This window comes from Streptomyces sp. NPDC047971, from assembly GCF_040653355.1.
Taxonomy (GTDB): domain Bacteria; phylum Actinomycetota; class Actinomycetes; order Streptomycetales; family Streptomycetaceae; genus Streptomyces.
Genome location: NZ_JBEZNW010000004.1, coordinates 170,953 through 285,714 on the forward strand (window position 1 = coordinate 170,953; position 114,762 = coordinate 285,714).

Here is a 114,762-nt window from a genome sequence, read left to right on the forward strand (position 1 = left end):
GAACGGAGAGATCGCCCGCCGGCTCGTCGTCACCGAGGCGGCCGTCGGCAAGCACATCGGCAACATCCTGGGGAAGCTGGACCTGCCGCCCGCCGAGGACACCCACCGCCGGGTCCTCGCCGTCCTCACTTACCTGCGGGCCTGACCGGCCCGGGCACACGAAGAAGCCCCCCGCTCGCGCGAGGGGCTTCTTCCGTCTGTGCGCCGCCAGGGACTCGAACCCCGGACCCGCTGATTAAGAGTCAGCTGCTCTAACCAACTGAGCTAGCGGCGCCTGCTGACAGAGAAAATACTACCTGGTCCTCGGGGGTGGTTCCGACCACCACCGCCGAGGACCGGTCGCGTGTCTCAGATCGCCAGCGAGAGCACCACGGGAGCGGCCCGTCGGTTCAGTGTGTCCGCCGCCGACCGCAGCCGGTGGGCATGCTCGATCGGCAGGGAGAGCGCCAGGCAGCCCACGGCCGCACCGGCCGTCAGCGGGACCGCCGCGCAGACCGTGCCGACGGCGTACTCCTGGAGGTCGAGCACCGGGACGGTCGGCGGCTGGCTGTCCAGCTTGGAGAAGAGCACCTTCTCGTTGGTGATCGTGCGGGACGTGAGCCGGGCGATCTTGTGACGCGAGAGGTGGTCCCGACGGCCGTTCTGGTCCAGCTGCGTCAGCAGGCACTTGCCGACCGCGCTCGCATGGGCGGCCGAGCGGAAGTCCACCCACTCGTTGACCGCGGGCGTGCGCGGGCCGGCGGCGAACTGGGTGATCTTCACCTCGCCGTCGATGTACCGGCTGATGTAGACCGCGGCGCCCACGGAGTCGCGCAGCTCGGTCAGCGTCTCCTGGAGCTTGCCCTCCAGTGCCTCGCGCCGGGTGAGGCCGGAGCCCAGGAGGACCAGCGAATCGCCGATCACATAGGCGCCGTCGGCGACCTGCTCGACGTACCCCTCGCGCCGGAGCATCAGCAGCAGGGAGGACAGATGGGCGACGGGCAGACCGGTCTCACGAGCGATCTGGACGTCCGTCACCCCGCCACCGTGCCGCGAGACCGTCTCGAGGACGCGCAGGGCGTATTGCACCGAGTGGAACGGCGCGGTGGGCTCGGGCTTCAGCGCCACGGTTTCCCCCTACCAGGTTGTGACCGCAAGCTTCCGTACCACGATAGCCGCCAAGGCCCCTTTTCGGGGCGGCTGTTGGCGAGAATAGTGCGGCGCCCCAGCGGCATACGCTGGGGCGCACCACCCTGGCATATGCCAGAGTCAAAGCACTACCGCAGAGTCTGAGGTCAGAGGACCGCGCCGAGAAACTCGCGAGTACGGGGATGCTCGGGATCCGAGAAGATTTTTTCTGGCGAACCGGACTCGATCACCCTTCCCGCGTCGAACATCAGGACCTCGTCCGAGATGTCACGGGCGAAGTTCATCTCGTGCGTCACACAGATCATGGTGATGTCCGTCGACGCGGCGATCTCCCGGAGCAGGTCCAGCACTCCCGCCACGAGCTCCGGGTCCAGCGCCGAGGTCACCTCGTCGAGGAGCAGAACACTCGGCTCCATCGCCAACGCCCGCGCGATGGCGACCCGCTGCTGCTGGCCGCCGGACAGCTGCGCGGGCTTGGCCTCGCACTTGTCGCCCAGGCCGACCATGTCGAGCAGTTCCCGCCCGCGTGCCTCCGCCTCCTCGCGGCTCTTCCCGAGGACCCGGACGGGAGCCTCGGTGATGTTGCGCAGAACGTCCATGTGCGGGAAGAGGTTGAAGTGCTGGAAGACCATTCCGATCTTCTTCCGCGCCTCCCGCCGGTGCTTCTCGTCCGCCGGGTACAGCGTTCCTCCGTTGACCCGAATGGTGCCCTTGTCGGGTTTCTCCAGGGTCATCAGGAGCCGCAGGATCGTCGTCTTTCCGGAACCGGAGGGTCCGATCAGCGTGACGTGCTTGCCGGGGCGGACGGAGAAATTGAGATCGTCGAGGACCGTCTGATCGCCGAAGCGCTTGGTGACGTTCTCGAAACGAATGAGGGCATTCTCGGAATCAGTGGACAAGACGGCGCTCCAGAGTGCGGATGAGAAGAGAGGCGGGATACGCGACCAGGACGAAGGCCACACCGATCACCGTGAGCGGCTCGGTGTACTGGAAGGTGGCGGCCGATTCCAGCCGGGACTGCTGGAGGAGCTCCAGCACGCTGATTCCGGCCAGCAGCGGGGTGTCCTTGAGCATCGCGATGACGTAGTTGCCGAGCGCGGGCGCGATCCGGCGCAGAGCCTGCGGGAGGATCACCGTCAGCCAGGTCCGGTGGCGAGGCAGGCTGAGCGCCTTCGCCGCCTCCCACTGCCCGGCGGGCACGGCGTCGATGCCGGCCCGGTAGACCTGGGCGGTGTACGTCGAGTAGTGCAGCCCGATCGCGAGCGTGCCGGTGGTCAGCGCGGAGAACTGCACGCCCCACTCCGGCAGCACGAAGAAGAGGAAGAAGAGCTGGACGAGCAGCGGGGTGGTGCGGATGAACTCGGTGACGGCGTGCACCGGCCAGCGCACGAGCCGGCTGTGGGCCCGGAAGCCGATCGCCCACACCAGTCCCAGGGAGAACGAGATCAGCGAGCCGAGCGCCAGTACCTGGAGCGTGACGAGCAGCCCGTCCCAGAAGCGCGGCATGAAGTCCGCCACCGCGGACCAGTCCCAGTTCACTTGGTCATCACTCCCAGGTTCGCCTTGCCCCGTCGCTCCAGCGCCTTCATCGAGCGGGTGATCACCAGCGCGATCACGAAGTACACGACCAGCGTCACGGTGTAGATCCCGCCGCTCTCCTGCGTCGCGAGCCGCACGAGGTACGCCGCGAAGGAGACGTCGCCGACGCCGAGCAGGGAGACGAGGGCGGTGCCCTTGAGCAGCTCGACCAGCAGGTTGCAGAAGGACGGCATCATCTCGGGCACGGCCTGCGGGAGCAGGACGAGCCGCAGCCGCTGCCAGGGCGTGAAGCTGAGCGCGACCCCCGCCTCGCGCTGCGCCTTCGGTACGGCGTTCAGGGCGCCGCGGACGATCTCGGCGCCGTAGGCGCCGTAGGAGAGGCCGAGCGCGAGGATCGCCGCCCACATCGGGACGAGCTGCCAGCCGACCAGCGGCGGCAGCACGAAGAAGAGCCAGAACATCAGGATCAGCGCGGAGGTGCCGCGGAAGACCTCGGTGTAGAACCCGGCCAGGAAGCGGACGAAGCGGGAGCGGTGGGTGCGGGCGGTGCCGACGGTGAACGCGACGGCGGCGGCGAGCGCGGCGGAGGCGATCAGGAGCTGGAGGGTGATCCAGATGCCGGGCAGGACCCAGTTCTGCCAGAGTCCGGCGGTCATCGGCACAGCTCCTCGGCGGTCATGGTGGTCATCTCGGCCTCGGTGAAGCCGAAGCGCCGCAGGATCCGGAAGAGCTCACCGCTCTTCTTCATCCGGTGCAGCTCGCTGTTGAAGGCGTCCCGCAGCGCGGTGTCGGTGGGGCGGAACGCGAAGCCGCCGCCGTCGATCTTCTTCTTGCCGTCGACGACCGCGGCGAAGGGCTCGGTGGCCTCGGCCTTCGAGGACTTGCGGACGACCGAGCGGGCGGTCAGCGCCGTGCCGGCGAAGACGTCGACGCGGCCGGACTCGACCGCGTTCAGGCCGGCGACCTGGTCCTGGAGGATCACGATGTCCTTCTCGGCGTACCCGGCCGCGACGGCGTACGCGATCTGGGCGTAGCCGCTGCCGGTGGCGAAGCGCGCCCCGGCGCGCACCGCGTCCTCGTACGAGCGGATGTTCTTCGGGTTGCCCTTCGGGACGATGAAGGAGTCGAGCATCTGGTACTCGGGGTCGGCGAAGAGCACCTGGGCGCAGCGCTCCTTGTTGATGTACATCCCCGCCGAGACGACGTCGAACTGCTGGGAGTTGAGCCCGGGTATGAGCGAGGCGAAGTCGGTGGCCACCGGCTGGACGCGGGTGATGCCGAGCCTGCCGAAGATCACCCGGGCCAGCTCGGGAGCCTCGCCGGTGAAGGCGCCCTGCTCGTCGACGTAGCCGTACGGGACCTCGCCCGCGATGCCGAGGCGGACGGTGTCCTGGGATCTGAGTCGGCCGAGGGTGTCGCCGGAGGCGACGCGGGCACAGCCGACCGCGCCGGTCGCCGCCGCGGCCGCCGTTCCCCACAGCATCGTCCGCCGCCGTATCAGTTGGGTTGTTCGAGGCATGGGCGCGCGGCTACCCGAAGCCGAACAGCTCATTCCTGTCGGCCGGTGGAATAACCGGAGACACCCTCCTGTTCTCTCTGCCGGTACGTACTACTGGCAGAAGGGGCGTCAAGGGTGAGCGACGCGATTCGGGGCACGGCACACGGGGACTCGCCCGTACCGCTGTCCGTACTGGACCTGGTGACCGTCGGCAGCGGCCGGACCGCGAGCCAGGCGCTGGCCACCAGCGTCGAGATCAGCAAGCTCGCCGAGCGGCGGGGCTACCACCGCCACTGGGTCGCCGAACACCACTCCATGCCCGGCGTCGCCTCCTCCTCGCCGGCCGTGATCCTGGCCCATCTGGCCGCGCACACCCGCCGTATCCGGCTCGGCTCCGGGGGCGTCATGCTCCCCAACCACGCGCCGTTGGTGATCGCCGAGCAGTTCGGCACGCTGGAGGCGTTCGCCCCGGGCCGCGTCGACCTCGGGCTCGGCCGTGCGCCCGGCACCGACGGCGCCACGGCCGCCGCCCTGCGCCGGACCCGGACCCTGAACGAGGGCGCGGACGACTTTCCGCAGCAGCTGGCCGAGCTGACCCGCTTCCTGGACGACGACTTCCCCGACGGCCACCCGTACTCCCGGATCCACGCCGTGCCCGGCCCGGTGCAGGGCCCCTCCGGGCGGCCACCGGTCTGGCTGCTCGGATCCTCCGGCTTCAGCGCCCGCCTCGCCGGGATGCTCGGCCTGCCGTTCGCCTTCGCCCACCACTTCTCGGCCCGGAACACGATCCCCGCGCTCGACCTCTACCGGGAGTCCTTCCGGCCCTCGGAGGTCCTCGACGCGCCGTACGCGCTCATCGGTGTCGCGGCCCTCGCCCACGAGGACCCGAACGAGGCCCGCCGCCAGGTCATGACCGGCGCGCTGTCGATGCTGCGGCTCCGCACCGGCCGGCCGGGTCTGATCCCGACCCCGGAGGAGGCGGAGGCGTACCCCTTCAGCCCGACGGAGCGGGACTTCGTGGACGACTGGCTGGCGAACATCGTCTTCGGCACGCCGGACGAGGTGCGGACCGGCCTGGACGATCTGCGCAAGCGGACCGGCGCCGACGAGCTGATGATCACGGCCAACGCGCACGGGGGCGATGTCCGGCTGCGGAGCTACGAGTTGATCGCGGACGCGTACGGAATGCCGGACGGAGACCTGTAGGCGGGTTCCGCGACGGGATCTCCCGGGGCGGCCGTCACGGCGCACTCCGGGAGAGGGGCCCCTCCGGGCTGTACTCCGTGAACGCGGGGACGCCGTCGTCCGGCGGCGACTCGCCGCCGGTGATCCACAGCCGGGCCGGGGCGTCAGCCGGTCGCCAGACCGCCGTGTATCCGCCGGGCCCGGTCACGCGCACATCGGACTCCACCGCCCAGGCGTCCTCGCCTCCCTTCCACAGCTGGAGGGAGGCCGGCCGGCCGAAGCCGGCGGGTGTGGTGATCGCGTACGAGTCGCGGGCGCCGGCCTCGAAGTCGTTGTGCCCGCTGGTGTCGAGGACCGTCCAGGCCGAGGTGCGCCCGGCCTCGTCGGTGAGCCGCCCCTGGACGTCGCTGTCGGTGCCGGCCCCTTCGGAGTCGGCCGTCGCGACGGTCACCTGGTAGGCGGCCGGCCCGGCCTCGGGCGAGGAATCGGGCACGGATCCGGGCGTGGACGCCGACGGGTCCGGGACCGGCGAGACGGGGCCGGAGGGCGGAGTCCCGGCGGCGGTCTCCTCGGGGTCCGCCGAACCCGGGACCAGGGCGCCGACCACGAGACCACCCGCCGCGCAGGCCACGAGCGCGGCTGCGGCCCATACCCCTCTCGGCACCCGGCCGGAGCGCGGGCGCCGCTGCGCCCTCCCGGGTTCCGCGACGGGAGCGAACACGTGGACGTCGATCCGTGGCAGCGGACGGGTCGACGCCACCTCCGGGGGCGCGTCGCCTCTTCCCCGCGCACCCGCCGGCGACGGCGGCAGGACCTCCGTCGCGTCCGGGTCCCACTCGGGGTGCTGTCCGCCACCTGCCGGGCCGTTCCCACGCACTTCCGCAACTCCCCGTCGTTCCGCCTGCAGACCGCGGGGCACCCTAGACCACCGCCGACCGGACATGATCTTGGTGACCATCACGCGGACACGTCGCACCGGGTAAAAGCTGGGTTTCGGGGGCGGGTTGGTTCACTCGCGAACCAACCGGAGCGTCTTCCCTAACGGAACCTTAAACCGCTCGTCACTCGTGGTGGCGGTCGGCTCCGTTCTGTGCTGGGCCCCCTCGAAAGGGGCCTGACAAGGGCTTTCGTCCGCCAATTGGTCTAGTCCTCAATCTGGTTCAGACCATTGACGCACTGTTCACGCGGCCGCTATCACTTCTCCAACTGCTGTACCGCGTACCCCTCGTACCCCCTCGGAGGCCGCACGTGCACCCCCGTAAGCCCTTGATAGCCGCGCTCGTGAGCACGGCCCTCGCCGCAGGCGCGCTGGCCGCCACCGTCGGCATCGGCTCCGCCTCGGCGGCCGGTTCCGGCACCACCGCCACGGCGGCCGCCGACGGCAACGTCCGCATCGCGTACTACGACCAGTGGAGCGTGTACGGGAACGCCTTCTACCCCAAGCACCTCGACACCCGGGGCATCGCGAGCAAGCTGGACATCATCAACTACTCGTTCGGCAACATCCACCCCACCAACCTCACCTGTTTCATGGCCAACAAGGCCGCGGGTGACGACAACAACCCCAACGCGGGTGACGGTGCGGGCGACTCCTACGCCGACTACCAGAAGTCCTTCAGCGCGGCCGACAGCGTGGACGGCGTGGCCGACACCTGGAACCAGCCGATCGTGGGCGTCTTCAACCAGTTCAAGGAGCTGAAGGCGAAGTACCCCCACCTGAAGATCAACATCTCGCTCGGCGGCTGGACCTACTCGAAGTACTTCCACGACGCGGCGAAGACCGACGCCAGCCGCAAGAAGCTGGTCTCCTCCTGCATCGACCAGTACCTCAAGGGCAACCTCCCGGTCGAGGGCGGCTTCGGCGGCGCCGGCACCGCCGCGGGCATCTTCGACGGCATCGACATCGACTGGGAGTACCCCGGCTCCGAGGGCGGCCACCTCGGCAACCACTACGGCCCCGAGGACAAGCAGAACTTCACCCTCCTCCTCGCCGAGTTCCGCAAGCAGCTCGACGAGTACGGCGCGGCCAACGGCGGCAAGGAGTACATGCTGACCGCGGCCCTCCCGGCCGGCCAGGACAAGATCAAGCACATCGAGACGGACAAGATCGGCGCGTACCTCGACTACGCGAACATCATGACGTACGACATGCACGGCGCCTGGGACGGCGACGGGCCGACGTACCACCAGTCCCCGCTCCACTCCGGCTCCAACGACCCGACCGACCCGATCGCGCCGGGCACCGAGAAGTACTCGATCGACAACGCGATCGACTCCTGGATCGACGGCAAGCCGGCCTACGGCATCGCGGGCGGCTTCCCCGCCAACAAGCTGACCCTCGGCTACGAGTTCTACTACCGCGGCTGGAAGGGCGTCCCAGCGGGCTCCGCCAACGGCCTGGCCCAGTCCGCGACCGGCGGCTCCAACGCCCGCCCGCTCAGCCAGCAGGCCGGCATCGCCCACTACAAGGAGCTCGGCGGCATCGTCGACAACGCGGCGACCACCTTCTGGGACGACCAGGCCAAGTCGTCGTACTTCTACAAGGACGGCGAGTTCTTCACCGGCCTGAACCAGCGCTCCATCCAGGCCCGGGTGGACTACGGCAAGCAGCGCGGCCTGGCCGGCGCGATGATGTACTCGCTCCTCGGCCTGGACAACAACATCACGCTGCTGAACCAGATCAACGACGCGCTCGGCGCCACCACCGTCCCGCCGACCACCCCGCCGACCACGCCTCCCACCACCACGCCTCCGACCACCACCCCGCCCACGACGCCTCCGACCGGCTGCGGCTCCGTCCCGGCCTACGTGGCGGGCAACGTCTACACCGGCGGCAGCGTGGTCTCCCACAACGGCCGCAAGTGGCTGGCCCAGTGGTGGACCCAGAACGAGACGCCGGGCACGACCGGCGAGTGGGGCGTCTGGAAGGACCAGGGAGCCTGCTGATCCCGGCCCCCACCCCGCAATGACCACTGCCCCCGCCCGGATGTCCCTCCGGCCGGGGGCAGTATCCATGCCCGGGCGGCGCCGGAGGCGTGGGCGGACGCGGCGCGCGGTTCACACGCGCAGCGTCGTGGATCCGATCAGCTCCGCGATGCGGTCCGGGGTCACCGCGCGCGAATAGAGCCAGCCCTGCCCCGTGTCACAGCCGATCCGGCGCAGCCGGGTCGCCTGGCCCGAGGTCTCCACGCACTCGGCGGTCACCGTCAGGCCCAGCCGGTGCGCGAGCTGCACCAGGGCCTCCACGATCAGCTCGTCCGCCGGGTTGGCGTGCGCCTCGTCCTGGAAGCCACGGACGAACGAGCCGTCCAGCTTGAGCACCGAGACCGGCAGCCGGCTCAGGTACGCCAGGTTCGAGTAGCCGGTGCCGAAGTCGTCGATCGCGATCCGCACCCCCATGTCGCTCAGCGCCTGGAGCGCCTGGAGCGGCCGTCCCGCGGAGCCCATCACGGCGGACTCGGTCAGTTCCAACTGGAGCAGATGCGGGGGGAGTCCGGTCTCCGCAAGGATGCCCGCCACGTCCGCCACCAGATCCGAGTCCCAGACCTGGCGCACCGCCACGTTGACGCTCACGAACAGCGGCCGCTCGCGCGGATGGTCCTTCTGCCACTGCCTGGCCTGCGCGCACGCCGTCCGCAGCACCCACCGCCCCAGCTCGACGATCGAGCCGTCCTCCTCGGCGATCCCGACGAACCGATTCGGCGGAAGCGTGCCGAACTGCGGGTGGTTCCAGCGCACCAGCGCCTCCACCCCGTGCACCGTGCCGTCGGCCAGACCGACCAGCGGCTGGTACTCCAGCCCGAACTCCCCGCGCTCCACGGCCGGTCGGAGTGTGGAGGAGAGCGCCTGCCGGGTCATCCGGTGCGCGTTGCGCTCGGGGTCGAAGAGGGTCCAGCGGGCCTTTCCGTCGGCCTTCGCCCAGTACAGCGTGGTGTCCGCGGCCTGCATCAGCCCCGTCGCGGTCGTCCCGCGGGCGCCCCGCTCCACCACCCCGATCGAGGCCGAGACCGAGAGGCGCTGGCCGGCCAGATCGAAGGGCTGCTGGAGCGCGCAGAGCACCGACTGCGCCAGATCGGCGAGCTGTTCGGTCCCCGTGGAGTCCTCGACGAGGATCGCGAACTCGTCGCCGCCGAGCCGTGCCACCAGGTGCCCACCGCTCCGGGTGTATCCGTCGTTGTCCGCGCACTCCGTCAGGCGCGCGGCCACCGCGGCGAGCAGCCGGTCGCCGATCCGGTGCCCCATGGTGTCGTTGACGGCCTTGAAGCCGTCGAGGTCGAGGTAGCAGAGGCCGATCCGCCCTGTTCCGCCATGCCCGTACGACGAGTACGACTCGTGCGACAGGTGCGACGATCGGATGTCCAGGAGGCCGTCCTCCTGCGAAGCCGCCTCCAGGGCGACCGAGAGCCGCTCGAAGAAGAGCGTGCGGTTGGGCAGCCGGGTCACCGGGTCGTGCATCTGGAGGTGGCGTAGCCGGGCCTGGAGTTCGCGCCGGTCGCTGATGTCCGCGATCGAGAGGAGGACGCGGCGGCTGTCGGGTACGGGGGAGACCGTGACCTCGGCCCAGAGCGAGCGTCCGTCGGGGTGCTTGAGCCGGCGCGTGCAGCGGAAGCGGGAACGGCGGCCGCGCAGCACCTCGCGGTACGCGTGCCAGGTGCGGCCGTCGGCGGCGAGGTCGACGAGATCGGCGGCGGCCTGCTCGGTGAGCGCGTCGGCCTCGGTGCCGAGGAGGGTGCCGAGCGCTTCGTTGGCGGCGACGACGAGGCCGTTCTGGTCGACCACGGCCATGGCGAGCTGGGCTGCCCGGAAGGCGGCGCGGTAGTCGTGGAGTTCGGCGTCGATCGAGAGCGCGTCATGACGCTCCGTGATCGGGGGCGCGGGCTCCCGTGCGGGCGAGAGCTGGGTGTGCACCGGTCCTTCGGGGGTTCCGCTCACCGCTCGCTCCCGTAGTGCGGTTGGGCCGTACAGGCGTGGTCGGGATGGGGTCGGCCAAGGAAAGTGTGCCGATCATAGGGGCAGCCCCGGGGGCTATTCCAGCTCCGTGGACCGCCTCCCGCCCGACCGGGGGGTGACTCTCCCCGCCGCGCACACCTGGCCGATCGTTTCTGCGCGGGTCTGACGCGGGACGGCGAGGGCCTGACCGATTGTGACGTTCCGTGAGCCGTAGAGGGCGCGTGTCGCGTCGACGCCGTGTCGTGCGCTCACCCGACTGGGGCAGCGGAAAAGTGCGAAACGGTTCAAATCGGCACAAGGTGGATGACGTATCCCCGATTCAGGAGACGGAGGTCCACGTGAGGGGTCAGCAGACACCCGGGGGAGTGGAACGGCCGCGGCTGCGTGCCTCCGCGGCGGCCTTCACCTCCCTCGTGGCGCTCGCCGCGACCGGGCTCGTGGCGGGCCCCGCCGTGGGCGCGTCCGCGGCCGGTCCCTGCGCCCTGCCGCGTACCGCCGCGCACCACTCGCTGGGCCTCGACACCTGGAACGGCTCCTACCCGCAGCCCGTCCGCAGCCTGGACGCGGTCATGATCTTCCTGTCCTTCCCGGACTCCACCCCGCTGACCAGCCCCGACGAGCTGGCGGCCGACCACTTTCCGAGCACGAGCGACTTCTTCCGGCGCGCTTCGTACGGCCGCTTCGCGCTGCACCCCGAGACCCGGCGCGAGTGGACGCCGATGCCGCATGCCTCCACGGCGTACGCCATACAGCGGGACTGGGAGGCGGGGAAGCGCGCCGCCTATCTGCGGGACGCCCTCGCGGCGGCGGACGACCAGGTCGACTTCTCGCGGTACGACATCGTCTACCTGGTCGCCGACCCGGACGCGCCGGGAGTCGACTCCGACGCCACGAAGGTCGTCAACCTGGAGTCCCCGCTGACGGTGGACGGCACGGAGATCAAACGGGTCGTCACCGTCTTCGAGCGGCACCCCCCGGACCGGAACGTGCTGGCGCACGAGACGGGCCATGTCTTCGACCTGCCGGATCTCTACCACCGGCCGATGGACGGCAAGGGCGACTGGGACACCCATGTGGGTGACTGGGACGTCATGGGCAGCCAGTTCGGTCTCGCCCCGGACCTCTTCGGCTGGCACAAGTGGAAGCTGGGCTGGCTGGACCGGAGCCATGTGGTCTGTGTGCAGGGTCCGGGGACGCGGCTGCTCAGCCTGGAGTCGCTGGCGGCGGCCCCGGTGGCCGGTGGCACGGTCGGCAAACGGCTCGCGGTCGTACGGACCGGGGTGGGCACCGCGCTCGCGATCGAGGCCCGGGGCTCGACCGGGAACGACCAGGACACCTGCACGGAGGGGGTGCTGATCTACCGCGTGCGGAACGAGGCGGCGTCCGGGGACGGTCCGGTCGAGGTCGTGGACACCCATCCGAAGACCGAGGCGTGCTGGGACCGCTCGGTGTACCCGCCGCTGGCGGACGCGCCGCTCGGCGTCGGGGAGTCGTTCACGGTGCCGGGGGAGGGCGCCCGGGTGCAGGTGGTGGACCGGACGCCGGCGGGCGCGTGGACGGTGAAGGTGACGCTGCCGGAGGACGCCTGAGGCGCCGGAGCCGGAACACGAAGAAGCCCCTCGCTCGCGCGAGGGGCTTCTTCCGTCTGTGCGCCGCCAGGGACTCGAACCCCGGACCCGCTGATTAAGAGTCAGCTGCTCTAACCAACTGAGCTAGCGGCGCCTGCTGACGTCGTAGACCTTAGCATCCTGATCGGCGGGAGGAAAAATCGATATCCGCACGTCGGCGGCGGATGCCGCCCGGACGGCCCGGACGCAGGCCCAGAGCAGGACCTCGGGCCCCGGGAGCCAGGGGTGCCGGGTGTCCGGCGCGACCACCCAGCGGGGGCCGGCGGGCTCCAGCGGCGTCAGCGGGGGGATGGTCACGGCGTCTCCTGCCCCGTGGCAGAGCGGCGGCGGAACGGCGTCGCCCCACTCCTCCCAGTGGAGCAGGGACGGTAAGCGCTGGGCGGTCCCCGGCGCGGCGAAGAGCAGCATCCGGCCCCGGTGGACGGCGACGGGCCCGGTGCCCGGCCCCTCCGACCAGAGCCGTTCGAGCATCCGCCGCCCGAACAGCGCGTCCACGTTCACCACGTCGAAGACCGTGCCGCAGGGGAGTACGGCGGGGGCGGTGGGCCTGGCCTCCCAGAGGGCGAGCGTGGAGCGCGGGAACGCGGCCGCGGAGGCGAGCCAGTCGGCACCGGCACAGGTGACGTGCGCGGTGTGATGCCGCCCCTCGTCGCCCCGGCGCAGGAAGCGGAAGATGTCGGGCCGGTCCGTGCGCCGCTCGTCGGTGTCGCTCTGGGCCGGGCTCAGGGGGGTCTCGTCTCGCAGCCATGCGCTCATGGAGCAAGATCTACCGGGAGTGACGGCGCGCTTTCCGAGGGTTGCCGGAAACCGGGACAGAGTGGCTGCGGGAGGAGTATCTTTCGCCCCGGCATATGCCACCTCGCAGGGCGGAAGGCCGCCGAGCCGGTGCGGCCCGGCGCCGGCCGTCCGCCGGGGTCAGTCGTCCTGGGGCGTGCCGCCCGTGCGGATCAGATCGCGGCCGAACTCGATCATCCGGCGCGCGTAGTCCTCGGTCCACTCCGCCCGCTCCGCGACGTCCGCGGGCGTCAGGCGGTCGAACCGGCGGGGATCGGCGAGCTGGGCCGCCGCGATCGCCTGGAACTCGATCGCCCGGTCGGTCGCCGCGCGGAAGGCCAGCGTCAGCTCGGTCGCGCGGGAGAGCAGCTCGCGGGGGTCGTCGATCGACTCCAGGTCGAAGAAGTGCTCCGGGTCGGCGGTCGCCTCGGCGGGCTCGAAGATCAGCGGCGCGGGTCGGAGTCGCCGCTGCCCGTTCCGCTCCGCGGATTCCGCCATCGTTCTTCTCCTCCTCGCACGCACACGGCCCGGACACCCGGGCCGCCGTCTTCCATTGTCCCGCCTCGCGCAAGGGGGCGGGGGGAGGGGCGGGGGCCTCAGCCGCCGAGGCCGCGCAGATACACCGCGAGCCCGCCGAAGAACTCCCGTTCGGCGTCGATGCCGGGGGCGTGTCGGGCGGCCTCGGTCATGTACGGGAAGTCCTCCTCCGGCAGCTCGGCGATGGTGGCCGTGCCGGCGCCCGCGAGGGACCCGAGGTGTTCGAGCTGGATCGCCCCGACGACGTAGCCGATGAGGCCGCGCAGGGCCACGACCCGCTGTTCGCCCTCGATGCCGGCCTCGGCGAGGATGCCGAGCATCGACTCGGACCAGCGCAGCAGCCCGGGCAGCCGGTGCCGGTGGGTGACGGTGAGCGGGGCGGCGGCGGGGTGTTCGCCCACGCTGTCGCGGAGCCGGCGGACCATGATCTCGATCCGGTCCCGCCAGGGGGCGCCCGCGGGGGGCGGGGCGGGGTCGACGGTGCTCAGGACGCGCTCGGCGACCAGCCCCTCCAGTTCGTCCCGGTCGGCGACGTACCGGTAGAGCCCCATCGTGCTCATGCCGAGTTCCTTGGCGACGGTGCGCATCGACAGGCCGTCGAGCCCGTCGCGGTCGATGACGGCGAGGGCGGCGGCGGCCAATCGGTCCTGGGTGAGGGAGCGGGGGCGCGGCATGGGTTGACAGCGTACGGCATACGCCTACCCTGGATAGGAGTACACCGTACGCCTACGTGGAGGTGTTCCATGGCCCTGCCCGCCAAGCGGCTGCAGCCCGGCTCGACGGCCCCCGTCCGCACGCTCGACCCGCTCCTCGGGCCCCCGGTCGCGGTCCCGGACCCGGAGCTGCTCGTCCATCTGCAGTTCCGGCGCTTCGCCGGCTGCCCCGTCTGCCATCTGCACCTGCGGTCCGTGGCCCGACGGCACGAGGAGATCGAGGCGGCCGGCATCCGCGAGGTCGTCGTCTTCCACTCGCCGCCCGAGGAGTTGACCCCGCACCTCGACGGCCTGCCGTTCCCGGTCGTCGCCGATCCTGACAAGCGGCTCTACACCGCGTTCGGCGTCGAGTCCTCGCCCCGGGCGCTGCTCAGTCGCCGCGCGTGGCTGCCGATCGCCAAGGCCGTGGCCCTCGGCACGCGGGAGATGCTGCGCGGCCGGGCCCGCCCGCCGGCACGCAGTCCGCGCGGCGGCCGGCTCGGTCTGCCCGGCGACTTCCTGATCGCCCCCGACGGCCGCGTCGTCGCCGCGAAGTACGGCGAACACCTCGACGACCAATGGCCCGTCGACGAACTCCTCGCCCACGCCTCCCGCGTGCACGCGTAGCGGAGCGGGGGCGGGCCGTCCGTCAGGGGAGGAACTCGTAGAACGGGCCGTCGGGGGCGCGGTCGCGGGAGCACAGGGTCACGTCCCTGCCCTTGAGATAGGCCAACAGCCACTCGCCGAACGTCATCTCGTAGAGGGTCCACGCCGGACTGTCGAACTCCTGGACCACCACGCGCCAGGGCGACGAGGGCGCGTCGGGAACGCGGAGGAAGATCGCTTCCCCCGTCACCGCCGACGCCACCGGGATCAGCTCACCGGGGTTCCCCCCGACCGGACTCGGCAGGAACTCGACCATGTCCTCGTCGCGCCAGAGCTCCAGGTCCCCCCGGATGTTCTCGCCCAGGCTGTGCAGAAGATGCTCGGCGGGATGCACCAGGTACAACTGCCCGTTGACCATGACCGAACCGTAGGCGTCGACGATCGCGCGGAAGTCCGCGGGGAACGCCGTGCCGAGTTCCCGCTCCAGATCGATCCACGGAGCCGGATCCGACCAGGTGAAACGGGGTTCGCCCAACAGGGCCGCTATCTCCGGAAGTGCTGCCACCACTGCTCCTTGCGCACGTGAGTCGATGAGGACGCGGCGTGCTACGGCCGCCACGGGACGCGGTGGTGGGACCAGAAGTCCCAGGTGGACATCATCGCCTCCCAGCCGTCCGGGAACTTGACCGTCACTCCCAGCTGGACCGGCTCCGTCGACGGATGGTCGTCCAGGAGGTCCGACACGCCCGCGCGGCAGACCACGATGCAGGCGTGGCGGTGGCGGGAGGTCAGCACGCACAGGCGACCCGTCTCCAGGTGGAAGGCCGTGGCGTCCGGGCGCCCCGACAGGGGGTGCAGGACCACCGTCACGTCGTACTCGCGACCCTGGAGGCGGTTCGCGGTGTCCACCGTCACGCCCGCGACGCCCAGCTCCGCGAGTGCCGCGCGGACCGCCGCCGCCTGGTCGCGGTGGGCCGTACCCACCGCGATCCGGTCGGGGGTCAGCGGAACCGGGTCGGGCGAGCGCTCCGAGACGGCCGCGCCGCCCCGGTCGAGGAGTCGCCGCACCACCAGCGCCACCGCCCGGACCGCCTCGGGGTCCGTGCGCGGGGTGTGCCGGGCGGGGAGTTCCAGGAGGCCCCAGCCCGACTCCGCGGCCTCGTCCAGGACGCGGTCCGGGCCCGAGCCGTCCGACGGCACCCCGAAGCTCAGCCGCCGGTCGCCGTGGTCCGTGCCGCTGCGGAAGCGGGTGTACGGATAGAACGCGTCCGACACCAGCGGCGCGGCCGACGCCGGCAACCGCCAGGACACCGGCAGCCGGTGCTGCGGAAGGTCCGGGTTGTGGGCGAGCAGCGTCGAGACCGCGCTCGCCGACGGGTCGTACGAGAGCCCCGCCCACTGCTCGGAGCCGACCACGGAGAAGGGGTCCAACTGCCCCGGGTCGCCCACGAACAGCGCCCGCTCGAAGAGCCCCGCCACCGCGAGCAGCGAGTCCGAGCGCATCTGGTACGCCTCGTCCACGATCGCGTGCGCCCACGGCTCGACGTTCTTCACATGCGCCCACTTCGCGGCCGTCGAGATCGTCACCGCGAGCCCCGCCAGGTCCCCCGCCTTCGAGGACTTCCGTACGTTCTCCAGGCCGTCGAGCGCCTTGTCGTACGGGTCGCTGTCGTTGGAGTGCAGCCGCCCCACCGGAAGATCGGGCTGCTTCTCCGCGAGCCGGATCACCAGATCGTCGACCTGCGCGTTCGTCTGCGCGACCACCATCAGAGGGCGTCCGGCCGAGGCCAGTTCGAGCGCGGCCCGCACGACGAGCGTCGACTTGCCGGCGCCCGGCGGCGAGTCGACGACGACGCCCCGGGAGCTCCCGCGCAGCGTGTCCCGGAGGATGTCGTCCGTCGCCCGGGCGGCCGCCGCCGAGGGGTCGAAGTCGTCGGCGGTCACAGCAGGTCCTCCGTGGTGACGGCATCGGGCAGTTCGGCGACGTCGGAGCGCGGGGGCCCGCCGTGCGTCCAGGGCGTCTCCTCCGGGTCCGGCAACCGGGCCCCCACGCGCTGGTCGTGCTCGAAGAGCGTCCAGGCGATCCGCTCGCCCTTCTCCGGCACCGAGCCCTCGGCGGGCTCCTTGGAGCGGCCCATCCGGTCGGTGACCCGCAGCACCAGCGAGCCGTCGTCCTCGTACCGCACGAACTCGGCCGTCTGCGGCTTGCCTTCGAGCGAGCGGTACACCTTCACCCGCTCGGACAGGTGCGGCCGGTCGTCCGTGCGGACGGTGAGCAGCGGGCGCGGCGACGGCCGCTTCGACTCCGACCAGGCCATCGTCACGTCCACCACCTCCGTCTCGAACGCCTCTCCGGCCAGCCGCCGCCCCGCGAGCACCAGCGGATCGTCGAGGGCCTCCTGCGCGTCGAGCTGGCCCTGCGCGGACTCGCGCGCGGCGAGCTTGTTGGCGGCCGTCACCGCGTCGTCGCGGCGGGGCTGCGGCGGTTCACCGGCCGTGACCCGGTCCCGGTGGCCGGTGAACGACCAGCGGTCGCGGGTCCAGCGGTCCGTCACCCTGGCCCCCTCGGGCAGCTCCCGCAGCAGGCCGAGGGAGCGCCACACCGCGTGCCAGGTGGGTTCGAGCTGGGAGAGGATCAGCCGGCGGATCTCCCGCTCGGCGCGGTGCAGTTCGCCGAGCCGCTCGTCGGCGCTCTCGCCGTCCTCGGCCGAGGCCAGCGCCTGCCTGGCCCGGTCGAAGCGCTCGATCGCGGGGGCGAGCAGCCGGTTGTCGAAGGCCGGGTCGGTCGCGGGGCCGGCGGGCGGGCAGAGCAGCTGACCGTCGCGGTCGCGGCCGAGTTCGGCCCGCAGCGCCGCCTCGGCCCCCGAACGCCCGTCGTCCGGGTCGACCCAGGCCAGCAGCGCACCCAGGTGCTGGTCCTCCAGGGAGGACTGGCCCGTGGCCCAGTGGCGGTTCAACACGTCGGTCGCCGCCAGCAGCAGCGAGGAGCCGGGCACCCGGGCCCGCTCTCCGAAGTGCGTCAGCCAGCGGCCGAGCAGCGGCACCCGCGGCGGCGCCGGGAACGGCGTCTCCGGGTCCTGCTCCGCCGTCCGTCGGAAGCGCATCGAGCGCCCGAGGAGCCGTACGTACTCGATGCCCGCCCGGCTCGGCACGATCAACTGCGGCGCGTCCGCGCACAGGTCGACCTCGACCTTGACCTTCTTGCCGGTCTCCGGGTCGGCCTCGGTCCTCTCCGCCGTCTCGACCACCTCGGTGAACGAGCCGATGTACGGCAGGATCTCCTCGGCCAGGTCGGCGAGGAACGCGAACCGGAGGTCCCTGTCGCGCGGCTGCGCGACGACCAGGAGCCGCGGCGCCGCGGGATCGGCGCCGACCAGTGCGCCGAGCGGCGCGCCCGCCTCTCCGGCCGTGGTCAGCGGTACGAGGACGAGCGGCCGGTCCGACAGACGGCGGTGCCGCACCGTGGCCAGCGGCTGAGCCCGGCCCGACTCGACGGCCTCCAGCCTGGCGAGCGTGGAGATCAGCGACATGAGCGGGCCTTTCCTGTCGCGCCGCGCGCGTGGGTGCTCAGCGAGGACATGCGGAGTCCTCCCCTGGGGTCCGGGCGGGCGGGACCGCCAGCGCCTCGACGCGGAGTGCCCGCGCCCGGCGCAGCGCGTCGACCGTCGGGTCCTCCGCGTCGCCCTCCTCGCCGCGCGCCGCCGCCAGGACCGCGCCGATCGTGGTCAGTCCGCCCAGCTCGCCCCGTACCGAACGGCCGAGCGTCTCCACCGCGCCCGCGAGCCGCGCCCGCTCCCGGCAGTGGAAGGCCAGCTCGCAGGCGGACAGGCACTCCGGCGCGTACGCGTGCGGAACCGACTCCACGGCCGATGTCAGCTCCTCCGGGGAGCAGTTCTCCATGTCGAACGTGACGCCGTCGGGCACCGCGTCCGCGATGTCCTCGATCCGGGTCAGCCGGTTCAGCTGCCGGCGGGTGACCGAGAGCTGCTTGCGCACGTCGACGACGGAGGCCGTCGGCAGGTTGGAGAAGTCCTTCGGGCAGACCAGGAGCACCGAGTGCGCCACCTCCGCGCCCTCCGTCAGGCTCGCGAGCCGCTCCAGGGCCAGGACGTACACCGCCGCCTGCCGGGCCGCGGCGCCGACCTTGGAGGCGTCGGCCGAACCGTCGATCATCGGGAACGACTTGATCTCCACGACCGTCCACCGGCCGTCGGGGTGCACGACCACCAGGTCGGGCTCCAGGAAGGCGGGGGAGCCGGCCACGTCCAGGGCCAGCATCGGATGGTCGAGCAGCGCCCACTCGCCGGCGGCGGTCGTCTCGCGCAGTGCGAGCGCCGTGCGGGCCGCGCGGCCCTCGGGTCCGGCCGCGGCCAGATCCGGGAGCCGTACCGCGCCGGCCTCCTCGATGCCGAGGAGGCGCAGCAGCTCGCGCCCGCCGTCGGCCTTGACCTTCGCCTCGAAGGCGTTGCCCCGCATGAAGGCGAACTGGGACTGTCCGAACGGCGCGGGCGAGCCCAGCTTCGAGGCGAGCGCGGCCTTGTCCACCCCGGCACCGTCGAGCAGCGCGCGTCGCCGGCAGCCGGGGTTGGCGGCCAGTGCCGCCAGCGCACGCGCGTCCAGCGGATGCGGCGCCACGGCCGGCCCGCGAAGCTCAGCGAGCCTTCCCCAGACTCTCGGCTTCGTTCGCGCAGGGGAGGCCCCGTTCCGGAGTGTCGTCTGCGGAGGTCGAGGAGCTCCGCTGTCCAGGGATTCGCTCACCCGCGGAAGTGTCCCATCCGCCACTGACAATCCGCCGGTCGTCCCGCCCGACCGTGCCGCGGATCCGGTCCGCGAGGCGCAGCGCGGGCGCGGTGAGCAGGAAGCCGAGCCCCATCACGGCCGCCCCGGCGACCGCGTCGAGGAAGTAGTGGTTCGCCGTGCCCATGACGATCACCGTGGTGAGCAGCGGGTAGGCGACGCCGAGGGCCTTCAGCGTCGGCGTACGTCCGTACCGCCACAGCATCACCCCGCACCACAGCGCCCAGCCGACGTGCAGACTCGGCATCGCCGCGTACTGGTTCGTCAGCGCGCCCATCCCCCGCGGCGCGCTGGCCTCGGCACCCCACCAGCCGTACGAGCTGTACTGGGCCATCGTGTCGACGAAGCCGTGGCCGGCGTCGAGGAGCCGTGGCGGGCAGGTCGGCATCAGGGTGAAGCCGATCAGCCCGAGGAGGGTGGAGACCATCAGCCAGGTGCGGGCGGCCCGGTAGCTCCCGGGGCGGCGACGGAAGAGCCAGATCAGGACGGCCGGGGTGACGACGTAGTGCAGCGAGGCGTACGCGAAGTCGGCGGGGACCCCCAGGGCGGGCGTCTCGGTGAAGAGACGGTTCAGCGGGTGCTCGGCGTTCAGATGGAGGGCCTTCTCCAGGTCGAGGATGGCCAGGCCGTGGTCGACGGCGGTGCGCACATCGCCGCGGGCGAGCAGCCGTCCGCAGGAGTACGCGGCGTACACCAGGCCGATGAGTGCCAGTTCCGCCCACCAGCGTGGCTTGCGCATACCTCTGATCCCCCTCGTTCCGGCCGAGGAGAGGGACGCCGGAAGGGGCGCGGGGGTTGCCCGGGCGTCGCCGCGAATTCACCTGCGCGATGATGGAGGGGCACGGCGAAACATCGCCTCGTCGAGGACATCAGGGAGCCTTCATGCCACCGCGCATCCTGCTCGCCCGGCACGGTCAGACCGAATGGTCGCTGCTCGGCCGCCACACCGGCAGGACGGACATCCCGCTGCTCGACGAGGGCCGGCGCGGCGCCAAGCTGCTCGGCGAGCGGCTGCACCGGGCGCCGTGGAACGGGCTGCCCGACCTGGAGATCCGCACCAGCCCGCTGGTACGCGCGCGTGAGACCTGCGAACTCGCCGGCTTCGGCGAGCGGGCGCGGGAGTGGGACGCGCTGATGGAGTGGGACTACGGGGCGTACGAGGGGCTGACCCCGCCCGAGATCCAGGCGCTCCAGCCCGGCTGGCTGCTGTGGCGCGACGCCGTGCCGGAGGGGGAGAGCCTGGCGCAGGTCGCGGCCCGGGCCGACGAGGTCGTGGAGTGGGCGCGGTCGGCCGACCGGGACGTGCTGGTCTTCGCGCACGGCCACATCCTGCGGACGATCGCGGCGCGTTGGATGGGCGAGGAGGTCTCCTTCGGCGCCCGCGTCCGTCTCGACCCGACGAGCCTGTCGGTGCTCGGCTGGATGTACGGCGAGCCCGCCATCGAGCGCTGGAACGACACGGGTCACCTGGAGTAGACGCCCCGACGGCCGGCCCCGGCGCGCTCGGCCGGTCTCAGCGGGCGCCCGCCGCCAGGACCCGGCCGGTCTCCGTCAGGATCGCGCGGATACGGGAGGACTGGACGCCGTCCAGCGAGCCCACCACCCGGCGGGCCTCCGCCGCCGCCTCGTCCTGACGTCCCGCGTGGGCCAGGTTGCTGGCCAGTTGGGCGCGGTAGAGCGCCAGGTTGCGGGCGAAGTGCGGGTTCTGGAGCACCGTCGCGCGGTGGGCGTGGCGGGCCGCGCGGCTCCAGTCGCCCAGGGCCGACCAGCAGTGCGCCTCCAGGGCCTCCAGCTCCGGCTCCCCGAAGAAGGACATCCACTCGGGGTCGCCGTCGGCCTGGCCGCGGGCGAAGTAGGTGTGCGCCCGCCCGAGGGACTGCTCGCAGGCGGCCCGGTCGCCGAGCCCCGCCCAGGCTCCCGCCTCCCGGAGGGAGAGGAGGGAGAGCAGCCGGGCGGAGGAGAGCGGCTGCGCCGCCCGCAGGCCCGCCTGGGCGGCCCGGACCGCCTCCCTGTACCGGCCCGCGTCCCTGGCCAGGAACGACGTGTTGCAGAAGGCGTGTGCCTCCAGCGCCGCGTCGCCGGACACGCGCGCGGTGGCGAGGGCCTCCGCGTAGTGCGAACGGGCGTCGTCGAAGCGGCCGGAGTCATGGGCCAGCCAGCCGACCGAGATGGCCAGCTCGCCCGCGCCGGCGTGCAGCCGGTCCTCGGTGGAGCGGCGGGCGGCGGTGCCCGCGTCGAGCAGCGCGTACGCCGCCCGCAGCGGCTGGGCGGCCACCTTGTAGAGACCGTCGGCGCCGTGCCGGTCGTCGAGCAGCCGGATCTGTCGTACGGCTTCCTCGACGGCCCGCACCTCGGTCTCGCCGATCCTGTGGGTTCCCCGAGGGGACGGGATCGCCGCGGCGGTGCCGCCGAATCCCAGCGAGGCGGCCGCCACGGTGGCGCTGCCGCTCGTCATGAATGCGCGACGCAGCACGTCGCTCTCCTCATCGTTCCGGGTCGTGTCGGCGGGTGGGGGCGGTGCCCCGGCCGAGACGGCCGGCCGTCGGCCGCGCACCGTCTCCCGCGCCGAGAAGCCCAGGTCCGCCAGACCGAGACCGGGGAACATGTGCAGGAACACCCGCTCGTAGGCGTAGTTGGGACAGCGGATCTCGCCCGCCTCCACACGTCCGATGTAGCGGGCGTCGCACGCGACCTGCTCGCCGATCTCCCGCGCCGCCCGGCGGACCGCCGCGGCGAACTCCGCCGGCGAGTGCTGTCCGCGGAGCCGGCGGAAGGCGAGATTGGGAACTGCCCGTGACATCGCCATGGCCGAGCCCTCTCCTGGTGCTGCCGGTGTTCCGGCGGAGCAAGAACGTACCTGCTGTGACCGACCGCGTACGCAGGGTTTGGCTACAAATCGGATATCTCGCGCTCGATCTGCCATGAACTGCCATCCTTTGCGGCGGCGTGCCGCCGTAGCCGTTGACGCGTACCGGCGTTGAACCATGCGGAGAGACGGAACGTGTCTTCTCACGAGCGAGGAGGGGTCTCTTGTTGGAGATCGGATCGCAGTCGACCGCTTGCCACGTACCCACCCCGGACGCCAGCGCCCCGCACGAGACCCCCTGGGACCTGGTGACCGTGCCCGCCCGGCAGGGCCTGGAGGCCGTGGACATCCTGCGCCGTGGCGGAGCCCCCGCCGTCGGTCCCGTACTGCACGACGGTGCCTGCGACACCCTCGGCTTCCTGGTCCCGCCCGGCACGGCCGAAGGCTGGGACATGCCGGGCAGCGCCTGTACGCAGACCCTGGGGCGGGGCCTGCGCATCCCCGAGCTGCCGGAGCTCCCCGAACCGGCCGGTGACACCCCCCGCCCCGCCGGGTGGCTCCTGCCGCCCGGGGACTCCGGACAGGTCACCGACCCGGCGGTGCTGCGCGAGGCCCTCGGCCAGGCGGCGCGGCTGATCGAGGCGGCCGACGGCTGCCGCTGAGCGGGCGGGGCACCGCCGCGAGCGCCGATAATGGGGCTCGTGGCCAGGAACAGAACACGTGAGAGGACGGCGGCGGCCGTCGCCGTCGTCGAGACCGTCGACGGCGGACTCGCGGAGCTCATACCCGACCGGGAGCGCCCCCGTGGCTGGACCCTGCTGATCGACGGCGCCCCGCAGTCGCACGTGGACCTCGACGACCCGGCCCATCTCTCCTTCGAGTACCAGCGACGCCTCGGCCACATCGCCGACCTCGTCGCCCCGCCGAACCGGCCGCTCCAGGCCGTCCATCTCGGCGGCGGAGCCTTCACGCTCGCCCGCTACATCGCCGCCACCCGGCCCCGCTCCACCCAGCAGATCGTGGAGCTCGACGGGTCCCTCGTCCAGCTCGTCCGCCGCGAGCTGCCCCTCGACACGGCCGCCCGCATCCGCGTCCGGTCCACCGACGCCCGTGCCGGGCTCGCCAAGGTCCAGGACGGCTGGGCGGATCTGATCATCGCCGACGTGTTCAGCGGGGCCCGCACGCCCGCCCATCTCACCAGCACCGAGTTCCTCGGCGAGGTCCGCAGGGTGCTCGGGCCCGGCGGCTTCTACGCGGCCAACCTGGCCGACGGCCCGCCCCTGACCCACCTGCGCGGCCAGGTCGCGACCGCCGCCGCCGTCTTTCCGGAGCTGGCGCTGACGGCCGACCCGACCGTGCTGCGCGGCCGCCGCTTCGGCAACGCCGTGCTGCTGGCCTCCGACCGGGAGCTGCCCGTCGCCGAGTTGACCCGCCGCGTGGCCACGGACCCGCACCCCGGGCGGGTGGAACACGGCAGGGCGCTCGCCGACTTCACCGGGGGAGCGGCCCCGGTCACCGACGCCAGCGCCAAACCCTCGCCCGTACCGCCTCCGTCCGTGTTCCGCTGACGACCGCGACGGCGTGGACGGTCAGCGGTCCTCGATCTCGACCCTGGGCGCGGTGTCGTGCCAGACGCAGAAGACCGACAACTCGCGGCCGTCCTGGGTGAAGGTGACCCGGATCCACGTCGGCTGCTTCCAGACCTGCATCTGCCAGCCCGAGGACGGCGTCGCCGAGACCAGTTCCGCCGAGGTCGCGCCGAGGTCGAAGACGACCCGGCCGCCGTCCACGGTGTAGCTCTTGACGTTGCCCCCGCCCTGCGGCCCGCCGGTGGTCGCGGACGCGGAGCCCGAGGGCTTGCGCGTGGGGGCCGTCGAGGGCGAGGCGGTCGGGGCCCCGCTCGCGCCGGGCGCGGCGGACGGCGTGGACGAGGGTTTCTTCGGCTGCCGGGTGGACGAGGAGAGCGGATCGCCGATCTCGCCGTCCGGTCCGTCGGTGGTCCCGGCCGGGATGGGCAGTGCGCGCGGCGGGTCGTAGACCGTGCCGGCCAGCACCGTGTGCACACCCCACCACGAGAGCGTGACCGCCGCGCCCGTGGCGAGCGACCACGCCATGGCGTGAACAAGTCCTCTACGCATCCGGGCCATCCTGCACCACGGCGGCCCCGGGCGTCCCACAGGGTGGACCTTCACTCGCCCCCACCCGTATGGCGTACGGTGCGGGCCATGGCAAGTGTGCTCGTGGTCGAGGACGACCAGTTCGTGCGCTCCGCCCTCATCCGGCATCTGACCGAGGCTTCCCACACCGTACGGAGCGTCGGCACGGCCCTGGAGGCGCTGCGCGAGGTCGCCCATTTCCGTTTCGACGTGGTCATCCTGGACCTCGGACTGCCGGATCTGGACGGGTCCGAGGCGCTGAAGATGCTGCGGGGCATCACCGACGTGCCGGTGATCATCGCGACCGCGCGGGACGACGAGACGGAGATCGTCCGGCTCCTCAACGACGGTGCGGACGACTACCTCACCAAGCCCTTCTCCGTGGAGCACCTGTCGGCGCGGATGGCGGCCGTGCTGCGCCGCTCCCGGGCCGCCGCGGGCGAGGCTCCGCCGTCGCGGGTGATCCAGGTCGGCGGACTGTCGATCGACCCCCTGAGGCGGCAGGCGGAGCTCGACGGGACCCGGCTCGACCTGACCCGGCGCGAGTTCGACCTGCTGGCCTTCCTCGCCGGCAGGCCGGGGGTGGTCGTGCCGCGCAAGGAGCTGCTGGCCGAGGTGTGGCAGCAGTCGTACGGGGACGACCAGACCATCGACGTACATTTGTCATGGCTGCGGCGGAAGTTGGGTGAAACGGCCGCCCGCCCCCGCTATCTGCACACCCTGCGCGGGGTGGGCGTGAAGCTGGAGCCGCCGAGGGAGCCGCAGCAGTGAGATGGGCTCTCGTCAAGGTGTCGCTGGCCGTCACCGCCATGGTCGTCGTCGCCTTCGCCGTACCGCTCGGCCTCGTCGTCAGGGAGATGGCGAGCGACCGGGCCTTCTCCAACGCCGAGCGGCGCGCCGCCGGACTCGCGCCCGTGCTCGCGATCACCACCGACCGCGAGGAGCTCGACCGGGCGGTCGCCACCACCGAGGACGGGGCCGCCGGGCGGATGGCCGTCCACGTGCCCGGCGACGAGGCGGGCGGGAAGGCGCTGGAGATCGGCACCCGCCGGGCCGACGAGAACGACCTGCGGACCACCCGGCAGCTGGGGCGGGCGACGATCGCCGAGGTGGAGGGCGGCTCCGTGCTGCTCCAGCCCACGGCGCTCAGCTCGGGACAGGTCGCCGTGGTCGAACTCTTCGTCCCCGAGGGCGAGGTGACCAACGGGGTCGCGACCGCCTGGCTCGTCCTGGCGGGCGTCGGCGTCGCCCTGATCATCGGCTCCGTCGCGGTCGCCGACCGGCTCGGCATCCGGATGGTCCGGCCCGCCCAGCGGCTGGCCGGCGCCGCCCACGACCTGGGCGAGGGCAGGCTCGGCGCGCGCGTCCCCGAAGAGGGGCCGCCGGAGCTCAAGTCGGCGGCGATCGCCTTCAACTCGATGGCCGACCAGGTCGTCCAGCTCCTCGCCAACGAGCGTGAGCTGGCCGCGGACCTCTCCCACCGGCTCCGCACCCCCCTGACCGTGCTGCGGCTCAACGCGGCCTCGCTCGGCTCCGGTCCGGCGGCCGAGCAGACCCGGACCGCCGTCGAGCAGCTGGAGCGGGAGGTGGACACCATCATCCGCACGGCGCGGGAGGCCAAGCCGCAGACCCAGGCGACCGGCCCGGGCGCGGGTTGCGACGCCTCCGAGGTCGTCCGGGAGCGGATGGACTTCTGGTCCGCGCTCGCCGAGGACGAGGGCCGCAAGGTACGGGTGGCGGGCATCGACCGCCCGGTACGGATCCCGGTCGCCCGGCCCGAACTCGTCGCCGCGCTGGACGCGCTGCTCGGCAACGTCTTCCGCCACACCCCCGAGGGGACGGCCTTCTCCGTCGACGTCCACAACGGCGACGACGCCGTCATCGTCCTGGTCTCCGACGCCGGCCCCGGCATCGCCGACCCGGCCGCGGCCCTGACCCGGGGCAACAGCGGTCACCGCGCCGGCTCCACCGGTCTCGGCCTCGACATCGTGCGCCAGATGGCGGAGTCCACGGGCGGCGACGTCCGCATCGGGCACTCGGTGCTCGGCGGTACCGAGGTCCGCATCTGGATCGGTCTGGACGGGCGTCGCGCGGGCGGTGAGGCCGGCCGCCGTGCCAACCGGGTGGGCCGCCGCAAGCGCAGCGGCTCCCGGCGGGCCGCCGACGTCTGAACCTTTCGTCGTTCCGATGGCTCCCTTAAGCGGAGCCTAAGAATCCTCAACCCTCGGCTCCTCGTACGCATTTGTCCGTTTCCCGCTCGCTAGCGTGCTGCCCGCACCCCACCCCCGGCACAGAGGCAGGCACGCGATGGGCACCAGTTCGCACCGGCGCACGGCGAGCGGCAGGACCAAGGTCATCGGCGCGGTCGTCGCGGCGGCGGTGACCGGAGGCGCCGCGTTCGCGCTCACGGGCACCGCCCAGGCCGCCGCCGTCGGCGCCGCGTACACCAGGACCAGCAGCTGGACCGGTGGCTACACCGGCCAGTACGTCGTGACCAACCAGACCTCCAGCGTCCGGTCGGGGGGCTGGACGCTGGAGTTCGACCTGCCGGCCGGCACGACGATCGGCTCTCTGTGGAACGGCGAGCACACCGTGTCCGGGCAGCACGTCACCGTGAAGCCCGCGAGCTGGAACAAGGAGCTCGCCCCCGGCCAGTCCGTCACCGTCGGTTTCGTGACCTCGGCGTCCGGCGAGGCCGGCGACCCCACCGACTGCCTCATCGACAAGGCCACCTGTTCCGTCGGCGGAGCCACCCCGACACCCAGCGGCCGACCCACCGAGCAGCCCACCGCCACCGTCGCCCCGACCTCCTCGGCGACCCCCACCGCCACCGCGACGGCCACCCCCAGCCAGACCGCCACGACGACACCGACGCCCACGCCGACCTCCACCGGCACCCCGGGCGCCGTCGCGAAGTACGCGCCCTACATCGACACCTCCCTCTACCCGTCCTACGACATGCTCGCGACCGCCGAAGCCACCGGTGTGAAGGAGTTCAACCTCGCCTTCATCACCTCCGGCGGTTCCTGCGCCCCGCTGTGGGGCGGCGTCACCGACCTCGCGAGCGACAAGGTGGCCTCCCAGATAGGCGCCCTGCGGGCCAAGGGCGGAGACGTCCGCGTCTCCTTCGGCGGCGCCGCCGGCCACGAGCTGGCCCTCAACTGCTCCACCGCCGCCGACCTCGCGGCCGCCTACGGCAAGGTGGTCGACCAGTACAAGCTCACCAAGGTCGACTTCGACATCGAGGGCGCGGCCCTGCCGGACACCGCCGCCAACACCCGCCGCTCGCAGGCCATCGCCCAGCTCCAGAAGTCCCACCCCGGCCTGAACGTCTCCTTCACGCTGCCGGTCATGCCGGAGGGTCTGACCCAGCCCGGTGTCGACCTCCTCGCGGACGCCAGGAAGAACGGTGTCCGCATCGACGCGGTCAACATCATGGCGATGGACTACGGACCGGCCTACAGCGGCGACATGGGCCAGTACGCGATCCAGGCGGCGACCGCGACCCAGGCCCAGATCAAGAGTGTCCTCGGCCTGAGCGACGCGGCCGCCTGGAGGACCGTCGCCGTCACCCCGATGATCGGGGTCAACGACGTGACCACGGAGATCTTCACGGTCGACGACGCCACGCAGCTGGTGGACTTCGCGAAGTCCAAGGGCATCGGCTGGCTGTCGATGTGGTCCTCGACCCGCGACAAGCAGTGCGCGGCGGGCGCGGTCGGCCACGCGGACGCCACCTGCTCCTCGATCCTCCAGCAGCCGCTGGCCTTCACGAAGGCGTTCGCCGCCTACAAGTGAGCCACTGAGCCCCCCACACCGCGCGCTCCGGCCGGAGCCACCCCCACCCCCCGGCCGGAGCGCGCTCCCTTGTGCTCCCGCCCGGATCAGGCGGGCTCCACCTCGGTCAGGAACTCGGTGATCAGCTTTCCCCACACCGCCGGGCTCTCGGCGAAGGGGGCGTGGCCCGTGGCCAGTTCGGTGAGGCGCGCGCCGGCGATGCCGGCCGCGACCGCCCGGTGCAGCGCCGGCGCCACCAGCCGGTCCTCGGTGGTCGAGATGACCAGGGTCGGCACGGCCACCCGGGGCAGGTCCGCCCGGATGTCCGCCCGGGCCACCAGGTCCGCATGCTCCGGCGTGCCCTCCGGGATCGACTCGCCGGTGAGCCGCACGACGCCCTCGACGACCTCCGGCGTCATCGGGTCGAGCATCGCCGGGCTGAACGCCAGCGGCACCAGGAGCCGCGCCACCGACGTGTGCTGCCCGCTGTCTGCGAGGTCACGCCAGAGCAGGGACGTCTGGCGCAGCGCGTGGTCCGCGTAGGCGAACGGGGCGGTCAGCACCAGGGCCGTCACACGCTCCGGGTGGCGGACGGCCGCGCGCACGGCGATCGTCGAGCCCAGGGAGTATCCGGAGATCGCGAACCGCTCCACCCCCGCCGCGTCCGCCTCCGCCACCAGCCCGTCGGCCAGCGCGTCCAGTCCGAGCGGCTCGCCGGCGCGCGGGGCGCCGCCCGTCCCCGGCAGGTCGAAGCCGACGACGCGCCGCCCGCCGGAGGTCAACGCCCCTTTGATCGGCCCGTAGTTGGACTCGATGCCGCCGCCGGAGCCATGGGCGAGCAGGAGCGCTCGGGAGGTCGTCATGGAAGGTCCCCCATATGTGTAGTGGTCGCTAGGGAATGACCGTACAGCAGATTCCGTAGTGACCGCTATGGAAAGGGGGGGCGTCGGGTGGAAGGGGGTCGTGTGCGTCACAGTGCCGCCGCCGTGCGGGGGGCGATCGCCCGGGAAACGATCGAGGCCCCGGTTCGTGTGAACCGGGGCCTCGATCTTCAGGGTGAGTAACGGGACTCGAACCCGCGACATCCTGGACCACAACCAGGTGCTCTACCAGCTGAGCTATACCCACCACGACCGGCGGTTTTCCCGAAGGTTTCCCCGACCGGCCGAGAAGAAGTCTACAGGGTCCGAGAGGGTGCTCGCGCCCGCATTCCACCGGGGTGGCGTCAGGGTCACGTCAGGGGCGCGAGCAGGGGCTGCGTGGTTCCGGACTCACTCGCCGGGCAGGACGTGACGGGCGGCGATCTGCTTCGCCGTGTCCGAGTCGGGTCCGGGCTGCGGGACGAAGATCGCCTCGCGGTAGTAGCGCAGCTCGGCGATGGACTCGCGGATGTCGGCGAGCGCGCGGTGGTTGCCGCTCTTCTCCGGACTGTTGAAGTACGCCCTCGGGTACCAGCGGCGGGCCAGCTCCTTGACCGAGGAGACATCGACGATCCGGTAGTGCAGGTGGCTCTCCAGCGCGGGCATGTCCCGCGACAGGAAGCCGCGGTCGGTGGAGACCGAGTTCCCGCACAGGGGCGCCTTGCCCGGCTCCTTGACGTGCTCGCGGACGTAGGCGAGGACCTGCGCCTCGGCGTCGGCGAGGGTGGTGCCACCGGCCAGGGCGTCGAGGAGGCCGGAGGACGTGTGCATCTGGCGCACGATCTCGGGCATGGTCTCCAGCGCCGAGTCCGGCGGGCGGATCACGATGTCCACCCCTTCGCCGAGCACGTTCAGTTCCGAGTCGGTGACCAGCGCGGCCACCTCGATGAGTGCGTCGTCCGTCAGCGAGAGCCCGGTCATCTCGCAGTCGATCCACACCATGCGATCGTTCATGCGTCCTACCTTAGGGGGTGCCCCGGGGGATCGGGCCCCGCTTGTGGCGGTGCCGCCGCGCCCGTCGCGTCGTCACGACGACGGGCGCCGCGGGGAGGTGTCCCCACGGCGCCCGTCGGTTCGCGGTGCGCTTCGCCCTTATGGGGCGCTGCGCTGTCCCGGCAGGGCCGGGCGGCCTGACGCGTACAGGTCCGACGGCGGCTTGCCCGGTTCGAGCGGCCCGCCGGGACGCCGGGGGACCGGCGACACCTGCGGGGGCACCATCGGGTCGAGCACCGTGGTCACCGCCTCGGTCTGCGGGCGCCGGGCGCGGTAGGCCGCGCGGTAGGCGGCCGGCGAGGAGCCGAGCTGGCGGCGGAAGTGCCCGCGCAGCGCCACCGGTGAGCGGAAGCCGCAGCGGCCCGCGACCTCGTCGACCGAGTAGTCGGAGGTCTCCAGCAGGCGTTGGGCCTGCAGCACCCGTTGGGTGATCAGCCACTGCAGGGGAGCGCTGCCGGTGAGCGAGCGGAACCTGCGGTCGAACGTCCGTCGTGACATGTACGCACGGGCCGCGAGGGTCTCCACGTCGAACTGCTCGTGGAGGTGCTCGAGGGCCCAGGCGACGACCTCCGCGAGCGGGTCGGCGCCGATCTCCTCGGGTAAAGACCTGTCGAGGTAGCGCTCCTGGCCGCCACTGCGCCGCGGCGGGACGACCAGGCGGCGCGCCAGGGCGCCCGCGGCCTCCGTGCCGTGGTCGGTCCGCACGATGTGCAGACACAGGTCGATTCCGGCCGCGGTGCCGGCCGATGTCAGTACGTCCCCGTCGTCGACGAAGAGCTCCCGCGGGTCCACGTGGACCGACGGATAGCGCTTGGCGAGCGTCGGCGCGTACATCCAGTGTGTGGTCGCCGGACGGCCGTCGAGCAGTCCGGCCGCGGCGAGCACGAACGCGCCGGTGCACAGACCGACGATCCGCGCGCCCTCTTCGTGTGCCCGGCGCAGCGCTTCGAGCGCCTCCGGCGGCGGCGGCGAGGTGATCGACCGCCAGGCCGGTACGACGACGGTGCCGGCCCGGCTGATCGCGTCCAGGCCGTACGGCGCGGTCAGTTCGAGGCCCCCTGTGGTCCGCAGCGGGCCTTCCTCGCCGGCGCACACCAGAAGCCGGTAGCGCGGCACTCCGGCGTCCTGCCGGTCGATTCCGAACACGGAGAGCGGGATGGAGCTCTCGAAGATGGGGCCGCCGCTGAACAGCAGCACCGCGACGACTTCGCGACGGCGGCGTCCGGAAAGCTTCCGTGCGGCCTCCGGTACAGCGGAGTCCTGGCTCATGACGCTAAGCCCCCCTCGGTGTTCGCGTCTCCCTGGTCCTGTCGCTCCTGCACGTTTCCCCTCGGTTTTGCACGAGACCCCAGTCTTCGATACCCATGATCGAATCTACTGTGTTCCGTGGCGCCGGCGTGACAAGTTCTCCATCCGGCACATTGTCGACAAGGCAACTTGGCGCGAAGCATTCGATCAGGAAGCGTTCCACTCGCGGGCCGCGCAGGGAAGTGCGTCGTGCGCGCATGGCCCGTCCCCGTAGGGTGTGCGCGCCCGCGGCGGGCCTTTCATGCCTGGTGGCCAAGGGGTTGAGGGGGCATTCCGGCAAGGACTCGCCGACACGTGGAAGTTGGCTGAAAACATACGGGTGTGGGTGTACGAACCTGTCAGCTCTACGGGGGTTCGTCAGCTCCGGCGGCTCTTCCGGCCGCCCTGGGAGCGCCGTGACCGAGGGCGTCCGGCCTCGGCGCGCAGGCCGCGTTCCGCCCGGCGCAGCAGGACCCGGCAGGCCGCCGTCACCGCGGCGAGCCCGAGCGCCGTACCGGCCGCCCCGCCCAGCGAGGTTCCGTAGCCGACGAGGACGACCGGGACCAGGACGCAGCAGAACGCCGCCCACCGGACGAGGTCGTCCGCCGACTCCGCGGCCGCGCTCCCCGCGCCTCCCGTCGCAATCCGTCCGCTCCCGGCGCTCCCCGTGCTCCCACTCCTCCCCGAGGGCTCCGGGAGGCGGCGCCGGCCGGGCGCCGGTGCGTGGGCCGGCCCCGTGGAGGGCCGTGAGGTCGAGGCGGCGGCGGTCGGCGGTGCGGGCACGGGCAGCACTCCCTGTGACGGTGACTGGACCTGTGGCAACGAGGAGCGGAACGTTCCGGTCACTGCGAGTGGCGGCCGTTCGTGCCCCGTACGGACGCCTGTAGGACACAACCGGCATTGCCAGGGAGGGAGGGGCTCGTGCATGCTCCCTGGGACGCCGTGCGATCGCTGTGTGTGGTCGCGACGGGTCTGGGCAGGAGATGAGTGTCGCCGTACCCTTGGGGGTATGGGGTTGGGAAGATGATTCCCGGACACAGCTCCGCCGCCAACCGTTGTTCGTACGACGTTCTCCATCGTCCCCTCCCAACAGGACTTCTTCGCCGAGACACCGATGGCCGGTCACGAATTCCCCGAACCCGCGGACCGCAAGCGCGTCGCCGACTCCACGGTCGACCCCCTCGCGGTGGAACAGCCACGTCATTCCTGTGATCCCGCCTTCCGGCACGGAGTGGTCGTCGGCTTCGACGGCTCGACCTCCAGCGAGCGAGCCCTCGCGTACGCCATCGGCATGGCCAAGCGCTCCGGATCCGGTCTGATCATCGTCCATGTCGCCAACCGGCTGCCCACGACGGTCTGGGCGGGCTGCGAGCCGCCGGTCTTCGTCGACGTGCCGGATCACCGCACCGAGGTGCTCGGGCTGGAGCTCGCCTGTGCCGACTACCTCGCCGAGGTCCCCTGGATCCTGGTCGAGCGCGGTGGCGACATCTGCCACGAACTGGAGGAGGTCGGCCGGGAGTACTCGGCCGACGCCATCGTGGTCGGTTCCACGCACGGCATCGTCGGCCGCATCTTCGGCTCGGTGGCCGGACGCCTCGCGAAGCGCGCGCAGCGTCCCGTGATCGTCATCCCCTGAGCCGCACGGCCGGCGCGCCGGCTCCCGCGCCCCGGTCTCGACGCTTCGTCAACTCCCTTGGTGCGACGATAATTTTCGGCCTCCGACAGGTGATTTGTGCGCTTGTGAAGGGTAGTTAAAGGTCACCGGAACAAGCAGCTCACGCAGCACAACTGCGCACTTGAAGGGAGCCCGCCGTGGACAATGAAGTCGCCGCGGGAAACACCACCTCCACTCTCGGTCACCTCGCGCTCGGACTGACCCTGCTGGCCTTCGGCATAGGCAGCACGGGCGTCATCGACAACGTCGCGGCGTCCGACGCCGCAGCCCTCGCCACCTGGGTCGGCGGTGTGGCGCTCTTCCTCGTCGGTCTGCTCGACCTGAGGGCGGGCAACGGCGGCACGGGCACGGCCTATGCGGCGCTCGGCGCCTTCTGGTTCACCTGGGGGACCGGCGTGGGCGGCGACGCCTCGGCCGAGGCGACCGGGCTCTTCCTGCTGCTGTGGGCGCTGCTCGCGCTCACGCTGACGGTGGCGGCCGGGGGCAGTGGAATGTTCGGGCAGGGCGTGTACGGGCTGCTGTTCGTCGCGCTGCTGCTGCTCGGCATCGGTGCCCTCGCCGACAACGGCGGGCTGGGCAAGGCGGGCGGCTGGGTCGCCGCGGTCGCCGGTCTCGCGGCCTGGTACGGCGCGACGGCGGCGGTGGCCAACTGGCCGACCTCCTTCAAGAGCGCCGCGGGTCGGGGTGTGACGGCCACCGGCTGACGCGGCCACGAGGGCCCGCGCCCCGCTCGGGGTGGCGCGCGGGCCAGGGGCGAGCGAGCCGAAGGGGCGCGCGGCTGTCGAGAGAGAGCGCGCAGGCGGTGGGGAACGGGCTGCCGAGCACGGTCGACCGTCGACAGGGCGCAGGAGCGGCCCGGAGGTGAGCGAGCCCCCGAAAGGGAAAAAGCAGCGGTCCCTGTGCACGGGTGGCGTGCACAGGGACCGCTGTGTGTCCGGCCGGGCGTCCGGCCCTCCGGGGACAGGTCCGGAATCGGGCGGACGGGCTTTCCCGGCCGTGGTCGAGAGCTCCGGGTGACAGGCCCGGATTCCGCTACTCGACCGTGACGGACTTGGCCAGGTTGCGCGGCTTGTCGATGTCGCGGCCCATGGCGAGCGCCGTGTGGTACGCGAGGAGCTGGAGCGGGATGCCCATCAGGATCGGGTCCAGCTCGTCCTCGTTCTTCGGGACGACGATGGTGTGGTCCGCCTTCGGCTGCGGCTGGTGCGCGACCGCGAGGATGCGGCCGCTGCGGGCCTTGATCTCCTCCAGGGCGGCGCGGTTCTTCTCCAGCAGGTCGTCGTCGGGGACGATCGCGACCGTCGGCAGGGCCGGCTCGATCAGGGCGAGCGGGCCGTGCTTGAGCTCGGAGGCCGGGTACGCCTCGGCGTGGATGTAGGAGATCTCCTTGAGCTTCAGGGAGGCCTCCAGGGCGACCGGGTAGCCCCGCACGCGGCCGATGAACATCATCGACTGGGCGCCGGCGTACGCCTCGGCGATCTTCTTGATCTCGTCCTCGGTCTCGAGGATCTCGCTGATCTGCCCGGGCAGCTTGCGCAGGCCCTCGATGATGCGCTTGCCGTCGGTGACCGACAGGTCGCGGATGCGGCCGAGGTGCAGGGCGATCAGCGCGAAGGCGGTGACCGTGTTGGTGAAGCACTTGGTGGAGACGACGCAGACCTCCGGGCCGGCGTGCACGTACACGCCGCCGTCGGCCTCGCGGGCGATGGCCGAGCCGACCACGTTGACGACGCCGATGACGCGGGCGCCCTTGCGCTTCAGCTCCTGCACGGCGGCCAGCACGTCGTACGTCTCACCGGACTGGGAGACGGCGATGTAGAGGGTGTCGGGGTCCACGACCGGGTTGCGGTAGCGGAACTCCGAGGCCGGCTCGGCGTCGGCGGGGATCCGGGCCATGGACTCGATGAGCCCGGCGCCGATGAGGCCGGCGTGGTACGAGGTGCCGCAGCCGAGGATCTTGATCCGGCGGATGGAACGGGCCTCGCGGGCGTCGAGGTTCAGGCCGCCCAGGTGGACCGTGGAGAAGCGGTCGTCGATCCGGCCGCGCAGCACGCGGTCGACCGCGTCGGGCTGCTCGGAGATCTCCTTGTGCATGTACGTGTCGTGGCCGCCCATGTCGTAGGAGGCGGCCTCCCACTCCACGGTCTCCGGGGTGGCCGTGGTGGTGGCGCCCGAGGTCGTGTACGTGCGGAAGTCGTCGGCCTTGAGGGTGGCCATCTCGCCGTCGTCGAGGGTGACGACCTGGCGGGTGTGGGCGATCAGGGCGGCGACGTCGGAGGCGACGAACATCTCCTTCTCGCCGATGCCGAGGACGACCGGGGAGCCGTTGCGGGCCACCACGATGCGGTCGTTGAAGTCGGCGTGCATGACGGCGATGCCGTAGGTGCCCTCGATGACCTTGAGCGCCTCGCGGACCTTCTCCTCCAGGCTGGTGGCCTGGGAGCGGGCGATCAGGTGGGTGATGACCTCGGTGTCGGTCTCGGAGGCGAAGACGACGCCGTCGGCCTCCAGCTTGGCACGCAGCTCCTGCGCGTTGTCCACGATGCCGTTGTGGACGACCGCGACCTTGTTCTCGGGGTCCAGGTGCGGGTGCGAGTTGATGTCGCTCGGCGCGCCGTGGGTGGCCCAGCGGGTGTGGGCGATGCCGGTGGTGCCGGTGAAGCGCTTGGGGACACGAGCCTCCAGGTCACGGACCCGGCCCTTGGCCTTCACCATCTTCAGGCCGGCGGCCTTCGGGCTGGTGATCACGATGCCGGCGGAGTCGTACCCCCGGTACTCCAGCCGCTGCAGACCCTCCAGCAGCAGCGGGGCCACGTCGCGCTTTCCGATGTAACCGACAATTCCGCACATAAAGGTGAAACCCCTCCAGGTTGGTGAGTGTGCTCAGCCGTAGACGATGCGGCGCAGCTGGCGGAGCGAGAGCTCCGGTGGCGCCACGGCGCGGTGCGGCAGCTCGGCCGCGATGCGCTCGAAGATCTCGGCGTTCACGGCGCCACCGGACTGCAGCTCCCGGTGGCGACGGCGGACGAAGTCCTCGGTCGACTCGTCGAAGTACGCCAGCACGTCGAGAACCACCCGGGCGGCCTCACCGCGCTGCAGCGCGGTGCTGCGCACCAGGTGGTCGATGAGGTCGTCATGCGACGGGCGGCGTTCGAGCACCCGTGAATACTGAGGGGTCCCCAGGCGACTTCGCAAGAATCCTGCCCGAAATCGGGCAGACCTCTCCATGATCACGGCACTGGAGGGGGAAATTGGTCTACACCTTGACCGTTCAAGTGGCGCACGGTACGCATGGTGACTGTTCGGATACGCATATCCACAGCCGCGAAGTCCATCGAAAGGGACCATGTCTGTGAGACAGCGCAGAACGCTTCCCCGTGTGCTCGGCGCCCTGCTGCTCCTTGCCGCAGCCGGTATCTCCTGCGTCGGAGCCGCCCCCACCGCCCACTCCGCCGCCGAACCCACGCTCCGTCCGCTCGGCCAGGTCGTCCCGGCCCCCGCCTCCGTGGCGCCCGGCGGGCAGCCGTACACGATCGGTGCCGCCACCCGGATCCGCGTCGACACGTCCTCCCGCGAGTCCCGTGCCGTCGCCGACTACCTCGCCGGGATCCTGCGCCCCTCGACCGGCCACGCGCTGCCCGTCGTCGACGAGAACGCGGCGGCCGGCGGCATCCGTCTCCGCCTGACCCGGGACGCCGCGCTCGGCGACGAGGGCTACCGGCTGCAGTCGAACCGCGGCGGTGTCACCCTCACGGCCCATCGCCCCACCGGGCTCTTCCGGGGCGTCCAGACCCTCCGCCAGCAGCTCCCGGCCGCGGTCGAGAAGCGCACGGTGCAGCCCGGCCCCTGGCAGGTCGCCGGCGGCACCATCACCGACACCCCGCGCTATGCCTACCGGGGCGCGATGCTCGACGTCTCACGCCACTTCTTCACGGTCGAGCAGGTCAAGCGCTACATCGACCAACTCGCCCTCTACAAGATCAACAAACTGCATCTGCACCTCTCCGACGACCAGGGCTGGCGCATCGCCATCGACTCCTGGCCCCGGCTCGCCACCTACGGCGGCTCCACCCAGGTCGGCGGCGGCCCCGGCGGCCACTACACCAAGGCCGACTACCGGGAGATCGTCCGCTACGCCGCCTCCCGCCACCAGGAGGTCGTCCCCGAGATCGACATGCCCGGACACACCAACGCCGCACTGGCCTCCTACGCCGAGCTGAACTGCGACGGCGTCGCCCCGCCGCTCTACACGGGCACCAACGTGGGCTTCAGCTCCCTGTGCGTGCCGAAGGAGGTCACGTACGACTTCGTGGACGACGTGATCCGCGAGGTCGCCGCGCTGACCCCCGGGAAGTACCTCCACATCGGCGGCGACGAGGCGCACTCCACGAGCCACGCGGACTACGTCGCCTTCATGGACAGGGTCCAGCCGGTCGTCGCCAAGTACGGCAAGACCGTCATCGGCTGGCACCAGCTGACCGGCGCCACCCCGGCCGAGGGCGCGCTCGCGCAGTACTGGGGGCTCGACCGCACCAGCGCCAAGGAGAAGGAACAGGTCGCGGCGGCGGCGCGGAACGGCACCGGGCTGATCCTCTCGCCCGCCGACCGGGTCTACCTCGACATGAAGTACACGAAGGACACCAAGCCGGGGCTCGCCTGGGCCGGCTACGTCGAGGTGCAGCGGTCCTACGACTGGAACCCGGCGGCCTATCTTCCGGGCACGCCGGAATCGGCGGTCAAGGGCGTCGAGGCGCCGCTGTGGACGGAGACCATCTCCACGAACGCCCACGTCGACCAGATGGCGTTCCCGCGCCTTCCGGGCGTGGCCGAACTGGGCTGGTCCCCGGCGGCGACGCACGACTGGGAGGGGTACAGGGCGCGGCTCGCGGAGCAGGGCCCGCGGTTCGAGGCGCTCGGCATCGACTACTACCGCTCGCCGCAGGTCCCCTGGCCCGCGGCCGGATAGCAGAAAGCGCGGGCCCGGCGGAGGACCGTACTCCGCCGGGCCCGCGCCGGTCTCAGCGGGCGAACCGCGCGATCGGGTTCACCAGGTCGCCGACGAGCTGGAGCGCCGCCGACGGGTCCGCCAGGTCCACCATCTGCCTGTTGTCGCGCAGCTGGAGGCGGTTGAGGGCGGAGAGCGCGAAGGTCTCCGCGAACATGTCGTACTGCGCGAACTTCTCCGCCAGCTCCGGCTTCGACTCCTGGTAGCCGCGCACGCACTCCGCGACCGTCCGCCAGAAGTCGTCCTCGTCGAGCACGCCCTCCGCCGCCAGGGTCGACGCGAGGAAGCGGAAGAAGCAGTCGAAGACGTCCGTGAAGATCGACAGCAGCTTCATGTCCTCGGGGACCTCGGCACGGACCCGCTCCACCGCCGGCGGCAGGACCGCGGCGGGGTCCATCACGCAGATCTCCTCGGCGATGTCCTTGAAGATCGCGCGGGAGACCGCGCCCCGCTCGTCGAGGGCCAGGATCACGTTCTCGCCGTGCGGCATGTAGACGAGGTCGTACGCGTAGAAGCTGTGCAGCACCGGCAGCAGGTACGCGTCCAGGTAGCCGCGCAGCCACTCCGTCGGCGCCAGGCCCGAGTCCTTGACGAGGGCCCCCGCGAACGACGCGCCCGCGTGGTCGACGTGGAGCAGGGAGGCCATCGTCGCGAGGCGCTCGCCGGGTTCCAGCGAGGCCACCGGCGACTCGCGCCAGAGCGCGGCGAGCATCTTGCGGTACGGCGAGTAGCGGTCGGTGGCGGCCTCGTACTCCAGGTGCCGGTAGCCGACGGCCGCCCGCTCGCGGATGATCGAGAAGCGGGCCGCCTGCAGGACGGAGTCGGACTCGATGAGCCCCGCCAGCCAGTCGTTGATCGCCGGGGTCGCCTCCATGTACGCGGCGGAGAGGCCGCGCATGAAGCCCATGTTGAGGACCGACAGCGCCGTCTTGACGTAGTGCTTGGCCGGGTCGGAGGTGTTGAAGAAGGTACGGATCGACTGCTGGGCCAGATAGCCGTCGTCGCCCTCGCCGAGGTAGACCAGGCGCTCCTGGGCGACCTCGGCGGCGAACGTGACCGACAGCTTGTTCCACCACTGCCACGGGTGGGCCGGCATCAGCAGGTAGTCCGCCATGTCCAGGCCGCGCTCGGCGAGGACCTCGGTGAAGCCGTCGACGGCCTTGTCGCCCAGCTCGGCGCGGATGAAGGCGTCGTAGTCGATGCCCGCGCCGGCCGTGAAGGTCGTGCGGTCGCGGCGGGCGGCCAGCCAGATCAGGTGGATCTCGGCGGCGGCCTCCGGGGCGTACGCGCGGTACTCGTCCACACCGAAGCCGAGCCGGCCGTTGTTGGCGACGAAGCAGGGGTGACCCTCGGTCATCCCGGTCTCGATCGCCTGGAAGTCCGCGCGGGCCAGCTCCGCGGCGGTGACCCGCGGCTTGGTCGACTTGTACGCCGTACCGGCCAGGGTGGAGGAGATCTCCTCCAGGTAGACCGGCAGGATCTCGTCGCTCAGGCCCAGCGAGCCGCGCAGCTCGGTGATGAACATCAGGGCGTCGAGGGGGAGCGTCTCCTCGCCGCGGTGGCGGCTGATGGACTCCGGGAGGACGTGCCAGTGGTCGAGCGCGAAGCGGTCGGCGGTGAAGCGGTACTCGGTCGCGCCGTCGTCGCTGAGGACCTTGTAGCGTCCGTCTCCCAGCTCCTGCGGGTTGAGCAGGCGCTCGTGGGTGAACTCGGCGAGACCCTTGCGGATCAGCGCGCGGTTGGCGTCCGCCCAGCGGGCCGGCGTCAGGTGGGCGACGGGGTTCATACGGTGGCTCCCACGGCGGTCTCGAACTGGGCGCGGGTGCAGAAGCTCAGCAGGGCCTTCTTCTCCGGCTTCTGGATCTCCCGCTCCGGCACGAAGCCGACGGCCTCGTTGAGCGCGTGGACGGCCTCGTTGCCGACGTCGGGCTCGACGACGACCCGCTCGGTCGCCGGGTCGGCGAAGAGCTCGGACATCACGGCGGTGATGACCATCCGGGTGAAGCCGCGCACCGGGGTGTCGGTGGGCGCGACGAGGAAGTGCATCCCGACGTCGCCCGGGAGCGGCTCGTAGAGGCCGACCAGTTCCAGGTACCGGGGGTCGTACCGCTCCATCAGGAAGGCGGGCTTCTCGTCGACCAGGCCGATGAAGGCGTCGTGGTGCGGGTGCGCGGCTATCGCCATGTACTCCCGCTCGACGTCCTCCAGCTTCGCGTCCTGCATCATCCAGAAGGTGGCTTTGGGGTGAGTGACCCAGGGGTGGATCAGCTCGGCGTCCCTGAGGGGGTCGTAGGGACGGATACGAACGGTCATGCCGCGAACTCCTGGAAAGCGATGGTCTTCTCGACGGGGTAGTAGTCGGAGCCCAGCATGGCGCCGATGATGTACGCGTTGCGGTACGCCCCCATGCCCAGGTCGGGCGAGGTGATGGAGTGCGTGTGCACGGAGGCGTTCTGCACGAAGACGCCGCGTCCCGTCGTGTCGATCGAGTAGTTGCGGGCCACGTCGAAGCGGCCCTGTCCGTCCCACACCAGACGGTCCCTGACCGGCTCCAGGAAGGCGGGGACGGTGTACTTGTAGCCGGTGGCGAGGATCAGGCCCTCGGTCTCGACCGTGAAGTCCTTCTCCTGCTCCTCCTGGTGGAAGCCGAGGGTGTACGTGCCGCTGGTGTCGTCGTACGCCGCGGAGTGCAGCGCCGAGTTCGTGAGCAGGCGCGTGGGGACCGGTCCGGCCAGGTTCTTCTGGTAGAGCAGGTCGAAGATCGCGTCGATCAGCTCGCCGTCGATGCCCTTGAAGAGGTTCTTCTGCTGGGCCTCCAGGCGGTACCGGGTCGGCTCGGGCAGCGCGTGGAAGTAGTCCACGTACTCCGGCGAGGTCATCTCCAGCGTGAGCTTGGTGTACTCCAGCGGGAAGAAGCGCGGGGAGCGGGTCACCCAGTTGAGCTGGTAGCCGTGGACGTCGATCTCGGACAGGAGGTCGTAGTAGATCTCCGCCGCGCTCTGGCCGCTGCCGACCAGGGTGATCGACCTCTTCTTCTGCAGCTCCTCCTTGGTCTGGAGGTAGCGCGAGTTGTGGATCAGATCGCCGCCGAGGCCCTGGCACGAGTCGGGGACGTACGGCGGGGTGCCGGTGCCGAGCACGATCCGGCGGGCGCGGAAGGTCTCTCCGGCCTCGGTCGTCACCACGTACTCCTCGCCGGCCTCGTCGTACGAGACGGAGGCGACGGTGGTGGAGAAGCGGATGGAGGAGAGCTTCGCGGCGGCCCAGCGGCAGTAGTCGTTGTACTCGGTGCGCAGCGGGTAGAAGTTCTCGCGGATGTAGAAGGAGTAGAGCCGGCCCTTCTCCTTCAGGTAGTTGAGGAAGGAGTACGGCGACGTCGGGTCGGCCATCGTCACCAGGTCCGACATGAACGGGGTCTGGAGGTGCGCCCCTTCGAGGAACATCCCCGAGTGCCACTCGAAGTCCGGCTTGGACTCCAGGAAGACGCCGTTCAGCTGGTCGATGGGTTCGGTCAGGCAGGCGAGGCCGAGGTTGAACGGACCGAGACCGATGCCGATGAAGTCGTACGTGTCGGGGGTGTCAGGCGTGGACAAGGGTCTCTCCCAGGTACTGCTCGGCGTGGCCGGCTATCAGATCGAGGACGGCGGCGATGTCCGCCAGGGTCGTCTCGGGGTTGAGCAGGGTGAACTTCAGGTACTGGCGGCCGTCGACCTTGGTCCCGGCCACGACGGCCTCGCCGGAGGCGAAGAGCGCCTTGCGGGCGTAGAGGTTGGCGCGGTCGATGTCCGCGGGCGAGGTGACGGCCTCGGGGATGTAGCGGTAGACGAGCGTCGACAGCTGCGGCTGGACGACCACGTCGTAGCGCGGGTCGGCGGCGAGCAGCTCGAAGCCGGCCGCGGCCAGGTCGCAGACCTCGTCGAAGAGCTGTCCGACACCGTCGGCGCCCATCACCCGCAGGGTCATCCACAGCTTGAGCGCGTCGAAGCGGCGGGTGGTCTGCAGGGACTTGTCGACCTGGTTGGGAATCTGCTCCGCGATCGTGCGGCGCGGGTTCAGGTAGTCCGCGTGGTACGTGGCGTGGCGCAGCGTCGCCCCGTCCCTGACCAGGACGGCGGAGGAGCTCACCGGCTGGAAGAAGGACTTGTGGAAGTCGACGGTGACGGAGTCCGCGTGTTCGATGCCGTCCAGGAGGTGGCGGCGGGTGGGCGAGGCGAGGAGTCCGCAGCCGTAGGCGGCGTCGACGTGCATCCAGGCGCCGTACTCGTCCGCCAGGGCGGCGATCTCGGGCAGCGGGTCGATGGAGCCGAAGTCGGTGGTGCCGGCGGTGGCGACGATCGCCATCGGGACCAGCCCCTCGGCGCGGCAGGCCTCCAGCTCGGCGGCGAGGACGACGGACTGCATCCGCTTGGTGCGGTCGACCGGGATGGAGATGACCGCGTCGGCGCCGAGGCCGAGGAGGGTGGCCGACTTCTGGACGCTGAAGTGGCTGCACTCGGAGGAGAAGATCCGGAGTTTGGCCAGGTCGGTCGTCTTGGCCTCCTCGCGGGCGAGCAGGAGCGCCTGGAGGTTGGACTGCGTGCCACCGCTGGTGAACACGCCGTCGGCGGCCGGGCCGAGGCCGATGCGGCCACAGGTCCAGTCGATGAGCTTGCGCTCGATGAGGGTGCCGCCCGCGCTCTGGTCCCAGGTGTCGAGCGAGGAGTTGACCGCCGAGAGGACGGCCTCGCCGAGGACGGCGGGGATCACGACCGGGCAGTTGAGGTGGCCCAGGTAGCGCGGGTGGTGGAAGTAGACGGCGTCGCGGAGGTAGACGCTCTCCAGCTCGTCCAGAGCGGCGGACGAGTCACCGAGCGGCTTGTCGAGGTCGACGGCGTCGACGACGGGAGCCAGCTCGGCGGGGGACACACCGGTGAACGGGCGACGCGTCGTGGCGAGTTTGGTCGCCACCCGCTCGACTCCTTCGGTGACGGAGCGCCGGTAGCTCTCCGCCGTGGCGTCATTGAGCAGGTGCGAACGCATGAGGGGGGTCCTCCCGGGGACGGGGACTCGATCAATTCGAAGTAAGGTTAGCCTAACCTAAGTTTGGCGCAAAATAACCCCCCATCCTTGGCTGGATGGGGGCTATTGAGTGAACGTTCGGGGCGACGGCGCGCCGCCCGGCAGTCCTGCTACGCGTCGTCCTGCGTCTCGTCCGGGACCTCGCGCAGGGCGTCCTCGGACAGTCCCTTGCGCCAGTAGCCGACGAACGTCACACGTCGGCGGTCCAGTTCGCGCTCCCGCACGAAGTGCCGGCGCAGCGCCTTCACCGCACCGGACTCGCCGGCGATCCAGACGTACGGAGCCTCGCCCGGCAGCTCGGCGGCGCGGACCGCGTCCACACCGGAGGGCGCGCCCTCCTCGCGAATCAGCCAGGTGACGGTGGCGTCGGCCCGTGTCTCCAGCTCCAGGCGGTCGCCGGAGAAGGGGACTTCGAGATAGACGTGGGCGCGGGTTTCGGCCGGCAGCCACTCCAGGATCGCCGCGGCGGCCGGAAGCGCCGTCTCGTCCGCCCAGATGAGCACGGAGTCGGCGTCGTCCGGCAGCTGGAAGCGGACGGCGGTGTTCGCCGCGATCGCGGGACCGAGGACGACCACCCGGTCGCCCGGCTGGGCGCGCTGCGCCCAGAGGCAGGCGGGGCCGCCGTCCTCATGGAGGGCGAAGTCGATGTCGACCTCGTTGCGCGGCTCCGTGCGCTGCTCCCGGACGGTGTACGAGCGCATCACGGCCCGCTCGTCGTCCGGCATCGCGCGCCAGGCGCCGAGGATCGCGTACATGTCCGGGTTGTCCAACGGCGGCAGGACCGGGGCCTCCTGGCCGGGGTGCGGCAGGAAGAGCGAGAGCGACTGGTCGCGTCCGCCGGAGGCGAAGGACGCGAGGTCCTCGCCCGTGAAGGTGACCCGGACCAGGGACGGGCCGAGCCGCCTCGTCCGGTCGACCTGGAGCTCGAAGAACTGGAACGGGGCGGTCTCGGCGTTCGTCATGTGGTCAGGCCACCTTCTTCGCGTTCTCCAGCGCCTTCGCCAGGTCCTCAAGGAGCGGGGCGCACTTGGCGTAGGAGTAGATGGGCTCGGTCACGCGCGGGAAGACCTGGCCGGCCTTGACGGCGGGCAGCGCGGCCCAGGTCGGCTTGGCCTTCAGGGCCTCCGGCTGCAGGGCCGAGGTGCGGTTGTCGAGCAGGATGACGTCGGCCTTGTACTTGTCGACGTTCTCCCAGCTCAGGCCCTCGAACCAGCCGCCCTGGTCCAGCTTGTCGGGAACGATGATGTTGAGGCCCAGCTCCTGGAAGTAGAGCGTGTCGGTCGGCCGGACCGGGGTGGAGACGTAGAACAGGTCCGGGGAGCCGGAGCCGATCAGGACCTTGATGTCCTTCTTGCCCTTGGCGGCCTGGCGGACGCGCTCGGCGGCGGCCTCGAAGCGGGCCTTGTCGGCCAGGATCTGCTTGGTCTTCACGTCGGCGCCCAGCGAGGCGGCGAGGTCGGCGTGGCGCTGGAGGACGCTCGGCATGGACTTGTCGGAGGCCCACAGCGCGACGCTCGGGGCGACCTTGAGGATCTTGTCCTTCTGCTCCGCCGGGACGTACCAGAGGTCGTTCTTCTCCCACATGTCCGTGATGAGGACGTCGGGGTTGAGCTTGAGGTACTCCTCGATCTTGAACTCGCCCCAGACGTTGCCGATGACCTTGACCTTGGTGATGTCGAGGTCGCCGGCCTGGACGTCCGGCGTCCGCTCCTTGGTCTTCGGGTCCTCGATGTAGGTCGGGCCGAAGACGCCCTTGACCTCGATGCCGAAGTCCTTGAGCGCGGCGGCCATACCGGTGAAGGCGACGATGTTCTTCGGGGTGGACTTCGTCTCGACGGCCGTGCCGCGGTCGTCGGTGAACTTCCACGGGCCGGTCTTCTGGGAGCCCCCGGAAGCGGCGCCTTCCTGGCTCTTGGTGCCACAGGCCGCGAGCGCGGCGCCGAGCCCGAGGGCGCCGCCGGCGGCGAGCAGACCGCGACGGGTGAGATGGGTGGCTCGGGCGTTGCTGGGCATGGCGGTGTCGCTTTCGGTACGTGCCGGAGTCGGCGGACTGGGCAATTCCGGGGGGAAGGTTAGCCTAACCTCACGTGGATCAATAGGGCCGGGGGTGGGGCCTGTGTCACATGCCAGAGGCATGACAGAGGGGCGGGAAGGTGTGACAGGGGCGCGTTCGGGACGGAAAGCCCGTCATGTCCCTTGCTCCTGAGGCTCCTGCGCGTCGCACTCGAACCACACCGTCTTCCCGTCGGCGGACGGCTCCACGCCCCAGCGGTCGGTCACGGCCTCGACGAGCATGAGCCCCCGCCCGGCTTCCGCGAGCGGCTCGGGCGCCTTGGCGAACAGCGGCGGTCCGCAGAGCGTGTCGGCGACCTCCACCCGCAGACCGTGCGGCTCCCGCAGGATCAGCACGGTGCACCGCCGCCCGGGAACGTGCCGCACGACATTGGCGACGAGCTCCGTGAGCGCCAGCCCGGCCGCGTCGGCGAGCCGGTCGAGCCCCCAGCGGTCGAGGGACATGCGCAGGACGCGGCGCATGTGACCGGCGGAGTGCTCACCGACGGTGAAGCCCATGCGATAGCTGTTCCGAAGTTCCGCCGGATAGAGGTCGGTTGCCTGATTCATGCCACCAGGGTGAGGTGGTCTGGTTACGCTCGGCTACGGACCGAAACGAACGCAGCGATGCGTGGGCTTGGGGGTGACCCTCGACGTGGTCAACATCCGCAGTCTCGATCCGAGCGCCTCGCCGCTCGACTACTACGGCTCGGAACTCCGCCGGTTGAGAGAGGAAGCGGGCCTCGGCCAGCAGCAGTTGGGCGACATCGTCTACTGCACGGCGTCGCTGATCGGCCAGATCGAGACGACGAAGAAGGTCCCCACGCGGGAGTTCTCGGAACGGCTCGACGCGGCGTTGATGACGGGCGGGCTGTTCACCCGGCTGGTGGGGCTGGTGCTGAAGAGCCAGCTGCCGACGTGGTTCCAGGCGTACGCGGAGATGGAGGCGCGGGCGACGTACATCTCGACGTACCAGGCGCAGTTGGTCTACGGCCTGCTCCAGACGGAGGGGTACGCGCGGGCGGTTCTGGGTGCTCGCACCGAGGACGACCTCGACACCAAGGTCGCCGCTCGCGTCGAGCGCCAGCGCATCCTGGACCGGGAGACCCCGCCGCTGATCTGGGTGGTGCTGAGCGAGGCCGTCCTGCGCCAGGAGGTTGGTGGACGCAGGGTCATGCGAAACCAACTCGCCTATCTGTTGGCTTTGCAGGAGCGCGAGTGGGTGAAGATCCAGATCCTGCCGTACGCGGCCGGGGCGCATACCGGGTTGATGGGGGAGTTCACCTTGCTGCGCTTCGAGGACGACCCCGACATCGTCTACACGGAGGACTTCGTCCAGGGGCACATGACAGCCAATCCGGCAGCCATCAGGGAGGGTTCGCTCCGTTACGATCACGTTCAGGCGTCGGCCCTTTCCGTGGAGGACTCGGCCGCATTGATCGCCCGTGTAATGGAGGAGTGCTATGGCGACCAACCAGAACCTGACGGGCGCGAACTGGCGTAGGTCCTCGTACAGCGGCGACACGGGTGGCAATTGCATCGAATGCGCCCCCCTAGGCCCCGCCTCCTGGCTCAAGTCCACCCGCAGCGGCTCCAACGGCGGCGAATGCGTCGACGTCGCCGACCTCACCGCCCACGTCGCCGTCCGGGACTCCAAGGACCCCGAAGGTCCCCACTTCCTCGCGGCCCCCGCCGCGTTCGCCGCGTTCGTGGCGGCGGCGGGCGAGGGCCTTCTGGGCTGAGCGTCAGCTCAGGCCGCGCCTGAGGGTCACGTAGCCGAACCCCTCGCCCGCCTCCGGGGCCCGGGTCCAGGAGCGGGTGGTGAGGGTGCGAAGCCGGCCCTGGGTCAGCGCGAAGCGGGGGAGTGAGAGGCCGAGTTCGGTGTGCAGGGCTTCCAGAACGCGCAGCTCGCACTCCTCCTCGGAGTCCTCCGGACCGAAGAGGCGCGCGGGGTCCAAGGCTTCGGGTATCGCGCCGGAGCGCTCGATCTCCGTGCCCCGCACGGTGTACGCGTAGAGCTCCTCGCCGTGTTCGGCCACCGACAGGTGGAACGCGGCCGGGTGGTCGCCCGGCGACGAGCTCCTCGGATCCCGCCACACCGTCACCGCGCGGCCGGACGAGGAAGCGGCCCGGGCGGGCGAGCGGAACAGGTCGCTGATGCGCCCGTGCGAGTGGCCGTCGAAGGCGAAGGCCCAACCCTCGGCGGTGTGGCCGACGGCGACCACGACCCGGTCCTCCCAGAGCTCCACGCCCTCTCGCTCATGGGGCCTGAGCGCGCGCCGGGTCGCCTCCTGCGGGTCCGTGGGCGCGCTCAGTACGGCGCCCTCCTCGCCGATCAGGGTGGGCAGGCGGGCGGGGTCGATGCCCTCGACCCACACACAGCGGTATCCATGGCGCGGGCGTCGGTTCGCCGAGGGCTCGGCCAGCCAGGCCAGACCCGGCGGGTCGAGATCGGGAGTCGGCTCCGGAACGGGTCCCGTCTCCCCGGCCCGCGGTGTCGCGAGGATCTCCCGCCCGCGCTCGGGCGTCACCAGCGGACCCAGCACCGGGTCGGCGAGCAGCCCGACCGGGGCGATCAGCGAGGGTCCGGGGGCCTCCCAGAGCGGGAGCGCGTCCCGCAGCACCCGCCACGCCGCGTCGGTCGCGCCCCGGAGCGCCGACTCGCGGGCCTCGGCGACGGCCCGGCCCCAGGGGCCGGCAGGCGCGTAGCGGTGGGTGCCGTCCCGCATCGCCCCCAGCACCGCCTCTGCGGTCTCCCGGGGCACCCCGCGCGCGGCCATCATCCCGAGCCAGTAGTCGTCCCCGTCAGGCCGCCAGGTGCCACCGGCCGACGGCATGGCCTCCAGCGGCAGGATCTCGGGTAGGTACAGCGGGTCGGCGGAGAGGAAGCCGTAGTCCTGGGTGCCGCGCGGAGACAGCAGATGCCGGAGCTGGTTCAGCAGGACGCGGCTCCCCGGCCGCCCGAAGGACCACGCCTCTTCGAGCAGCGGCAGGGCCTCCTCGTACCGCCCCCGCAGGGCCAGCCGTCGGGCCTCCACCACGTGCGCGTCCTGCGCGCGCGTCGTCTCGTTCACGAAGTCGGGCCGCTCCACCCGGTCGGCGTGGAAGCCGCGGTACATGGCCTCCATGTACGCCCGGAACGACGGGTAGCGGTCGGGGTACTCCCCGCCCCAGCCCTTGTAGACGTAGAGCGCCCACTCGCCGTCCCGGTCGGTGTCGCCCGGGTCGAGCAGGGCGTACGACATGTCGGAGTCCGTCTCCAGCCGCAGCGCCCGCCGCCACATCCCGGCCAGCAGGACCTCCTCCTCGCGAGGATCGTCGCCCAGGCTCCGCTCGTACATCGGGGTCATGTCGAAGGGGTCCCCGAACCATTCGATGTCCTCGACGCCGCCGAGCTCGTGGATCGCGGCCATCTGGTCCACCTGCCAGCCGTCGGACACGGCCAGGAACGCCCGGTACGAGGGCGGCAGCCGCCGCCCCAGCCGCTCCTCGGCCGCCGCGATCGCGGTCTCGTCGGCCCCGGGCCGGGCCGGGGAGGCGGCGGTCTGCCCGTCGTCCTCGTCGTCCTCCGCGTCGGCGCGCGGAACCCACTCGTCCCGCCAACGTCCCAGAAACTCGTGCCAGTCGAAGTCGTCGCTCCTCATGGGTGGATCGTGTCATCCGCCGCTGACAGCGACTCCGAGACAGGGAACGAGCCGTCGCCCCGGCGGGAACGCCGGGGCGACGGCTCGTACGGTCGGCAGGTCGGCCCGATCAGGCGGAGAGGCCCAACTCCCGCGCGATCAGCATCCGCTGGACCTCGCTCGTGCCCTCGCCGATCTCCAGGATCTTGGAGTCGCGCCACATCCGGGCCACCGGGTACTCGTTCATGAAGCCGTAGCCGCCGTGGATCTGGGTCGCCTCGCGGGCGTTGTCGACGGCCACCGTGGACGAGTACAGCTTCGCCAGCGCCGCCTCCTTCTTGAAGGACTCGCCGAGGACCAGACGCGAGGCGGCGTCCCGCCAGCCGATCCGGGCCATGTGCGCCCGCATCTCCATGTCCGCGATCTTGAACTGGATGGCCTGGTTGTCGCCGATCGGCCGGCCGAAGGCGTGACGTTCCTTCGCGTACTTCACGGACTCGTCGACACAGCCCTGCGCGAGCCCCGTCGCCAGCGCCGAGATCGCGATCCGGCCCTCGTCGAGGATCCGCAGGAACTGCGCGTAGCCGCGGCCCTCCTCGCCGAGCAGGTTCTCGGCGGGCACCCGGACGTCGTCGAAGGACAGCTCGCGGGTGTCCGAGGCGTTCCAGCCGACCTTGGAGTAGGGGGCGGCGACGGTGAAGCCCGGGGTGCCGGACGGGACGATGATCGACGAGATCAGCGGGCGGCCGTCGGGCTTGCGGCCGGTGACGGCCGTGACGGTGACCAGCCCGGTGATGTCCGTGCCGGAGTTGGTGATGAAGCACTTCGAGCCGTTGATGACCCAGTCGTCGCCGTCACGGACGGCGGTGGTGCGGGTGCCGCCGGCGTCGCTGCCCGCTCCGGGCTCGGTCAGACCGAAGGCGCCCAGGATCTCGCCCGAGCACATCCGGGGCAGCCACTCCTGCTTCTGCTCCTCGGTGCCGAAGCGGTAGACCGGCATCGCGCCGAGCGAGACGCCCGCCTCCAGGGTGATGGCGACGGAGGAGTCGACGCGGGCCAGCTCCTCCAGCGCGATGCCGAGCGCCAGGTAGTCGCCGCCCATGCCGCCGTACTCCTCCGGGAAGGGCAGGCCGAACAGGCCCATGCGGCCCATCTCGCGGACGATCTCGTACGGGAACTCGTGGCGCTCGTAGTAGTCGCCGATCTTCGGGGCGACGACGTCGTGGGCGAACTCCTCCACGGTGCGGCGGAGTTCCTCGTGCTCTTCGGAGAGCCGGTGGTCGAGGGACATGGCTAGGACTCCTTGTGGGAGAGCGCGCGAACGGTACGGGAAGGGCTCGGTCGGCCCAGTTGGTCGGCCATCCACACGCTCGTGGCGGTGAGGGCGGCCAGGTCGACCCCGGTTTCGATGCCGAGGCCGTCGAGCATCCACACGAGGTCCTCGGTGGCGAGGTTGCCCGTGGCGCTCTTCGCGTACGGGCAGCCGCCGAGGCCGCCGGCGGAGGCGTCGACGGTGGTCACGCCGTGCCGGAGCGCGGCGAGGGTGTTGGAGAGCGCCTGCCCGTAGGTGTCGTGGAAGTGCACGGCGATACGGGAGGTGGGCACACCGGCCTCGTTCAGGCTCTGCAGGAGCTCGGTGACGTGACCCGGGGTGGCGACGCCGATGGTGTCGCCGAGGCTCAGCTCGTCGCACCCCATCTCGGCGAGGGCCTTGGTGACACGGACGACCTGCTCGACGGGGACGGCGCCCTCCCAGGGGTCGCCGAAGCACATCGAGAGATAGCCGCGGATGCGCAGGCCCTGCTCTATGGCGCGGATGACGACGGGCTCGAACATGGCGAGGGCCTCGTCGACGGTGCGGTTGAGATTGGCCTTCGCGAAGGACTCCGTGGCGGAGGCGAAGACGGCGATCTCGCGGGCACCGAGGGCCATGGCGCGGTCGAGCCCGCGCTCGTTGGGCACGAGGACCGGGAGCCGGGCCGGTACGCCCGTGAGGAGCGGGAACAGCTCCTCGGCGTCCGCCAGCTGGGGCACCCACCGGGGATGGACGAAGCTGGTCGCCTCGACGGTGGAGAGCCCGGCGGCGGCGAGCCGCCGGACGAACTCGGCCTTGGTGGCGGTCGGGACGACGGTCTTCTCGTTCTGGAGCCCGTCGCGCGGCCCGACCTCGTGGATCCGCACCCGGGCGGGGAGCCCGGGAGCGGGCACGCGCATGGGCAGGCCCGTGGTCATGCTTCCTCCCTGGGGGTCACCACGGCGAGGATCTGGTCCATGGCGACGGTGGAGCCGGGCGTGACGTCCAGCTCGGTGACGGTGCCGGCGTGCGGGGCGGAGATGACGTGCTCCATCTTCATGGCCTCGACGACGAGCAGACTCTGCCCGGCCTCGACCTCGTCCCCGACGGCGACCTTGACGACGGTGACGGTGCCGGGCATGGGCGCGGCGAGCGTGTCGGCCCCACCGTGCCGGGCGCCGGTCAGCGCGGCCGCGACGGGGTCGTGGTCCAGGACGTGCCAGGAGTCCCCGTCCCGCCCGAGCCACAGCCCTTCGGGGGACCGGGCGAGGCGGAAGTGGTGCACGACGCCGTCGAGATGGACGGTGACGCGGTCGGCGGAGACCTCGGCCGCCCCGGGCGAGGCCGGCGCGTCGCCGAGCAGCAGCTCCGCCGTCCCGGCCGTGCCGCGTACGCGGACCGTCACCGGCTCGTGGCCCGGGACGCGGAAGTGGTGCGGGGTCCAGGACGGTCGGCCGCCGAGGCGCCAGCCGGAGGGGACGTCGAAGGGGTCCGTCCAGGTGCCCGCCGGGGCCGTCGACGGCGGGTACTGGCGTACCAGCGCCGCCGCCGCGTACACCTCCGGCGGGACGGACGCGTCGATCAGGCCCTCCGCGTCCCGTTCCACCAGGCCCGTGTCCAGGTCGCCGGTCATGACGTCCGGGTGGGCGAGGAGGCGGCGGAGGAAGCCCGCGTTGGTCTGCACGCCCAGGGTGACCGTGTCCGCCAGGGCCGCGCGGAGGCGACGGAGGGCCGTGGGGCGGTCCGGCGCGTGGACGATGACCTTCGACAGCATCGGGTCGTACAGGCTGCCGACCTCGGTGCCCACGCTGAGGCCCGAGTCCGTGCGCGCCCCGGCGCCCTGGGGTTCGCCCAGCGCCAGGACCGTGCCGCCCGAGGGCAGGAAGCCCCGTGCGGGGTCCTCGGCGCAGATGCGCGCCTCGATCGCCCAGCCGTCCAGACGGACGTCGGACTGGGCGAAGCCCAGCTTCTCGCCCGCCGCCACCCGCAGCTGCCACTCCACCAGGTCGATCCCGGTGATCAGCTCCGTGACCGGGTGCTCCACCTGGAGCCGGGTGTTCATCTCCATGAAGTAGTACGAGGACGGGTCCACGCCCGGCACGATGAACTCGACCGTGCCCGCGCCGACGTACCCGCAGGACCGGGCCGCCTCCACCGCCGCCGCGCCCATCTGCTCGCGGATCTCGGGCGTCAGCAGGACGCTTGGCGCCTCCTCGATGATCTTCTGGTGGCGCCGCTGCAGCGAGCACTCGCGCTCACCGAGGTGGACGACGTTGCCGTGCCCGTCCGCGAGGACCTGGATCTCGATGTGCCGCGGGCGGTCGATCCACCGCTCCACGAGCAGGGTGTCGTCGCCGAACGACGACCGGGCCTCGCGCCGCGCCGCCGCGATCTCGTCGGTCAGCGTCGACAGGTCGCGCACCAGGCGCATGCCCTTGCCGCCGCCGCCCGCCGAGGGCTTCAGCAGGACCGGGGCGCCCAGCTCGCGCGCCGCCGCCTCCAGTTCCGGATCCGCCGCGCCGGGGACGACCGGCACGCCCGCGGCCTTCACCGTCTCCTTGGCCCGGATCTTGTCGCCCATCAGGGAGATCGCGGAGGCCGGCGGGCCGATGAAGACCAGGCCCGCCTCCGCGCACGCCCGCGCGAACCCGGCGTTCTCCGCCAGGAAGCCGTATCCGGGGTGGACGGCCTGCGCGCCCGTCCGCCGGGCGGCGTCGAGGAGCGCGTCGACCGAGAGGTACGACTCGGAGGCCGGCGGCGGACCGATCCGTACCGCCGTGTCCGCCTCCCGTACGTGACGGGCCTCGGCGTCGGCGTCGCTGTAGACCGCCACCGAGCGGACGCCGAGCGCCCGCAGCGTGCGGATGACCCGGACCGCGATCTCGCCCCGGTTGGCCACAAGGACTGTGTCGAACATCTTCTGAGGTCCCCTCACATCCGGAAGACGCCGAACTGGGGGTCACCCAGGGGCGCGTTGGCGCAGGCCGTGAGGGCGAGGCCCACCACCTGTCGGGTCTCCATCGGGTCGATGACCCCGTCGTCCCAGAGGCGGGCCGTCGCGTAGTAGGCGTTGCCCTGGGTCTCGTACTGCTCGCGGATCGGGGCCTTGAAGGCGTCCTCCTCCTCCGCGCTCCACTCGTCGCCGAGCTGGTCCCGCTTGACCGTCGCGAGGACGGACGCGGCCTGCTCGCCGCCCATGACCGAGATCTTGGCGTTCGGCCACATCCACAGGAAGCGCGGCGAGTACGCCCGGCCGCACATCGAGTAGTTGCCCGCGCCGTACGAGCCGCCGACGACGACGGTCAGCTTGGGCACGCGCGTGGTGGCGACCGCCGTGACCATCTTCGCGCCGTGCTTGGCGATGCCACCGTGCTCGTACGCCTTGCCGACCATGAAGCCGGTGATGTTCTGGAGGAAGAGGAGCGGGATGCCGCGCTGGTCGCACAGCTCGATGAAGTGCGCGCCCTTCTGCGCGGACTCGGCGAAGAGGATGCCGTTGTTGGCGACGATCCCGACCGGGTGTCCGTGGATCCGGGCGAAGCCGGTGACCAGCGTCTGGCCGTACTCGGCCTTGAACTCCTGGAAACGGGATGCGTCCACGATCCGGGCGATGACCTCCCGGGCGTCGTAGGGGGTGCGGGAGTCCACCGGCACCGCGCCGTAGAGCCCCGCCGGGTCCACTTTCGGCTCCTCGGCCGGCTCGACCGACCACGGCAGTTCGCCGCGGGCCGGGAGGGTGGCGACGATGTTGCGGACGATGCGCAGCGCGTGGGCGTCGTCCTCCGCGAGGTGGTCGGTGACCCCGGACGTACGGGAGTGGACCTCGCCGCCGCCCAGCTCCTCCGCCGTGACGACCTCGCCGGTCGCCGCCTTCACCAGCGGCGGTCCGCCGAGGAAGATCGTGCCCTGGTTCCGCACGATCACGGCCTCGTCGCTCATCGCCGGGACGTACGCGCCGCCGGCCGTGCACGAACCGAGGACCGCCGCGATCTGCGGGATGCCGGCGCCGGACATCCGGGCCTGGTTGTAGAAGATCCGGCCGAAGTGCTCGCGGTCCGGGAAGACCTCGTCCTGCATGGGCAGGAAGGCGCCGCCGGAGTCGACCAGGTAGAGGCAGGGGAGACGATTCTCCAGCGCCACCTCCTGGGCCCGCAGGTGCTTCTTCACCGTCATCGGGTAGTACGTGCCGCCCTTGACGGTCGCGTCGTTGGCGACGATCACGCACTCGCGGCCCGAGACCCGGCCGATGCCGGCGATGACTCCGGCGGCCGGTGCCTGGTCGCCGTACATGCCGTTCGCGGCCAGGGGGGCCAGCTCCAGGAAGGGCGACCCCGGGTCGAGGACGGTGTCCACGCGGTCCCGCGGCAGCAGTTTGCCGCGCGCGGTGTGCCGGGCGCGGGCCTTCTCGCCGCCGCCGAGCGCGGCCGCGGCGAGTTTGGCGCGCAGCGTGGCGACCAGCTCGTGGTGGGCCGCCTCGTTGGCCTGCCAGGCCGGCGACGCGGGGTCCGCCGCGCTCGTCAGCACAGGTGCCTGCTGCATCGACTGAGCTCCCTTGCTCGGTTAATGAGCGTTAACGTATGGCTTTCAGGTTAACGACCGCTAACCCCATTGTCTAGAATCGATTCCATGACCACCACCGCCAGGACCGACGCCCCCACGCGCCGCGAGCAGATCCTCAAGGAGGCCGCTCGCCTCTTCGCCGAGCGTGGGTTCCACGGCGTCGGCGTCGACGAGATAGGAGCCGCCGTCGGCATCAGCGGCCCCGGGCTCTACCGGCACTTCGCGGGCAAGGACGCGATGCTGGCCGAGCTGCTCGTCGGGATCAGCGAGCGGCTCCTCGACGGCGGCCGGCTGCGCGTCGGCGAGGGGGAGAGCGACCCGCGGGCGCTGCTCGGCTCGCTCATCGACAGCCACATCGACTTCGCGCTGGACGACCGGCCGCTGATCACCCTCCACGACCGGGAACTGGACCGGCTGAAGGACGAGGACCGCAAGCGGGTCCGGCAGCTCCAGCGGCAGTACGTGGAGCTGTGGGTGGCGGTCGTGCGGGAGCTGTACCCGGCGTCCTCCGAGAGCGAGGCACGGGCGGCCGTCCATGCGGTGTTCGGGCTCCTGAACTCGACGCCGCACCTCGCCGCCCTCGGACGGACGTCGATGGAGGCGCTCCTGAGGCGGCTGGCGCACGGGGCGTTCGGGGCCCTGGCCGACGCGTAGGCGCCACGGAGCGGAACGATTGCCCACAACGGGGCCCGGTCCAGCAGAATGAGGCCCATGCCGATACTCAGTCGCCCCGCCCTCGTCGAGCACCTTGTACGGACCCGGATCGCAGGTGATGTCGCCACCCCGCGCGACAACAACCTCTCCCACTACCGCAAGCTCGCCAACGGCGACCGGCACTACTGGCTCGGCCTCGAACTCGGCGACCGGTGGACCGACGAGCAGGACGTGCTCGCCGTCATGGCCGAGCGGTGCGGGGTCAACGACGACCCCGCCCACCGCACCGGGCAGGACACCATCGACCCCGACCTGACCGTCGACGCCCTCGACCGGGCCGCCGCCCGGCTGCGCAAGGCCGCCGCGGGCAAGGAGCGGGTGCTCTTCGCGACCGGCCACCCCGGCGCGCTGATCGACGCCCACAGCCGGGTCGCCGCCGCCCTGCGGGCCAAGGGCTGCGACATCGTGCGGATCCCCGGCGGGCTCATCGCGGACGAGGGGTACGTCGTGCAGTTCGCCGACGTCGCCGTCTTCGAGCGCGGCGCCACCCTCTGGCACACCCATTCGCCGGAACCCATGAACGCGATCCTGGACGCACTCGGCGAGGACGGCCGGCCGGACCTCGTCGTCGCCGACCACGGCTGGGCCGGCCGGGCCGGCCAGCGGGGCGTCGACTCCGTCGGCTACGCCGACTGCAACGACCCCGCCCTCTTCATCGGCGAGGCCGAGGGCACCATGCAGGTCACGATCCCCCTGGACGACCACGTCCTGGACCCCCGCTCCTACGAGCCCCTCACCGACTACCTGCTCGACGCGTCCGGGCTGCTCTGACCCGGGCCCACCCCCGGAGTCGGATCCAGATAGACGCGGCGGACGGCGGGGAAGCGCGCCCGCAGCCGCGCCTCCGCCTCCTCGCAGGCCCACTCGACCTGCTCGGCCGAGGACACGTCGCGGAAGTCGACCTTCGCGGCGATCATGACCTCGTCCGGGCCCTGGATCAGCGTCGTCAGCTCCAGGACGCCGACGACGTGCGGGACGGCGAGCAGCTCGTCGCGGACCTCCTCCCGCACGGCACGCGGCAGCGGGCGGCCGATCAGCAGCTCCGCGTTGGAGCGGCCGAGCACCCAGGCCACGTACACGAGCAGCGCGCCGATGAGGATCGAGGCGACGCCGTCCCAGACGTCCGAGCCGGTGATCTGGACACCGAGCAGACCGCCGGCGGCGAGGAGCAGTCCCGCCAGCGCGGCCGAGTCCTCCATCACGACGGCCTTGACGGTGGTGTCGGGGGTGCGCCGGAGATAGCGGCCGAAGGGGGTCCGCTTCCGCTCCGCCTCGCCCCGGACCTGACGCACCGCGGTCCGCAGGGAGAAGCTCTCCAGGACGAAGGCGATGGCGAGGACGATGTACGAGACGAGCGGGTCGCCCACCTCCTCGCCCTGGACGAGCGTGTGGATCCCGTCGTAGACGGAGAAGACCGCCCCGCCGACGAAGGTGGCGACGGCGGCGAGCAGCGCCCAGACGTAACGCTCGCCGGAGTAGCCGAGCGGATGGTCCTCGTCCGCGGGCTTCTCGCTCCGCTTGAGCGCGGTGAGCAGCATGACCTCGGTGACCGTGTCGGCGACCGAGTGGGCCGCCTCGGAGAGCATCGCGCTCGACCCGCTGATCACGCCCGCCACCGCCTTGGCCACGGCGATCCCGAGGTTCGCCGCCGCCGCCACGATCACCGTGAACACGCTCTCGCCCTGTTCCGCCATGGTCCGGACGGTACGTCCGGTCGGTGGCGTGGCAGGCGAACGACACCACCCCTCCGGAACGACGGTGCTAGAAATGAGTCATGGCTGGTTTCCTCAGCCACATGCGCTCGATGCTGAGCGAACGCACCGTCGCCCGTCAGGTCTTCCTCCTCCAGGTGGCGATCGTGGTGCTCCTGGTCGTCGCGGCCATGGTGGCGCTCGTCCTGCAGTCCCGTAACGACAGCGAGCGGGAGGCCCGCACCCGTTCCCTCGCGGTGGCGAAGACCTTCGCCAGCGCCCCCGGCCTCGAAGAGGCCCTGGCCGGCTCCGATCCCTCGGCGGTCCTGCAACCCAGGGCCGAGCAGGCGCGCGCCGGGTCCGAGGTGGCGTTCATCGTGGTGATGACACCCCAAGGGGTGCGCTACACCCACCCCGACCCCGCCCAGATCGGCAAGAAGTACATCGGCACCATCGCCCCCGCAGCGGCGGGCGGAATCGTCAGGGAGACCGTCACCGGAACCCTCGGCCCCTCCATCCGCGCCGTCGTGCCCGTCGTCGGACAGAACGGCGAGGTGATCGCTCTGGTGGCCGCCGGAGTCACCAGCGACCAGGTCAGCGGTATCGTCGAGGCCCAGCTGCCGCTGCTGTTCGGCACCGCGGCGGCCGCCCTCGCCCTCACCACCGCTGGAACGGCGCTGGTCAGCAGGCGGTTGATGCGCCAGACCCACGGTCTGGGGCCCGCCGAGATGACACGGATGTACGACCACCACGACGCGGTGCTGCGCTCCGTACGGGAGGGCGTCCTCATCCTCGACGCCGAGCGGCGGCTGGTCCTGGCCAACGACGAGGCCCGCCGGCTCCTCGACCTCGCTCCCGACGCCTCCGGGTGCCCGGCGCTGGAACTCGGGATCGACCCGGACATGGCCCGGCTGCTGGACTCGGGACGTCCGGCCGCCGACGAGGTGCACGTGGCCGGCGACCGCCTGCTGGCGGTCAACCAGCGGCCCACCGACCGTGACGGCGGCCCGCCCGGCACCGTCGTCACCCTGCGGGACACCACCGAACTGCAGGCGCTGGCCGGCAGGGCCGACATCGCGCAGGAGCGGCTGCGGCTGCTGTACGACGCCGGAATGCGCATCGGGACCACGCTCGACGTCGTGCGGACCGCCCAGGAACTGGCGGACTACGCCGTCCCCCGGTTCGCCGACTTCGTCACCGTCGACCTCGCCGACCCGGTCGTCCTCGGCGAGACGCCGGGCGGGCGGGGCGCGGACATGCGCCGCGTGGCGTTCCGCGGCATCCGGGACGACAGTCCGCTCTATCCGACCGGCAGCCTCATCAGCTTCGTGCCCGCCACGCCCCAGGCGGCGGGATTCGGCACGGGGGAGGTGGTCATGGAGGCGGACATGGCCGCGCTCTCCGGGTGGCAGGAGCAGGATCCGGCGAACGCGCGCAGGCTCCTCGCGTACGGGATCCACTCGATGATCGCGGCCCCGCTGCGGGCCAGGGGCGTCGTCATGGGCGTGGCCACCTTCTGGCGCGCCGAGAAGCCCGAGCCCTTCGAGGAGGACGACCAGTCGCTCGCCGAGGAACTGGTCGCCCGCGCCGCCGTCAGCGTGGACAACGCCCGCCGCTACACGCGGGAGCACACCCTGGCGATCACCCTCCAGCACAGCCTGCTGCCCCGCGCCCTTCCCCGGCGGACCGCGGTGGACGTCGCCCATCGGTACCTGCCGGCGCAGGCCGGGGCCGGCGGGGTGGGCGGAGTCGGCGGCGACTGGTTCGACGTGATCCCGCTGCCGGGTGCCCGGGTCGCGCTCGTCGTGGGCGATGTCGTCGGGCACGGCCTGCACGCGGCCGCCACCATGGGACGGCTGCGGACCGCCGTCCACAACTTCGCGAACCTGGACCTGCCGCCGGACGAGCTGCTGTGGCACCTCGACGAACTGGTCGCCCGGATCGACGAGGACGAGGGCGAGGGCGAGGGCGAGGACGGGGACGGGGACGGGGGCGGTGGCGGCGCCGGGAACGGTGCCGGGAACGGGAACGGTGCCGGGAACGGGGACGGTGCCGGGAACGGGGACGGTGCCGGGAACGGGGCCGCACAGGTCACCGGTGCGACCTGCCTCTACGCGATCTACGACCCGGGCTCCCGGATCTGCACCCTCGCCCGCGCCGGGCACCTCGGCCCCGTCCTCGTGCGGCCCGACGGCAGCGCGGAGTACCCCGACGTCCCCGGCGGCCCGCCCCTGGGCCTGGGCGGCCTGCCCTTCGAGACGGTCGAGCTCGAACTCCCCGAGGGCAGCACCCTCGTGCTCTACACCGACGGCCTCGTCGAGGACCGCGGCCGTGACATCGACGAGGGTCTCGAACTGCTCCGCCGCGCGGTGGCCCACCCCGGCCGCTCCCCGGAGGAGACCTGCCGCGCCGCTCTGGAGTGCCTGCTGCCCGGTCGCCCCCGCGACGACGTCGCGGTGCTGGTCGCCAGGACCCGCGTCCTGGACGCCGACCGCACCGCCGCGTGGGAGGTCCGCTCCGACCCCTCCGCCGTCGCGTCCGTCCGCGCCGAGGCGACCCGGACGCTGGAGGGCTGGGGCCTGCACGAGGAGGCGTTCGTCACCGAGTTGATCCTCAGCGAGCTGGTCACCAACGCCATCCGCTACGGCACCGACCCGATCCGGGTCCGCCTGGTCCGCGACCGCATGCTGATCTGCGAGGTCTCCGACGGCAGCAGCACCGCCCCGCACCTGCGCCGGGCGGCCGAGTCGGACGAGGGAGGGCGCGGCCTGTTCCTGGTGGCCCGGTTCGCCGAGCGCTGGGGAACCCGGTACACCGCCGAGGGCAAGGTCATCTGGACGGAACAGATCATCCCCGCCCGGACGCCCGGCCGGGGATGATCGCGCGACGCCGCGGGTGGATCAGCGCGGGACCCGGACGACACCCTCCTGGATGACGGAGATCGCCAGCTGCCCGTCCTGGGTGTAGATCCGGGCCTGGCCGAGTCCCCGCCCGCCGGAGGCGGACGGCGACTCCTGGTCGTAGAGCAGCCACTCGTCCGCCCGGAACGGCCGGTGGAACCACATCGCGTGGTCCAGCGAGGCCCCGACGACGTCGCCGACCGCCCAGCCGCCGCGCCCGTGGGCGAGGAGCACCGAGTCGAGCAGCGTCATGTCGGAGACGTAGGTCGCCAGACAGACGTGGAGCAGCGGGTCGTCGGCCAGCTTGCCGTTCGTACGGAACCAGACCTGCGAGCGCGGCTCGCGCGGCTCTCCGACGGAGCCCCACGGAGGCACGTCGGCGTACCGCAGGTCCACCGCGGCCCGCGCCTCGACCAGCCGCGCCGCCACGTCCGCCGGCAGGTGCCGGGGCAGCATCTCGGCCGCCGTCGGCAGGGACTCCGGGTCCGGCGCGGCCGGCATGTCGTACTGGTGCTCAAGCCCCTCCTCGTACGCCTGGAAGGACGCGGAGAAGTGGAAGATCGGCTGCCCGTGCTGGACGGCGACGACCCGGCGGGTGGTGAAGGAGCGGCCGTCGCGGATGCGGTCGACCGCGTACACGATCGGCGCGCCCGGGTCCCCGGCGCGCAGGAAGTACGCGTGCAGGGAGTGGACGAGGCGCTCTTCGGGGACGGTCCGGCCCGCCGCGACCAGCGCCTGGGCGGCCACCTGGCCGCCGAAGACGCGGGGGACGACGGCGGAGCGTGACTGTCCCCGGAAGATGTTCTGCTCGATCTGCTCCAGGTCGAGCAGATCGAGCAGGGCGTCGAGAGCCTCGGGCACTTACAGACCCATCGACTTGGCGATGATCGACTTCATGATCTCGCTGGTGCCGCCGTAGATGCGGTTGACGCGGTTGTCCGCGTACAGGCGCGCGATCGGGTACTCGTTCATGTAGCCGTAGCCGCCGTGCAGCTGGAGGCAGCGGTCGATGACGCGGTGCGCGACCTCGGTGCAAAAGAGCTTGGCGCTCGCGGCCTCGGCCGGGGTCAGCTCGCCCGCGTCCAGGGCCTCCAGGGCGCGGTCGGCGACGGCCTCGGCCGCGTCCACCTCGGCCTGGCAGGCGGCCAGCTCGAACTTGGTGTTCTGGAAGTGCGCGACGGGCTTGCCGAAGACGGTGCGCTCCTGCACGTACTGCTGGGCGAACCGGACGGCGGCCTTGGCCTGCGCGTAGGCGCCGAAGGCGATGCCCCAGCGCTCGGAGGCCAGGTTGTGGCCGAGGTAGTAGAAGCCCTTGTTCTCCTCGCCGAGCAGGTCCTCGACCGGCACCTTCACGTCGACGAACGCCAGCTCGGCGGTGTCGGAGGTGCGCAGGCCGAGCTTGTCCAGCTTGCGGCCGATGGAGTAGCCCTCGGACTTGGTGTCCACGGCGAAGAGGGAGATGCCGTGGCGGCGGTCCTCGGCCGTCGGCGCGGACGTACGGGCGCAGACGATCACGCGGTCGGCGTGGACGCCACCGGTGATGAAGGTCTTGGCGCCGTTGAGGACGTAGTGCGTGCCGTCCTCGGAGAGCTTGGCGGTGGTCTTCATGCCCGCGACGTCGGAGCCGGTGCCCGGCTCGGTCATCGCCAGCGCCCACATCTCGTCGCCGGAGACGAAGTTCGGGAGGTAACGCTTCTTCTGCTCGTCGGTGGCGAGCATCTTGATGTACGGCAGCGCGAGCAGCACGTGCACGCCGGAGCCGCCGAACTGGACGCCCGCGCGGGCGGTCTCCTCGTAGAGGACGGCCTCGAACTTGTGGGTGTCCAGGCCCGCGCCGCCGAACTCCTCGGGGACGTTGATGCCGAAGATGCCCAGCTCGCCGAGCTTGCCGTAGAAGTCGCGCGGCGCCTGGCCCGCGGCGAACCACTCGTCGTAGACGGGGACGACCTCGGCCTCGATGAAGGCCCGGATGGTGTCCCGGAACGCCTCGTGGTCCTCGTTGAATACCGTACGGCGCACGAGCCGCCTCCTTCGGAGTGTGGGTACCTGACGCACTATGCCTAAGCGCTTGCTCAGTCAAGTTACCCACCGGTTCGCGCCGCTGTCCAGATCTGCGCGCCCAAGGTTGTCCATGTCACGTCTGGTCAGGAGCCGGAGGCCTCTTCGCGGATCCAGCGACGGTTCACGTCGTCGTATGCGAACGAAGGCCTGCCGGCGACGGGGGCGGTGCGGAACGGCTGCCCGTCGTCGGTGATCCGGACCGTCCCCGAACGGCCCTCGCTGCTCCACACAAGCTCCAGGTACCAGCGGCAGTCGCAGCCCGCCGTCCGGGCGGTGACGAGCAGCTCCTCCGGGTCCGCGGAGGTCACCGCGTACGGGAAGGAGATCGCCGGGAGCGTCCGGCCCTCCTCCCCGGAGGCGTCGTACCCGTCGCGCGCCCGAGCCACGGGCCGCGGCCGGTCCAGATCCACCTCGAAAAGGCGCGGCGTCACCGCCCCGCCGCACCCGTCGCCCATCCGGTACGCCGCCCACGGCAGCGGCGCGCCCCGCTCCACCACCCGCACGTGCAGCGCCTGGAGCACCACTGCTGCCGCGCCCTTCCCCTGCACCGACACCCGCACCAGCGTCTCCCCGCCGTCCACGGCCTCCTGCGCCGCCGCCCAGCTCCGCGCGTCGGCCGCCTCCGGCGGGGGAGGGGGCGTCCGCTCCATGAGGTAGGTGTACGCGCACCCGTCCTTCCAGATGTCCGAGGCGACCGTCCACGTCAGCGGCGCCGGTGGTTCGGCGGCCCGCTCCCGGGTCTTCCCGGGCAGGAGTACGGCTCCGAGCGTCACCGTCCCCACGACCGCGAGCACCCCGCAGACCACGCCCACCCACCCCCACCGGCGCCTCCGCCGCTCGGACGGGAGGCCCGGCACGCGCGCGTGCACGGCTTCCAGCTCGGGTTCGGGCGCCGGCTCCGCGCCGGGTTCCGGTGCCGGAGGCCGGCGGGTGCCGTCCGCGCGGTTCCAGGCCACCTCCAGGGCCCGCCGCTCCTCCTCGTCCGCGCCGCACAGCAGGGCGAGGCGGTCGATCACGGCGAACTCCTCCGGGACGGTCGCGCCGGAGCAGTAGCGGTGGAGGGTGGACGCGCTGACGCTCAGGCGCCGGCCCAGCGCCTCGTAACTTCTCCCGTCCCGCGCCTTCAGCGCGCGCACGAGCCGCGCGAACTCCTCGACGGCGGCGTCCTTCGGCATTCCATCCCCCTCGACCCTGCGTCCCACCCTTCACGTCCTTGCACGTCAGTGGGGGTGGAATGGTTCCGGGACGGATGACGGGCGCGTCACCGTTGCAGGCGGCGGGCGCCGACCCCGACGCTGGTGGAGCACTGACCGAACGACCCGACGGGGGATCCACCACCATGCGCAAGCTCCGTACCGCACTCGCCACCGCCGCCGCCGCCGCGCTGGGCCTCGCGGCCCTCGCCACGGCCCCGGCGCAGGCCGCCGCCCAGCCGGCCTTCCTCGCCGCCTCCCAGATGCCGCCGTCGTCGACGCCGTGGACCGCCACCCAGGTCTTCGCCGGCGTCCCGGAGAACGGCGGCGCCCTCTGCGCCCCGTACAAGATCCCGGCGCAGAACTCCCGCTACCGCGAGTTCAGCACCGAGCTCGACACCAACGGCGTCCAGATCACCACCGTCGCCCGCACCGAGGCCGACGCCGTGAAGCTGGTCGACACCCTCCGCAAGTCCCTCGCCGGCTGCGGGCCCCTCCTTGAGCGGCAGAACCCGGGCCTGAAGGCCGTCAGCGCCGCCCACGGCAAGGTCGCCGTCGAGGAGGGCGCCTGGGTCTACAGCCTGGACACCGCCGACCCGCAGATCGGCAGCACCGACATCCACCTCTTCTCGGTGGGCCGGGACGGCAGGACCGTCACCTTCGTCCGGTGGGGCCAGATGGGCGACCTGAAGGACGCCCCGCTGACGGCGTTCAAGACGACGACCAAGACCGCCGTGAACAAGCTCTACTGATTCGGCCCGGAGCGCCCGACGCCGCGGTCACCCGGGGGGAGTGGCCGCGGCGCCGGGGCCCTCGGGCACCCGGCCGAGGGCGAACCACAGCTCCATCCGTACGTCCGCGTCGTCCAGGTCCATGCCCAGCAGCGTGGCGCAGCGCGCGATGCGCTGGCGGACGGTGTTGCGGTGGATGTCCATCGCCACGGCCGTGCGGTCCCAACTGCCGTGGAGCGAGAGCCAGGTGCGCAGGGTCCCGGTGAGCGGCTCGCCGATCGGTGCGAGCAGCCGCCGGGCGTACGCGGCCGCCTCCGCCGGGTCCATCAGCCCGCCGAAGCCGGCGGGCCGGTGCCGTACGAGCGCCGCGCGGGTCGCCTCGGCCCGCCGCAGCGCCCGCGCGGCCTGCGCGTCACCGACGGCGAGATCCCGTGCCTCGACGGGGGCGCTGACCCCGAGGGTCCACCCGGGCTGCGCGGTGGCGGGGGAGGAGGCGGGCAGGAGGAGCCGGACGGTGCCGCCGTCCGGTGCGCCCGCGTCCAGCAGCGAGGTCCCCAGGGCGCTCGCCAGGGTCGACGCCGCGAAGGGAGTGCCGTCGCCGCCGTGGGCGTGGACCACCGTCCAGGGGTCGGGGCCCAGGGCGGACGCCGCCTCGGCCGGGGACGTGCCGAGCAGCATGCGGACCAGGGCCGCGTCCCGGGCCGAGACCTCCGCGCCGCGGTGCGGAGCGGTCAGCAGCGAGAGCAGGACGACCGCCACCCCGGCGATCGTGTGGTCCGCGGCCTCCCGCCGCTCGGCCGCCACTCCCAGCGCCAGCCCGTCGCCGCCGCCCAGCGCGTAGGCGGAGAGCACCATCCCGCCGCCGTCCCCGCTCGCCGACGCCGGTCCGCCGGGGCGCGGGCCCACCACCTCCGCGAGCTGCCGCAGCGCCTCCTCCGCCGCCGCCCCGATCGCCCGCCCCGCCGCCGCGTACGCCGTGCCGTCCGCCGCGTACAGCACCGCACGCCCGCCGAGCCGGGACGCCAGCGCGCCGAGGACCGCGGGGACCGGCGCCGGCCGGGCGGCCGCCGTGGCCAGCGACTGCTGTGCCTCGGTCACCCGTCGCAGCTCGCGGAGGCGGGCCTCCGCCATGAGCCGCCACACCGCCCGGGCGACCGCCGTGAACGGCGTCTGCGGGGGCACTTCGAGCAGTGGCAGCCCGTGCCGCTCACAGGCCGCGACGAGCTCGGCCGGAACGGTGTCGTACACCGGCGCGACCCCGAAGCCGAGCGCCGCGGCCCCGGCCTCCACCACCCGCTCGACGTAGCGCGCCGGATCGACGAGCTGCACGCCCGCCGTCATCAGCAGCTCGCCACCGAGCAGATACGGATACGGGTCGGCCATCTCGGAGGTGTGCACCCAGTGGATGGAGGCGTCCCCGGGCCCGGCGAGCAGCCGCAGGCCGAGGTCCTGCCTCCCGAGCAGTGCGGCCAGCGAGACGGGTGGTGAGGGCGGGGCCGGTGGCGAGGGCGTGGACTCCTGTGCGGACATGGGTGTGGACCCTTCGTACATCCCGGAGGCGAACAGTGGAGGAAACGTACACTTCATCGTCGCTTTCCGGCCACCTACTGTCGTCCCATCCAGCGGCCGCGGGTACGGGCGGATGTCCCCGCGATCAGTCACTGGAGTCACTCCACCCGCACGACACGCCACCGAAGTGAACGAGGGAGGGCCCCATGGCCGTCGACTACACAGTGATCGTCCTGTACTTGGCCGGGATGCTCGCGATGGGTTGGTGGGGTATGCGCCGCGCCAAGTCCAAGAGCGAGTTCCTGGTCGCGGGCCGGCGCCTCGGGCCCTGGATGTACTCCGGCACCATGGCCGCCATCGTCCTCGGCGGCGCCTCGACCATCGGCGGCGTGGGCCTCGGATACAAGTACGGCCTCTCCGGCGCCTGGATGGTCTTCACCATCGGCCTCGGTCTGCTGGCCCTCTCGATCTTCTTCTCCGCCCGCATCGCGCGGCTGAAGGTCTACACCGTCTCCGAGATGCTCGACCTGCGCTACGGCGGCAAGGCCGGCGTCATCTCCGGCGTGGTCATGTGGGCGTACACGCTGATGCTCGCGGTCACCTCGACCATCGCGTACGCCACCATCTTCGACGTCCTCTTCGACCTGCCCCGCACGGTCGCGATCGTCCTCGGCGGCGCCATCGTCGTGGCGTACTCGACGCTCGGCGGCATGTGGTCCATCACCCTCACCGACATGGTGCAGTTCGTGGTGAAGACCATCGGCGTGCTGATCCTGCTGCTGCCCATCGCCGTGATCAAGGCCGGCGGCTTCGCCGAGATGAAGGCCCAGCTGCCCACCGAGTACTTCGCGCCGCTCGGCATCGGCGGCGAGACGATCTTCACCTACGTGCTGATCTACACCTTCGGCATGCTCATCGGCCAGGACATCTGGCAGCGCGTCTTCACCGCCCGGACCGACAAGGTCGCCAAGTGGGGCGGCACCGTCGCCGGCACCTACTGCCTCGTGTACGCCCTCGCCGGCGCCGTCATCGGCACCGCGGCCAAGGTGCTCTACCCCAACCTGCCCAGCGCCGACGACGCCTTCGCGACCATCGTCAAGGACGAGCTGCCCATGGGCGTCCGGGGCCTGGTCCTCGCCGCCGCGCTCGCCGCCGTCATGTCGACCTCCTCCGGCGCGCTGATCGCCTGCGCCACCGTCGCCAACAACGACATCTGGTCGAGGTTGCGCGGGCTCACCGCCGGAGGCGGCGGCGACGACCACGACGAGGTGAAGGACAACCGTCTCTTCATCCTCCTCATGGGCATCGCCACCATCGCCATCGCCATCGCCCTGAACGACGTCGTGCAGGCCCTGACCGTCGCCTACAACCTGCTGGTCGGCGGGCTGCTCGTGCCGATCCTCGGCGGCCTGCTGTGGCGCCGCGGCACCGTCCAGGGAGCCCTGGCGGCGGTCACCGTCGGCGGCCTGTCGGTGATTGGCCTGATGTGGGCTTACGGAATCCTGGCAAATGAGCCTGTTTACTATGGTTTGTTGGCCTCGCTCGCCGCCTATGTGATCGTTTCCCTGGCCACCCGCCCGACGGACGCCGCCGTACTCGCGAACTGGCGAGCGCGACTGGCGGGCCAGGACACCGCCGACGCGACGCCGGAGACCGTGCCGGCCGCCGCGACCGGCTGACCGCACCGCAGACACCCGGCCGGGGGCCCCGAGACCCGAGGCCCCCGACCGGACCCCCACCGATACACCCCAGGAGGACCCGACCATGAGCAGCGACCAGAACGCCTTCCGCGGCCCGACCGACTCGTCCCGCATCCCGCGGTACGCCGGTCCCGCGACGTTCGCCCGGCTGCCGCGACTCGACGAGGTCGGCACCGCCGACATCGCCGTGGTCGGCGTCCCCTTCGACAGCGGCGTCTCCTACCGCCCCGGCGCCCGCTTCGGCGGCAACGCGATCCGCGAGGCCTCCCGCCTCCTGCGCCCGTACAACCCGGCGCAGGACGCCTCGCCGTTCGCCCTGGCCCAGGTCGCCGACGCCGGTGACATCGCCGCCAACCCGTTCAACATCAACGAGGCCGTCGAGACCGTCGAGGCCGCCGCCGACGAGATCCTCGGCACCGGCGCCCGGATGATGACCCTCGGCGGCGACCACACCATCGCCCTGCCGCTGCTGCGCTCCGTCGCCAAGAAGCACGGCCCCGTCGCCCTGCTCCACTTCGACGCGCACCTCGACACCTGGGACACGTACTTCGGCGCCGAGTACACCCACGGCACGCCGTTCCGCCGGGCCGTCGAGGAGGGCATCCTCGACACCGAGGCGCTCTCCCACGTCGGCACGCGCGGCCCGCTCTACGGCAAGCAGGACCTCACCGACGACGAGAAGATGGGCTTCGGCATCGTCACCTCGGCGGACATCTACCGCCGCGGCGCCGACGAGGTCGCCGACCAGCTGCGCCAGCGCATCGGCGACCGCCCGCTGTACATCTCCATCGACATCGACTGCCTCGACCCGGCCCACGCGCCCGGCACCGGCACCCCGGAGGCGGGCGGCATGACCTCCCGCGAGCTCCTGGAGATCCTGCGCGGCCTGTCCTCCTGCAACCTGGTCTCGGCCGACGTCGTCGAGGTCGCCCCGGCCTACGACCACGCCGAGATCACCGCGGTCGCCGCCTCGCACACGGCGTACGAGCTGACGACGATCATGTCCCGCCAGATCGCGGCGGCCCGCGAGGCGAAGTAGCCTTCCGCGGCGCGGGTCGGGCCCTGCCCGCCCCGCGCCGCCTTCGGGGTGTGCGCACCGGCCCGCACGGGCCTCCCGGGACGAGATCCCGGGGGAACGCGCGGGCACACCCCGACCGCCGGCCCGCACCCGACCACGCCACGCCCCGAGGGACCCGCCATGACCCACGACCACGACCTGGTCCTGCGCCCGACCGCCGCCCAGACGGAGGCCGCGCTCAACCCGCCCGCCGGGCGGAACGGCGGCGACCTCGTCATCGAGACCCTCTCCGGGCTCGGCGCCACCACCGTCTTCGGCCTGCCGGGCCAGCACGCCCTCGGCATGTTCGACGCGCTGCGCCGCTCCTCCCTCACGTACGTCGGACTGCGCGTCGAGAACAACGCGGGCTTCGCCGCCGACGCGTACGGCCGGATGACCGGCGAGGCGGCCCCGCTGCTCCTCTCCACCGGCCCCGGCGCGCTGATGTCCCTCGCCGCGCTCCAGGAGGCGGCGGCCGCCTCCGCGCCCGTCCTCGCGATCGGCAGCCAGATCCCGGCGGCCGGACTCGGCGGCGGCAGGCACGGCTACCTTCACGAGCTGCGGGACCAGCAGGCGTCCTTCCGGGACATCGTGAAGTCGGTGCACACCGTCCGCACCCAGTCCCAGATCCCGTCCGCGATCGCGGCGGCCTGGGAGTCGGCGCTGACCGCCCCGCACGGGCCGGTCTGGGTCGAGATCCCGCAGGACGTCCTCCTCGCGGAGACCACCCTGCCGGTCGTGACGGCGATGGACGCGACACCCGAGGAGGTCGTCCCGCGTCCCGAGCTGACCGCGGTCGCGGCCCACCTCCTCGCGAACGCCGAGCGGCCCGCGATCATCGCGGGCGGCGGAGTCGTCCGCTCCGACGCCTCCGGCAAGCTGCGCGCGCTCGCCGAGCGGATCGCCGCGCCCGTGGTCACCACCTTCGGCGGCAAGGGCGCCTTCCCCTGGGAACACCCGCTCTCGCTCCAGTCCTGGCTGGAGGACCGGCACACCACGGACTTCCTGGAGGACGCGGACGTCCTGCTGGTCGTCGGTTCCGGCCTCGGCGAGCTGTCCTCGAACTACCACACCTTCGCCCCGCGCGGCCGGGTGATCCAGATCGAGGCCGAGGCGGGCAAGCTGGAGTCGAACCACCCGGCGCTCGGCATCCACGCGGACGCCCGCCTGGCGCTCTCCGCGCTCCTGGAGACCGTGGAGGCGCGCGAGGACGCCGGCGCCCCGGAGCGCGTCAAGGCCGTCCTCACCGAGGTCCGGGACCGGATCGCGGCCCAGGACCTGGGCCTGGAGCAGCGGATCGTGGCCTCGGTCCGCGAGGCGCTCCCGGACGACGCGCCCAGCTTCTGGGACATGACGATCCTGGCGTACTGGGCCTGGTCCGCCTTCGACGCCCGCCACCCCAACACGATGCACTCCGCCCAGGGCGCCGGCGGCCTCGGCTACGGCTTCCCCGCGGCCCTCGGCGCCGCGGCGGCCGACCCGACCCGTCCGGTCCTCGCGGTCTCGGGCGACGGCGGAGCGATGTACTCGATCGCGGAGCTGGCGACCGCGAAGCAGTACGGCTACGACGTCACCTGGCTGATCGTCGACGACGGCGGCTACGGGATCCTGCGCGAGTACATGACGGACGCGTTCGGCGAGGCCACGGGCACGGAGCTGGCCCGTCCCGACTTCGTCGCCCTCGCCGAGTCCTTCGGCGTCCAGGCGTCCCGCACGACCCCCGAGACGCTGACGGCCGACCTCGCGAAGGCCCTGGCCACCCCCGGCCCCTCCGTGGTGGTCCTCCCGGCGCTCCTGCGGATGTTCGAGCCGACGCACCTGTGAGCGAACGGCGCCCGTCGCGCCGACCGGGCAGGCATGTCGCCCCCGGTGTCGCGGGCGGCCCACACGAGGGGGCGCACCGCCGGGCACGGCCCGACCGGTCCTAGGACCATGGACGGGTCTTCGCCGCGGTGTGTTGCGGCGGGATGAAATCCCGCCGCGCCCGCGTTGGTGCCTTCCGGTAGAGCAGGACGAACGGGAGGCGACCACGTGGCCGCGGCGGGGCAGGAACAGGCGGAGCGGCAGGCGCCGAAGCCGCAGGGCTGGGCGCGCAGGCTGAGCGGCTACGCGTGGCGGTACAAGGCCAACGTGCTGCTCGCGCTCGGCTCCTCGCTGGCCGGAATGGCCGTCCTCGCCCTCGCGCCGCTCATCACCAAGGTCATCATCGACGACGTCATCGGCGCGAAGACGAGGTCCCTCGCCGTCTGGACCGGCCTCCTCCTCGCCGCCGCCGTCGTCGTCTACCTCCTCACCTACGTCCGCCGCTACTACGGCGGACGGCTCGCCCTCGACGTCCAGCACGACCTCCGCACCGAGATGTACGGCACCATCACCCGGCTCGACGGACGGCGGCAGGACGAGCTGTCCACCGGGCAGGTCGTCGGACGGGCCACGAGCGACCTCCAGCTCATCCAGAGCCTTCTCTTCATGCTCCCGATGACGATCGGGAACTTCCTGCTCTTCCTGATCTCGCTGGCCGTCATGGCCTGGCTCTCCCTCCCCCTCACCCTCGTCGCCCTCGCCGTCGCCCCCGCCCTCTGGTTCATCGCCAAGCGCAGCCGGGCCCGCCTCCACCCCGCCACCTGGTACGCCCAGGCGCAGGCCGCCGCCGTCGCCGGGGTCGTCGACGGGTCCGTGACCGGCGTCCGCGTCGTCAAGGGCTTCGGCCAGGAGGACCAGGAGACCGGGAAGATCCGCGAGGCCAGCCGCAAGCTCTTCGCCGGACGGCTGCGGACCATCCGACTGAACGCGCGCTACACCCCGGCCCTCCAGTCCGTGCCCGCCCTCGGCCAGGTCGCCGTCCTCGCGCTCGGCGGCTGGCTCGCCACCCGCGGTCAGATCACCCTCGGCACCTTCGTCGCCTTCTCCGCCTACCTCGCCTCGCTCGTCGGCCCGGTCCGGATGCTCGCCATGGTCCTCACCGTCGCCCAGCAGGCCCGGGCGGGCGTCGAGCGCGTCCTGGAGCTCATCGACACCGAGCCGGTCATCCAGGACGGTACGAAGGAACTGCCGGCCGACGCCGAGGCGACGGTCGAGTTCGACGACGTCTCCTTCGCCTACGAGGACGGCCGGCCCGTCCTCGACGGGTTCTCCCTGGAGATCCGCGCCGGCGAGACCGTCGCCGTCGTCGGCGCCTCCGGCTCCGGCAAGTCCACCGTCTCGCTCCTGCTGCCCCGCTTCTACGACGTCACCCACGGCGCCGTCCTCGTCGGCGGTCACGACGTCCGCGAGCTCACCCTCGACTCGCTGCGCGCCGCCATCGGACTCGTGCCCGAGGACAGCTTCCTGTTCTCCGACACCGTCCGCGCCAACATCGCGTACGGGTACCCGGACGCCACCCAGGAGCAGATCGAGACCGCCGCCCGCGCCGCCCAGGCGGACCGTTTCATCGCCGAGCTGCCCGAGGGCTACGACACCAAGGTCGGCGAGCACGGACTCACCCTCTCCGGCGGCCAGCGCCAGCGCGTCGCGCTCGCCCGCGCCATCCTCGCCGACCCCCGGCTGCTCCTCCTCGACGACGCCACCTCCGCCGTCGACGCGCGCGTGGAGCACGAGATCCACGAGGCCCTCGCCTCCGTGATGGCCGGCCGCACCACGCTTCTCATCGCCCACCGCCGCTCGACCCTCGGCCTGGCCGACCGGATCGCCGTCCTCGACGACGGCAGGCTCTCCGACATCGGCACCCACGAGGAGCTGGAGGAGCGCTCCGCGCTCTACCGGAAGCTCCTCACCGACCCCGACGAGCTCGGCGGCGTCTCGCCCGGCCACACCCTGCCCGTCGAGGTGCCCGAGGACCGCAGCCTGCGGGCCGAGCTGGACGCCGAGTTCGACGCGGAACGCGGCATCACCCCCACCCTCTGGGTGCGGGAGGAGACCGAGGACGACGAGTCCCGGACCCCCGGGGCCACCCCCGAACTCCTGGCCGCCGTCGAGGCGCTGCCGCCCGCCACCGACACCCCCGACATCGACGAGGCGCGGGCCGTCACCCCCGAGGACTCGTACGGACTGCGCCGCCTGCTGCGCGGCTTCAGGGCCCCCCTCCTCATCAGCCTCGGCCTCGTCGCCGTCGACGCGGGCATGGGCCTGCTGCTGCCCGTCCTGATCCGGCACGGCATCGACGACGGCGTGAACAAGCTCGCCATGGGCGCCGTCTGGGCCGCCTCCGCGCTCGCCCTGGTCACCGTCCTCGTGCAGTGGGTCGCCCAGACCGCCGAGATCAAGATGACCGGTCGCACGGGCGAGCGCGTCCTCTACGCCCTGCGCCTGAAGATCTTCGCCCAGCTCCAGCGGCTCGGCCTGGACTACTACGAACGCGAGCTGACCGGCCGGATCATGACCCGGATGACCACGGACGTCGACGCCCTGTCCACGTTCCTGCAGACCGGGCTCGTCACCGCGTTCGTCTCCGTCACGACCTTCTTCGGCATCATGGGCGCGCTGCTCGTGCTCGACCTCCAGCTCGCCCTGGTCGTCTTCGCGACGCTCCCGGTCCTCGCCGTCGCCACGTACTTCTTCCGCCGCTCCAGCGTGAAGGCGTACGAGCTGGCGCGTGATCGGATCAGCGTGGTCAACGCCGACCTCCAGGAGTCCGTCTCCGGCCTCCGCATCGTCCAGGCGTTCCGCCGCGAGCACTCCGGCGTCGCCCGCTTCACGGCCCGCAGCGACGAGTACCGCGAGGCCCGTGTCCGCGGCCAGCGGCTCATCTCGGTCTACTTCCCCTTCGTCACGCTGCTGTCGTCCGTGGCCGCCGCGGCCGTGATGATCGTCGGAGCCAACCGGATCGAGGCGGGCACGCTGACGACCGGCGCCCTGGTCGCCTACCTCCTCTACATCGACCTGTTCTTCGCCCCCGTCCAGCAGCTCTCCCAGGTCTTCGACGGCTACCAGCAGGCCACCGTCTCCCTGAAGCGGATGCAGGAACTCCTGCGGGAACCGACCTCGACGGCCGCCGCAGACGAGCCCCTCGACGTGCTGTCGCTGCGCGGCGAGATCGCCTTCGAGGACGTCTCCTTCGCGTACGGGTCCGCCGACGAGCCCGAAGAAGCCCTCACCGGCATCGACCTGCGGATCCCCGCCGGGCAGACCGTGGCCTTCGTCGGCGAGACCGGCGCCGGGAAGTCCACCCTGGTCAAACTCGTCGCCCGGTTCTACGACCCCACCTCGGGCCGGGTCACCGCCGACGGCACCGACCTCAGGGACCTGGACCTCACCGCGTACCGCCACCGGCTCGGGGTCGTGCCCCAGGAGGCGTACCTCTTCGCCGGCACGGTCCGCGACGCCATCGCCTACGGCCGGCCGGAGGCGACCGACGCCGAGGTCGAGGCGGCGGCCCGCGCGGTCGGCGCCCACGACATGATCGCGACCCTGGACGGCGGCTACCTCCACGAGGTCGCCGAACGCGGCCGCAACCTCTCCGCGGGGCAGCGGCAGCTGATCGCCCTGGCCCGCGCCGAGCTCGTCGACCCGGACGTGCTGCTCCTCGACGAGGCCACGGCCGCCCTCGACCTGGCCACCGAGGCCCAGGTCAACCAGGCCACCGACCGCCTCGCCGGCCGCCGTACGACGCTGGTCGTCGCCCACCGGCTCACCACCGCGGCCCGCGCCGACCGGGTGATCCTCATGGCGCACGGCCGCGTCGCGGAGGACGGCACCCACGACGAGCTGCTGGCCCGGGGCGGGAGGTACGCGGAGCTGTGGCGCACGTTCATCGGCGAGGCGGAACCGGCGGAGGCGAAGGCGGTCTGAGTGAGGCGTCACCGGCGACGGCGACGCGGTCCGAGCGAGGCGTCACGGGCGAGGGCGACGCGGTCCGAGCGAGGTGTCACGGACGAGGGCGACGCGGTCCGAGCGAGGCGTCACGGACGAAGGCGACGCGGTCCGAGCGAGGCGGAAGGCGGAGGAGCTCTGAGTACGAGCGCGGATTCCGCCGCCCGCCCGTGCCGGTTTGAATCGGGGGCATGAGCAACGAGCCCTCCGCCCCCGCCCGAGTCCGGGCCGCGTCCCGCCCCGGTGGCGTCGCCCGCCCGGACCCGGCGGCCTACCGGCTGCGCACCCGTGCCCTGTGGTGGGGGCTGGCCCTGGCGCCCGCGACCGTCCTGGTCGTGTTCCTGAGCCTGACCACGCCCGAGGGTTCCGGCTGCGTCCTCAACGGTGACTGCGGCACCGTCCCCGGCTGGGCGTATCTCACCACCCTCGCCGTCGCGGCCGGGGCCTGGATCCACGCGCTCCTCACCCCGGACGGCCCCGCCCCGGCGTCCTCCCGGAAGGCCGCGTTCTGGACGATGCTCGGCGCGGAGTGCGTCTTCCTCCTTCTCGTCCTCTCGTACTTCGGCGGTCAGTGACCCGAGCTGCCGCCGGGGGCCGACGTGCCGATCGGCCCCTGGTGGTCGATGAGGACGACCGGTGGATTGCCGCTGAGTTGCTGCCAGATGGTGACCAGCGCCACGACCTGGGCGACGAGCAGCGCGACCTGCGCCGACGCCGTACGCATCTGGTAGAGGGAGAGCAGCAGGCCCGTCCGGGTGGGCCAGTAGTGCCGTTCCTGCCGGAAGGTGTCGATGTCCATGAGCATCCCCGTCAGGGTGAGCACGAGCGTCATCAGAGCCGCGTTGAGGGCGGCCGTGCCGATCGGCTGACCGACCACCACATTGCCCAGCAGGTCGACCAGCAAGGGCAGGGAGTAGACGATCGCCAGGGTGAAGCCGCGGCCCGGACCACGCCGCATGGGGAGTATCCGCCACAGCGCACCCAGCGTGAATCCGGCGCCGGCCCAGATCACCACCGAGCTCACCAGGTACGTCAGCATGCTCGCGAAGCCGAATTGGTAGCTGAAGCTGTCGGCCCAGAGCGTGCCCCGGACCTGGTCCGCCCAGAACAGCACCCCGGTGGCGGGGAGCCCGACCAGTGAGGCGATGACCGCGGCACGGCAGGCGTTGTCCCACCAGCCGGCTCGGGGCCCCCAGGCCAGCGCCAGCTCCACCGGTCCGACCTCGTGCGGGAGCCTGACGCGGTGGTGCCGATGCCGTGGGTGGAGCGGAGTCCAGCGGTGCAGCCGGTCCAGCTTCCGCTCAAGGGGGGCTCTTGCCCCTTCCGTCTGCCCCTGTTCGAGCCGACGCAGCTCGGCGTGCAGCTCGCGGTGCTGGCGTGCCATGGCCATCATCCGGATCCGGTGGTGCTCCCCGACGACGCGATGGAGCGGGACAGCGGGCGTGAGGAGCCGTCCGAGCACCGAGTGCCTCCTGCCCAGCGCGAGCAGCGCGGACAGGAGGCACCAGACGACGACGAGCGACAGCAGAGGGAGCGGTACTCCCCCGTACTGGCCGACCGCGGGGGCCACCGCCATCACGAAGAAGAGCTTGAGCAGCAACGGGTCGTGCCGTCGCAGGACTTCGCCCGTGTGCCCGGGCGCACCCTGCCGTGCCCGGGCGAGGGCGAGGAGGGCGACGGAGGCCATCCACCACGAGGCGAAGCCGGCCGCCCAGTCGGCGACGTTGGAGGCGAACCACCGCTGGTCGTTGAAGACGGTGGCCGCCCGGAACAGGGCGTAGTCGGTGCCCGTGCCGCGGTCGGTGAGCCAGGACACGCGGTCCCACCAGTACGCCGCGGCCCACAGGCTGCCGGCGGCGACGGCACACGAGACGAGGGCGGTGCCGACGAGGACGACGGGCGAGAAACGGCCGCCGAGGAAGGTGCCGCCGGGGCCGCCCGGGGACGCGTCGCGCCACAGTCGCAGACAGCCGCTCACCAGACCCACCAGCCAGATGAACACCAGCGCGGCGCACCCGAGGGCGAACCAGTAGATGCCACCCGCCGAGTCGTACGCGGCGACCTCCTCGGGGTAGCGGCCCCAGTACAGCGCCATGGTGGGCGGCAGCCCGAAGAGCGAGGGCGCGAGGGCCAGAGTGCCGACGTATCCGAGCGCCGCCGTCACTGCGGCCAGGGCCGCCCGGCCGGGTCTGCCGAGGACACACAGCGCCACACCCAGGAGCGCCGTCACGATCAGGTGGACCGCCTGCCGGTGGTCCGTGTACGGGGTGCCGTCGGGCAACTCCTCCAGAAAGTTCAGGAGATGGTCGTCGGAGGCATGGACCATGGTGATGGTGAACCAGGTCCAGGTCACCGTACGGAGGTTCCGCCGGGCCGCCTCCTCCTCCGGCGTGGGCAGCGCCAGGGGCGGTCGGTGCCGGAGCTTTCGGAGCAGCACCAGGGTCGTCACCAGGACGGCGACGTCCCAGGAGAGCCAGCCGAGGACGTCGGCACGGTTCCACGGGTAGGTCGCCCAGCGAGCGGCGTTGGCCTTGGTGGCGGGAGGCTGCAGTTCCAGGTGCAGACCGCTCGGAGGGCCGGGGGTCGTCGCCGTGCCGTTCCAGGTCAGCACGGTCGAGGATCCCGTCGTCGGGGCGGGGACCACGGAACGCGCGGGCCTGCCCCCGAGGTCGATCCGGACCCGGCTCCACACGGACCGGGACAGCGCGTCGGGGGACAGGAGCTCCAGGTGCCATGTGCGGCTGCCCGAGACCATGTGCCACGGTCCGACGTCACGGTCGCCCTTCGCGTACACCCAGGTGACGGTCTGCTGTTCCACGGTGACCCAGGTCTTGTCCGCCCTGACCCGTGGCTGCTTGTACTGCCATTCGGTGTCGCGGTACTGCGTCGGGGCCTCGGAGGACCGCAGCAGACAGCGCATCGCCGTCCGGTAGTCCTCGGTGTCCCGGTTCAGGAGCAGCGCGGACGACCACATCCAGGCGCGCGGCACCTTGATCACGAGATCGCTCGTCACCTTGGTCGAGTACTGACCGTCGTGCGCGATCCGTAACGACGCGTCGACCTCGGCGCCTCTCAACGTCCGTTTGACGCAGACGTTGTCGGGCGGCTCCTCGGCGGCGTACGCGGTCCCGGACGAGACCAGACCACAGGTCAGCACGGACAGCGTGAGCACCACGACGGCCGCGAGAAGACAGATCACCCGCGCGGAGGCACCGCGCGACGACCGTAAGGAACCCACCCCTGAGAACCGCACCCTGAGACCCCACCCGTTCCTCGGTCCGAGCAGGAAAGCGTATCGAATGACGGCAACCGAACCGGCGCCTTCTGCGTCGTACGCATGTACGGCAGAGAGCGAGGAGGGGATCCGGTGTTCGGTGGGACCAGAGGGACGGCACGCGGTACGCGACTGCTCGGACATCTGCTGGCGGTGCTGCTCGCCGTGGGCGCCCTCACCCTCGCCGCGCCGGGTACCGCGTCCGCCGCCGCGGGGTCGCTGTGCAGCGGCCGGCCCACCAAGACCGTCGGCTTCGCCACCGGGGAGCTGCGGCTCTACCGCAGCCGGCAGTACGTCTGCGCCCTCGCCGTCGCCAAGGTCCCCGGTCCGCGCCGCGCCATGTCCGTCTCCCTCCAGCCCCGCGGCGGACGGCCCGCCGTCGACCGGGGGAACTTCACGCGGCAGGCCGGTCCCGTCACCGTGCACGCCCTCAACCGCTGCGTCCGGGCCACCGGTACCGTCGCCGGCCGGAGCGGGTCGACCGGATGGGTCCTCTGCTGAAACCTCATCCGTCACACAGGTAAGGGCCAACTGGGTCTGGCGGCACCCACGTTGCCCCCGCTAGGTTCGCGACACCGTTGTGAATCAAGGGGAGGGTGAATGCGCAAGTCGCTGATCTGGCTGACGTCGCTCACGGTGCTCATAGGCACCGTCGGTGCGACCGGTGCGGCTACCGCCGCCGAGTCGGCCACCGGCAGCCCGTCCGTCGCCGAGAGTGCCGTCGGTACGGACATCAAGGACCGCATCCTGGCGATCCCCGGGATGAGCCTCATCGAGGAGAAGCCGTACGCCGGCTACCGCTTCTTCGTCCTCGAGTACACCCAGCCGATCGACCACCACCGTCCGTGGAAGGGCACGTTCAAGCAGCGGCTGTCCCTCCTCCACAAGGACACCGACCGCCCGACCGTCTTCCACACCAGCGGTTACGGGCTGAGCACCACCCCCAGCCGTCGCGAGCCCACCCGGATCATCGACGGCAACCAGGTCTCCATGGAGTACCGGTTCTTCACCCCGTCCCGGCCGCAGCCCGCCGACTGGACCAAGCTGGACATCTGGCAGGCCGCGAGCGACCAGCACCGCATCTTCACCGCCCTGAAGAAGATCTACGGGCAGAAGTGGCTCTCCACCGGCGCCTCCAAGGGCGGCATGACGGCCACCTACTACGAGCGCTTCTACCCGCGCGACATGGACGGCGTCGTCGCCTACGTGGCGCCGAACGACGTGGTCAACAAGGAGGACTCGGCCTACGACCGGTTCTTCGAGACCGTCGGGACCAAGGAGTGCCGCGACCGGCTCAACGCGATGCAGCGCGAGGCGCTGATCCGCCGCGCGCCGCTGCAGAAGAAGTACAAGGAGTGGGCCGCCACCGAGGGCGCCACCTTCAACACCGTCGGCTCCCTCGACAAGGCGTACGAGGCCGTCGTCCTCGACTTCGTCTGGGGCTTCTGGCAGTACTACGGCGAGGACGTCTGCGGTTCGATCCCGGACGCCAAGGCCGCCAGCGACGACGAGGTCTACGAGACCATCGACGCCTACTCCGGCTGGTCCTTCTACACCGACCAGGGCCTCGACCCGTACACGCCGTACTACTACCAGGCCGCGACCGAGCTCGGCTCGCCCAGCATCAAGCTGCCGCACCTGAAGGGCCTGAGCCGCTACGGCTACCAGCCGGCGCGGAGCTTCGTGCCGAGTGAGATCCCGACGACGTTCAAGCCGTCGGCCATGCGGGACGTGGACGACTGGGTCCGCAAGAACGCGAACCGGATGATGTTCGTCTACGGCGGCAACGACCCGTGGGGAGCGGAGCCGTTCCGCCTCGGCAAGGGCGCCCGTGACAGCTACGTCTACACCGCCCCCGGCGCCAACCACGGTGCCCAGGTCGCGGGCCTCGTCGAGGCCGAGCGCGCCAAGGCCACGGCGCGCATCCTCGCCTGGGCCGGGGTCGAGGCCCCGGCGGCGGCCGCCGCGCAGCCGCTGGCCCGCTACGACGCCCGCCTGGACAAGCCGGCGGAGGAGGAGCTGAGCCGGGAGCACGGCATTCGGCCGTGAGCCGTGCGGAGGGCGCCCGGGGCCGTGACCCGGCCGTTCGCGTCGCTCTCCACCCGAGCCGCGCGTGAGTGCGGGCCGCGCCCGGTGGTGTCACAGCCGCCGGGCGCAGCCCACCGGGCTTTCCCCGCCCAGCGACACGAAGAGCGCCGTCGACGGCGGACAGCGGTCGCGGCTCGTGACCGCCGAGGCGACCCGGTAGACGGGCGGGCGCTCGCCGGAACCGTCGCAGGCCGTCTCCTTCACCTGTCCCTCGCGGGAGGCGGAGACGCAGTCCCCGACGACCGTGCGAGGCCCGCCGCCCCGGCCCGGATCGCCCGGATGCGGCGGCTCCAGATTGCGTATGCAGGCGTACCCCCGAGGCACCGCGCCGTCGCCGTCCTCGTCGGCCGCCGACCGGTTGTCCGAGACGTGCAGGACGAAGTCGGTGGTGGCCGGGCACATCGCTCCGGCGGACGCCCCCGGCGCCTGCCCCTCGTACCGGGTCGTCACCCGCGCCGCCGCCTTCTCGCTCGTGCACGGCACCTCGCGGTACACCGGGCCACGGGTGGAGCAGTCCCCGGGCCCCAGGAACACCGCCCCGTGGCCGACGGGCGAGCTCGTGTACGTGACCGGGCCCGGCGTCCCCGGGTCCGCCGGCCGCCGACAGCCGGCGACCGTGAAGAGCAGCACCGAGAGCGACACCCCGAGGAGCACCCCGAGCGTCAGTCCCCCGAACAGCCCCCACCCGCTCCTCAGAGCGCGCATGAAAAGACCCCCCGATCTCCGCGTCCAGCGTGGCGCGCCGGAGCGGGCGCACGCCAGGAAGAACGGGGGGTCTGCGTCCTCAGTTACGTTTCGCGTAGGACAGGCCGTGGCCGACCGGGTACAGCACCTTCGACGGATCGTCCGCGCGCTGGACGGGGACGGGCAGACGCCCCTTCGGCCGGGCGTGGCCCGTGATCACCCGGACCGCGGCCCGCAGTTCGACATCCGTCCAGGAGTAGGTGGCGAGGGTCGCCCGCTGCCCGGTCAGCCCGGCGATGTCGTACGGATTGCGGATCGCGACCGTCACGACCGGCACACCGGTGGCGACGAGCCGGGAGACCAGCGTGCGCTGCGGACTGGTCGCCGAGACGTTGTACGTGGCCACGACGACGACGTCCCTGCCGGCCGCCGCCGCCACCGCCTCGTCGATCTTCGCCGCCGTCGGGGTGATCCCGGTCGACAACGCCGTCGCGGAGAAGCCCAGCTCGACGAAGGCGGTGGCGAGGGTCGTGGTCGGTGGACCGGTCGTGCCGGACGGTGAGGCCGGATCCGCTCCCACGACCAGCACGTTGCCGTGGCTGCGCCGGCTGACGGGGAGGAGAGCGCCCTCGTTGAGGAGCAGGGTCGTGGTCTCCTCCGCGATCCGGTCGGCCTGCGCGAGGTGGGCGGCGGTGCCGACCGTGCGGTCCACTCCCGCGGAGGTGACGAAGGGCTTGTGGAAGAGCCCCAGTCCCGCCTTCAGGCGCAGGATCCGCAGGATCGATTCGTCGAGCCGGGCCTCGGTCAGCTCGCCGCTCTTGACGGCCTGGAGCACCGCGTTCCAGGCGATGTCCAGCTTCGGCGGGTTGAGCAGCTGGTCGACACCGGCCTTGAGGGCGAGCACCGGCACACGATCGTCGCCGTACTTCGTCCGTACCCCCTCCATGCCGAGGGAGTCCGTCACCACCACGCCGTCGTAACCGAGCTGCTCACGCAGGATGCCGGTGAGGATCGGGCGGGAGAGGGTCGCCGGGTCCTCGCTCGGGTCGAGGGAGGGTACGACGATGTGCGCCGTCATGATCGAGTCGATGCCGGCGGCGATCGCGGACCGGAACGGCGGGGCGTCGAGCTCGGCCCACTGCTCCCGGGTGTGCGTGATGGTCGGCAGCCCGTAGTGGCTGTCGACGGCCGTGTCGCCGTGGCCGGGGAAGTGCTTGGAGGTCGCCGCGACCCCGGCCCGCTGGTAGCCCTTCACCTGGGCTGCGACGAGACCGGCGACGGCCTGCGGATCGGAGCCGAAGGAGCGGATGCCGATGACGGGGTTGGCGGGGTTGACGTTGACGTCCGCGACCGGAGCGTAGTTCTGCCGGATGCCGACGGCGGCCAGCTCGGCGCCCGCGATCTGCGCGGCCTCGCGGGCGTCGGAGTGCGAGCCCCCGGCGCCGAGTGCCATGGCGCCGGGCATCAGGGTGGCCGGCTTGCCGACCCGGCAGACGATGCCGTGCTCCTGGTCGGTGGAGATCAGCAGGGGGAGGGGCGTGGGCTGGGCGAGGCCCGCGCGCTGGATGCCGTTGGAGAGCTCGGCGATCTGGTGCGGGTCGCGGGTGTTGTGCGCCCAGGAGAAGTAGATGATGCCGCCGACGTGGTACTTCTCGACGAGTTCGGCGGCGGTGCGGACGCCGATCTCGGCCAGGTTGAGGTCGATGTCGGCCTGGTCGGGGGCGGTGGCGGAGTGGCCGTACACCCGCATGACGAAGAGCTGGCCGACCTTCTCCTCCAGCGACATGCGGGAGATGAGCCGCCTCAGGCTCCGGTCGTCGGAGGCGGGACCGGCCGAGTCGGCCAGGGCGGTCGGGGTGGTCACACCGGTGACGGCTGCGGCCGCCGCGGCGGCGGTGACGGTGAGGAGGGTGCGTCTGGAGGTGGCGCGGTGGTGCACTGATGCTCCTTCCGGCCGTGCAAGGTTGAAGGAAACTTCCAGGAGTCACGGATAGCCCGAAAGTAACTGCCAGGTCAAGGACCTGAGCAGGAATCAGTGGCACGGGTCGGCGAACACGGCGACGGTGCGGGTGGGGTGGATGGGGCGCTTGTGCCGCTCTGTCACCCCGTCGACGACGCGACCCGGGGCCACAGCTCCTGGAGCATGCGGACCGTCTCCCTGATCGCCGGACGGCGGGCGGCGCCCGCACGCCACAGGGCATGCAGCCGTCGCCTCGGCATCGGGTCCAGCCGGACCGGGGTGACCTCGGGCGGCAGCGCCCCCCGGCCGAGCCGCGGCACCATCGCGATCCCGAGCCCCGCGGCGACCAGGGCGACCTGCGTGTGGTTCTCCTCCGCCTGGTGGACCACGTGCGGCTCGTACCCCGTGGCCCGCAAGGTCTGGATCAGCCAGTCGTGGCACACCGTCCCCGGCGGCTGCGTGATCCACCGCTCGTCCGCCAGCTCCTCGCGCCGTACGGTCGCTCGCGCCGCGAGCGGATGCCCCCGCGGCACGAGGACGTCGCACAGGTCGTCGCCGATCACCGCCTGCTCGACGCCCGGCGGGGTCGGCAGCGGCGCGATGTCCCAGTCGTGGGCCACGGCGAGGTCGATCATGCCCCGGGCGACGAGGTCGATCGAGACATGCGGGTCCACCTCGGTGAGACGGGCGTCGAGCGCGGGGTGACGGACCGCCAGTTCGGCGAGCGCCCGCGGCATCAGGCCGCGCGCGGCGCTCGCGAAACAGCCGATCGACAGCCGGCCCGCGGGCAGTCCGCGCCGCTCTTCGAGCCGCACCTCCGCCTCCTCGACGATCGACAGCAGCTTCTCCGCCGTGCCGGCGAGCTGGCGTGCCTCGTCGGTGAGCCGCACACCGCGGCCCTGGCGTTCGAGAAGGGTCGTCCGGGTCTCCCGCTCCAGCTTCGCGATCTGCTGGGAGACCGCGGAGGGCGTGAAGCCGAGAGAGGCGGCCGCGGCGCCCACGCTTCCGTGCACGGCGACGGCGTGGAGGGCGCGCAGGCGTCCGAGATCCAGCATGGGAGAGCGCCCCTTCCGGGCGGGCGGGTGGATGAAGCGTTGCTTCATCCAACCATGAAGGAGAATTCGCTGGTGCTACACGATCGCCGGGGGTGATGCTCGACGCCATGCGTCCCGCCCACATCGCCCTGGCCGCGCTCGTCGCCGCCGTCTGGGGAGTCAACTTCGTCGTCATCGAGATCGGTCTCGACCACTTCCCGCCGCTGCTCTTCTCCGCCCTGCGCTTCCTCGCCGCCGCCCTGCCCGCCGTCTTCCTCGTCGGCCGCCCCAAGGTCGCCTGGAAGTGGATCGTGGCCGTCGGACTCGTCCTGGGCGTCGCCAAGTTCGGCCTCCTCTTCACCGGGATGGACCTGGGCGCCCCGGCCGGGCTCGCCTCCCTGATCCTCCAGGTCCAGGCCGTCTTCACGGCCCTCTTCGCCTTCGTCGCGCTCGGCGAACGCCCCGGCGGCCTGAAGATCACGGGCATGGCGGTCGCCCTCGCCGGCATCGGCGTCGCCGCGCTCGACGAGGGCGGCTCGGGCCCGCTCGCCGGCTTCGCGCTCTGCATCGCGGCGGCGGCCTGCTGGGGCGTCTCCAACGTCCTGACCCGCAAGGCATCCCCGCCCGACGCCCTCAACTTCATGGTCTGGGTCAGCGCCGTGCCCGTCCTGCCGCTGCTCGCCCTCTCCCTCCTCCTGGAAGGGCCGGAGCGCGACCTGGAAGCGCTCCGCGGGCTCGACCCGACCGGCGTCGGCGTCATCGTCTACGTCGCCTGGATCACCACCGTCTTCGGCTTCGGCGCCTGGGGACTCCTCCTGCGCCGGTACCCGGCCTCGTCCGTGGCCCCGTTCTCCCTCCTGGTCCCGGTCTTCGGCATGTCCTCGGCCGCCCTCTTCCTCGACGAGGGCATCAGCCCCCTCCGTTGGTGCGCGGCGGCCCTCCTGGTCGGCGGCGTGGCCCTGACCTCCCTCGCGCCGGGGCGGACGGCGAGGGCGGGGAGGACGATCGAGCCAGGAGGGGCGGGGAGGACGATCGAGCCAGGAGGGGCGGTGGGGCCGGGACCGGCACGGGGGAGCGGTCCCGATCCCGTCGCGGCGGGCGGCCGCGCCTCGTCGTCGCCCGACCGGCACGACACGACCTAGGGTTCGATGTCATGGATCTGGTACCCGTCGACCGCGAACCCGCCCCCGGAGTACTGCTGCTGAGCGGCATCCCCGGCAGCGGCAAGTCGACTGTGGCGGCCGCCCTCGCCGCCCGGTTCGCGCGGGCCGCGCACATCGAGGTCGACGCGCTCCAGGAGCTCATCGTCAGCGGGGGCCGGTGGCCGACGATGGACCACGACCCCGAGGCCGACCGCCAGATCTTCCTGCGCGCCCGCAACGCCTGCCTGCTGGCGGACAGTTTCACCACGGCCGGCTTCCTGCCGGTCGTCGACGACGTGGTCGTCCGCCGCAGTCACCTCGACTTCTACCGCGCCTCGGTGCGGACGGGCCCGCTCCACGTCGTCCTCCTCGCCCCCGGCCCGGACACGGCGTGGGAGCGCAACAACGCCCGCGACAAGCGCCTCACGACCAACTGGGCGCCACTGGACGAGGCGATGCGCGAGGAGCTCCCGGACGCCGGGACCTGGATCGACAACGCGGCGCTGACGGTGCGGGAGACGGTGGACGCGGTCCTGGCGGCGACGGGACTGGCCGCGCACGCGAGCACGGCGTAGCGCCGCTCGGGCCGCGGCTCCGCTCGGGCCTGCGGCTCAGCGCGGGCCCGCGGATCAGCGGGGCCCGGTTCGGACCCGGGCGCCCTGCCGAAGGGCGGCTCGGGACGGCTCGGGACGGCCCAAGACGGCCCAAGACGGCCCAAGATGGCCCGGGACGGCGGGGGCGGGCCGGGCGGGCCGGGCCACGGTCGCCCCCGTCAGCCCCGGGGCGGCGCCGTCGAGTCGCGTACCAGGAGTTCCGCCGGGACCGTCGCCACGCCGCCCGGTGGGGCCTCCTCCGTACCCATCGCGAACCGGCCCGCCCGCGCACCCGCGTCGTGGAGCGGCAGCCGTACGGTCGTCAGCGCCGGGACCGCGTCGACCGAGAACGGCAGGTCGTCGAAGCCCGCCACCGAGACGTCCTCGGGAATGCGCAGCCCCCGGTCCCGCAGCGCCGCGCACGCGCCCAGCGCGACCGTGTCGTTCGCCGCCACGACCGCGGTCAACGACGGCTCCCGGCGCAGGAGTTCCAGCGTGGCGTCGTAGCCGGAGCCCCGGTCGTACGACCCGTGCACGACCGGTCCCTCCGGCAGCCCCGCCCCCGCCAGCGCCTCGCGGTGCCCCTCCAGCCGGTGCCGGGTCGTCGTCCGGTCCGCCGGCCCCGCCACGTAGCCGATCCGCCGGTGTCCGAGCGTCAGCAGATGTTCCGTGAGCCGCCGGGCCCCCGCCCGGTTGTCGAAGGTCAGCGCCGCCACGCTCGCGTCGCCCGCCACCGGCGGCCGCCCGCACAGCACGACCCGCGTCCCCGCGTCCGTCAGCCGTGACAGCTTCGCCGCCACCGCCGCCATGTGCTCCGGGTCCTCCAGGGACCCGCCGGTGAGGATGACGGCGGCGGCGCGCTGGCGCTGGAGCAGGGTGAGGTAGGTGAGCTCGCGCTCGGGGGAGCCGCCCGTGTTGCACACGACGGCCAGCTTCTCGCCGCCCGCCCGCCCCGACGCGCCCTCCCCGATGGCGCTCTGCGCCGCACCGGCCATGATCCCGAAGAAGGGGTCGGCGATGTCGTTGACGAGGATCCCGACCAGGTCGGAGGTGGCGGCGGCGAGCGAGCTCGCGGGCCCGTTCAGCACGTAGTCCAACTCGTCGACCGCCCGCAGCACCCGCTCCCGAGTCGAGGCGGCGACGGGGTAGTTGCCGTTCAGGACGCGGGAGACGGTCGCGGGGGAGACCTGGGCACGCGCGGCCACATCCGCCAGCGTGACGGTCATCGCGTACCTCCGGGGAGAGTCGGGGAAGTCGACCGGACCCCTTGTCCGGCGTGTTGTCGGCAGGCTAGCGTCTCCCGTCGTAGAAAGCGCTTTCTTCCGTGAGTGTGGAGGGACCTTCGTGACACGCAGGACAGTCCGAATCGCCATGAACGGTGTCACCGGACGCATGGGCCACCGCCAGCACCTCGTCCGCTCGATCCTCGCCCTGCGCGAGCAGGGCGGCCTCGACCTGGGCGACGGCGAGATCCTCTGGCCCGAGCCCGTCCTCGTCGGCCGCCGCGAGCCCGCCCTGCGCGCGCTCGCCGAGCGGCACGGCCTCACCGAGTGGTCCACCGACCTCGACGCCGTACTCGCCGACGACTCGATGGAGATCTACTTCGACGCCCAGGTCACGTCCGCACGCGTCGAGGCCATCCGCAAGGCCGTCGCCGCCGGCAAGCACGTCTACACCGAGAAGCCGACGGCCGGAGACCTGGCCGGCGCCCTGGAGCTCGCCCGGCTCGCCACCGAGAAGGGCGTGAAGCACGGAGTCGTCCAGGACAAGATCTTCCTGCCGGGCCTGCTCAAGCTGAAGCGCCTCATCGACGGCGGCTTCTTCGGCGAGATCCTCTCCGTGCGAGGGGAGTTCGGCTACTGGGTCTTCGAGGGCGACTGGCAGGAGGCCCAGCGCCCCAGCTGGAACTACCGCTCCGAGGACGGCGGCGGCATCGTCGTCGACATGTTCCCGCACTGGGAGTACGTGCTCCACGAGCTCTTCGGCCGGGTCACGAGCGTCTCCGCGCACGTCGCCACGCACATACCCCAGCGCTGGGACGAGCACGGCAAACCGTACGCCGCGACCGCCGACGACGCCGCGTACGGCATCTTCCAGCTGGAGGGCGGGGCCATCGCCCAGATCAACTCCTCCTGGGCGGTGCGGGTCCACCGCGACGAACTCGTCGAGTTCCAGGTCGACGGCACCCACGGCTCCGCCGTCGCGGGCCTGCGCGACTGCCGGGTCCAGCACCGCTCGGCCACCCCGAAGCCGGTCTGGAACCCGGACGTCCCGGCGACCGAGTCCTTCCGCGACCAGTGGCAGGAGATCCCGGACAACGCCGTCTTCGACAACGGCTTCAAGGCGCAGTGGGAGCTCTTCCTCAGGCACGTGGTCCTCGACGAGCCCTACCGGTGGGACCTGCTGGCGGGAGCGCGCGGGGTACAGCTCGCCGAGCTGGGCCTGAGGTCGGCCGCCGAGGGGCGCCGCCTGGAGGTCCCGGAGGTCTCGCTGTGATCCGCCTCCCCGACGGCACGGGCGGGGTACGGGAGTACCGCCCCCGCCCCGCGCGCCCCCTCGCCCCCACGGGCGGCGCCCTGACCTCCCGTACGGTCTTCTCCGCCGCCCATGTCGTCGCCGACCCGCACGCCGACAGCACCCCCGACACCCCGGCCGCCGTCGACTGGGATGCCACCCTCGCCTTCCGCCGCCATCTGTGGTCGCAGGGGCTCGGCGTCGCGGAGGCCATGGACACCGCGCAGCGCGGGATGGGCCTGGACTGGGCGGGCGCGGCCGAACTGATCCGCCGCTCGGCCGCCGAGGCGAAGGCGGTGGGCGGCCGCATCGCCTGCGGCGCGGGCACCGACCAGCTGACCGGACCCGCCGGCCTCGCGGCCGTCCGCGCGGCGTACGAGGAGCAGCTTGCGCTCGTGGAGGAGGCCGGCTCCCAGGCCGTCCTCATGGCCTCGCGGGCCCTCGCGGGCGCCGCCCGGAGCGCGGACGACTACCTCGACACGTACGGCCATCTCCTCCGGCAGGCGAGCGAACCGGTGATCCTGCACTGGTTGGGGCCGATGTTCGACCCGGCGCTCGACGGCTACTGGGGCTCGGCCGACCTCGACACCGCGACCGACACCTTCCTGGAGGTCATCGCGGCCCACCCCGACAAGGTCGACGGCATCAAGGTCTCCCTCCTCGACGCGGGGCGCGAGGTCGACCTGCGCCGCCGCCTGCCCGAGGGCGTCCGCTGCTACACGGGCGACGACTTCCACTACCCCGAGCTGATCGCGGGCGACGAGCAGGGCTTCAGCCACGCCCTGCTCGGCATCTTCGACCCGCTGGGACCGCTGGCGGCGGAGGCGGTACGGATCCTGGACACCGGCGACGTCAAGGGGTTCAGGGAGGTCCTGGACCCGACGGTGGAGCTGTCGCGCCACCTCTTCCGGACCCCGACCCGCTTCTACAAGACGGGCGTCGTCCTCCTGGCCTGGCTGGCCGGCCACCAGGACCACTTCACGATGGTCGGCGGTCTGCAGTCCGCGCGCTCGCTGCCGCACCTGGCGCGGGCGTACGAACTGGCGGACGGGATCGGCCTGTTCCCCGATCCGGAGCTGGCGGAGTCCCGGATGAGGTCCCTGCTGACGGTGTACGGAGTGAGCCGGTGACGGTCGAACCGCTCTCCCGCTTCAGCATCAACCAGATGACGGTGAGGCAGCTGTCCCTGCCGGAGCTGGTGGAGCAGTGCGTACGGCTCTCCGTGCCCGGGGTGGGCCTGTGGCGGGAGCCGGTCGCGGAGTACGGCCTCGACGCGGCGGCGAAGCTGGTGCGCGACGCCGGGCTGACGGTCACGTCCCTCTGCCGGGGCGGCTTCTTCACGACGGCGGAGTCCCTGGACGACAACCGTGCGGCGATCGACGAGGCGGCGACGCTCGGCACGGAGACCCTGGTCCTCGTCTCCGGCGGCCTCGCCCCGGGCAGCCGCGACCTGGCCGCCGCCCGCGCGCGGATCACGGACGCGATCGCCGAACTCGCCCCGTACGCGGGGGAGCGGGGCGTCCGGCTGGCGATCGAGCCGCTGCACCCGATGTACGCCTCGGACCGCTGCGCGGTCTCCACCCTGGACCAGGCCCTGGAGATCGCGGAACGCTTCCCGTCCTCGCAGGTGGGCGTGGTCGTGGACACGTACCACGTCTGGTGGGACGACCGGGCGCCCGCGGCGGTGGCGAGGGCGGGCGCGGCGGGCCGCGTCCACGCCTTCCAACTGGCCGACTGGACGACCCCCCTCCCGGCGGGAGTCCTCAACGGCCGGGGCCAACTCGGCGACGGAGCGATCGACCTGCCGGCCTGGTGCGACCTGGTGGAGGAGGCGGGGTACGGGGGCCCGATCGAGGTCGAACTCTTCAACGACGAGCTGTGGGCGCGGGACGGGGTGGAGGTCCTGGAGGAGACGGTGGCGAGGTTCGCGCAGCACACCGGCCGGGCCGGCTGAGTCCTGGAGGCACTCGGTGCCTCGATCCGGCCGACTCGGCGCGGCCCCGGCTCGGCCGGCTCGGCGTCGCCCCGGTCGGCCGGGCTCCCCGCGGTCCCGGTCCGGTCGGCTCGGCGTCGCCCCGGCCGGCGGGCTCCCCGAGGTCCCGGTCCGGTCGGCTCCCCGAGGCTCCCGTGGCCCCGGCCCGGCCGGTTCGGGCGAGCCCCGGGCCCGGTGTCTCAGCCGAGCCAGTCCAGTGGGTCCTCCGCACCGGCGTTGCCTTCCAGCAGCGTCGTGAAGGAGACCGGCAGCCCGAGCGCCGCCAGGCGCTCGGCGGACTCGGGCGAGAGGGTCAGCACCTCGTTCGCCCGCACCGTTCCCGCGATCGAGACCTGGGCGAAGCAGCCGGCGGCGGTCAGCGCCTCGATCTCGCCGAGGAGCGGCCCGAGGCGAGCGGTCAGCGTCGCGATCTGCTCGCCCAGGTCGTCCGAGAACCGCTCGTCGAGGGTGTACGCCCACCAGCCGGGCCCGTGGTGGACGGAGGCCGGGTTCGTTGCGCCACCGTCGTCGAATTCTCGTGCACAGTGCCCCCCCCGCCTCCGCTGCCCTCCGGACGGGCCAGGGTCCGACGCGGCGGGCGCCGCATGCCGACCCGGCATCACCCCACCCGTCTGTCCGACCCGTTCGCTACCTTCGGAGCATGGACCAGGGGCAGGGTGAGAGCCAGGCGCGGAGTCAGGCTCAGCGGCAGGCCGTCGTCGAGGGGGTGCTCGAGCGGGTCACGTATGCCAATGAGGAGACCGGCTACACCGTCGCCCGCGTCGACACCGGGCGCGGCGCCGGGGATCTCCTCACCGTCGTCGGGGCGTTGCTCGGGGCGCAGCCGGGGGAGTCGCTGCGGATGGAGGGCCGTTGGGGGTCGCATCCGCAGTACGGCAAACAGTTCACGGTCGACAACTACACGACCGTCCTGCCCGCGACGATCCAGGGCATACGCCGCTATCTCGGCTCCGGCCTCGTCAAGGGCATCGGCCCCGTCTTCGCCGACCGCATCACCCAGCACTTCGGTGTGGACACCCTCGACATCCTGGAGGAGACCCCCGCGCGCCTGATCGAGGTGCCCGGCCTGGGGCCCAAGCGGACGAAGAACATCACGGCCGCCTGGGAGGAGCAGAAGGCGATCAAGGAGGTGATGGTCTTCCTCCAGGGAGTGGGCGTCTCCACCTCCATCGCCGTGCGGATCTACAAGAAGTACGGGGACGCCTCGATCTCCGTCGTCCGCAATCAGCCCTATCGGCTGGCGGCCGACGTGTGGGGCATCGGCTTCCTCACCGCGGACAAGATCGCCCAGTCCGTCGGCATTCCGCACGACAGTCCCGACCGGGTGAAGGCGGGGTTGCAGTACGCCCTGTCCCAGTCCACCGACCAGGGGCACTGCTTCCTCCCCGAGGAGCAGCTGATCCGCGAGGCGGTGAAGCTGCTCCAGGTCGACACCGGGCTCGTCATCGAGTGTCTGGCCGAGCTGGCGCAGGACCCCGAGGGGGTGGTGCGGGAGACCGTTCCGGGCCCCGAGGGGCTGCCCGTGACGGCCGTGTACCTGATCCCCTTCCACCGTGCCGAGCTCTCCCTCGCCGGTCAGACGAAGCGGCTGCTGCAGGCCGCCGAGGACCGGATGCCCGGATTCCAGGACGTGGCCTGGGACAAGGCCCTGGCCTGGCTCGCGGACCGGACCGGGGCCTCCCTCGCGCCCGAGCAGGAGCAGGCCGTGCGGCTCGCCCTGACCCGCAAGGTCGCCGTGCTCACGGGTGGTCCGGGGTGCGGGAAGTCGTTCACGGTCCGCTCGATCGTGGAGCTGGCCCGCGCCAAGCGGGCCAAGGTCGTCCTGGCCGCCCCGACCGGGCGCGCGGCCAAGCGGCTGGCCGAGCTGACCGGTGCCGAGGCGTCGACGGTGCACCGGCTCCTGGAGCTCAAGCCGGGCGGGGACGCGGCCTACGACAGGGACCGCCCGCTGGACGCCGATCTGGTGGTGGTGGACGAGGCGTCCATGCTCGATCTCCTCCTCGCCAACAAGCTCGTGAAGGCCGTGGCACCCGGTGCCCATCTCCTCCTCGTCGGGGACGTGGACCAGCTGCCCTCGGTCGGCGCGGGCGAGGTGCTCGGCGACCTGCTGGCCCCCGGCAGCCCGGTGCCGGCCGTGCGGTTGACGCGCATCTTCCGCCAGGCGCAGCAGTCGGGGGTGGTCACCAACGCCCACCGCATCAACGCCGGGATGCCGCCCGTCACCACCGGCCTGCCGGACTTCTTCCTCTTCGTGGAGGAGGAGACGGAGGACGCCGCCCGGGTCGCGGTCGAGGTCGCGGCACGGCGGATTCCCGCCAAGTTCGGGCTCGACCCCCGCCGGGACATCCAGGTCCTCGCCCCCATGCACCGGGGACCGGCCGGCGCCGGTGCGCTCAACGGGCTGCTCCAGCAGGCCGTCACGCCGGCCCGCCCCGATCTCCCCGAGAAGCGGTTCGGCGGCCGGGTCTTCCGGGTCGGGGACAAGGTCACCCAGATCCGCAACAACTATGACAAGGGCGCCAACGGTGTCTTCAACGGCACGGTCGGCGTCGTGACCGCGCTCGACACCGTCGAACAGCGGCTGACCGTACGGACCGACGAGGACGAGGAGGTGGCGTACGACTTCGACGAACTGGACGAACTGGCCCACGCCTACGCCGTCACCATCCACCGCTCGCAGGGCAGCGAGTATCCGGCGGTCGTGATCCCCGTCACCACCAGCGCCTGGATGATGCTCCAGCGGAACCTGCTCTACACGGCGGTCACCCGGGCGCGGAAGCTCGTCGTCCTGGTCGGTTCGCGCAAGGCGATCGGGCAGGCCGTCCGTACGGTTTCCGCAGGCAGGCGCTTCACCGCACTGGCTCACCGGCTCTCGGCAGTCGTGTGAAAGAGGACCCCGGACTTCCCCGAACGGGGCGAAGGGGGCAAGATGAGCAGGTTGGCGGCACTGAGTGCCGCCAAATGGCCCAATGGTCGACCCCGAGTGCACTCTCCTGAGCCAAATGGGGGATGGTAGAGACAGTCAGGGCACCTCGAAGAAGAGGCACTACGTCGGTGAGGGATGACGTGAGCGACAACTCTGTAGTACTGCGGTACGCGGACGGTGAATACACCTACCCGGTGGTCGAGAGCACCGTCGGTGACAAGGGCTTCGACATCGGGAAGCTCCGAGCCCAGACCGGTCTGGTCACCCTGGACAGCGGATACGGCAACACCGCCGCCTATAAATCCGCCATCACCTACCTCGACGGCGAGCAGGGCATTCTGCGGTACCGCGGCTACCCCATCGAGCAGCTGGCGGAGCGGTCCACCTTCCTGGAGGTGGCGTACCTGCTGATCAACGGTGAGCTTCCCAAGGTCGACGAGCTGGCGACCTTCAAGAACGAGATCACCCAGCACACGCTGCTGCACGAGGACGTCAAGCGCTTCTTCGACGGCTTCCCGCGGGACGCCCACCCGATGGCGATGCTCTCCTCGGTGGTCTCCGCGCTGTCGACCTTCTACCAGGACAGCCACAACCCGTTCGACGAGAAGCAGCGCCACCTCTCGACGATCCGGCTGCTCGCCAAGCTGCCGACGATCGCCGCGTACGCGTACAAGAAGTCGATCGGTCACCCCTTCGTCTACCCGCGCAACGACCTCGGGTACGTCGAGAACTTCCTGCGCATGACCTTCTCGGTCCCGGCCCAGGAGTACGAGCTCGACCCGGTCGTGGTCTCGGCCCTCGACAAGCTGCTGATCCTGCACGCGGACCACGAGCAGAACTGTTCGACGTCCACCGTGCGTCTGGTGGGTTCGAGCCAGGCGAACATGTTCGCCTCGATCTCCGCCGGCATCTCGGCCCTGTGGGGTCCGCTGCACGGTGGTGCCAACCAGTCGGTCCTGGAGATGCTGGAGGGCATCCAGGCCAACGGTGGCGATGTCGACTCCTTCATCAACAAGGTGAAGAACAAGGAGGACGGCGTCCGCCTGATGGGCTTCGGCCACCGGGTGTACAAGTCCTTCGACCCGCGCGCCAAGATCATCAAGGCCGCGGCGCACGATGTGCTCTCCGCCCTCGGCAAGTCCGACGAGCTGCTGGACATCGCGCTCAAACTGGAGGAGCACGCGCTCTCCGACGACTACTTCGTCTCGCGCAACCTCTACCCGAACGTGGACTTCTACACGGGTCTGATCTACCGCGCGATGGGCTTCCCGACCGAGATGTTCACCGTGCTCTTCGCGCTCGGCCGTCTGCCGGGCTGGATCGCCCAGTGGCACGAGATGATCAAGGAGCCGGGTTCCCGCATCGGCCGCCCGCGCCAGATCTACACCGGCGAGGTCCTGCGCGACTTCGTCCCGGTCGAGGGTCGCTGACACACTTCCTCGTCACGAGGCGCCCGGCGCGGTACCTGCCGCGAGGGCGCCCGAGGCGGCACCGCGCGGTGCCGCACGAGGCGCTGAACGAAAAGCGCCCCGCTGCCGATCCCCCCACGGGTCGGCGAGCGGGGCGCTTTCCATATCCCCGGTGCGGATTCCCCCCACGGGATCCGGGCCGGGCGTCTGCCGGGTTCAGCAGAAGCTGGGCGGTCTACGCGGTCTGCCGGGGTACGTACGTACGGGAGGGCCGCTCAAAGCTCCCCGGTGCACGTGCCCCGGCCAACGCTTGCCTGGAACGTCCCCCAAGACATCCCATGAACGTCCCCCAAGACGTTCTTGGCATCGCCCACTTAGACTCGCGAACGGCCCGAATGGTTACCCCTAAATATCTGTGATCTAGGTCTCTTTGTGAAGGTCTTGTGCGTCACGTGTAGGTGAATTCACGTGAACCTCCGAAGTCGCAGGCTGTTTGTCACGACAAATACGGACGAAAAAGCCATGGCCAAACCGGCGATCATGGGGTTGAGGAGTCCGAGCGCCGCGAGCGGGAGGGCGGCGCAGTTGTAGCCGAAGGCCCAACCCAGGTTTCCCTTGATCGTCGCCAGGGTCCGGCGGGACAACCGGATGGCGTCCGCTGCCACGCGCAGGTCGCCCCGGACGAGCGTCAGGTCGCTCGCCTCGATCGCGGCGTCCGTGCCGGTGCCCATCGCCAGACCCAGGTCGGCGGTGGCGAGCGCGGCCGCGTCGTTGACGCCGTCGCCGACCATCGCGACCGTACGGCCCTCGGCCTGGAGGCGCCGGATCGCTTCGGCCTTCTCCTCGGGAAGCACCTCGGCGAAGACCCGGTCCGCGTCGATGCCCACCTCGGCCGCGACCGTCTCCGCGACGGCGCGCCCGTCGCCGGTCAGCAGGACCGGCGTCAGGCCGAGGGCGCGCAGCCGGGCGACGGCCTCCGCGCTGGTCTCCTTGACCGCGTCGGCGACCGTGACGGCTCCCCGGGCCCGGCCGTCCCAGGCGATCTGGACGGCGCCGGGCTCCGGCACCCCGGGGACGTCGATGCCCTCGGCCTCCAGGAGGGCCGCGCGGCCGACCAGGACCCGGTGGCCCTCGACCGTGCCGCGCACCCCGAGGCCGGGCACGTTCTCGAAGGCCGTGGGCGTGGGGAGTCCGGTCACGGGGCGGTCGAGCCTCTCCGCGGCGCCGGCGGCGACGGCCTGCGCGACGGGGTGCTCGGAGGCGTGCTCCAGGGCGCCCGCGAGCCGCAGCAGCTCCGCCTCGTCCTCGCTCGGGTACGCGTACACCTTCTGGAGCCGCATCCGGCCGGTGGTGACGGTGCCGGTCTTGTCCAGGACGACGGTGTCGACGCGGTGGGTGGACTCCAGGACCTCGGGGCCCTTGATGAGGATGCCGAGCTGGGCGCCGCGGCCGGTGCCGACCATGAGCGCGGTCGGGGTGGCGAGGCCCAGGGCGCAGGGGCAGGCGATGATCAGTACGGCGACGGTGGCGGTGAACGCGGCCGTGGTGTCCTCGATCACGAACAGCCAGGTCAGCAGGGTTCCGAGGGCGATGAAGAGAACGATCGGGACGAAGACGGCGGAGACCCGGTCGGCGAGGCGCTGGACCTCGGCCTTGCCGTTCTGGGCGTCCTCGACGAGCTTGGCCATCCGGGCGAGCTGGGTGTCGGCGCCGACCCGGGTCGCCTCGACGACCAGGCGGCCCGAGGTGTTCACGCATCCGCCGCTCACCGGGTCGCCGGCCGTGACGTCGACCGGGACGGACTCGCCGGTGAGCATGGCGGCGTCGACGGCGGAGGCGCCCTCGACGACGGTGCCGTCGGTGGCGATCTTCTCCCCGGGCCGTACGACGAACAGCTCGCCGACCCGGAGCGCGGCGACCGGGATCCGTACCTCCGCGCCGCCCCGCAGTACCGCCACGTCCTTGGCGCCCAGCTCCATCAGGGCGCGGAGGGCGGAGCCCGCCTTCCGCTTGGCGCGGGCCTCCAGGTAGCGGCCGAGCAGGATGAAGGTGATGACGCCGGCCGCGACCTCCAGATAGATGCTGGAGGCGGCGTCGGCGCGGTCGACGGTGAGGTCGAAGCCGTGCCGCATCCCGGTCATGCCGGCGTCGCCGAGGAAGAGGGCCCACAGCGACCAGCCGAAGGCGGCCAGGGTGCCGATCGAGACGAGGGTGTCTATGGTCGCGGCGCCGTGCCGCAGGTTCGTCCAGGTGGCGCGGTGGAAGGGCAGTCCGCCCCAGACGACGACCGGGGCGGCGAGGGTCAGGGACAGCCACTGCCAGTTGTCGAACTGGAGGGACGGCACCATGGCGAGCAGGACGACGGGCGCGGAGAGAAGGGCGGAGACGGTCAGCCGCCGGCGGAGCGAGGCGAGCTCCGGGTCCTCGTCCCGCGCGCCCTCGGGCTCCGCGTCCGTCGCCGGCTCGGGCTCCGGTGGCGGGGGTACCTCGGCGGTGTACCCCGTCTTCACGACCGTGGCGACCAGATCGGCGACCTCGACCTCCGGCGGGTGCTCGATCCGCGCCTTCTCCGTCGCGTAGTTGACGGTCGCGGTGACGCCGTCCATGCGGTTGAGCTTCTTCTCGACGCGAGCCGCGCAGGACGCGCAGGTCATGCCGCCGATGGTCAGCTCGGTGGTGAGGGGGGAGACGGGGCTGGAGGTCATGTGCCGTTCCATGGGGGAGCAGGGCCGTACCGTCGTAACGGTACGGCCCTGCCGGGTTATGCCGTGGGGTGATCGGGGCACCGGTCCGGCGCCCCGGGCGTCAGACCTGGCCGACGAGCTCGTAGCCGGCCTCGTCGACGGCCGCGCGGACGGCGGCCTCGTCGAGCGGGGCCGCCGAGACGACGGTGACCTGGCCGGTGGCGGCCGCGGCCGTGACGGAGGAGACGCCGTCGATCTCGGAGATCTCACTGGAGACCGCGCCCTCGCAGTGCCCGCAGGTCATTCCCTTGACCTGGTAGACGGTGGTGAGTTCGGTCTTCGTCTCGGCGGTCATGACGGTCTCCTCTTCGAGGGCTGTACTGGTTCAGGCTCGTACTGAAGCACAGGTTATACCCCTAGGGGGTATTAATTCCACTCCACCCCCATCCGTGCCGCGCGAGCGGGTGCGGTCGGGCGCGCTCCGCATGGTAGATACCCGACATGTCGCAATCCGGGACCACGCTGATCCTGATCATGACGATCGCCGTTCTGGCGCCGCTGCTCGCCTACGGAGTGGGACGCAGACTTCCCGTACCGCTCGTCATCTTCGAGATCCTGCTCGGCATCCTCATCGGTCCCGACGTCCTCGGCTGGGCCCGCACGGACGCCCTGATCGACGGCCTCTCGGAGCTCGGCCTCGCCATGCTGATCTTTCTCGCGGGGTACGAGATCGAGTTCGGCAAGGTCCGCGGCGACACCCTCGGGCGCTCGGTGTGGGCGTGGGTGATCGCGCTCGGGCTCGGGCTCGGCGCCGGGGTGCTGCTGGGCGACGGCTTCCACAAGGGCGTCTTCATCGGTGTGGCGCTGACCAGCACGGCGCTGGGCACCGTGCTGCCGGTGCTGCGGGACGCCGGTGATCTGCGCGGACGGTTCGGCTCCGTGGTGATGGCCTTCGGCGCGGTGGGGGAGTTCGGTCCGATCATCGCGATGGCGCTGCTCCTGAGCGGGCGCAGTCCGGGGCAGTCGACGGTGCTCCTCGCGATCTTCGCGGCGCTGACGGCGGGGGCGGTGTTCTGGGCGCTGCGGCCGCGGCCGCCGTGGTTCTCCCGGGTCATCGCCAAGACGCTCCACACCAGTGGCCAGTTCGCGGTGCGCTTCGTCTTCCTGCTGCTCGCCCTGATGCTGGGGGCCTCGCAGGCCCTCGGTCTCGACGTGCTCCTCGGCGCCTTCGCCGCCGGTCTGATCACCCGGCTCGTCCTGACCGGCGCCGCCCCGGAGTCGGGTCCGGCCATCCTGGAGAAGGTCGAGGCCGTCGGCTTCGGCTTCCTGGTGCCGGTCTTCTTCGTCGTCACCGGTATCGAGTTCGACCTGGACTCGCTGCTCGACGGCGGGCGGACGCTGCTGCTCCTGCCGCTCTTCCTGCTGCTCTTCCTGGTGGTGCGCGGCGGGCCCGTCCTCTTCCTGGCGCCGCGAGACCTCGGCCGCGCGGACCGCGGCGCGCTGGTGCTCTACAGCTCGACGGCCCTGCCGCTCGTCGTCGCGATCACGACCATCGGCGTCGACGACAAGGCGATGACGGCCGGGGAGGCGGCCGCGCTCGTGGGCGCCGGGATGGTGTCCGTCCTGGTCTTCCCGATCCTCGCGCTGAAGATCCGGGCGCGGGCGGCGGGCGCCGGGCCCCGGGCGGGTGCCGGGGAGTCCGTCACGGGCTCGGAGTCGTGGTGAGCGCTCCGGCGGCGGTCGGGGTGCCCCCGATGAGCGGTCCGAGGTAGCCCAGGAGCAGGGTCTTCAGCTCGGCGACAGCGGCGTCCCGCTCCGGCCCCTCGGCGGCGGCGAGGATCAGGGTGAGGCCGCCCTTGAAGACCGCGATGGTCATCTCGGCCTTGAGGACGCGGTCCTCGGGGGTGTGGTCCGGCAGGTGGTGGTCGAACAGGCTCCGGACCGAGACCAGGAGCGAGGCGTGCAGGGCGTCGTGCTCCTCGGCGATCCGGCCGGGGATCTCGGAGCCGTGCATCAGGGCGAGGAAGACCGGGTTCTGGCAGTTGAACTCGATCATCGGGTCGAGCACGGCGTCCATGAGCTCGGGCAGCGGCAGCGCGAGGTTGGCGTCGGTGAACGCCTGTCCGTGCATCTCGCGCATCTGGTGCAGCAGGCGGCCGCCGAGTTCGACGGCGATCGCCTCCTTGTTGGGGAAGTACTGGTAGAGCGTTCCGGGGGAGACGCTGGCCTCGCGGGCGATCGCGTTGGTGCTGGCGGCCGTGTAGCCGTTCGAGCAGAAGACGTTCGCCGCCGCCTGGAGCAGCTGCGCGATGCGGCGCTCCCCACGGGCCTGCCGGCGGCGCGGCTTCTGCTCCACCGAACTCTCGGACGTCTCCTCGGACATGACTGTCCCCAGCTCTCTCAGCATGTTTGACAAACACGAGAGGTCGCTCGCATTCTTGTCGAACGCGAGCGATGACTCGTGTTTGCCAGTCTATGGCAACGGGCGACCCATGCGACCTGCCGGGAAGCGAGCGCATGGGTCAGGGTGAAGGGGACACCGCGTCATGGCCGAAGTCAAGAAATCAGGGCCCGCACCGGGCGGGGGGTGGACCCGGTTCGTGACGGCCAGGCCGCGCCTGTCCCTGCTGGTCGCGCTCGTGATCACCGCACTCGCCGTCCTCGCGGGCGGCGGTGTCGCCGACCGGATGGGGAGCGGCGGCTTCGAGGACCCGGACGCCGAATCCACGTACGCGACACAGGTCCTGGAGCGGGAGTTCCCCGCCTCCCAGCCCAATCTGCTGCTGCTCGTGAGCGCGCGGCAGGGCGGGGTCGACACCCCCGCCGTGGCCGCCGAGGCCCGGCGCCTCGCCGAGCGGCTCGACGCCGAGCAGGGGGTCGGCGGCATCGGCTCCTACTGGGGGACCGGTTCCCCGGCCCTGCGCTCGGAGGACGGCCGGCAGGCCGTGATCGTCGCCAGGGTCGAGGGCGACGAGAAGGCCGCGGGCGAGATCCTGGAGCGGATCGCCCCGGACTTCCGCGGCGCCCACGGACCCGTCGACGTCTCGATCGGCGGCCGGCTGGCCGTGCAGCACGAGATGCAGTCCACCGTCGAGGAGGACCTGCTGCGCGCCGAGCTGATCGCCCTGCCGGTGACACTCGTCCTGCTCGTCATGGTCTTCGGCAGCGCGGTCGCGGCCATGCTGCCGCTGGGCATCGGCATCGTGGCGATCCTGGGGACGAACGCGGTGCTGCGGGGCCTCACCGAACTCACCGACGTCTCGGTCTTCGCGCAGAACCTGACGACCGCCCTCGGGCTCGGACTCGCCATCGACTACGCCCTGTTCGTGGTCCGCAGGTTCCGCGAGGAGCTCGCCCGGGGGGCCGACACCCGGACCGCCGTCGCCACGACCCTGCGGACGGCCGGGCGGACGGTGCTCTTCTCCGCCCTGACGGTGGCGGCCTCGCTCTCCGCGATGCTCGTCTTCCCGCAGTACTTCCTGCGCTCCTTCGCCTACGCCGGCATCGCGGTGGTGCTGCTCGCCGCCGCGGCCGCCCTGACTCTGCTGCCCGCCGCGCTGCTGCTGCTCGGCGAGCGGGTCAACGCGCTCGACCTGCGCCGTCTGTTCAGGCGCCGCGGGAGCGCCGCGGGCGCGCGTCCGGAGGAGGCCGGTGCGGCCGCCGCGCGGCCCGGGGGCCGGGAGCCGGGGGCCGGCTGGGCTCGGACGGCGACGCTGGTGATGCGGCGCGCGCCCGTCTTCGCCGTCGTCACCACCGCCGGGCTCGTCCTGCTCGGACTGCCCTTCCTCGGTGCCGAGTTCGGCACCGTCGACGATCGGCAGCTCCCCACCACCGCCGAGTCCCGCGTGGTCCAGGACGAGCTGCGCGACGGCTTCCCCGGCAGCCCGGGCGGCGGGCTCACGGTCCTCGCCGAGGGTGGCGCCACCCCGGCCGAGTACGCCGGCTACCGCGAGCGGATCGCGGCGCTCGACGGGATCGTGCGGGTGGACGGACCGGTCGCCTCGGGCGGCGGCGCCGGAGCGCCCGCGTACTTCACGGTGATCCCGGAGGGCGAGGGCGTCGGCGAGACCGCCCAGCGTGTGGTGGGCGAACTGCGCTCCCAGCCGGCCCCGTTCGACACGTCCGTCACCGGAGCCGCCGCCGTCCTGGTCGACTCCAAGGACGCCATAGGCGACCGGCTCCCGTGGGCGGCGGCGATCGTCGTCGTCGTCACCCTGCTCCTGGTCTTCCTGCTGACCGGCAGCGTGCTGATCCCGATCCAGGCCGTCGTCCTCAACGGACTCAGCCTGACCGCGATGTTCGGCGCGGTCGTCTGGGTCTTCCAGGAGGGCCACCTCGCCGGCTTCCTCGGCTTCACCCCGACCGGCGACATCGAGACGACCCTGCCGGTGCTGATGTTCTGCGTCGCCTTCGGACTCTCCATGGACTACGGCGTGTTCCTGCTCTCCCGGATCAAGGAGGAGTACGACGCCACCGGCGACCACGACCACGCGGTCCGGTTCGGCCTGCGTCACACGGGCGGACTGATCACCGCCGCCGCCGTGATCCTCGCCGTCGTGATGGTGGCCATCGGCACCTCCCGGGTCACCAACACCAAGATGCTGGGTCTGGGCGTCGCGCTCGCCGTGCTGATGGACGCGATGGTGGTGCGCAGCCTGCTCGTCCCCTCCGTGATGAAGCTGACCGGGCGGCTGACCTGGTGGGCACCGGGCCCGCTGCGCCGCTTCCACGACCGCTTCGGCATCAGCGAGGGCGGCGCGGAGCCGGAGCGGGTCGCGGAGCCGGGGACGGCGCGGACGCCGGATCGGGTGACGGAGTCGGAGTCGGCGGAAGCGCCGGAGAGGACGGAGGAGGACGCCCGGGACAGGGAGTCCGTCGGCCGCTAGGTTGGAAGGCCGGATTCCGGCGCGGCGGTGAGGGGCGGCCCATGAAGGCAGTGCTGTTCGAGCGGTACGGGCAGGAGGCCGAGGTCCGGGACGTGCCGGACCCCGCTCCCGCCGCCCACGGGGTGGTCGTCCGGGTCGAGGCGACCGGGCTGTGCCGCAGCGACTGGCACGGCTGGATGGGCCACGACCCCGACATCCTCCTGCCGCACGTGCCCGGGCACGAACTCGCCGGTGTGGTGGAGGAGGTGGGGGCGGACGTCGGCAGGTGGAAGCCGGGCGACCGGGTCACCGTCCCCTTCGTCTGCGCCTGCGGAAGCTGTCCGTCGTGCGCGGCCGGGGACCAGCAGGTCTGCGAGCGGCAGACCCAGCCCGGATTCACGCACTGGGGATCCTTCGCCGAGTACGTCGCGCTGGACCGCGCGGACGTGAACCTGGTGACGGTCCCCGAGGAGCTGTCGTACGAGACGGCGGCCGGGCTGGGCTGCCGGTTCGCGACCGCGTTCCGGGCGGTGGTCGCCCAGGGGAGGGTCGCGGCGGGCGAGTTCGTGGCCGTCCACGGCTGCGGTGGCGTCGGACTCTCGGCCGTGATGATCGCGGCGGCATCCGGGGCGAGCGTGGTCGCCGTCGACGTGTCGCCGAAGGCCCTTGAGCTGGCGAGGGCGTTCGGCGCGGTCGAGTGCGTCGACGCCTCCGCCCTGGCGTCGACGCCCGGCGGGACGGCCGCGGCGGTGCGGGCGCTGACCGGCGGGGGCGCCCACCTCTCGCTCGACGCGCTCGGTTCCCCGGCGACCTGCGCCGCCTCGGTGGAGAGCCTGCGCCGCCGCGGCCGGCACGTCCAGGTCGGGCTGCTCCCGCCCGCGGCCGGAGAAGCGGTGGTTCCCATGGCCCGGGTGATCGGTCTGGAGCTGGAGATCGTGGGCAGCCACGGCATGGCCGCCCACGCCTACGGCCCCATGATGGAGATGGTCCGCACGGGCAGCCTGCGCCCCGACCGGCTCGTCACCTCCACCGTGCCGCTGGCGGCGGCCCCGGCCGCGCTGGCGGCGATGGGCACGGCGCCCGGTTCGGGCGTGACGGTCATCAGGCCCTGGCACTGAGCGTCTCCCTCGTCCGCACCTGTCTCGGGCCGTCCCCCGAACCGCGGGCACATGGCCCGGACATGCCGAGTGGCCCCGCACCGGTGTCGGGTGCGGGGCCACTCGCCGGCCCTCGGGGCCGGGGCCCTCGTGCTGCGGCCCCGGGGCCGGAAGCTCGTGGCAGGAGGTGCGCCACGAGCTCGTGCCGGGCGCGAGGTCAGTCGCGGCGGCTCCGGTTGCCCGGACGGTTGGCCACCCAGGCGTGGATCGTGTCCGCGTACCAGTAGGGCTTTCCCGACTCGACGTGATCCGGCGGAGGCAGCAGGCCGTGCTTCCGGTAGGAGCGGACGGTGTCCGGCTGCACCCTGATGTGCGCGGCGATGTCCTTGTAGGACCAGAGCCTTCGTTCCGTCATGCGGGTACCTCCCTGCGCGCCTCGCAGCGGCGGCGGGGGTGCCGTTCGGGGGAGCTGCGAAGGCCGGCGCTGGCGATCACTGAGCCTGTGCCCCTTGAACGACCTGCTGCGACGTGAGGAGAACGGCTGTCGTACGGCTGTGACGGAAAGCCCGCGTCATGGAGATATGTGTGACGAGAGGGGGACGGATGTGACGAAAGTGACGCACGATCACATCCATCCGGACCGGCGCGCCTTGTCGCCCACGGGGCGATCCAGCCCTAGGGGGTGTCGGATGCCTCCGCGCCCGATCCCGGGAACGCCGATGCCGCCCTCGGAAGAGACACCCGGAGCTATGCTCCGCAGGAGCGCAGAAAGCGGCGGGTGCGGACCGCGATCGGATAGGGCTTGTCCGGATCGCACGGATACATGTCCTGCTCGACGATCGCGAACAGCTCCACGTCCAGCGCCTGCGCCGCGGCCAGCACCGGCTCCAGAGCGGGTACGCCGGCGGGCGGCTCGCACATCACGCCCCGCGCCACCGCCGGACCGAAGGGCACCCCGTCCGCCACGACACCGGCGAGGATCTCCGGATCGACCTGCTTGAGATGGAGATAGCCGATCCGCTCGCCGTAGGTCTCGATCAGCTTGACGCTGTCGCCGCCGCAGTACGCGTAGTGGCCGGTGTCCAGACAGAGCGCGACCAGGTCGGGATCGGTGGCGTCCAGGAAGCGCGCCACGTTCTCCTCGCTGTCGACATGGGTGTCCGCATGCGGATGGACGACGACGCGCAGACCGTAGCGCTCCCGGACCTCGCGGCCCAGGCGCTCGGTCAGACCGGTCAGATTCCGCCACTGCGCGGCGGTGAGCGTGCGCTCCTCAAGGACCTCGCCCGTCTTGTCGTCCCGCCAGAAGGACGGGATGACGACGAGGTGCTCCGCACCCATCGCCTGGGCCAGCGCGGCGTTCTCGGCGACATGCGCCCAGGTCCTGTCCCAGACGGCGGGGCCGTGGTGCAGCCCGGTGAAGACCGTCCCGGCCGAGACGCGCAGCCCCCGGCGACCGGTCTCCTCGGCCAGCACCGCGGGGTCCGTGGGCAGATAGCCGTACGGGCCGAGTTCGATCCACTCGTAACCGGAACCGGCGACCTCGTCGAGGAAGCGCTGCCAGGGGACCTGCCGGGGGTCGTCGGCGAACCAGACGCCCCAGGAATCGGGGGCGGAGCCGACACGGATGCGGGACAGAGGCGACGACATCGTCATGAGAGCCACCTTGACCGCGTTCGGAACGACGCGTCAAGACGCTCGTCCGAATGTCAGGACATAGCGTTGACAGGGTTCGGGTGGACGGCTAGACCTGGGTGCGGGGCCGAGGCGAGAGGTGGCGCGCGTGGATGCGGAGCCGTACGAGCTGATCACGATGGGGCGTCTCGGTGTGGACCTCTACCCGCTCCAGATCGGCGTTCCGCTCGCCCGGGTGGAGACCTTCGGGAAGTTCCTGGGCGGCTCGCCCGCCAACGTGGCCGTGGCGGCGGCCAGACTCGGCCGGCGGACGGCGCTCGTGAGCCGGACCGGGGCGGATCCCTTCGGCACCTATCTGCACGAGGAGCTGCGGGGGTTCGGTGTCGACGACCGGTGGGTGACCGCCGTCGAGGAGCACCCGACACCGGTCACCTTCTGCGAGATCTTTCCGCCCGACGACTTCCCGATCCACTTCTACCGCAGGCCCCGGGCGCCCGATCTGGAGATCCACCCGCACGAACTGGACCACGGGGCGATCCGTACGGCGCGGGCGTTCTGGGCGACGGGCACCGGGCTGAGCGTCGAGCCCAGCCGGTCGGCGACGCTGGAGGCGCTGCGAGAACGGGGCGGCGCGGATCCGACGGTGTTCGACCTGGACTGGCGTCCCGCGCTCTGGCCCGACCCGGGCGAGGCGGGACCGCTCTACCGGGAGGCCCTCGCCACGGCCACGGTCGCCGTGGGCAACCTCGACGAGTGCGAGATCGCGACGGGGGAGCGTGAGCCGTACGCCGCCGCCCGCGCGCTGCTCGCCGCCGGGGTACGGCTCGCCGTCGTCAAGCAGGGCCCCAAAGGTGTCCTCGCGATGACCGCCGACGGCGAGAGCGCGGAGGCGCCACCGCTGCCGGTCGAGGTCGTCAACGGGCTCGGCGCGGGGGACGCGTTCGGAGGGGCGCTGTGCCACGGGCTGCTGGCCGGCTGGGACCTCGACCGGACGATCCGCTGGGCCAACGCGGCGGGCGCCATCGTCGCCGGCCGCCTCGCCTGCTCGTCCGCGATGCCGTACGCGGACGAGATCGAGCAGGCCCTCGCCACCGGCACGGGATCCGTCCCGGAGCGCACCCCATGACCGGCCGCCCCGGCGAGACCTGGCGCACCCGCGCGGCCCACCGTCGCGCGGGCGGCCCAAGACCGCCCGCCCCGCCACCCACGGGCACGGGCGCGGAGTCCGGCGCCCCGCCCCCCGCAGGCACGCCCGCAACCCCGCCCCCCGCCGGCACGGGCGCGGGCGTGGAGTCCGCCGCCCCGGCCGCCCCCGCCCCGTGGGCCCGGACCGCCAGCCAGAGCCCGTCGGCCCCGCCTGCCGCGCCCGCCGCGGCCCCGCCGTCCCGGCCCGCCGCCGCCGTCGAGGGGATCCCGTCCGCCGGACCGCCCGACCCCCTTCGTCGTGCCGCGCACCCCTCGCCGCCCCGGCGGCTCGCGCGGTCCGGGGGCGGGGTGCCCGGGGTCGGGCTGGAGGACGTCGACGTCGAGCGGATCGTCGCCCTGCGGGCGCACCATCCCGAGGCCGTCGCCGAGGCGGCCGCGCGGCGACGGACGCGGGGCCTGCTCCAGGACGGCGGCCGGCTCCTGATCGTCGCCGCGGACCATCCCGCCCGTGGGGCGCTCGCCGTCGGGGACCGGCCGTACGCCATGGCCGACCGGGCCGATCTCCTCGCCCGGCTCCGGCTCGCGCTCTCCCGCCCCGGGGTCGACGGGGTCCTCGCCTCCGCCGACGTCCTCGACGACCTGCTCCTCCTCGGCGCCCTCGAAGGCCGCCTCGCCGTCGGCTCGATGAACAGGGGCGGCCTCGCCGGGTCCGCGTTCGAGCTCGACGACCGGTTCACCGGTCACCGCCCCCAGGACCTCGCCCGGCTCGGCTTCGACGCCGGAAAGCTCCTCCTGCGGATCGACCCCGAGGACCCCGGCTCGCTCACCACCCTCCACTCCGCCGCCCGCGCCGTCGACGAGATGGCCGGTCTGCGGCTCCCCGTCTTCGTCGAACCCTTCCTCTGCCGCCGCGACCGCGAAGGCCGGCTCCACACCGACCTCTCCGCCGAGGGCGTCATCACCTCCCTCGCCGTCGCCTCCGGCCTCGGCGGAACCTCGGCCTACACCTGGCTCAAGGTCCCGGTCACCGAACACCCCGACGACATGGCCCGCGTCATGGAGACCACCACCCTGCCCGCCGTCCTCCTCGGCGGGGACCCCGGGCCCGGCCCGGACGCCCAGGAGCTCGCGTACGAGAAATGGCGCGGCGCGCTGCGCCTGCCCACCGTCCGGGGGCTCGTCGTCGGCCGTTCGCTGCTCTATCCCCCGGACGGAGATGTGGCCGGAGCCGTCGATACCGCTGCGAGCCTGCTGCACGACGCGGTAGGAAGGGGTACGCACCACCCATGACCTCTCTCCATCTGCCCGCGGGGACCGCCTCCCGCGGGCCGTACGCCCTCCACATCGACCCCGAACGGGCCGGCTGGGGGTACTCCGCACTGCGCGTCCTCGAACTGGGCCCGGGAGACACCCATCGCCTGGACACCGGGGACAGCGAGTGGATCGTGCTTCCGCTCACCGGCGGCTGTACGGTGCACGTCGACGGCCAGGACATGCAACTCCTGGGCCGCGAGAGCGTGTTCGGCGGAGTGTCCGACTTCGCGTACGTGCCCCGCGACGCCCGGGTCCAGATCGCCTCCGGCGCAGGAGGCCGCTTCGCTTTGGCAGGAGCGAAGTGCGAGCGACGACTCCCCGCTCGCTACGGCCCCGCGCCGGAGGTACCCGTCGAAGCGCGCGGCAGCGGCAACCAGGCCCGCGAAGTACGCAACTTCGCCGCCGCGGGCGTCTTCGAGGCCGACCGCCTCATCGCCGTCGAGGTGATCACCCCCGGCGGGAACTGGTCCTCCTACCCGCCCCACAAGCACGACCGCCACCGCCCCGGCACCGAGTCCGAGCTGGAGGAGATCTACTACTACGAGATCGCCGACGGCGGCCTCGGCTACCAGCGGATCTCCCCCTCCCGGCCCGGCGGCGCCGAGCTGCTCGCCGAGGTCCGCGGCGGCGACGCCGTCCTCGTGCCCGACGGCTGGCACGGCCCGTCCATCGCCCAGCCGTCCCACGCCATGTATTACCTGAACGTGATGGCGGGACCAGGACCGGAGAGGGAGTGGAAGATCTGCTTCCACCCCGACCACTCGGAGGGGTACTCGTGAGCAGACTGACCGTCGCGCAGGCCCTGGTGCGATTCCTCGCCGCGCAGTACACCGAACGCGACGGCGTACGGCACCGGTTGATCGCCGCGACCTGGGGTGTCTTCGGGCACGGCAACGTCGCCGGGATCGGCCAGGCGCTCGTCGAGTACGCCGAGGAGATGCCGTACCACCAGGGCCGCAACGAGCAGGCCATGGTGCACGCGGCCGTCGGCTACGCGCGCCAGTCGAACCGGCTGTCCGCGCACGCCGTCACCACCTCGATCGGCCCGGGCGCCACCAACCTCGTCACCGGCGCGGCGCTCGCCACGATCAACCGACTGCCTGTCCTGCTGCTCCCCGGCGACGGCTTCGCCACCCGCCCCGCCGACCCCGTGCTCCAGCAGCTCGAAGTCCCCTACGCGGGTGAGGTGTCGGTCAACGACTGCCTGCGGCCCGTGTCGAAGTACTTCGACCGGATCACCCGCCCCGAGGCGCTGATCCCGGCCGCGCTCGCGGCCGTGCGGGTCCTCGCCGACCCCGTCGACACCGGCGCGGTCACGCTCGCGCTGCCGCAGGACGTCCAGGCGGAGGCGTACGACTGGCCCGAGGAGTTCCTCGCCGAGCGGACCTGGACCGTCCGGCGCCCCCGGCCCGACACGACCGAAGTCGAAGCAGCCGTGCAGGAGATCAGAGCCGCCCGGCGGCCCCTGATCATCGCGGGCGGCGGGGTCCGGTACAGCGGGGCCGAGGACGCCCTGCGGACCCTCGCCGAGCGGACCCGCATCCCCGTCGCCACCACCCAGGCCGGCAAGGGCGTCCTGCCGTACGACCACGACTGCGAGACCGGCGGCATCGGCCACACCGGCAGCTCCACCGCCAACGCCCTGGCCCGGGCGAGCGATCTCGTCATCGGCGTCGGCACCCGCTACACCGACTTCACCACCGCCTCCGGAACCCTCTTCCCCGAGGGCGTCCGCTTCCTCAACCTCAACATCACCGCCTTCGACGCCCACAAGCAGGCCGCGCTGCCGCTCGTCGCCGACGCCCGCGAGGGGCTCACGGCCCTCACCGAGGCGCTCGGCGACCACCGCCGGGAGCGGGACGGGTGGACGTCCTCGAAGCGGGACTGGCAGGAACGGGTCGACGACGCCTACGCCGTCCCCGACGAGGACGTCCGCCCCACCCAGCCGCAGGTCCTCGGCGTCCTCGACACTCTGGTCACCGAGGACGACATCCTGATCAACGCGGCCGGCTCGCTCCCCGGCGACCTCCACAAGCTCTGGCGGGCCCGGTCGACCGACCAGTACCACGTCGAGTACGGGTACTCATGCATGGGATACGAGATCCCGGCGGCGATCGGCGTCGCTCTCGCCGCGCCCGGCCGGCCGGTCTGGGCCCTCGTCGGAGACGGTACGTATCTGATGAATCCCACCGAGATCGTCACGGCGGTGCAGGAGGGGCTGCCCATCAAGATCGTCATCCTGCAGAACCACGGGTACGCCTCCATCGGAGGGCTCTCCGAGTCCGTCGGCGGCGAGCGGTACGGCACCGCGTACCGCTTCAGGGACCCGGAAGGGCGATTCACCGGCGCGCCGCTCCCCGTCGACCTCGCCGCCAACGCGGCCTCCCTCGGCATGCGGGTGCTGACCGCCCGCACCGTGCGTGACCTGCGAGAAGCCCTCGCCGACGCCCGGACGTCGACCGTTCCCACATGTGTCTATACGGAGACCGAAACGGCAGACACAGTGTCGGGCGCGCCCCCCGCCCAGGCATGGTGGGATGTGCCCGTGGCCGAGACCTCGACCCGCCCGTCGGCGGTCAAGGCCCGGGAGGAGTACGACCGGCACGTCACCGCCCGACGCCGCCATCTCTGAAGGAGTAGTTCGTCATGACGAAGACCGTCAACCACTGGATCGGTGGCAAGGCCGTCGAGGGCACGTCGGGCAACTGGGGCCCGGTCACCGACCCGGCCACCGGTGCCGTCACCACGAAGGTGGCCCTGGCCTCGGTCGACGAGGTCGACGCGGCCGTCGCCGCGGCGAAGGCCGCGTATCAGACCTGGGGCACGGCGTCGCTGGCGCAGCGCACCACCATCCTGTTCAAGTTCCGCGCGCTGCTCGACGCCAACCGGGACGCGATCGCCGAGCTGATCACCGCCGAGCACGGCAAGGTCCACTCGGACGCGCTGGGCGAGGTCGCCCGCGGTCTGGAGATCGTCGACCTGGCCTGCGGCATCACCACCCAGCTCAAGGGCGAGCTGTCCACCCAGGTGTCGAACCGGGTGGACGTGGCCGCGATCCGCCAGCCGGTGGGCGTGGTGGCCGGCATCACGCCGTTCAACTTCCCCGCCATGGTCCCGATGTGGATGTTCCCCATCGCCATCGCGTGCGGCAACACCTTCATCCTCAAGCCCAGCGAGAAGGACCCCTCGCCCTCGCTGAAGATCGCCGAACTGCTCGCCGAGGCGGGTCTGCCGGACGGCGTCTTCAACGTCGTCCACGGTGACAAGGTGGCCGTGGACCGGCTCCTGGAGCACCCGGACGTCTCGGCGATCTCGTTCGTGGGCTCGACCCCGATCGCCCGCTACATCCACACGACGGCCTCGGCGGCGGGCAAGCGCGTCCAGGCGCTCGGCGGCGCGAAGAACCACATGCTGGTGCTCCCGGACGCGGACCTGGACGCGGCCGCCGACGCGGCGGTCTCCGCGGCGTACGGCTCGGCCGGTGAGCGCTGCATGGCCATCTCGGCGGTCGTCGCGGTCGGCGCGATCGGCGACGAGCTGGTGCAGAAGATCCGCGAGCGCGCCGAGAAGATCAAGATCGGCCCCGGCAACGACCCGACCTCCGAGATGGGCCCGCTGATCACGGCCGTCCACCGCGACAAGGTCGCCTCGTACGTGAAGGGCGCGGCGGACGAGGGCTGCGAGGTCGTCCTCGACGGCACCGGCTACACCGTGGACGGCTTCGAGGACGGCCACTGGATCGGCCTGTCCCTCCTGGACAAGGTCCCGACGTCGGCGAAGGCGTACCAGGACGAGATCTTCGGCCCGGTGCTGTGCGTGCTGCGCACCGAGACGTACGAGGAGGGCGTCGCCCTCATCAACGCCTCGCCGTTCGGCAACGGCACCGCGATCTTCACCCGCGACGGCGGCGCCGCCCGCCGCTTCCAGCTGGAGATCGAGGCCGGCATGGTCGGCGTGAACGTGCCGATCCCGGTGCCGGTCGGCTACCACTCCTTCGGTGGCTGGAAGGACTCGCTCTTCGGCGACCACCACATCTACGGCAACGACGGCGTCCACTTCTACACCCGCGGCAAGGTCGTCACCACCCGCTGGCCGGACCCCTCCGAGGCCCCCACCGGCGTGGACCTGGGCTTCCCGCGCAACCATTGACACACCCCTGCACCCCAGCGACCCCCGTCGGCTCCGGCCGGCGGGGGTCGCTGCCTGCTCCGGGGTCAACCGGTGCGACGGAGGCCCGTCGGCACGGTCGTCCTGACCGTGGCGAGGAGCCGCCACATCCCGTCCGGTTCATGGAGTCCGTGCAAGGCGTTGGGGAAGGCCAGCTCATGGTCCTCGGGATCGAGCTGGTCACGCAGCGCCCGCCAGGTGGCCTCGTAGTCCGCACATGCCTGTTGGACCGCGGCCTGCATCACGAAGTTGGGGAACGGCCCGTTGTGTTTGACCGCCTCGACCCACTGGTCGCTTCGCCGGATGGGCGACATCGAGTCGAACGGCCCACCGATGGCTCGGCTCAGGACTTTCAGTCGTTCCTCGATGGTCTCCTCGAATCCTCTGAGACTCTCCTTGGCCGCCCCGGCGGAGAACCACGTCGCCTCGTCCAGCAGGTCGTCCAGTTCGGGCAGCTTCGACGGAAGGCCGTACTTCGCCAGCAGTGTCGCGTCGGCGAGTTCCCGCACGGTCTGCAGGAGCTTCGCCCGGTCGCGCCAGTCCCGCCCCTGGTTGGCGGCCACCCGATGGACGCACTGCCAGACCAGCTTTTCGCTGACGAACCACTCGGCGATCAGGTGTGACTCGGCGGGGAGGAGCTTGCCGCGCAGCCGCCACGTGTGTTCCATGACCTGCGCGGTGCCTCCGAGGAGCTGCTGGTCGTACGCCGCCAGCTCGACCCCCACGGGACGCTTGGGCCGGTCCCGGTCGGGGGCCTCATGGGGATACCTCTCGCGCTCGAAGCGTATGAACCGGGGGCTCGGGCGCAGCCATTCGAGATCCGGATCCTCCGTGAGAAGCCAGGAGCGCATGAGGGGTTGGAAGCTGTTCAAGTCCGCTCGCGCGGCGGCTTCGAGTTCGTCCACGGCCTTCTCGGCAAGGGCGTCCCGTTTCCGCTCGTCGTCCTGGCCGTGCATCGCCACGGCGTAGCTACAGGCCGCGTTGTACCTGTCCTGCCAAGGCCGTTGCGGCCACAGTCGCACGGTCCTGAGCACCCCCGTCGTCCCCCGCCAGATGCACCAGCCGCGGGCCTGCTGCACCCGCTTCATGAGACCGCCCGCGGTCTCCGGCCAGTAGATGTCGGTCCGCAATCCCGGGACCTTGTGTCCCGGGGCCTGATCCACGGCCCATGCCAGACGCAGACGCGCCCACACGTCTCGATTGAGCCGGAGAGAGGTCCAGGTGAGCCCTCTGCTCTGCCGGCCACTGGGATGCCTGAGGAAGCGGAGGACGGGGTAGTCGCAGGCGAGTTGGTACATCTCCTCCTCGCAGGCGAGCTGGAAGATCAGGCTGACCGTCTTCAGATCGAGGCCTTCGTCTCCGAGCTCGTGCTCCAGCCAGGTCCGCGCATCCGACACGTCCAGAATGGGTTCCTTCCTCCCCGGTGGTGTGAGGTAGATGACCGCCGGCCAGTACCTCTCGACGAGCGCGGGCGCCAGTGACTTGCGGATCTCTGCCCGGGTCTGGGCGCGTCGTCGGTACTTGCGGTGGTCGGCGGGATCCAAGGCCGACTCGCACCACTGACTGGCTGTACGTTCGGCCATCCCGAGGACGACGGCATAGCGGAAACGCGCTTCGAGGAGGCCGCTGCGCCACCATCGGTAGCGCTTGCAGAGGAATCGACGTGGATTCCAGGCGCCCCTTCTCAGGCGCGCGTTCCGCTCCTGCCGGCTCTGCCCGTCCAGGAGGATGGCTCCGTGATACGTCTCGAGCGCGTCGAGGTGCAACCACAGCTTCTCCTGGGTCCCCGCGATCTGCGTCCGCAGATGGATGTTGGTGGGATCGAGGCGTAGGGCCGCGTAGTAGCGGTCGAGGGCGTCGTCGAACTTCCGGTCCCGGCTGAGCTCCCTCGCCTCCTGATAGGCGGCGAACAGTTCGGGTGGGAGACTCCGGCCCCGCCATTCCTGCCAGGGCGCCCCGCGGCTCGCCTGGGTGACCGGAACCAGTGCCGCCATCACCCAGTACCCTGCGGCCCGCACCGCTTCCTCCCACGTCTGGTGCCACCGCGTGTCCGTGCGACTGCCCCTCAACGCATAAGAGGTGACGGTGATGGTGACGCCGAACCGGGGCTCCTGCGGCCGTATCCGCAGGACTCCCCGCACCATGTAGGCGACCTTCGGCCGGAGACGGCTGAACAGACGCAGGATGCTCGTTCCCAGCTTCTTCGGCTCGAGGTCGATGTCGCCGAGGAGGTCGAGGAAGTTCTCCGCCGGAGACTCGGCGGGGAGCGCGGACGGAGGATAGAGGTTCGTCTCCGACAGCTGCTTGCGCAGTTGGGCGGTGAGACCCTCCAGGTACGGTTCGCCTTCCGCAGTCGAGGCGACGAGTTGCTGCACGTCCACCGGACCGGGCTTGAACGCGTTGCGCTGCAGCATCCAGCGGCGCAGGGCCCAGAACAAGAGGATCAGGAGCAGCAGACACAACAGACGGAGGCTCAGGCCGGCTCCGTCCTTGCCGCCCTGCACCGTGCGCGCGGCTCCTTCGAAGAACCGCATGAAGCACTCGGACACGGTCTGGAGCCAGCCTGGCCAGTCCTTCGAAGCGTCCCAGGACGTCCAACCCACGCCGCAGACGGCGCAGATGAGAAGGACGACGGAGAGAATGGCCAGGGCCCCTGCGCGCTTCACGTGAGGTACCGGCAGTGATGACGATTCGCTCGGGGAGTGCCGCTCAGAACGAGAGGGCATGTCGACCTCGGTTCGTCCTAGTCGTCACTTCCCAGTCTTCTACGCTTTTCGGCGAGAGCAAGTCGGCACATACGCGGATGCCCGAGGAGCGGGTGTACCCGGCGGGTACCCGGCTCCTCGGGCATCTGGTCGGCTAGAAGACCGAGTGGAGCAGCTTGTTCGGGGAGCCCGACAAGGGGTTCTGGACCTTGCCGTCGGTCGCGTTGTTCACCAGGGCGGTGCTCACCTGGGCCGGAGTGGCCGTCGGGTGGGTGGCGAGGTAGAGGGCGGCCACGCCCGCGGTGTGCGGGGCCGCCATCGACGTGCCCGAGATCGTGTTCGTCGCCGTGTCGTTGTCCTTCCACGCCGACGTGATGGACACGCCGGGGGCGAAGAGGTCCACGCACGTGCCGTAGTTGGAGAACGACGCCCGCTTGTCGGCGGAGTCCGTCGCGCCGACCGTGATCGCCTCCGGGACCCGGGCCGGGGAGTAGTTGCACGCCCGGGCCGGCAGACCGAGGATGTTGCCGTTGCCGGCGGCGACCGCGTACGTCACGCCGGAGGCGATCGAGCGCTTCACCGCGTCGTCGAGGGAGGTGTTCGCACCCCCGCCCAGGCTCATGTTGGCGACGGCCGGCTTGACCGCGTTGGCCGTGACCCAGTCGACGCCCGCGATCACCCCGGCCGTCGAACCGGAGCCGTTGCAGTCCAGGACGCGTACCGCCACCAGCTTCGCGCCCTTGGCGACGCCGTACTTCGCGCCGCCGACCGTGCCCGCGACATGCGTGCCGTGGCCCTGGCAGTCCTGGCCGTTCTGGCCGCCGCCGACGGTGTCCGTGCCCACCCTGGCCCGGCCGCCGAACTCGCTGTGCGAGGTGCGGATTCCGGTGTCGATGATGTACGCGGTGACGTTCGACGCCGTCGTGTCATAGGTGTACGTCGTCGACAGCGGCAGGTTCCGCTGGTCGATCCGGTCCAGACCCCAGGTCGCGCCGGTCTGGGTGTCGGCGACCCGCACGGTCGCGTTCTGCTCGACGTACGCCACCCGCGGGTCGGCGGCCAGGGCCTTGGCCCTGGACTCGGACATCGAGGTCGAGAAGCCCTTCAGGACGGTCGTGTACTCGTGCTTCGGCGTCACACCCAGATCGGCCGCACGGGTCGAACCGTCCTTGAGGACGACGATCCAGCTGTTCTCGATCGCGAGGGAGGCCGGGGCGAGGCGGAGATCACCGAGCGGGGCGCCCTGGGCGGTGGGGGAGACGGCGACCTGCAGGCCGGCGGCGAGCGCGAGGACGGGGACGACCGCCAGGGCGCGGCGAGGTATTCGGGTCATGTGGTGGGGCACCTGAACCTTTCGTGGGCCGTGTTACCGGCAGGTACGGGCGGTTGGTGCGCCACAGAGTCTCGTGTCGGCATGCGACGTACAAGAGCCCGTCCGGTCCCCTCACCGGTCCTTCACCTCGAACTCCCACGTCAGCATGGCGAACTCACCGTCGTCCCCCGCCCCCGCCGACCGGTACGTCGCCAGCGCCGGGCCGTTGCCCGTGTCCACCCCGACCCACGCGTCGTAACACCCCCGCTCCCGCGCCTCGGCCACCAGAGCCCGCGTCAGCGCCCGGCCGACGCCC

The 114,762-nt window shown here is 71.9% G+C and carries 96 protein-coding genes and 3 tRNA genes (2 of these 99 cut by a window edge); 42 read left to right on the plus strand and 57 right to left on the minus strand.

Annotated elements, in window-relative coordinates; all coding sequences use genetic code 11:
* Window positions 1–145, plus strand: partial view of a response regulator transcription factor gene (locus AB0D99_RS06270; RefSeq protein WP_362357481.1) — the final stretch only. 518 nt of this gene lie to the left of the window's left edge; 145 of the gene's 663 nt are visible here — the last part of the coding sequence; its start codon lies beyond the left edge, outside the window; it ends in the stop codon at window positions 143–145.
* Window positions 146–200: 55 nt separating this feature from the next.
* Here the strand turns inward: AB0D99_RS06270 and AB0D99_RS06275 are convergent.
* The 6 genes from AB0D99_RS06275 to ehuB form a co-directional block, all read right to left on the minus strand.
* Window positions 201–274, minus strand: a tRNA-Lys gene (locus tag AB0D99_RS06275).
* A gap of 74 nt (window positions 275–348) precedes the next feature.
* A complete protein-coding gene (locus tag AB0D99_RS06280; protein WP_260229692.1) occupies window positions 349–1,107 on the minus strand; it encodes an IclR family transcriptional regulator C-terminal domain-containing protein in 759 nt (252 codons plus the stop codon).
* Between the two features lie 167 nt (window positions 1,108–1,274).
* Window positions 1,275–2,027: an ectoine/hydroxyectoine ABC transporter ATP-binding protein EhuA gene (gene ehuA / locus AB0D99_RS06285; RefSeq protein ID WP_362357484.1), complete on the minus strand. Its 753-nt coding sequence runs from the start codon at window positions 2,025–2,027 to the stop codon at window positions 1,275–1,277.
* A complete protein-coding gene (gene ehuD / locus AB0D99_RS06290) occupies window positions 2,017–2,667 on the minus strand; it encodes an ectoine/hydroxyectoine ABC transporter permease subunit EhuD (RefSeq protein WP_362357486.1) in 651 nt (216 codons plus the stop codon). The genes ehuA and ehuD overlap by 11 nt, the downstream gene beginning before the upstream one ends.
* Window positions 2,664–3,323, minus strand: coding sequence for an ectoine/hydroxyectoine ABC transporter permease subunit EhuC (gene ehuC / locus AB0D99_RS06295; protein ID WP_362357488.1), 660 nt, complete (start codon window positions 3,321–3,323; stop codon window positions 2,664–2,666). Before ehuC ends, ehuD begins: the two co-directional genes overlap by 4 nt.
* Entirely contained in the window at window positions 3,320–4,186 is an 867-nt protein-coding gene (gene ehuB / locus AB0D99_RS06300; protein WP_362357490.1) for an ectoine/hydroxyectoine ABC transporter substrate-binding protein EhuB, read from the minus strand. Before ehuB ends, ehuC begins: the two co-directional genes overlap by 4 nt.
* A 114-nt stretch (window positions 4,187–4,300) precedes the next feature.
* On the opposite strand from ehuB, the gene AB0D99_RS06305 reads away from it, so the two are divergent.
* Window positions 4,301–5,371 (plus strand): LLM class flavin-dependent oxidoreductase, encoded by a 1,071-nt coding sequence (locus AB0D99_RS06305; RefSeq protein ID WP_362357492.1) that lies wholly within the window; start codon window positions 4,301–4,303, stop codon window positions 5,369–5,371.
* A 34-nt stretch (window positions 5,372–5,405) separates the two neighbouring features.
* On the opposite strand, the gene AB0D99_RS06310 is transcribed toward AB0D99_RS06305, so the two are convergent.
* The gene (locus AB0D99_RS06310) at window positions 5,406–6,071 is read right to left on the minus strand and encodes a PLAT/LH2 domain-containing protein (RefSeq protein WP_362357494.1); all 666 of its coding nucleotides are present in this window, start codon (window positions 6,069–6,071) and stop codon (window positions 5,406–5,408) included.
* Window positions 6,072–6,598: 527 nt separating this feature from the next.
* Between AB0D99_RS06310 and AB0D99_RS06315 the strand changes: the two genes are divergently transcribed.
* Window positions 6,599–8,296 (plus strand): glycosyl hydrolase family 18 protein, encoded by a 1,698-nt coding sequence (locus AB0D99_RS06315; protein WP_362357496.1) that lies wholly within the window; start codon window positions 6,599–6,601, stop codon window positions 8,294–8,296.
* A 111-nt stretch (window positions 8,297–8,407) separates the two neighbouring features.
* On the opposite strand, the gene AB0D99_RS06320 is transcribed toward AB0D99_RS06315, so the two are convergent.
* Window positions 8,408–10,216 carry an EAL domain-containing protein gene (locus AB0D99_RS06320; RefSeq protein WP_362357707.1) on the minus strand — a complete coding sequence of 603 codons (1,809 nt, stop codon included), beginning with the start codon at window positions 10,214–10,216 and terminating at the stop codon, window positions 8,408–8,410.
* Window positions 10,217–10,638: 422 nt separating this feature from the next.
* On the opposite strand from AB0D99_RS06320, the gene AB0D99_RS06325 reads away from it, so the two are divergent.
* A complete protein-coding gene (locus AB0D99_RS06325; protein ID WP_362357498.1) occupies window positions 10,639–11,889 on the plus strand; it encodes a M6 family metalloprotease domain-containing protein in 1,251 nt (416 codons plus the stop codon).
* A gap of 59 nt (window positions 11,890–11,948) precedes the next feature.
* On the opposite strand, the gene AB0D99_RS06330 is transcribed toward AB0D99_RS06325, so the two are convergent.
* The 4 genes from AB0D99_RS06330 to AB0D99_RS06345 all read right to left on the minus strand — a co-directional run bounded on the left by AB0D99_RS06330 (window position 11,949) and on the right by AB0D99_RS06345 (window position 13,913).
* Window positions 11,949–12,022 (minus strand) — tRNA-Lys (locus tag AB0D99_RS06330).
* Window positions 12,013–12,684 carry a bifunctional DNA primase/polymerase gene (locus AB0D99_RS06335; protein WP_362357500.1) on the minus strand — a complete coding sequence of 224 codons (672 nt, stop codon included), beginning with the start codon at window positions 12,682–12,684 and terminating at the stop codon, window positions 12,013–12,015. Before AB0D99_RS06335 ends, AB0D99_RS06330 begins: the two co-directional genes overlap by 10 nt.
* A 159-nt stretch (window positions 12,685–12,843) precedes the next feature.
* Window positions 12,844–13,200, minus strand: coding sequence for a hypothetical protein (locus AB0D99_RS06340; protein ID WP_362357502.1), 357 nt, complete (start codon window positions 13,198–13,200; stop codon window positions 12,844–12,846).
* Window positions 13,201–13,298: 98 nt separating this feature from the next.
* On the minus strand, window positions 13,299–13,913 hold the full coding sequence (locus AB0D99_RS06345; protein WP_362357504.1) for a TetR/AcrR family transcriptional regulator C-terminal domain-containing protein: 615 nt from the start codon (window positions 13,911–13,913) through the stop codon (window positions 13,299–13,301).
* A gap of 69 nt (window positions 13,914–13,982) precedes the next feature.
* Between AB0D99_RS06345 and AB0D99_RS06350 the strand changes: the two genes are divergently transcribed.
* Window positions 13,983–14,558, plus strand: coding sequence for a peroxiredoxin-like family protein (locus tag AB0D99_RS06350; protein ID WP_362357506.1), 576 nt, complete (start codon window positions 13,983–13,985; stop codon window positions 14,556–14,558).
* Between the two features lie 22 nt (window positions 14,559–14,580).
* Here the strand turns inward: AB0D99_RS06350 and AB0D99_RS06355 are convergent, their stop codons facing one another.
* The 5 genes from AB0D99_RS06355 to AB0D99_RS06375 are packed head-to-tail and all read right to left on the minus strand — an operon-like array spanning window position 14,581 to window position 20,073.
* Window positions 14,581–15,102, minus strand: coding sequence for an SMI1/KNR4 family protein (locus tag AB0D99_RS06355; protein ID WP_362357508.1), 522 nt, complete (start codon window positions 15,100–15,102; stop codon window positions 14,581–14,583).
* 41 nt (window positions 15,103–15,143) lie between these two features.
* Window positions 15,144–16,481 (minus strand): AAA domain-containing protein, encoded by a 1,338-nt coding sequence (locus AB0D99_RS06360; RefSeq protein ID WP_362357510.1) that lies wholly within the window; start codon window positions 16,479–16,481, stop codon window positions 15,144–15,146.
* Window positions 16,478–18,067 carry a hypothetical protein gene (locus tag AB0D99_RS06365; RefSeq protein ID WP_362357512.1) on the minus strand — a complete coding sequence of 530 codons (1,590 nt, stop codon included), beginning with the start codon at window positions 18,065–18,067 and terminating at the stop codon, window positions 16,478–16,480. Before AB0D99_RS06365 ends, AB0D99_RS06360 begins: the two co-directional genes overlap by 4 nt.
* Window positions 18,068–18,104: 37 nt before the next feature.
* Entirely contained in the window at window positions 18,105–19,295 is a 1,191-nt protein-coding gene (locus AB0D99_RS06370; RefSeq protein ID WP_362357514.1) for a hypothetical protein, read from the minus strand.
* Window positions 19,189–20,073 (minus strand): phosphatase PAP2 family protein, encoded by an 885-nt coding sequence (locus tag AB0D99_RS06375; RefSeq protein ID WP_362357516.1) that lies wholly within the window; start codon window positions 20,071–20,073, stop codon window positions 19,189–19,191. Before AB0D99_RS06375 ends, AB0D99_RS06370 begins: the two co-directional genes overlap by 107 nt.
* Before the next feature lie 143 nt (window positions 20,074–20,216).
* Between AB0D99_RS06375 and AB0D99_RS06380 the strand changes: the two genes are divergently transcribed.
* Complete coding sequence (locus AB0D99_RS06380; protein ID WP_362357518.1) at window positions 20,217–20,810, plus strand: histidine phosphatase family protein; 594 nt, start codon at window positions 20,217–20,219, stop codon at window positions 20,808–20,810.
* Between the two features lie 37 nt (window positions 20,811–20,847).
* Here the strand turns inward: AB0D99_RS06380 and AB0D99_RS06385 are convergent, their stop codons facing one another.
* The gene (locus AB0D99_RS06385; protein ID WP_362357521.1) at window positions 20,848–22,140 is read right to left on the minus strand and encodes a tetratricopeptide repeat protein; all 1,293 of its coding nucleotides are present in this window, start codon (window positions 22,138–22,140) and stop codon (window positions 20,848–20,850) included.
* A gap of 224 nt (window positions 22,141–22,364) precedes the next feature.
* Between AB0D99_RS06385 and AB0D99_RS06390 the strand changes: the two genes are divergently transcribed.
* Both AB0D99_RS06390 and AB0D99_RS06395 read left to right on the plus strand, forming a co-directional pair.
* A complete protein-coding gene (locus AB0D99_RS06390) occupies window positions 22,365–22,802 on the plus strand; it encodes a hypothetical protein (RefSeq protein WP_362357523.1) in 438 nt (145 codons plus the stop codon).
* Window positions 22,803–22,841: 39 nt separating this feature from the next.
* Window positions 22,842–23,708: a fused MFS/spermidine synthase gene (locus AB0D99_RS06395; protein ID WP_362357525.1), complete on the plus strand. Its 867-nt coding sequence runs from the start codon at window positions 22,842–22,844 to the stop codon at window positions 23,706–23,708.
* A 21-nt stretch (window positions 23,709–23,729) separates the two neighbouring features.
* On the opposite strand, the gene AB0D99_RS06400 is transcribed toward AB0D99_RS06395, so the two are convergent.
* On the minus strand, window positions 23,730–24,287 hold the full coding sequence (locus tag AB0D99_RS06400; protein ID WP_362357527.1) for a hypothetical protein: 558 nt from the start codon (window positions 24,285–24,287) through the stop codon (window positions 23,730–23,732).
* Window positions 24,288–24,365: 78 nt separating this feature from the next.
* Here AB0D99_RS06400 and AB0D99_RS06405 point away from each other — a divergent pair, with 78 nt between their 5' ends.
* From AB0D99_RS06405 to AB0D99_RS06415, 3 genes are all read left to right on the plus strand, one after another.
* Window positions 24,366–25,067 carry a response regulator transcription factor gene (locus tag AB0D99_RS06405; RefSeq protein ID WP_362357529.1) on the plus strand — a complete coding sequence of 234 codons (702 nt, stop codon included), beginning with the start codon at window positions 24,366–24,368 and terminating at the stop codon, window positions 25,065–25,067.
* Window positions 25,064–26,467, plus strand: a complete 1,404-nt coding sequence (locus AB0D99_RS06410; protein WP_362357531.1) for a HAMP domain-containing sensor histidine kinase — start codon at window positions 25,064–25,066, stop codon at window positions 26,465–26,467. The genes AB0D99_RS06405 and AB0D99_RS06410 overlap by 4 nt, the downstream gene beginning before the upstream one ends.
* Window positions 26,468–26,603: 136 nt before the next feature.
* Complete coding sequence (locus AB0D99_RS06415) at window positions 26,604–28,094, plus strand: cellulose binding domain-containing protein (protein WP_362357533.1); 1,491 nt, start codon at window positions 26,604–26,606, stop codon at window positions 28,092–28,094.
* An 86-nt stretch (window positions 28,095–28,180) separates the two neighbouring features.
* On the opposite strand, the gene AB0D99_RS06420 is transcribed toward AB0D99_RS06415, so the two are convergent.
* The 5 genes from AB0D99_RS06420 to AB0D99_RS06440 all read right to left on the minus strand — a co-directional run bounded on the left by AB0D99_RS06420 (window position 28,181) and on the right by AB0D99_RS06440 (window position 31,918).
* Entirely contained in the window at window positions 28,181–28,936 is a 756-nt protein-coding gene (locus AB0D99_RS06420; RefSeq protein WP_362357535.1) for an alpha/beta fold hydrolase, read from the minus strand.
* A gap of 192 nt (window positions 28,937–29,128) precedes the next feature.
* Window positions 29,129–29,201 (minus strand) — tRNA-His (locus AB0D99_RS06425).
* A gap of 143 nt (window positions 29,202–29,344) precedes the next feature.
* Window positions 29,345–29,947 (minus strand): oligoribonuclease, encoded by a 603-nt coding sequence (gene orn / locus AB0D99_RS06430; protein WP_362357537.1) that lies wholly within the window; start codon window positions 29,945–29,947, stop codon window positions 29,345–29,347.
* Window positions 29,948–30,085: 138 nt separating this feature from the next.
* Window positions 30,086–31,255 (minus strand): helix-turn-helix domain-containing protein, encoded by a 1,170-nt coding sequence (locus tag AB0D99_RS06435; protein ID WP_362357539.1) that lies wholly within the window; start codon window positions 31,253–31,255, stop codon window positions 30,086–30,088.
* Window positions 31,256–31,651: 396 nt separating this feature from the next.
* Window positions 31,652–31,918 (minus strand): hypothetical protein, encoded by a 267-nt coding sequence (locus AB0D99_RS06440; RefSeq protein WP_362357709.1) that lies wholly within the window; start codon window positions 31,916–31,918, stop codon window positions 31,652–31,654.
* Window positions 31,919–32,387: 469 nt separating this feature from the next.
* Here AB0D99_RS06440 and AB0D99_RS06445 point away from each other — a divergent pair, with 469 nt between their 5' ends.
* Window positions 32,388–32,909: a universal stress protein gene (locus AB0D99_RS06445; protein ID WP_329120266.1), complete on the plus strand. Its 522-nt coding sequence runs from the start codon at window positions 32,388–32,390 to the stop codon at window positions 32,907–32,909.
* 176 nt (window positions 32,910–33,085) lie between these two features.
* Window positions 33,086–33,652, plus strand: coding sequence for a GPR1/FUN34/YaaH family transporter (locus tag AB0D99_RS06450; RefSeq protein WP_362357541.1), 567 nt, complete (start codon window positions 33,086–33,088; stop codon window positions 33,650–33,652).
* A 328-nt stretch (window positions 33,653–33,980) separates the two neighbouring features.
* On the opposite strand, the gene glmS is transcribed toward AB0D99_RS06450, so the two are convergent.
* Both glmS and AB0D99_RS06460 read right to left on the minus strand, forming a co-directional pair.
* Window positions 33,981–35,798: a glutamine--fructose-6-phosphate transaminase (isomerizing) gene (gene glmS / locus AB0D99_RS06455; RefSeq protein ID WP_362357543.1), complete on the minus strand. Its 1,818-nt coding sequence runs from the start codon at window positions 35,796–35,798 to the stop codon at window positions 33,981–33,983.
* A gap of 33 nt (window positions 35,799–35,831) precedes the next feature.
* On the minus strand, window positions 35,832–36,107 hold the full coding sequence (locus AB0D99_RS06460) for a hypothetical protein (protein WP_041662420.1): 276 nt from the start codon (window positions 36,105–36,107) through the stop codon (window positions 35,832–35,834).
* Window positions 36,108–36,300: 193 nt separating this feature from the next.
* Here AB0D99_RS06460 and AB0D99_RS06465 point away from each other — a divergent pair, with 193 nt between their 5' ends.
* On the plus strand, window positions 36,301–37,914 hold the full coding sequence (locus AB0D99_RS06465; RefSeq protein WP_362357546.1) for a beta-N-acetylhexosaminidase: 1,614 nt from the start codon (window positions 36,301–36,303) through the stop codon (window positions 37,912–37,914).
* A 52-nt stretch (window positions 37,915–37,966) separates the two neighbouring features.
* Here the strand turns inward: AB0D99_RS06465 and AB0D99_RS06470 are convergent, their stop codons facing one another.
* The 7 genes from AB0D99_RS06470 to AB0D99_RS06500 form a co-directional block, all read right to left on the minus strand.
* Window positions 37,967–39,739 (minus strand): IucA/IucC family siderophore biosynthesis protein, encoded by a 1,773-nt coding sequence (locus AB0D99_RS06470; RefSeq protein WP_362357548.1) that lies wholly within the window; start codon window positions 39,737–39,739, stop codon window positions 37,967–37,969.
* Window positions 39,736–40,266, minus strand: coding sequence for a GNAT family N-acetyltransferase (locus AB0D99_RS06475; protein ID WP_362357550.1), 531 nt, complete (start codon window positions 40,264–40,266; stop codon window positions 39,736–39,738). Before AB0D99_RS06475 ends, AB0D99_RS06470 begins: the two co-directional genes overlap by 4 nt.
* Entirely contained in the window at window positions 40,263–41,546 is a 1,284-nt protein-coding gene (locus tag AB0D99_RS06480) for a lysine N(6)-hydroxylase/L-ornithine N(5)-oxygenase family protein (protein WP_362357552.1), read from the minus strand. The genes AB0D99_RS06475 and AB0D99_RS06480 overlap by 4 nt, the downstream gene beginning before the upstream one ends.
* On the minus strand, window positions 41,533–42,972 hold the full coding sequence (locus AB0D99_RS06485; protein ID WP_362357554.1) for an aspartate aminotransferase family protein: 1,440 nt from the start codon (window positions 42,970–42,972) through the stop codon (window positions 41,533–41,535). Before AB0D99_RS06485 ends, AB0D99_RS06480 begins: the two co-directional genes overlap by 14 nt.
* A gap of 149 nt (window positions 42,973–43,121) precedes the next feature.
* Window positions 43,122–43,973, minus strand: a complete 852-nt coding sequence (locus AB0D99_RS06490) for a siderophore-interacting protein (RefSeq protein ID WP_362357556.1) — start codon at window positions 43,971–43,973, stop codon at window positions 43,122–43,124.
* Window positions 43,974–43,977: 4 nt separating this feature from the next.
* A complete protein-coding gene (locus AB0D99_RS06495) occupies window positions 43,978–45,024 on the minus strand; it encodes an ABC transporter substrate-binding protein (RefSeq protein ID WP_362357558.1) in 1,047 nt (348 codons plus the stop codon).
* Between the two features lie 174 nt (window positions 45,025–45,198).
* Complete coding sequence (locus AB0D99_RS06500) at window positions 45,199–45,633, minus strand: ATP-binding protein (protein ID WP_362357560.1); 435 nt, start codon at window positions 45,631–45,633, stop codon at window positions 45,199–45,201.
* An 85-nt stretch (window positions 45,634–45,718) separates the two neighbouring features.
* On the opposite strand from AB0D99_RS06500, the gene AB0D99_RS06505 reads away from it, so the two are divergent.
* Complete coding sequence (locus AB0D99_RS06505; protein WP_362357711.1) at window positions 45,719–46,567, plus strand: helix-turn-helix transcriptional regulator; 849 nt, start codon at window positions 45,719–45,721, stop codon at window positions 46,565–46,567.
* Window positions 46,527–46,805: a DUF397 domain-containing protein gene (locus AB0D99_RS06510; protein WP_362357562.1), complete on the plus strand. Its 279-nt coding sequence runs from the start codon at window positions 46,527–46,529 to the stop codon at window positions 46,803–46,805. Before AB0D99_RS06505 ends, AB0D99_RS06510 begins: the two co-directional genes overlap by 41 nt.
* A 3-nt stretch (window positions 46,806–46,808) precedes the next feature.
* Here AB0D99_RS06510 and AB0D99_RS06515 read toward each other — a convergent pair whose 3' ends face one another.
* The 5 genes from AB0D99_RS06515 to AB0D99_RS06535 all read right to left on the minus strand — a co-directional run bounded on the left by AB0D99_RS06515 (window position 46,809) and on the right by AB0D99_RS06535 (window position 54,519).
* A complete protein-coding gene (locus tag AB0D99_RS06515) occupies window positions 46,809–48,707 on the minus strand; it encodes an SMI1/KNR4 family protein (RefSeq protein ID WP_362357564.1) in 1,899 nt (632 codons plus the stop codon).
* Window positions 48,708–48,816: 109 nt separating this feature from the next.
* Complete coding sequence (locus AB0D99_RS06520) at window positions 48,817–49,977, minus strand: acyl-CoA dehydrogenase family protein (protein ID WP_362357566.1); 1,161 nt, start codon at window positions 49,975–49,977, stop codon at window positions 48,817–48,819.
* A 2-nt stretch (window positions 49,978–49,979) separates the two neighbouring features.
* Window positions 49,980–50,918: a hydroxymethylglutaryl-CoA lyase gene (locus AB0D99_RS06525; RefSeq protein WP_362357568.1), complete on the minus strand. Its 939-nt coding sequence runs from the start codon at window positions 50,916–50,918 to the stop codon at window positions 49,980–49,982.
* Window positions 50,915–52,897, minus strand: coding sequence for an acetyl/propionyl/methylcrotonyl-CoA carboxylase subunit alpha (locus AB0D99_RS06530; protein ID WP_362357570.1), 1,983 nt, complete (start codon window positions 52,895–52,897; stop codon window positions 50,915–50,917). Before AB0D99_RS06530 ends, AB0D99_RS06525 begins: the two co-directional genes overlap by 4 nt.
* Window positions 52,898–52,911: 14 nt before the next feature.
* Complete coding sequence (locus AB0D99_RS06535) at window positions 52,912–54,519, minus strand: carboxyl transferase domain-containing protein (protein ID WP_362357572.1); 1,608 nt, start codon at window positions 54,517–54,519, stop codon at window positions 52,912–52,914.
* An 87-nt stretch (window positions 54,520–54,606) separates the two neighbouring features.
* Between AB0D99_RS06535 and AB0D99_RS06540 the strand changes: the two genes are divergently transcribed.
* Together AB0D99_RS06540 and AB0D99_RS06545 are read left to right on the plus strand one after the other, a co-directional pair.
* Window positions 54,607–55,194: a TetR/AcrR family transcriptional regulator gene (locus tag AB0D99_RS06540; protein WP_362357574.1), complete on the plus strand. Its 588-nt coding sequence runs from the start codon at window positions 54,607–54,609 to the stop codon at window positions 55,192–55,194.
* 57 nt (window positions 55,195–55,251) lie between these two features.
* Complete coding sequence (locus AB0D99_RS06545; RefSeq protein WP_362357576.1) at window positions 55,252–56,025, plus strand: phosphatase; 774 nt, start codon at window positions 55,252–55,254, stop codon at window positions 56,023–56,025.
* Here the strand turns inward: AB0D99_RS06545 and AB0D99_RS06550 are convergent.
* On the minus strand, window positions 55,995–56,948 hold the full coding sequence (locus AB0D99_RS06550; protein ID WP_362357578.1) for a cation diffusion facilitator family transporter: 954 nt from the start codon (window positions 56,946–56,948) through the stop codon (window positions 55,995–55,997). The genes AB0D99_RS06545 and AB0D99_RS06550 overlap by 31 nt on opposite strands.
* A gap of 80 nt (window positions 56,949–57,028) precedes the next feature.
* Here AB0D99_RS06550 and AB0D99_RS06555 point away from each other — a divergent pair, with 80 nt between their 5' ends.
* Window positions 57,029–59,824, plus strand: a complete 2,796-nt coding sequence (locus tag AB0D99_RS06555) for a SpoIIE family protein phosphatase (RefSeq protein ID WP_362357580.1) — start codon at window positions 57,029–57,031, stop codon at window positions 59,822–59,824.
* Window positions 59,825–59,845: 21 nt separating this feature from the next.
* Here AB0D99_RS06555 and tesB read toward each other — a convergent pair whose 3' ends face one another.
* From tesB to AB0D99_RS06570, 3 genes are all read right to left on the minus strand, one after another.
* Window positions 59,846–60,706, minus strand: coding sequence for an acyl-CoA thioesterase II (gene tesB, locus AB0D99_RS06560; RefSeq protein ID WP_362357582.1), 861 nt, complete (start codon window positions 60,704–60,706; stop codon window positions 59,846–59,848).
* Complete coding sequence (locus tag AB0D99_RS06565) at window positions 60,707–61,864, minus strand: acyl-CoA dehydrogenase family protein (RefSeq protein ID WP_362357584.1); 1,158 nt, start codon at window positions 61,862–61,864, stop codon at window positions 60,707–60,709.
* Between the two features lie 125 nt (window positions 61,865–61,989).
* Window positions 61,990–63,081 carry a helix-turn-helix transcriptional regulator gene (locus AB0D99_RS06570; RefSeq protein ID WP_362357586.1) on the minus strand — a complete coding sequence of 364 codons (1,092 nt, stop codon included), beginning with the start codon at window positions 63,079–63,081 and terminating at the stop codon, window positions 61,990–61,992.
* 164 nt (window positions 63,082–63,245) lie between these two features.
* Here AB0D99_RS06570 and AB0D99_RS06575 point away from each other — a divergent pair, with 164 nt between their 5' ends.
* Window positions 63,246–63,851: a hypothetical protein gene (locus AB0D99_RS06575; RefSeq protein ID WP_362357588.1), complete on the plus strand. Its 606-nt coding sequence runs from the start codon at window positions 63,246–63,248 to the stop codon at window positions 63,849–63,851.
* Between the two features lie 27 nt (window positions 63,852–63,878).
* Here AB0D99_RS06575 and AB0D99_RS06580 read toward each other — a convergent pair whose 3' ends face one another.
* Window positions 63,879–65,360 (minus strand): PucR family transcriptional regulator, encoded by a 1,482-nt coding sequence (locus AB0D99_RS06580; protein ID WP_362357590.1) that lies wholly within the window; start codon window positions 65,358–65,360, stop codon window positions 63,879–63,881.
* A 185-nt stretch (window positions 65,361–65,545) separates the two neighbouring features.
* Between AB0D99_RS06580 and AB0D99_RS06585 the strand changes: the two genes are divergently transcribed.
* The 5 genes from AB0D99_RS06585 (at window position 65,546) to AB0D99_RS06605 (ending at window position 74,479) form a co-directional block, all read left to right on the plus strand.
* Entirely contained in the window at window positions 65,546–67,018 is a 1,473-nt protein-coding gene (locus AB0D99_RS06585; RefSeq protein WP_362357592.1) for a sodium:solute symporter, read from the plus strand.
* Between the two features lie 85 nt (window positions 67,019–67,103).
* Window positions 67,104–68,078, plus strand: coding sequence for an agmatinase (speB, locus tag AB0D99_RS06590; RefSeq protein WP_362357594.1), 975 nt, complete (start codon window positions 67,104–67,106; stop codon window positions 68,076–68,078).
* A 159-nt stretch (window positions 68,079–68,237) separates the two neighbouring features.
* The gene (locus AB0D99_RS06595) at window positions 68,238–69,920 is read left to right on the plus strand and encodes a thiamine pyrophosphate-binding protein (RefSeq protein WP_362357596.1); all 1,683 of its coding nucleotides are present in this window, start codon (window positions 68,238–68,240) and stop codon (window positions 69,918–69,920) included.
* 207 nt (window positions 69,921–70,127) lie between these two features.
* Complete coding sequence (locus tag AB0D99_RS06600) at window positions 70,128–73,883, plus strand: ABC transporter ATP-binding protein (protein WP_362357598.1); 3,756 nt, start codon at window positions 70,128–70,130, stop codon at window positions 73,881–73,883.
* A gap of 212 nt (window positions 73,884–74,095) precedes the next feature.
* On the plus strand, window positions 74,096–74,479 hold the full coding sequence (locus AB0D99_RS06605; RefSeq protein ID WP_362357600.1) for a hypothetical protein: 384 nt from the start codon (window positions 74,096–74,098) through the stop codon (window positions 74,477–74,479).
* Here the strand turns inward: AB0D99_RS06605 and AB0D99_RS06610 are convergent.
* Window positions 74,473–77,103, minus strand: coding sequence for a DUF6185 family protein (locus tag AB0D99_RS06610; RefSeq protein WP_362357602.1), 2,631 nt, complete (start codon window positions 77,101–77,103; stop codon window positions 74,473–74,475). The two genes, AB0D99_RS06605 and AB0D99_RS06610, sit on opposite strands and share 7 nt — an antisense overlap.
* Before the next feature lie 168 nt (window positions 77,104–77,271).
* Here AB0D99_RS06610 and AB0D99_RS06615 point away from each other — a divergent pair, with 168 nt between their 5' ends.
* Together AB0D99_RS06615 and AB0D99_RS06620 are read left to right on the plus strand one after the other, a co-directional pair.
* Complete coding sequence (locus tag AB0D99_RS06615) at window positions 77,272–77,679, plus strand: hypothetical protein (RefSeq protein ID WP_362357604.1); 408 nt, start codon at window positions 77,272–77,274, stop codon at window positions 77,677–77,679.
* 99 nt (window positions 77,680–77,778) lie between these two features.
* Window positions 77,779–79,227 carry an aminopeptidase gene (locus AB0D99_RS06620; RefSeq protein ID WP_362357606.1) on the plus strand — a complete coding sequence of 483 codons (1,449 nt, stop codon included), beginning with the start codon at window positions 77,779–77,781 and terminating at the stop codon, window positions 79,225–79,227.
* 90 nt (window positions 79,228–79,317) lie between these two features.
* On the opposite strand, the gene AB0D99_RS06625 is transcribed toward AB0D99_RS06620, so the two are convergent.
* The 3 genes from AB0D99_RS06625 to AB0D99_RS06635 form a co-directional block, all read right to left on the minus strand.
* A complete protein-coding gene (locus tag AB0D99_RS06625) occupies window positions 79,318–79,971 on the minus strand; it encodes a hypothetical protein (RefSeq protein ID WP_362357608.1) in 654 nt (217 codons plus the stop codon).
* A 79-nt stretch (window positions 79,972–80,050) separates the two neighbouring features.
* The gene (locus AB0D99_RS06630; protein WP_362357610.1) at window positions 80,051–81,889 is read right to left on the minus strand and encodes a glycoside hydrolase family 3 protein; all 1,839 of its coding nucleotides are present in this window, start codon (window positions 81,887–81,889) and stop codon (window positions 80,051–80,053) included.
* Window positions 81,890–82,050: 161 nt separating this feature from the next.
* Complete coding sequence (locus AB0D99_RS06635; protein ID WP_362357612.1) at window positions 82,051–82,965, minus strand: LysR family transcriptional regulator; 915 nt, start codon at window positions 82,963–82,965, stop codon at window positions 82,051–82,053.
* Between the two features lie 107 nt (window positions 82,966–83,072).
* On the opposite strand from AB0D99_RS06635, the gene AB0D99_RS06640 reads away from it, so the two are divergent.
* Both AB0D99_RS06640 and AB0D99_RS06645 read left to right on the plus strand, forming a co-directional pair.
* The gene (locus AB0D99_RS06640) at window positions 83,073–84,086 is read left to right on the plus strand and encodes an EamA family transporter (RefSeq protein WP_362357614.1); all 1,014 of its coding nucleotides are present in this window, start codon (window positions 83,073–83,075) and stop codon (window positions 84,084–84,086) included.
* Between the two features lie 11 nt (window positions 84,087–84,097).
* Entirely contained in the window at window positions 84,098–84,661 is a 564-nt protein-coding gene (locus AB0D99_RS06645; RefSeq protein WP_362357616.1) for an AAA family ATPase, read from the plus strand.
* A gap of 197 nt (window positions 84,662–84,858) precedes the next feature.
* On the opposite strand, the gene AB0D99_RS06650 is transcribed toward AB0D99_RS06645, so the two are convergent.
* Window positions 84,859–85,905, minus strand: coding sequence for a LacI family DNA-binding transcriptional regulator (locus tag AB0D99_RS06650; RefSeq protein ID WP_362357618.1), 1,047 nt, complete (start codon window positions 85,903–85,905; stop codon window positions 84,859–84,861).
* Between the two features lie 118 nt (window positions 85,906–86,023).
* Between AB0D99_RS06650 and AB0D99_RS06655 the strand changes: the two genes are divergently transcribed.
* From AB0D99_RS06655 to AB0D99_RS06665, 3 genes are read left to right on the plus strand one after another with little or no spacing between them, the layout of a single operon-like run.
* Window positions 86,024–87,175, plus strand: coding sequence for a Gfo/Idh/MocA family oxidoreductase (locus tag AB0D99_RS06655; protein WP_362357620.1), 1,152 nt, complete (start codon window positions 86,024–86,026; stop codon window positions 87,173–87,175).
* Window positions 87,172–88,323 (plus strand): dihydrodipicolinate synthase family protein, encoded by a 1,152-nt coding sequence (locus tag AB0D99_RS06660; protein ID WP_362357623.1) that lies wholly within the window; start codon window positions 87,172–87,174, stop codon window positions 88,321–88,323. Before AB0D99_RS06655 ends, AB0D99_RS06660 begins: the two co-directional genes overlap by 4 nt.
* 35 nt (window positions 88,324–88,358) lie before the next feature.
* Window positions 88,359–89,147, plus strand: coding sequence for a sugar phosphate isomerase/epimerase family protein (locus AB0D99_RS06665; protein WP_362357713.1), 789 nt, complete (start codon window positions 88,359–88,361; stop codon window positions 89,145–89,147).
* 218 nt (window positions 89,148–89,365) lie between these two features.
* On the opposite strand, the gene AB0D99_RS06670 is transcribed toward AB0D99_RS06665, so the two are convergent.
* Window positions 89,366–89,785, minus strand: coding sequence for a DUF4279 domain-containing protein (locus tag AB0D99_RS06670; protein WP_362357624.1), 420 nt, complete (start codon window positions 89,783–89,785; stop codon window positions 89,366–89,368).
* Window positions 89,786–89,826: 41 nt separating this feature from the next.
* On the opposite strand from AB0D99_RS06670, the gene AB0D99_RS06675 reads away from it, so the two are divergent.
* Window positions 89,827–92,073 (plus strand): ATP-dependent RecD-like DNA helicase, encoded by a 2,247-nt coding sequence (locus tag AB0D99_RS06675; RefSeq protein ID WP_362357626.1) that lies wholly within the window; start codon window positions 89,827–89,829, stop codon window positions 92,071–92,073.
* Between the two features lie 179 nt (window positions 92,074–92,252).
* A complete protein-coding gene (locus AB0D99_RS06680; RefSeq protein WP_352190558.1) occupies window positions 92,253–93,542 on the plus strand; it encodes a citrate synthase in 1,290 nt (429 codons plus the stop codon).
* 443 nt (window positions 93,543–93,985) lie between these two features.
* Here AB0D99_RS06680 and AB0D99_RS06685 read toward each other — a convergent pair whose 3' ends face one another.
* Window positions 93,986–96,226 (minus strand): heavy metal translocating P-type ATPase, encoded by a 2,241-nt coding sequence (locus AB0D99_RS06685; protein ID WP_362357629.1) that lies wholly within the window; start codon window positions 96,224–96,226, stop codon window positions 93,986–93,988.
* 100 nt (window positions 96,227–96,326) lie between these two features.
* Entirely contained in the window at window positions 96,327–96,560 is a 234-nt protein-coding gene (locus AB0D99_RS06690) for a cation transporter (RefSeq protein ID WP_362357631.1), read from the minus strand.
* A 146-nt stretch (window positions 96,561–96,706) separates the two neighbouring features.
* Between AB0D99_RS06690 and AB0D99_RS06695 the strand changes: the two genes are divergently transcribed.
* Window positions 96,707–97,930 (plus strand): cation:proton antiporter, encoded by a 1,224-nt coding sequence (locus AB0D99_RS06695; RefSeq protein WP_362357633.1) that lies wholly within the window; start codon window positions 96,707–96,709, stop codon window positions 97,928–97,930.
* Here AB0D99_RS06695 and AB0D99_RS06700 read toward each other — a convergent pair.
* Window positions 97,908–98,588 carry a TetR/AcrR family transcriptional regulator gene (locus AB0D99_RS06700; protein ID WP_362357635.1) on the minus strand — a complete coding sequence of 227 codons (681 nt, stop codon included), beginning with the start codon at window positions 98,586–98,588 and terminating at the stop codon, window positions 97,908–97,910. The genes AB0D99_RS06695 and AB0D99_RS06700 overlap by 23 nt on opposite strands.
* A gap of 163 nt (window positions 98,589–98,751) precedes the next feature.
* On the opposite strand from AB0D99_RS06700, the gene AB0D99_RS06705 reads away from it, so the two are divergent.
* On the plus strand, window positions 98,752–101,091 hold the full coding sequence (locus AB0D99_RS06705; protein WP_362357637.1) for an MMPL family transporter: 2,340 nt from the start codon (window positions 98,752–98,754) through the stop codon (window positions 101,089–101,091).
* A gap of 41 nt (window positions 101,092–101,132) precedes the next feature.
* Window positions 101,133–102,188, plus strand: a complete 1,056-nt coding sequence (locus AB0D99_RS06710; protein ID WP_362357639.1) for a zinc-dependent alcohol dehydrogenase family protein — start codon at window positions 101,133–101,135, stop codon at window positions 102,186–102,188.
* A gap of 196 nt (window positions 102,189–102,384) precedes the next feature.
* On the opposite strand, the gene AB0D99_RS06715 is transcribed toward AB0D99_RS06710, so the two are convergent.
* Together AB0D99_RS06715 and AB0D99_RS06720 are read right to left on the minus strand one after the other, a co-directional pair.
* Window positions 102,385–102,582, minus strand: a complete 198-nt coding sequence (locus tag AB0D99_RS06715; RefSeq protein ID WP_362357641.1) for a MerR family transcriptional regulator — start codon at window positions 102,580–102,582, stop codon at window positions 102,385–102,387.
* A gap of 332 nt (window positions 102,583–102,914) precedes the next feature.
* Window positions 102,915–103,823 carry a sugar phosphate isomerase/epimerase gene (locus AB0D99_RS06720; protein ID WP_362357643.1) on the minus strand — a complete coding sequence of 303 codons (909 nt, stop codon included), beginning with the start codon at window positions 103,821–103,823 and terminating at the stop codon, window positions 102,915–102,917.
* Between the two features lie 157 nt (window positions 103,824–103,980).
* On the opposite strand from AB0D99_RS06720, the gene iolC reads away from it, so the two are divergent.
* From iolC to mmsA, 5 genes are all read left to right on the plus strand, one after another.
* The gene (iolC, locus tag AB0D99_RS06725; RefSeq protein ID WP_362357715.1) at window positions 103,981–104,928 is read left to right on the plus strand and encodes a 5-dehydro-2-deoxygluconokinase; all 948 of its coding nucleotides are present in this window, start codon (window positions 103,981–103,983) and stop codon (window positions 104,926–104,928) included.
* Between the two features lie 383 nt (window positions 104,929–105,311).
* Window positions 105,312–106,238 (plus strand): deoxyribose-phosphate aldolase, encoded by a 927-nt coding sequence (locus AB0D99_RS06730; protein WP_362357717.1) that lies wholly within the window; start codon window positions 105,312–105,314, stop codon window positions 106,236–106,238.
* Entirely contained in the window at window positions 106,235–107,041 is an 807-nt protein-coding gene (gene iolB, locus AB0D99_RS06735) for a 5-deoxy-glucuronate isomerase (protein ID WP_362357645.1), read from the plus strand. The genes AB0D99_RS06730 and iolB overlap by 4 nt, the downstream gene beginning before the upstream one ends.
* Complete coding sequence (iolD, locus tag AB0D99_RS06740) at window positions 107,038–108,894, plus strand: 3D-(3,5/4)-trihydroxycyclohexane-1,2-dione acylhydrolase (decyclizing) (protein WP_362357647.1); 1,857 nt, start codon at window positions 107,038–107,040, stop codon at window positions 108,892–108,894. The genes iolB and iolD overlap by 4 nt, the downstream gene beginning before the upstream one ends.
* A 14-nt stretch (window positions 108,895–108,908) precedes the next feature.
* The gene (gene mmsA, locus AB0D99_RS06745) at window positions 108,909–110,411 is read left to right on the plus strand and encodes a CoA-acylating methylmalonate-semialdehyde dehydrogenase (protein WP_362357649.1); all 1,503 of its coding nucleotides are present in this window, start codon (window positions 108,909–108,911) and stop codon (window positions 110,409–110,411) included.
* Window positions 110,412–110,476: 65 nt separating this feature from the next.
* On the opposite strand, the gene AB0D99_RS06750 is transcribed toward mmsA, so the two are convergent.
* From AB0D99_RS06750 to AB0D99_RS06760, 3 genes are all read right to left on the minus strand, one after another.
* Window positions 110,477–113,095, minus strand: coding sequence for a hypothetical protein (locus AB0D99_RS06750; RefSeq protein ID WP_362357651.1), 2,619 nt, complete (start codon window positions 113,093–113,095; stop codon window positions 110,477–110,479).
* Window positions 113,096–113,288: 193 nt separating this feature from the next.
* Complete coding sequence (locus AB0D99_RS06755; RefSeq protein ID WP_362357653.1) at window positions 113,289–114,467, minus strand: S8 family peptidase; 1,179 nt, start codon at window positions 114,465–114,467, stop codon at window positions 113,289–113,291.
* A gap of 111 nt (window positions 114,468–114,578) precedes the next feature.
* Window positions 114,579–114,762: the 3' end of a GNAT family N-acetyltransferase gene (locus AB0D99_RS06760; protein WP_362357655.1), read on the minus strand. Its footprint extends 242 nt past the window's final position; 184 of the gene's 426 nt are visible here — the last part of the coding sequence; its start codon lies beyond the right edge, outside the window; it ends in the stop codon at window positions 114,579–114,581.

Coding starts and splice junctions, on each gene's coding strand:
- iolC (WP_362357715.1), top strand. CDS start 103,981: ATGGGGCGTCTCGGTGTGGACCTCTACCCGCTCCAGATCGGCGTTCCG.
- iolB (WP_362357645.1), top strand. CDS start 106,235: ATGACCTCTCTCCATCTGCCCGCGGGGACCGCCTCCCGCGGGCCGTAC.
- AB0D99_RS06720 (WP_362357643.1), bottom strand. CDS start 103,823: ATGACGATGTCGTCGCCTCTGTCCCGCATCCGTGTCGGCTCCGCCCCC.
- AB0D99_RS06510 (WP_362357562.1), top strand. CDS start 46,527: ATGGCGACCAACCAGAACCTGACGGGCGCGAACTGGCGTAGGTCCTCG.
- AB0D99_RS06345 (WP_362357504.1), bottom strand. CDS start 13,913: ATGCCGCGCCCCCGCTCCCTCACCCAGGACCGATTGGCCGCCGCCGCC.
- AB0D99_RS06470 (WP_362357548.1), bottom strand. CDS start 39,739: ATGAACCCCGTCGCCCACCTGACGCCGGCCCGCTGGGCGGACGCCAAC.
- AB0D99_RS06525 (WP_362357568.1), bottom strand. CDS start 50,918: ATGACCACGGGCCTGCCCATGCGCGTGCCCGCTCCCGGGCTCCCCGCC.
- AB0D99_RS06685 (WP_362357629.1), bottom strand. CDS start 96,226: ATGACCTCCAGCCCCGTCTCCCCCCTCACCACCGAGCTGACCATCGGC.
- AB0D99_RS06435 (WP_362357539.1), bottom strand. CDS start 31,255: ATGAGCCAGGACTCCGCTGTACCGGAGGCCGCACGGAAGCTTTCCGGA.
- glmS (WP_362357543.1), bottom strand. CDS start 35,798: ATGTGCGGAATTGTCGGTTACATCGGAAAGCGCGACGTGGCCCCGCTG.
- AB0D99_RS06335 (WP_362357500.1), bottom strand. CDS start 12,684: ATGAGCGCATGGCTGCGAGACGAGACCCCCCTGAGCCCGGCCCAGAGC.
- AB0D99_RS06575 (WP_362357588.1), top strand. CDS start 63,246: ATGCGCAAGCTCCGTACCGCACTCGCCACCGCCGCCGCCGCCGCGCTG.
- AB0D99_RS06595 (WP_362357596.1), top strand. CDS start 68,238: ATGACCCACGACCACGACCTGGTCCTGCGCCCGACCGCCGCCCAGACG.
- AB0D99_RS06675 (WP_362357626.1), top strand. CDS start 89,827: ATGGACCAGGGGCAGGGTGAGAGCCAGGCGCGGAGTCAGGCTCAGCGG.
- AB0D99_RS06670 (WP_362357624.1), bottom strand. CDS start 89,785: ATGCCGGGTCGGCATGCGGCGCCCGCCGCGTCGGACCCTGGCCCGTCC.
- AB0D99_RS06520 (WP_362357566.1), bottom strand. CDS start 49,977: ATGTCCCTCGACCACCGGCTCTCCGAAGAGCACGAGGAACTCCGCCGC.
- AB0D99_RS06380 (WP_362357518.1), top strand. CDS start 20,217: ATGCCACCGCGCATCCTGCTCGCCCGGCACGGTCAGACCGAATGGTCG.
- orn (WP_362357537.1), bottom strand. CDS start 29,947: ATGAACGATCGCATGGTGTGGATCGACTGCGAGATGACCGGGCTCTCG.
- mmsA (WP_362357649.1), top strand. CDS start 108,909: ATGACGAAGACCGTCAACCACTGGATCGGTGGCAAGGCCGTCGAGGGC.
- AB0D99_RS06580 (WP_362357590.1), bottom strand. CDS start 65,360: ATGTCCGCACAGGAGTCCACGCCCTCGCCACCGGCCCCGCCCTCACCA.
- AB0D99_RS06400 (WP_362357527.1), bottom strand. CDS start 24,287: ATGGCCCGGATGCGTAGAGGACTTGTTCACGCCATGGCGTGGTCGCTC.
- AB0D99_RS06550 (WP_362357578.1), bottom strand. CDS start 56,948: ATGGCGGAACAGGGCGAGAGCGTGTTCACGGTGATCGTGGCGGCGGCG.
- AB0D99_RS06545 (WP_362357576.1), top strand. CDS start 55,252: ATGCCGATACTCAGTCGCCCCGCCCTCGTCGAGCACCTTGTACGGACC.
- AB0D99_RS06755 (WP_362357653.1), bottom strand. CDS start 114,467: ATGACCCGAATACCTCGCCGCGCCCTGGCGGTCGTCCCCGTCCTCGCG.
- AB0D99_RS06625 (WP_362357608.1), bottom strand. CDS start 79,971: ATGCGCGCTCTGAGGAGCGGGTGGGGGCTGTTCGGGGGACTGACGCTC.
- AB0D99_RS06665 (WP_362357713.1), top strand. CDS start 88,359: ATGACGGTGAGGCAGCTGTCCCTGCCGGAGCTGGTGGAGCAGTGCGTA.
- AB0D99_RS06530 (WP_362357570.1), bottom strand. CDS start 52,897: ATGTTCGACACAGTCCTTGTGGCCAACCGGGGCGAGATCGCGGTCCGG.
- AB0D99_RS06385 (WP_362357521.1), bottom strand. CDS start 22,140: ATGGCGATGTCACGGGCAGTTCCCAATCTCGCCTTCCGCCGGCTCCGC.
- AB0D99_RS06515 (WP_362357564.1), bottom strand. CDS start 48,707: ATGAGGAGCGACGACTTCGACTGGCACGAGTTTCTGGGACGTTGGCGG.
- AB0D99_RS06485 (WP_362357554.1), bottom strand. CDS start 42,972: ATGCGTTCGCACCTGCTCAATGACGCCACGGCGGAGAGCTACCGGCGC.
- AB0D99_RS06490 (WP_362357556.1), bottom strand. CDS start 43,973: ATGACGAACGCCGAGACCGCCCCGTTCCAGTTCTTCGAGCTCCAGGTC.
- AB0D99_RS06415 (WP_362357533.1), top strand. CDS start 26,604: ATGGGCACCAGTTCGCACCGGCGCACGGCGAGCGGCAGGACCAAGGTC.
- AB0D99_RS06365 (WP_362357512.1), bottom strand. CDS start 18,067: ATGTCGCTGATCTCCACGCTCGCCAGGCTGGAGGCCGTCGAGTCGGGC.
- speB (WP_362357594.1), top strand. CDS start 67,104: ATGAGCAGCGACCAGAACGCCTTCCGCGGCCCGACCGACTCGTCCCGC.
- AB0D99_RS06695 (WP_362357633.1), top strand. CDS start 96,707: ATGTCGCAATCCGGGACCACGCTGATCCTGATCATGACGATCGCCGTT.
- AB0D99_RS06700 (WP_362357635.1), bottom strand. CDS start 98,588: ATGTCCGAGGAGACGTCCGAGAGTTCGGTGGAGCAGAAGCCGCGCCGC.
- AB0D99_RS06710 (WP_362357639.1), top strand. CDS start 101,133: ATGAAGGCAGTGCTGTTCGAGCGGTACGGGCAGGAGGCCGAGGTCCGG.
- AB0D99_RS06705 (WP_362357637.1), top strand. CDS start 98,752: ATGGCCGAAGTCAAGAAATCAGGGCCCGCACCGGGCGGGGGGTGGACC.
- AB0D99_RS06690 (WP_362357631.1), bottom strand. CDS start 96,560: ATGACCGCCGAGACGAAGACCGAACTCACCACCGTCTACCAGGTCAAG.
- AB0D99_RS06555 (WP_362357580.1), top strand. CDS start 57,029: ATGGCTGGTTTCCTCAGCCACATGCGCTCGATGCTGAGCGAACGCACC.
- AB0D99_RS06375 (WP_362357516.1), bottom strand. CDS start 20,073: ATGCGCAAGCCACGCTGGTGGGCGGAACTGGCACTCATCGGCCTGGTG.
- AB0D99_RS06340 (WP_362357502.1), bottom strand. CDS start 13,200: ATGGCGGAATCCGCGGAGCGGAACGGGCAGCGGCGACTCCGACCCGCG.
- AB0D99_RS06495 (WP_362357558.1), bottom strand. CDS start 45,024: ATGCCCAGCAACGCCCGAGCCACCCATCTCACCCGTCGCGGTCTGCTC.
- AB0D99_RS06500 (WP_362357560.1), bottom strand. CDS start 45,633: ATGAATCAGGCAACCGACCTCTATCCGGCGGAACTTCGGAACAGCTAT.
- ehuB (WP_362357490.1), bottom strand. CDS start 4,186: ATGCCTCGAACAACCCAACTGATACGGCGGCGGACGATGCTGTGGGGA.
- AB0D99_RS06635 (WP_362357612.1), bottom strand. CDS start 82,965: ATGCTGGATCTCGGACGCCTGCGCGCCCTCCACGCCGTCGCCGTGCAC.
- AB0D99_RS06445 (WP_329120266.1), top strand. CDS start 32,388: ATGGCCGGTCACGAATTCCCCGAACCCGCGGACCGCAAGCGCGTCGCC.
- AB0D99_RS06650 (WP_362357618.1), bottom strand. CDS start 85,905: ATGACCGTCACGCTGGCGGATGTGGCCGCGCGTGCCCAGGTCTCCCCC.
- AB0D99_RS06640 (WP_362357614.1), top strand. CDS start 83,073: ATGCGTCCCGCCCACATCGCCCTGGCCGCGCTCGTCGCCGCCGTCTGG.
- ehuC (WP_362357488.1), bottom strand. CDS start 3,323: ATGACCGCCGGACTCTGGCAGAACTGGGTCCTGCCCGGCATCTGGATC.
- AB0D99_RS06570 (WP_362357586.1), bottom strand. CDS start 63,081: ATGCCGAAGGACGCCGCCGTCGAGGAGTTCGCGCGGCTCGTGCGCGCG.
- AB0D99_RS06540 (WP_362357574.1), top strand. CDS start 54,607: ATGACCACCACCGCCAGGACCGACGCCCCCACGCGCCGCGAGCAGATC.
- AB0D99_RS06420 (WP_362357535.1), bottom strand. CDS start 28,936: ATGACGACCTCCCGAGCGCTCCTGCTCGCCCATGGCTCCGGCGGCGGC.
- AB0D99_RS06585 (WP_362357592.1), top strand. CDS start 65,546: ATGGCCGTCGACTACACAGTGATCGTCCTGTACTTGGCCGGGATGCTC.
- AB0D99_RS06620 (WP_362357606.1), top strand. CDS start 77,779: ATGCGCAAGTCGCTGATCTGGCTGACGTCGCTCACGGTGCTCATAGGC.
- AB0D99_RS06605 (WP_362357600.1), top strand. CDS start 74,096: ATGAGCAACGAGCCCTCCGCCCCCGCCCGAGTCCGGGCCGCGTCCCGC.
- AB0D99_RS06405 (WP_362357529.1), top strand. CDS start 24,366: ATGGCAAGTGTGCTCGTGGTCGAGGACGACCAGTTCGTGCGCTCCGCC.
- AB0D99_RS06645 (WP_362357616.1), top strand. CDS start 84,098: ATGGATCTGGTACCCGTCGACCGCGAACCCGCCCCCGGAGTACTGCTG.
- AB0D99_RS06350 (WP_362357506.1), top strand. CDS start 13,983: ATGGCCCTGCCCGCCAAGCGGCTGCAGCCCGGCTCGACGGCCCCCGTC.
- AB0D99_RS06715 (WP_362357641.1), bottom strand. CDS start 102,582: ATGACGGAACGAAGGCTCTGGTCCTACAAGGACATCGCCGCGCACATC.
- AB0D99_RS06535 (WP_362357572.1), bottom strand. CDS start 54,519: ATGCAGCAGGCACCTGTGCTGACGAGCGCGGCGGACCCCGCGTCGCCG.
- AB0D99_RS06475 (WP_362357550.1), bottom strand. CDS start 40,266: ATGACCGTTCGTATCCGTCCCTACGACCCCCTCAGGGACGCCGAGCTG.